Source organism: Treponema sp. SP13, assembly GCF_050938355.1.
Classification (GTDB): Bacteria; Spirochaetota; Spirochaetia; order Treponematales; family Treponemataceae; genus Treponema_D; species Treponema_D socranskii.
In genome coordinates, this window is sequence record NZ_JADOVM010000002.1 from 1 (window position 1) to 115343 (window position 115343).

A 115343-nucleotide genomic window follows, 5' to 3' on the forward strand; every position below is an offset into this window, starting at 1 on the left:
CGACACAATCGAAGCTGCCTTTGAACGGCATTATGTTCGGCGCTCTTATGAATCCTCAGGCATTGTTACCGCTTTTAGGCAAAAATTGATTTCCGTGAATCTTTTCAGGGAATTTGTTCTCTTTTACGAGATTCTTTGAAAAACTTGCTAATAAAATTTGACTAAAAAAAATCTACTGGATTTATGCCTGTATATTCAATCATTTTTTTTATATTGATGTCATTTACATTTTCAGAAGCTGCATTGCTGTGGAATAGACCCATTTTTTGGCTTTTCCTTACAGTAAGAGGATGAATGATTTTAGAATTTGTCCAAACAACCTTTACTTGATTTTTTAGTTCCATAAACTTAAGCCATATGTCGTCCGTATTTAAGCAATACTTTTTTATTTCATTAATATTAAAAGTTTCTTCTGGCAATATATGAGGAGGATATAGAATTCCTCCACAACCAGTTGCAAGAAGTTCAAAAGAAGGCTCAACAATTTCTTTGCATTCCCATTGCCAGTTAGAATATTTATTGAGTTTTCCTAGATTATCTTTTGTAATTCTATTTACTCTTCGTGCACATACACAGGTTGGATTGTTTTTATGACATTCAAGCAGATCTCTTACAAGGTTTTTATCGTAAATCAAGTCGTCATCGACTGTAATTATGATATCTTCTGGGAATTCCTGCATAGCAAAAAAATATTTTTTATGAGGTTTTATATCTTCATATCCTGTTCGTATTTCAAAATTGTATTTTGTTAGTAGTTTTAATTTTTTTTGAATATCTGAATCTTTTGTATCGTTCCCGAGATAGAGTACTATACATTTTGGTAAAATTGTTTGTTTTAATAGAGAACGTATCACGATATGAAGTTTTGGAAGGCGTACTGGAAACGATGTAAGAGAAATTATTAAATCTGACCTTATGTTTTTATTTTTTTTTATGGGGAACACGTTAAAAAGCTCTGTAGAAAGTCTTTTAGTAAATCTATTTAAATTCATTTTGTCCTTTTTAATTTTTTATGAAATCTACTTAAGGAATTGCTGATTAACCGCTCATTTTTTTGATAGTTTCCCTCGAAACTGTTTTTCGTTTTAAGTTCTGAGGGAACTATCGTTGATTCTTTCAAGGTATCCGCAAAATGCGTGCAGGTACCTTGTCATTCTACCTTAAGCACACTCCCACTCGTGCCATTTTCAGTACATTCACCTGTGAGAATATCATAAACAGTCGGTTGATGTTCTTTTCTATCCCTCGGTAGCAAACCTTGCGGAAGCCGAAAATACATTTCATGATATGAAAGGCATGCTCTACCTTACTCCTCACCTTTGCTTTCAGGTATTCCTCCCTCGCATCGCACCACCGGTGAATCACTTGCCTCATTTCCTTTAGCTTCCCCGGTCTTTCGGCGATTCTCCATTCCACCACTTTCAAATGCTCGTCTCGTTCGATTTCATCCCTCTTCTCAATCCCTCTATAGCCTGCATCCCCGTAAGCAACCTCGTCATCTTCCCGTATCAGATGGTGTGCCTCTGCTATGTCATGCACATTCGCACTTGTCGCTCTGACCGTATGCACCAGCCCTGTTCCCGCATCCACACCGATGTGCGCCTTCATCCCAAAATACCATTGATTGCCTTTCTTCGTTGAATGCATCGCTTCGTCCCTTCCTCCGCTTTCATTCTTTGTGGAACCGGGTGCATTGAGTATCGTTGCGTCAACGATTGTCCCGCCATGCATCATCTTCCCTTGCGCTTCTAAAATACCGTTTATTGTCTTGAATATCTTTTCTCCGAGCTTATTGTTCTCTATAATCCTTCGGAATTTCAGCAGCGTGGTTGCATCAGGTACTTCTGTATCAAGCTCGCTTATGCGCATAAATTTCTGCATTGACAGGCTGTCATATATCGCATCTTCCCCCCCTCATCAGACAGGCTGAACCATATCTGCAGCAGATACATGCGTAGCATCCGTTCCAAACCTTTTGCAGGTCTTCCCGTCTTGTTCTTGAAATAGTACGGCTCTATTACCGTGCATAGTGCTTCCCAGGGCATACTTTTATCCATCTCTTCAAGAAATGTATCCCGCCGCGTTTTGCGTTTTGCCCTCTCATGCTCCATTGCGCTAAATGTCAGCTGGCTTTCCATAACTGTAGTGTACCATATCTTTGCTAAATTCGCTACTTAATCAGCATTTCCCTAGCTTTATGATAATAATTGTTGGTAAAAATTTAAATAGTTGTCATTGATTTTCTTATTTTTTTCTATTATCATCAAACTTATGGAAAATGTTTTATTTTCAGTATTAATTGCCAATTACAATAATTCTGACTTTTTGACCGAATGTATACAAAGCGTTTACAAGCAAACTTATAAAAATTGGGAAATTATATTCGTTGATGACTTTTCAAAAGATAATTCATTGGAAATAATCGAAAAATTTGCCAAAGAAAATAATAGAATTCACATTTTTAAGAATTCTATAAATCAAGGCTGCGGATACACAAAAAAACGCTGTATCGATATGGCAAACGGTGAAATTTGCGGTTTTTTAGATTCTGATGATATTTTAGCAGAAGATGCGATTGAATTAATGGTTAAAGTTCATTTTGAGCAACCTGATGTGAGTGTGATTGGCTCGAGGAGAATTTTTTGTGATTCTAAAATGAAAATTTTAGATGTAGCACCTCCGCTAGTTGATAGAGTAAAAAATTTTAAAACTTTACTAGAGACACCTTTTTTAATAACTCATTTTGTATCTTTCAAAAAGTTAGCATATTTAAATACAAGGGGAATAGATCCTTCTTTATTAAGAGCCGTTGATCAAGACTTGTATTACAAATTGGAAGAAGCAGGAAAAGTTGCCTTTATTGACAAGCCTCTTTATTATTACCGAAATAACTCGAATTCAATATCTCTAAACGATAATAGATATAAAGCAGACGCTTGGCATTTGTGTATAATTAAAGATGTGTGTAATCGAAGGCAGCTTCCGTTTGATAATTACTGTTCTTTGATGAAAAAAACTAAAAGTCGAAAAGAAAAACTTGTAAATTTATTTTTTTTACCTTATACAAATATAAAAAAACTTCTTCTATGCAAAAAACACATAAAGAAATTTTATGAAACGCTTAAAACTTCCAAAAATCCTGTTATTATCATTCCCTAATGATAAAATAAGAATGTTTTTTGCAACAATCAGCGTTTTTATCAATAAATATATGGTTTGAGAATTTTGTAAAAGAAAGATTCTTCATTTGGATCGTCATAGGTTTTCTTCCAAGATAGTTTTACCAAAAATGTGTCTTGTGTTAGATTTCTAAAACAGTTTTCATCATATGATACAGAAAGCTTATCTTGAAAATCTGAAACATGTAAATTATTTATTGGTATACTATCCAAAAGATTTCTTATTTTTATATCCGTTTCATAAAGGTATGCGATTATGTGATCAATTAAAAAATAGTCAATTAAAGAATTATTTACTTTCCAATAGGCAATAAAAAAATCATAAACCCTATTTATAAAATAGTTTTCATTTTCTTTTACTATCCAAAGGTATGCAGTCCAACGCCTGCGTGAAATATTATACTTGTTTCCATTTTGATTTTTTATTGAATATATTTCATAATTAAAGATGTCTTCTTTTGGAGGATATAAGGCGAAGATTGTTGCGTCAAACCAAGCACCACCGTATTTTTTTAATAAGGCAAATCGCAAAATATCTGAAAAATTCTGTTTGGAAATTATGCCTGCTTTATACTTTTCCGTTATGTGGCTTGGTAAATTAATATAATTTGGAATATTTGAGTCATCTAAAATTATCACTTTTTTAGAATGAAAGGAAAATTTTACACTGTTTATACATGCTTTTACAATTTCTGGTGCTTGACTTATGCCTTGAAACCAACATATCCAAATGCAATTTTTTAACTCGTTTGAATTATAATTAAAACTCTCACAAGGTTGAATTTCATTCTCTCTATAAAATTTTTCTATATATTTTTGAATTCCGCTAAAATAGTATTTGTTTAAATTTATTGCAAAAAAGTCTGAAACTTTATTTTTTTGATTTTTTAATTTATCAGATATTTTATGAGCAAGTTTGTATTTTAATTGCAACATGATTAATTTTCCTTTTTGGTTATCTTCATTTTTGATTCAAAAATTTTTGCTAAACTATAAAGAATTTCATTTTTAGTTATGATACCCTCTATTACATATACCGCTATACCTATTATAAATCCCAAGCAGAGTTTTAAAATATAAGAATCAATAAATCTTGTAGAAATGAATATAATAAACATCATTATTGTGGTCTCGATCGTCGTGATGGAGATTTGCTTTATTTGTGTAAAAAAAGAAAAGTTTAGTTGTTTGTGAACCATAATTGCAATTGAAAAAAAAGAAATAAGGGAAGTAAAGGTATTGCAAATACACATCCATTTTAATCCAAAGTGTAGTGAAATAAGCAGTATAAGGACAGCGAGCGGTTTTTGGATTGTATTAAAGATTAAAATAGATTTTGCTTTTCCTTTTGCATATAAAGCATTTATATTTGTGTCAATTAATGGAATCCACAATGCCCCTGTGCAAAGTATTTGCATAATTGGAATACAATCTTCCCATTTTTTGCCTAACAAAAACATTATTATAGGGGTTGCCAAAATTATCATTCCAGCAAGTATTGGTGTTAGTATATATATTTCTGTGTATAAGATTTTAAAAAATGCTCTTTGAAATTTTTCATCATCATCTTGAAGTTCTGAAAAAATGGGATATGAAACTCTCATTAAAATTTGGGATGTGATCGTTGATGGAATTTCTGCAAAATTTTTTCCACGATTATATATGCCAACATTAAAGGTATTCATTTTTTTCCCTATAACTAAAGTATGTAGATTGTTATATAAGGTAGTTAAAATATTTGCACCAAGGATATTCATTCCAAAGGAGAACAAGTTTTTTAATGATTTTTTTGAAAAAGATAGTTTTATTTGCCATCTTGTAACGAAAGAGTAGAGTAAAAGACTTACAAGACTTTCTGCAATTGAATAAAATACAAGAGCCCACACACCATAATTTTTCTTTGCAAGAAAGATACCTAATAATCCTCCTGCGGTTAAGGCTATTATTGAAATAATTGCTTGTTCTTTAAAACTAAAAGAGATTGAAAGCCTTGCCTTTTGAATTATAAAAAAAGAATTTATAAGAAGGGTTATAGCATAGACTCTTATAATACTCTTTAAAATTGGTATTCTAAAAAAAACTGCTATAAATGGTGCACTAAAAAAAAGAATCAGATATAAAACTAACCCAGTAAAAATATTCAAAATAAATGCAGTGGAAAAATCTGTATCTGTTCTATCTTTTTTTTGTATGAGAGCGCTACCAATTCCGCTGTCAAGAATTAATCCAGAGATTGCCATGAAAATACCAATCAATCCCATTATTCCGTAATCCGCAGGTGTCAAAATCCTTGCTATCATGATTCCAAGAATAAATTGGATTACTTGTTTTCCAATTTTTTCAACTCCAGACCAGAAAAAACCTTTTACAGCTTTCTGTTTTAAATCTTTCATAGTTTATTGAAATATCTTAAGTCCTATCTAAAAAATCACATACATGCTTTATAACAATATTAACATCATTGTATGTTAAAGCCATATGTATTGGTAAAGATATTATATGATCACTTACATACTCTGCATAAGGACAAGTTCCCTTTGCGTATCTGTACATCGAATACTCCGTGTTAGTAATATAATGCACTCCTGGATAAATATCATTTTTATTCAAATAGGATAAAAGTTCATCACGTTTTTCAACAATTATCTGAAAAATATGTTGAGAGGTTTCGCAATTTGCAGGAACTGGAATAAATTTTACTTTACCTTTTGTTTCATGTTTTGCAAGTCCTTTTTTATACCAAAGTGCGATCTGCCGTCTGTATGCGTTCTCTTTGTCGAGATGTGGTAACTGGGCGATTGCAATCGCGGCCATAACGGAATTGCCATTGTACTTATTACCAACGTAATCTACATCGTATTTCCATTTATATGAGCCGTTTACACCTGTCCTCTCGTAAGTATCTTTGTTGATTCCTAACCATGCTCTTTGTCTTGCTAATTTATCGTAAGATGCGTTATTAAAACAAATCATTCCACTGTCACCAGTTGGTAAATTTTTCACCGCCTGAAAACTCCAGCAAACAACATCAGATTCTTGCCCAGGAATTTTTCCATTTACTCGAGTTCCTGCCATATGAGCAGCATCTAAAATAAGTGCTAGGTTATTTTCTTTACATATCTTTACGATTTCATAATAATTTCCTATATTGCCTCCGAAAGCAACAAAGCAAACTGCTCTTGTCTTATCTGTTATCTTCTTTTTTACATCTTCTGGATTTAGGCACAAAGTTTCATCAACATCTGCAAACACTGCACGCAGCCCAGATTTTACAATTGCATGATTTGTTGAAATAAAAGTTAAAGGAGTTGAAATCACTTCATCATTATCTTTCCATTTTTTTTCTGTTTTTAAAATATTGAAAGAGAGATTTAATGCAGCAGTTGCACTATTCAAAAAATATGCGTTTTCTAAACCTGTATATTCTTTCCATCTTTCTTCAAACTGTATGGTTTTAAATCCCATACCTGTCCAACCGTTTTCTAAGCATTCTCGAATCTCTTTTAAGCAAGCTTCTACATCAAAAGAAGGTCTAAAAACTTGAATCGCCATAATTAACTCCTACCTTTATTTTATGTTTTAGAAAATAATTTTTGCTATTTTAATTTTGACAATATCGAAAATATAAAACTTGAAATTATCAAATATATAAAATTCCAAGAAAAAATAAGTTTTAGCTCCGCTTTTTTATTACACAAAATTGGCGAATCATAACCGAAATCCTTGTAATTTTTTATAGAAAAGCATGGTTTACTTTTCCACGTTAACTTTAATCGGTTTACTACATTTGTATTATGTATATATTCAATCCACATTGGAAATGTTTTTATATTTATGACTTTTTTGTACAGAAAGATTCGCCCATGTTCCCAAGTATAAACAGTATCATTGTAATTTTTATTATATTTTGAAACATAAGTTGAAAAGTGATTATTCGGATAATAATATTTTTGCAGAAGTCCTTTATTTAAATCTTTTTGATAACCGTAAAGAAAGTTCATTATATAATCAGTGTCATTTATCTCTTGCAATTTTTCTTGTATTATCTTAACAAAGTTAATATTTACACTGTCATCATTATCGATTCGACTTGTAACTAATAATTTAGTTTCATCTGGAACGTATTTTGTAAAAAGATAATTTATGTATAAGGGTTGAATTATGCGTTCTACTTCTGAAAATTCATCTGGTATATAATCATGGAAGTGTTTTTGCATTGTGCTGTGGTATTTTTCCGCCTTTTCTAATATCCAAGCAGGATAAGGCTGTTTGCTGTCGTCAAAATTATGAAAATTAAAATAACAAGGAATGATTTGAGGACATCGTTTTATATATTCATTTATCTTAGTTTTCACATCATTTGGTGTATTTTCTGAAAACAATATAAACCAAATAAAATTTTTACAGGTTTGTTTTTCAACGGATGGCAGACAGTATTTTTCAAAAATTTCAAGCCTTTTATTAAGATAATCCTGTTGTATACCTTTTGCCTGTTTATTATCAGCATCACTTTTTTTTAGTGGAATATTAAATTGAGTAATAATTATATGTTTGAAATTCATCATTAAAAGAAAGCCCCAAAATAGGTTATTTTCATGAGAATATCACAATGTAAAATAAAGCACAATTATCTAAAACTTATAAGAAAATCCCATATATAGGGAAATGTTAAATTTTTTTTCGTTTGAGCCTGTTGGTGCTGCTTGAGTTTTTACTAGACGGCATATTCCTGTTGTTCCTCCTGTCAATGAAAAATTTTTGGTTATAAAAGTCATTCGCAATCCTATAGAAATATCGGCTATATTGGTATCTTTTACAAACCATGTATAATCTAAATCTATGCTTTTCCTTTGAATAAAGATTTCGTATCTGGATTTTTTATTATATAGGGAAAATTTTAGACATTGACTGTTTCCTCCAGTACCAATTCCAGCACCCAACCATTGCCCCTCATTCGTGTAACCTTGTAAGACTCTATGGTGTGAATAAAAGGTTGTCGACCACGGAATAGTTCTTCCATAATCATTTGAAGATTCTAAGTCGGATAATTCCAATAAAAGTTCTCCATTACAATTAGAATTAAAATAAAAATTTTTCCTGATTCCTGTAGTGTATGCTGCGGTATGAAATGGATCTCTTAAAAAAGAAATAAAGGATGCTGGATGGTCATTTATTGCCCACTCTAAATAGATTTCAAACCCTACTTTTTTTATTGCATAATCAAAAGTAATAGACAACCTCTGGTCGCTTTCATCATCACCTCCTGAAGTAAGATTTGATAAGCATGGCACAAAAATACCAAACACCGTATAGATATTTTTATCATTCCACTTGCTTAGCATTGTCCTGTTAACACCTACTGAAAGTCCTCTTAAAATCCCTGGAAAACTATAATTTACAGAAAGCCCTGAGATAAGGTTATTGTTATTGCTGTCATCGTTATCAAAATATTTACTTTCGCTTAGTTTTCCCCACCAAAGCCTTGTTTCTATATCGCCTAAGTAGTAATCGTAATAAGGTAAGTAGATTTTTGTTTTCCTTAAGCCTATATCGAATTTTGGATAGGTTGGTGCATTGTTAGAATGCATTATGGGATTTATCTGTGCGGGTCCGAGCCAAATTGCTTGTGTTCCGAATCCGATCGTCAAATTTTTCCATGTATAACGGATTTCCGTATCGCCCCAATCGAACGTAAAAAAAGGCTTGTTTCCGAATCGCTGCGGTGCATCGATAGATGGGACACCGTAATATCCGTACTTTTTTGCTTTTCCTGCAAAGTCTGAAGTTTTATAGGCTGTATGAGGCTCTATGATATCAAACGCCGCATTTTGCGAAAAAGAAAGCTGCGGCTTTAGCGTGAGTTCGACACCGTACGCTTGCAATCGCGCACCGCCGGTCAGTGACGTATTATAGCCGCGTCCTTGCCACAGAGCGCCGTCGTTTTGCCCGTAAGGAGCGGCCGTATTGAAACTCTGGTACCATTCGGGACCGTAGATTTTCCACGAAAGATTTTTATTCCCATTGATAAAACGAGTTGTTCCGAGATTTTTACCTTTCCATATATTGCGCGCATCGTTTTGGGCTTCTTCGGAAAGTTCCCATACCGAATCGCTTAAAGTCCTATAATTAAGAGTAGGGCGCTCGACGAGACCCTGCAACGAGAGAAAATCGTAATAGTCTTCTTCGATCGATTTTAACGCTTCTTGTGCGGATATGCTGCCGTATACAAGCGCAAAAATGAGCGGCAGCGCCGAAAGTTTTTTTGAGATATTCATTGCTACGATAATAATCGATTGCATGAGGATCGTCAACAATGCGCTTGACATAAAAGTACAAATCGGGTAGAGTAATTGATATGCCGCTATAGCTCAGTTGGTAGAGCAATGGACTGAAAATCCATGTGTCGTTGGTCCGATTCCAACTGGTGGCATACGAACGGCAGCACAGCTGCCGTTTTTTATTTTTAAACTATATGAAAAACGATACATCGATCACAGCGGTATTTACGGGCGGCGGCACAGGCGGACACATCTATCCGGGACTTGCAGTCGCAGACGAACTGCGCAAAAAGGCTACGGCGCGAGGAGCTGCCCTTACCATCTGCTGGATCGGATCTTCTTCCGGCATGGATAAAACTGTCGTCGAAAAAAACGTCGACGAAGCGGGGCGGAAAAGTGCGGACGCGTTTTACGGAATTCCTGCGGGAAAACTTCGCCGCTATTTTTCTCTGAAAACCGTTTCCGATATGTTTAAAATCGTCGGAGGATTTTTTGCATCTCTTGCGATTTTAATAAAATTAAAACCCGCCGTCCTCTTTTCCAAAGGCGGTTTTGTGAGCGTTCCGCCGTGCGCGGCTGCAAAGCTGCTCGGCATTCCCGTGTATACGCACGAATGCGATTTTACGCCGGGGCTTGCGACGAAAATCAACAGCATCGCGGCAAAGCGCATCCTCGTGTCGTATAAAGAAACCGAAAAATTTTTTAAGACGGCATACCGCAAAAAGATAATCGTAACGGGGAATCCCGTCCGGGAAGCTTTTTACCGCGCCTCTCCCGAACGCGGCCGCGCGTTTTTAAATAGTTCCGGCAATACAAAACCCGTTCTCCTCGTACTCGGCGGAAGTTCCGGAGCCGTACAGATAAACGAACTTGTCAGAAAAAATCTCGACCGCTTGTGCGCGTCATTTTTCGTCGTACATCAGACGGGAGTAAAAAACGCCGATACTGTCCGGCACGCGGACTACGCGCAGTATCCGTTTTTGTATTCCGAAATGAGCGACGTCATCGCTGCAAGCGATATCGTGCTTTCGCGCGCGGGAGCGAATTCGATTTGGGAATGCGCCGTTTTAAAAAAGCCGCTCGTGCTCATCCCGCTTACGGGCTCGGGTACGAGAGGCGATCAGGAAGACAACGCGCGCTATTTTGAGGAGAGGGGAGCGGCGGTCGTACTTTCTCGGGAAAAGGCGAATTCGGAAGAACTTTTGCGTGCGCTTGAAAAACTTTTGTCGAACGAAGAACGGCGTCTCATGAGCGAAAACTGCGCCGCTCTTGTCGGATGCGGAAAACCTAGTGAAAAGATTGCCGAAATCGTGTATACTGCGATATTCGGAGGATCATGAGCGATGCCGTATTCCTATGCGCCGGTCGATATCGTTTTTTTATTGATTTTGCTTTTTTTTGTCATAACGGCGGCTTCCCGCGGTTTGATAAAAGAATTTTTCGATAAAGCAGCCTTTGTCGCAGGCATCGTCGCTGCGGTTTTGTGTACGCCGCTTCTCGAACCCTTTGTCCGCGACGGCATCCCTAACGCGCTTTTGGCAAAAGTCGTTTCATTTTTATTGATTTTTATCATCGCATTCCTCGTCGTAAAGATCGTTCAGGAAATCGTCAGCCGTATCTTTTCGGGAGAGATTTTGCAGGGACTCGACCGTGCGCTCGGATTTGTGTTCGGCATCGTCGAAGGGCTCGCAGTCATCTCCCTCATCATCGTCGCACTCAAAGTGCAGCCGTGGTTCGACACCCGCCCGCTCTTCGATTCGAGTATTTTTTACCGTCTGCTCGACGGCGTTATCAGAGTTTCGGAAACGAAGCTTCAGGAGCTGCCTGCCTGATGTTTGAAAACATTATCCGACAGGAAGTATCTTCGCTTCTTGAAAACGACATACGTTCATCGTCCCTTCCGGGCGCCCTTCTTTTTTACGGCCCCGCCTCTTCGGGAAAACTTTCGTGCGCGCTTGAGTGTGCCCGCGTTCTTTCGTGCACGGGAGAAGAAAAAGGCGCGTGGCAATGTACTTGTCCTTCGTGTCTCCGTCATAAAGCCCTCGTCCATCAAAATACGATACTCGCAGGCCCGCGCGACTGCACGCTTGAAATCGCTTCGTGTCTTGCGGTTTTTCTTTCGGCGCACAAAAAGAGCGCGCCCTATGAACGAAGCGCCCGCTATCTTTTTTTGCGCAGTGTGAGAAAATTGATTATGCGATTTAATCCCGTCGTGCTGCAGGACGACGACAAGCTTTCGAAGATCGCGCCCCTCATCGCTTCCATAGACGAATACATGGAAACGATCGATTTTCCGCACGAATTGCCGGACGCCGAAACGCTTGAAAAGACGTGCGGAGAAATACAAAAACTGTGCCGAAAACTCGAATCCGATTTTTTGCCGGACGCGATTCCGATCAAACACATACGCGCCGTCTCCGCATGGGCGCATATAAAATCGTCCGCAGGAAAAAAAACGGTCGTTTTGGAAAATGCCGAGCGCATGAACGAAAGCGCGCGGAACGCGCTGTTGAAAATTCTCGAAGAGCCGCCGGAAGACGCGGTTTTTATTTTGACGACGGAAAAACGTTCGTCCGTCATGGCGACGATCCTTTCCCGTGTAAGACCGTATCGATTCCGCGAGCGGACGGAATCCGAACAGCTTGAAGTCGTGCGCCGTATTTTTCACGACGATGCGTGGAACGGAACTCTCGGCGAATATTTTGAAACTTTTCTTCCCGTCGCTCCTGAAAAAATCAGAGACTGCGCGGCGTCTTTTTTTAAGAGCGTTGCATCGAACGCGATTCCCGACTGCGCAAAGATATTAAAAGACTGCGCTTCATTCGAACCGCGCCTCATGTTCCGCATCTTCCTCGACGGCATCGCGCGTGCGCAGAGACCGCTTGCAAAAAGCGCTTCGGGCGCCGAAAGTTCTGCCGAATGTATGGCATCTCTCAGGGAGTGTTGGCTCTCCCTTTCCGTCTACAACGAGTCTCCACTTGCCGCATTGGAAAACCTCACTCGGACGTTTTTTAAAATCAATAAAACGCACGATTTCGTCTTTAAGGCCGCCTATGAGTGATTATTTCAGGCGCGTCAGCGAAAAAATCGCAAAGCTTCCTTCCGAGCAGGTAAAAGAATTCCTAAAAGACGTATGCAGCGAAAACGAAATTTTCGATTCGGTTTTGGAGTCTCTTTCGACGGGGCTCGTCATCGTCGATAAAGATTGGAAATTGATTTTGACGAATAAAGCGGCCGAACGCTATGTACCCTTTTCGATCCGCCCCGACGATCCGAAAGCGGAAAGCATTCCGCTCCCGCGCCTCGTCGACAACGCCGAAATCGCCGATTTTTTAAATGACTGCAGAGAACACAACCGATCGAACGTTTCCGACGAATTTACGACCGAGACGGCAGGCGGCAGCGTGCGCTTTATAACGCTTACGGTTTTGCCACTTGTTAAAAAGAGAGAAGTATCCGGCTCCATCGTTACCGTGCGCGATATCACCGAAAAACGCAATCGGGAAATACTGCTTCGCCGCATGGAAAATCTTGCGGGCTTGACGAACCTTGCGGCGGGCATGGCGCACGAAATCAAAAATCCGCTCGGCGCCATCGGCATTCACGTACAGCTCGTGCAAAAAGCGGTAAAAAAAGCGAGAGAGGGAAGCGGCATGCTGCCCGATAAAAAATTTCTCGAAGCGCATCTCGATACCGTAAACGAAGAAATCGACAACCTCAATAAAAAAGTGATGGACTTTCTCATGGCCGTCCGTCCAGTGAACGCAAAGCTCGAGCTCGTCGATATCGGAAAGCTTATTAAAGAGACGGCCGCTTTTATCGCGCCGGAATTTCACGACAGCTGCATTACGGTCAGTGTGCGCGTAAGCGAAAAAACGGTGCGCCTTCTTATCGACGAAAAACTTTTTAAAGACGTGTTTATCAATATGGCGCAAAACGCTCTTTCGGCGATACAGGAAAAATATTCCGACTGCACGGCGGCAAGATCGGATGCTCAATGTCCGGGACTCTTCGCCGTCGAAACCTTTGTAAAGGACGACGCTTACATCATAACGATTTCGGACAACGGAATCGGCATGAGCGAAGAAACCGCTTCTCATATCTTCGAACCCTATTTTACGACGAAAGCGAAGGGGACGGGGCTCGGCATGACGATTGCGTATAAAATTATTAAGGAATTTTCAGGCGATATTCAAGTTTCATCCGTCGCGGGCGAAGGTACCGTTTTTACGATAACGCTGCCCGTGCCGCAGACGGACAGAAAATTGCTCGGCGAACATAAAACGCAGCGGATCGAAGACGATTCGGCAAAGATTGCGGACAAGATGGCGAAAAAATGAAATTCACGATCCTTATCATCGACGATGAAAAGAATATCCGCGAAGGGCTCGGTGCCGCTTTCGAAATGGAAGGCTATGAAGTGCGACTAGCGGCAAACGGAAAAGAAGGGCTCGACTGTATCGCAAAGGGCGACATCGATTTGGTTATCACCGATCTCCGCATGGACGGTATTTCAGGCGAAGAAGTGCTCCGCCGCGTGACGACGGAAACGCCCGGCATACCGGTCATCGTGCTTACGGGACACGGAAGTATCGATGCGGCCGTCGATGCGATGAGAAACGGCGCTTACGATTTTTTAACAAAGCCGCTCAACCTCGACCGGCTTTCCATGCTTGTCAAGCGCGCTCTCGAACGGAGAGAGCTTTCGCTGCAGCACACGCAGCTGAAAGCCGAAGTTTCAAGCGCCCATACGCTCGACAATATGATCGGCAAAAGTGCTGAGATGCAAAAAGTATTTACGCTTATCAAAAAGGTCGCTCCGACGAAAGCGTCCGTTTTGATAACGGGAGAAAGCGGCGTGGGAAAAGAACTCGTCGCCGATGCGATCCACAATCTTTCTCCGAGAAGCGCTCACGAAATGATAAAAGTGCACTGCGCGGCTTTGAGCGAAACGCTGCTCGAAAGCGAACTGTTCGGTCACGAAAAAGGCGCGTACACCGGAGCCGAAAAAATGCAAAAGGGGCGTTTCGAACTCGCGCACGAAAGCACGATTTTTCTCGACGAAATCGGCGAAGTCAACGCGAGCGTGCAGGTAAAGCTTTTGCGCGTGCTACAGGATCATAAAATCATCCGTGTCGGCGGAGAAAAAACGATCGACATCGACGTGCGCGTCATCGCTGCGACGAACCGCGATATGGAAAAAGAAGTAAAAGAGGGAAGATTTCGTGAAGATTTGTATTACCGGCTCAACGTCGTACACATCGCCGTGCCTCCGCTTCGCGAACGACGTGACGATATTCCGCTTTTATTGAATGCGTTTTTAAAAGAATATGCAAAGGAAAACGGCAAAGACGTTACGGGCATCGATAACCGTGCGCGTGCCCTCCTGTACAAGTACGATTGGCCGGGCAATATCCGAGAGCTCCGCAACTGCATCGAAAGCGCTGTCGTTATGTGCGGCGGAAACGAAATCACTCCGGAAGATTTACCGCCGACGGTGAGCGCATCGAAAGACACGCCTTCGATTACGATACCGGTCGGTACGACGCTCGACGATGCCGAAAAAGCGATCATCTGCGAAAACCTCGCCGCGAACAAGGGAAACAAAAGCAAAACGGCCGACATTCTCGGCATAGGCCGGAAAACGCTGCATCGAAAACTGCAGGAATACGGCATAGGGGACGGCGAAGCGTCGACCTGAATCGAAAAGATAAAAACTTTTTTGTACGTATAAATATCATTTTATCACGGATCGCCGTTTCAATCAATAAAATATCCGTCATTTACAGAGAACGTTTTTTATGATACAGTACAGCCGTATTTATGAAATTCGTCTGCGTCTTTTTATTGCTTTTTTGCATACTTTCTGTACCGTGCCGCACGGAAGAGGGTAAAGCGGACATCGAAACCGAAAACAGTGTCGTCTTTGCAAAGCCCGGGCTGCGCGGCTTTTTTATCGCATCGACGGAAATACTCGGCGTAAACTTCGCCGTAAACGCATTCGACAGCATCGTACTCAATGCGGATTTTGCGAAGACGAATCCGTCGTTTATGTGGAAGCATCTTTCAAGCGGCGAGTGGGAGTTCGATCAAAGCTCTTTTGCCGTCAATCAATTTGCGCACCCCTATGCCGGCTCTCTCTACTTCAACGCGGGAAGAGCAAACGGTTTTAATTTTTATCAAAGTTTTTTGTTTTCGGCCGGCGGCTCTCTCTTTTGGGAACTGTTTATGGAAACGAGCCTGCCTTCGATCAACGATATGATCGTAACGCCCTTTGCGGGAGCGCTTTACGGAGAGATGCTGCATCGTCTGTTTTTGTCGACGAAGGGACGGCTCAAACCGCTTTCGTGGTTTATAAGCCCTCAGGATGCGTTCAACCGCTTTGTAACGGGAACGAAAGCTCCCGAAGTGTCCGGAGGAGTTGAATCGCTCGAACTCTTTTTCGGTGTCGATCTTTTTTCGAATTTTATTAAATTTTCCGATACCTACGATAATGCGGGCGGCATCGATGTCCCCGTTTTTGCAAGCGGCATAAAGGCCGTCTACGGCGATCCTTATGCTCACAAAACCGAAGCTCCCCTCGATCAGTTTACGCTCGATCTTTCGATTGCGGGATTTATCGACTCATACTGTTTGAGAGTTTTTGCGAACGGGCTTTTGTATTCGATTCCGATATTGGCCGAAGGACGCTCGAAGTCGACTTTCGGCGTCGAAGCGGTCTACAATGTCATTTTCGCATCCGATACACACTACGCGACGGCCGCAGGCGGCGCGGGAATCAAGCAGCTCATAGCGTCTGTCGATGAAAAGTGGAGTTTCAAGTGGGAAGCCTTTGCCGGATGGGATATCATCAATGCGACTGAAAATAATTATTATATGAAAAAACTGACAAATTATAAAAAAGATTCGAAGCGGACTTACGATTATTATACCGGCGCGTATGCCAGACTCGGAATAACGATCGAAAACAGGCGATTCGGTATATTCCAAGCATCGGTAAACGGTGATTTTTTATTTAAATTGCCGGACGGAAAAAGCGGATACGGAGGAGCGCTCTTTGTGCAGTATGCCGACATACGCTACGAACATGCGCTTTGGAAAAATTTTTCGATCGGAGGTGCGGATTTTATATATCACAAATGGAATCTCTACGGAGATGTTCCGCACGTCGAATTTATTTCAAACAACGTACGGCTGTACGGAAAGGCGGTTCTATGAAAAAAACGATACGGCTTGCGGCTTGTGTACTTTTATTGTGCGTTTGTGCGGCTCTTTACGCGCAAGAAAATGCAGGCGATGTCGTTGAAGCCCAAACGATCGATTTTACCGAAAAGGCTGAAAGCGATTTCGGAAAGGCGGAATTTACTGAAGCCGATTTTCGGCACGGCGCGATCGCCGCAGGCGAAGTCTTTTCATTCAATATCTTCGTGACGACATTTAATCGAATTGTCACGCGATCGGAATTCGCGGATATTTCTCTTGCTACGATGGGACACAATATCACGCATCCGTGGGTGTGGGATCAGGACGAATTCGAAATAAATCAAATCGGCCATCCGTATCAGGGATCGATTTATTTTGCGGCAGGCAGAGCGAACGGTTTTAATTTTTGGCAATCGTTTGCGTTTGCGGCCTTCGGCTCGCTCATGTGGGAATATACGATGGAAAACGAGCCGCCATCGTTCAACGACTTTATCCATACTCCGATCGGCGGAAGCTTTTTGGGCGAAATGTTCCATCGCATCTACCTTTCGCTCGACGATAAGTATCCCTATCTTTCATGGATCGCAAGCCCGCAAGCCGCTTTCAACCGGCTTCTCACCGGAGAAAAAGCGCCGAGAGAGGAAGGCGGGATCGAAGCGTTTTCACTGCGCCTTTCAATCGATCACATCGACAGCGCGTTCGGTTTTTCCGATAAAGCTTATAAAGACGACGGCTACCGCAATGCAGTCTCCGGCGGAATCGGTTTCGACATCTTATACGGAAACCCATACGTGCGCGACGTAAAAAAGCCGTTCGAACGGTTTACGCTTTCGACCGATGCGAGTTTTGACGGAAATTATTACGACATAAAAATATTTGCAGACGGCTTTTTGCGCTCGTGGGTTTTTGAAGCGAACGATGCCGTTGCGACGACGCTCGCCCTCGATCTTTCGTACGATTTTATCATGGCGACGGATTTGAATTATCAAAACAATTCGTTCGGTTTTTCGGTTCGTCAAAGACACGCTTTGCCGCACAAGTGGACGATCGAGTGGAAAAGCGGCATAGGCGCAACGTACTTGGGCGCGTCGGATTATTATTTTAATCTCAAAGCGAACAAGCGAAAATCGAAATACGACGGAAGCGAACAGCGCCTCTACGATTTGGGAATCGGCGGAAACGCAAAGGCGGGATTTAAAGCGGCGAACCCTTGGGCGGGAACTTTTTTTCTCGACGGAGCGTTCAGTGCGTTTTATACGATACCCGGTTCCGCTCCTCCCGAAGGTTCTTCGGGCTGCAATCTCATCTGGTACGGAAACGCAGCCTACGAACACTGCGTGTATAAAAATTATTATGCGGGACTGTCGTTTTTTTTGTATCAAAAATTCGGCTTTTATAACAAGGGGTCCGACGTCTTTCAAACGACAAGCGATTGGAAACTGTACGTAAAGCGTTATTTTTAAAATCGCTCGAATAAGTCGTGAGTCGAAAAACGGCCAAGCCGTTTTTCTTTTGTCAGAGACGCTCGCAAATCCTGCGCGGGGAACTTCGCGCTCTGCGCTCGTTGCAAGTTGCGCACTGCTCGGATTTGCTCGCTCTTGTCAATTTTTATTATATGCCCTATACTTAAGCTATGAGAGAGCGTATAATACAGCAGTCCTCCTAAGACCTCTCCCCACCTTTTCACGTCGCTTAGGGGCAACGCCTCTAAATAAAATTACAAGGGATTTATTCCCATAAAGGGGGTATGTATGACAAAGTTTACAAACAACAGAAAGGCACCCAGTACCTTCAAGAAGTTGGGAGTCGTGGCACTCTTCGCAGCCACAACGCTAACGCTTGCAATATTCTTCACTGCTTGCAACCAAACAAGCGGAGGAGAGGGCGGAAAGCCAACTATCGAAGGCGTTGCTGTACTCACACTTGACCCCAACCGACTCTACATCGATGTCACGGCAATAACTTCGGACGGTTCTGCCATTAAGGTGGAAGGCTGCAACGAGACAACGCTCAAAAGCGACACAGAAGCCAGACTAACCGCAACAGGCACAAAGGTTGTCCTTAAAGGCAAAATCACCGATCTGCTCTGTTGCAACAATAAGCTCACTGAGCTTAACGTGCAAGGTTTAACCTCTTTGCAAGGGCTTGACTGTGGGGGCAATCAGCTCACCAAGCTCGACGTACAAGGCTTAACTGCATTGCAAAGTCTTTTCTGCTACGACAATCAGCTCACCGAGCTTGGAATGCAAGGCTGTACTGCCTTGAAAAGGCTTGACTGTTATAGAAACAAGCTTAATGCCCAAGCGATGACAAAGATATTGAATGCATTGCCGGCTCGTAGTGCAGGCGATGATGGAGAGGCTATTCTTTACACTGAGTTTGCGGGCTTTAACGAAGGCAACTGCAAGGACTTAACCAATCCGCCCGAACTGAATGCAGCCTTTGAAGGTGCAAAGGGGAAGAACTGGATGGTACGAAAGCAAGATACAGGCGGAAGCTGGGTAGACATTTAAGGTAATTGATGATGGGTAATGGGTAATTGCACATTACCCATTACCCATTACCCATTGAAAAGACATCGGTCACTTTTAAAATCCTTTAACCTGTGGTATAATATACATAGAGGGTTAAAAAGTGCGTAAAAGTTTTGACGAACTGACGATTGCCGATGACTTTATGTTTTCTACATTATTTTCGTCTGTTTGTTTGACGCGATAGGAAAAGGCAAACCCCTTTACACGTTCGAAAACATTTGCCTTGAAGACAGGCAAACGCTCTTACAGGACGGGGCAAAGAAAGTTATAATCAATGCACAAGCGTTTAGACAAGCCGAAGACACGGAGCTAAAAGCTTTTTTGGAATACTTGAAAACAGGTAAAACAAACACGGAATACACAGGGAGGATAGAAACGATGATACAGGCAGTAAAACATAACGAACAGGCACGGCAGGAATACCGCATAATGTCGGCATTTGAAATGGACGCTCGGGAAGAGGGAATACAGCAAGGCATACAACAAGGTATCCGGCAAGGCTTTTCCGACGGCTCGTACCAAAAAGCTCTTGAAACAGCAAAGATACTAAAACAGCTCGGCGATTCCGTTCAAAAGATAATGCAGGCCACCGGCCTTACCAAAGAAGAAGTGGAAAGCATTTGAGAATGACACATTCTGAGTGTAGGGCGTAGTTATGGATACGGCAAACAGAAAATATAAAGACTCGGTGTTCGTCGACCTTTTTTCCGAAGACGAAAAGGCTAAGGAAAGAAATAATAACGATATGACAAGCGTAAAAAAAATCTGCACGCTGTGCGTTCTCTTATCGATTTCGCATTTTTGTTTTGCGCAAATCCACAGTTCTCAGCAGCTCATTCCGTCGGAGCACTGGATATACGACGCCCTGTATATGCTCAACTCGGAATCGGGAAGAACATCCCTTGCGGACAACGCGCCCCTTTCAGCTGCGGAAATCAAAATGTATATGGCCGATATCGATGAAGACGCTCTTTCGACATCGGGAAAAAAACTCTATGAAAAAGTGCAGCGTTTTTTGAAGCGCGATGCGTTTTCGCTGAAATACGGAGACGTTGCTTTCGGTTTCAATCTGATCGCAAAACCGTCTCTCATGTACAAAAGCTCGGGCGATATCGATTGGACGTTTGCGACCGATTATACCGGACACGCGGGACCGAAACCCTACGGTGCCGCATCGTCGTTTATCGGAAGCGATGCCGCAGACCCCTTTGTCACGGTTCCGCTTTATCTTACGTTCGCAGACGCCTTCGTCATTGAAACGGATCCGTGCTTTGCCAAGAGCTTTTGGGGAATGTCGAACGACGGAAACGTTACGAATCTGCCGTACGATTTTCACGACTTCGATTTTTTGTGGCCGCGCAACGCTTACGGAAGCGCGGGTGCGTATTTTAACAAATGGGGCGTCAATGTCAATATCGCTCATCAGGGGATGCGCATCGGAAAAACGCAGACCGGCAGCATCATCTATAATTCGACATTCGAGACTGATGCCTACGTACAGCTCAACCTCTATTCGCCGCACATCAGATACGGCATGAACGTCGTCGAAATCGCGCGGGATAAATTTTTATATACGCACAGGATCGAAGCTTCTCCGTTCAAATGGATACGCGCCGGTGTTATCGAAGGAACGCTCGTCGCCCGTCCCTTTGAGTTCCGTTTTTTAAATCCGCTTATGATCATGCATTCGTTCGGCGCGTGGACGGAATATATCGGCAAAGAAGAAGAGCCGTATTACGGTGAAGCGTACGTCTGCGCATATATGGGAATCGATTTCGATATCGTGCCGTGTAAAAACGTGCGTATATACGGATTGTATGCGCAAAACGAAATACAGTCGGCGATCGAATTGGAGTCCGAGACCGGAAAAACCCTTCCCGACAGTTTCGGCGTGCAGCTCGGCGTAGAGCTGACCTTTCCCGAAAGCAGGGGCGGCTATTGGATCGCGACGACGGAAGCCGTTTATACGACGCCGTTTTGCTACGTCAAGCAGGGCGCCGAATGGTCGCTGTACCGCGAGCGCTTTAATATGCAGAGCAAGGGCAATACGCCGATTTGTTCGTGGATCGGCACTCCGTTCGGCCCGGACTGTATCGGAGCGCAGGCGAGAGTCGGCTACGTGCAGCCGGGCAAATGGTCGGCGGATTTCGAATACCTCTTCGTCGCGCACGGTACGAACTCGTTCGGCCTCTTCGGCAACGAAATCGAGATAGACGGTAAAAAATATTACAGCTATTATCCGTCCGTGCTGTATAAGATATATAAAAAAACGGGCGGCACACAGGGGCTTTCCGCTTCCGATGCCGCTTCGCTCGCACGCACCCACCGCCTTACGGGGATCGTGCAATATACGAACTGCATTACCCTAAAAGGAAACTATATTTTAAATAATCATTTTCAATTCGGTGCGCAAACTTCGTATACCTTTGTTTTTAACAATAAAAACGTGAGCGGCTCCTTTGCACACGGCGTCGAGCTCTCTCTTTCGTGCACCTATACGATGTTGTAACTCGCGTACACAGCGACTTACAACTCGTCGAAATCCCGAAAAAATCGCTAAAGGTGATTTTTTCGATCAGTGAACGCCCTGCTCCCAGTTTGCAGCGTCGAACATATCCTTTGAAATCGTATACCAGTCCGCATCGGGTACGCGGAATTTATTGATCAAATTTGCGCCCGGCTGCCAGTTATGCGTCAGTACGACGCCGGACGCTTTTTTTTCGTTTTGCGAAATCGGGACGATCGGTTTTTTTGTAAAGGGATTGATCGGATCTTTTACGATATCTTTCAACGCGATCGACGGCACGTCGGCGTTCGTCATAAAATCATGATTGATCGTCAAAGTTCCCGAAGCGTTGAAATCCTTTACGAGCAAAAGCGGGTGGAGGTGGTCGGGGTTGTACGACATCGGCCAGTCTGAGGGAAAGTCGAGCTTCTTGCCGTCCGACGTTCCGATACCGTGATCGGCTACGAGGATGATGCGCGTATTGTCGTAGCAGCCGTTCGCTTTTAAATAGTCGAACCATTTTCCGAGCAATTTCAAAGCAGCGACATTTCCGCCGATGCCGCCGAAATCCGCGATGGCTTCGGGGCCTCTGTCGGTTACTTTTGCCGCAGGCGTAAAGTCCGGTGCCTGCAGCGTTTGATTGGAGTGCGTCGTTTCGTTTACGATCATGCAGTACATATTCGTATCGGCGGTAAAATCGGTGAGTTCGGGCAAAAAAGCGAGTCCCGAATAGTAATCGATGAATTCCGTATTATCGTTTGTCCGGCTGTCCGACGACCACCACGATCCGTCGTCGTACACGCTGTCTCTCATGACGACGGGAACCGTTTTAAACAAGCTGAACCACACGAGATTGCGTTTGAGAGCGGTGCTCGTGATATTCGGTTTTACTTTGTCGGAATTTTGTTTTATCCAAAGGCTTGTGTATTTTCGCTCGGTGTTGATGCCGGTGATTTTTTCGTACGGATCGCAGATGCTCATGTCGGGAATCCAGCTGTAATTCGCCCAGCTCAAATCGGAAACCGTTGCCGTAAAATCGGACTGTTCGGTGAGTATGCGCGGCACGGTGAGCAGCGCTTCGTTGTGCTTGTCGACGAGTTTTTGATCTGCACGCCTGTTCATTTCGTAAGGCGTGTATTCGTAACCGCCGTAAAGCGGGGGCGCCCCGAGCAGCGTTCCTTCGTTATACGACACCGTGTTTTTGTACAGCGTAAAGCCCTCGAACTGATCGTATAATTCTGGGTATGCATCGAATATCGGTTTGACGTAGGCGTTTTCCGCTCTGTCGAGCATAAACGTGACGATGTTTAATTTATCTTTCGACAGGTGAAATACCGGTGTAACCGAAGACGCTTCTTCAACCGAATGCGCGATATCTTTTTTATACGATCGGTATGCGCTCTGTATTGAAAAAGCGTGAAAGATCGTTACGGCGCATTCTGCGATGAGGACGATCGATACGATGCCTTGTAAAATTTTTTGCCGTCCGAGCGCAACGACGACGATCGGAAAAGCGATGACTGCAAGCATCGCAAGGATGTTAATAATAATCAACAATTTCGGCGGCTGTGAAAGCGATGTCGAAAAAGTGATGAGGCGCGACAAGGTTCCGTAATCGCCCGAAAAGCAAAAAGTGTTGACGATACCTGCGATGAGCGCCGTCGTCAAAAAAAGCGTGATGAGCGTTTGTATGCGGGCCCTGAATAAAAAATAGATGCAGACGGGCCAAAAAACGCAGAGACCGAGCATCTGCATCGTCGACTCGAGCAAAAAAGCGAGCGGACTTCCGTAACCGTCGATGTCGGCGAATTCCACGGCTGAGGAATTGATAACGTAGGAAGGGATCACAAAGCCTGCGAGCACGCACAGCGATACTGCCGAAGCGATAAAAAGCGTAAAGCGCAGTTTTTTATCTTCGACGAGCGGGGAAAGCGCGGTATCGAGCAGACGCTGCAAAAATTTTACGACAAGCGGCGCAAAAAGCAGCAGCGAAAGCACGCAGGTAAGCAAAATCCGTTTATGCAATAAACCGTTATGTTTAAATAGCAAAAAATAATCGGCTCCTAAAATACAGGCGCACAGTATGACATACAGGACAAGGAGCGGGCGTTTTATTTTGTAGAAGATGTTTTTTACGAGCGAAAAGACGTTGTTCATCGTCCAGTAGAGGACGAGACCCGCCGGCGATTTGTACAGGAGAACGAGAAACACGAGCGCCATGCCGTAAATCTGCAGTTTGTCTTTGAGCTTAAAGCCTTTCGTATAGACGGCTCCCGCGACGATATTGATGAGCGTCATCGCGATCGGAAGCACGTTTACGGGAAAGTTTCCGATGCGGAAGAGAGCGTCTTCGGCTCCCATGTCGCGGATAAACAAAAAGTGTTCGCCTCTCAGTGCGGACAGGTTTGAAAGAAAAACGTAGGCTGCGATAAAAAACGGAATTTGAATTAAAAGACCGAACGAAGAGCGGAGCGCCATGAGCGGATGATAGCGGTGCTGTCGGTAATACGTCGAAAGCATCATGTATTGTTCGTCACCCGAAAAAACCGATTTGATGCGCTTCACGCCGCCTTCGAGCGCTTTTTCCGTATCGCGTTCGATCTGCTGCCATCGTTCGGCGACGATGTACAGAGGCAGGCAGAGTATCGAAACGGCCATGCTGACGCCTATAACTGAAATACCGGTATTTTTGAAAACATCGCCGAAAAATTTAAATGCGAATTCTATGATTTGATAGAGCGGATAGATGATAATCGTATAGAGAAAATGAGCCATACCGGAAAGTATAGCGTAAGGGAAAATATTTTTCAATGAAAGCGAATTTCGTATTCGACTTTTATCGTCTTGCAGCACCCCTGTCGATAGGGCTACAGGCTGTTGAGCGCGGCGTATAATTTTTTCGCGGCGTTTTCATACGTGCAGGCAGCGAGGATTTCATCGGGCGCGGCAACAGGCTGTGCAAGCAGGGAGGGAAGGTCGACGGCAGCGTTTTCCGGATCGATATAGTGCACGCAGTTTCGATAGATTTCCGGCAGACTCGCCGAGTTTGCGCAGATGACACATGTACCGCACGAAAGCGCTTCGAGCGGCGGTATACCGAAACCTTCGTAATACGACGGAAAGATAAAAGCGGTGCACGCTTCCATGAGCGCTTTTACTTCTCCGTCCGATACATAGCCTAAAAGCACGACATTTGAAAGTTTTTTCAGCGATTCGAGTTCTTGCGGCACGAGACCGCTGATCGCTTTTCCGCTGACTGCGAAAAGTTCGTCCTTATACTGTGCCGCATGAGATGCTATCCATGCGAGGTTTTTTCGCTTGCTCAAACTGCCGAGCGTAAAATAATAATTGTTATTTTTTAATTTCGGAAAACGCGTAAAGATGCCCGTATCGGATTGCACTTCCTTAAAATGCTCCCAACCGTTTTCGATGACGGCGATGCGGTTTTCGGAAACGCCGTAGACTTTTGCAATTCTCTCTTTGCTGAAATGCGACACGGTACAGACGAGGCGCGCATTTTTGCAGATGTTCCGGTAATGGAAGCGGCAATAGGCGGCGACGAGCTTATCGCGAAACGATGTAAAATCGTTCGGAAAGTCTTTTGCATATATATCGTGGATAAACGCGACGCCGCAGGTTTTGCCGAACGGCGCCGTATTTGAAAAATCGAGCGCAGCTGCGCCGTGCGTTCGGCACGCTTTTGCGAACACAAGTAAATCCCAAAGCGGAAAACTTTTGAGCGCAGTATCGGATTTAATAATTTTGATATGCGCGTATTCGGGAATGCGCTTTGCATTTGCCGGAACGAAAATCGATACGTCGTCGAATGAAGTGAGAAGCGCGTCAAGCCGAGCGCAGATTTCCCATGCAAAGCGTTCGATGCCGGTGAGATTTCGGCACAAAAAATTTCCGTTGATAAGAAACTTCGTCATCAATCCCTCGAAAACAAATCGCACGTACGGTTTTTAGCGGAAAATCTCGCACGGCGAAAAGTACGCTTTTTTTATTCGGATCGAGGGTGTCGTCGTTTATTGACCGCCCTATTTATAAAATGAATCATCGAAAAGAAAAAAATCATAAATGCGTATGCGATGGAAAGCAAAACAGTGCTCTGTGTTTTGTTTAAGTATATCGTAAAGCAAACCGCACTGCACAATATCGCTTGAATGGAAACGAGCGTAATCATTGCTTGTTTTGCGGTAAAACCGATATTGAGCAATTTGTGGTGCAAGTGCGCGCGGTCGGGAGTCATGATGGGACGGTGATCGCGAACGCGCCGCCAAATAGCGGCAATCGTGTCCAACATCGGAATCGATATGAGGACAAACATTATCAGCAATTTATTGAATTCAAATGGTTCCGAAGCAAAGCACAGCGGAGCTGTCGCTACGATGAAGCCTAAAAATTGACTCCCTCCGTCGCCCATAAAGATTTTTGCAGGCGGTTCGTTAAATAACAGAAAACCGAGTACTGCCGCTGCGATAAGCAAAAATAGTCCGGCAATCGGATTTGCTATTTTATGGAAAAGAATAAAAAGCGTAAGCGTCGTAAGGACAACAAGCCCCCCGCACAAACCGTCGAGACCGTCGATGAGGTTATACGCATTGACTATACCGATAATCCAAAGGATCGTAAACGGTATGCTTATCCAGCGCGGCAAGATGATGCCGAATATTTGCCGGTATTCGAAGCCTCCGTATATGACGATGCATGCGGCGATAATCTGTGCGATGAGTTTATATACCGGCGGCATAGCGCGAAGATCGTCCAGTATGCCGAACGCAAAAATAATGATGCCGGAAATAAAAATCGGAAGAAGGATCAACAGAGAAAGCCTTTTTAAAATAAGCGAATAGACGCATAGACTGATGTAATATGCGCTTACGATACCGATGCCGCCTAATCGCGGGATATTGCCGGAGTGGATTTTCCGAGCGCTTATCGGATCGTAGAGCCGATAGCGTTTACATAGGGCTATGATAAACGGGAAAGAGCAAGCGCTTAATACAAATGAGAGAACAGTTGAAATCCACATACGGTATATGATATCGCATAGAAGCGCCTTTTGCAATCCTTGTGAAATGTATCGATTTGCGCCTTATTGTACAGATCGCCGTTTTTTGCTACAGTAGCACAACGGATTTGTGATTCATGCGTAGAATATCAATTAAATTAATTATCGCCCACGTTTTATGTATCCTTGCAGTTGCAACATTATTTGCGCTCCGCTGGTCTCGCGTACAGTACCCGATGGATAACGCCTATGCGGTGTTTTTTGTCGTCGGTGCAAATATGAAAGGACACGATTCGGGTACGTTTTTATCGTACTTTAAAAGCGTCATCGTACCGGCAGGAAGCATATACGTTTTCGTTTTGCTCTGTAACTTTGCCCTTGCAAAAGCGTATAAAAAAATCAAAGGACGGAAATTCCGTTCCGTTTTGGCGGATGCGGATAAGTGTTTTGTGTTTGGCATTTCGTATGTGATTTTGGCCGCCGCGATAACCGTCGTAACGCTCCGCGCGTGGAAGTACGCTGAGATTTTATACGAAGTACATAAAACTCCGGTGCATTCCGATTTTTACGATACGCACTATGTCGATCCCGCATCGGTACGCATCGAGTTTCCCGAAACCAAGCGCAATCTCGTCGTCATCTTTATGGAATCGGTCGAGTCGTCGTTTGCGTCGATCGAAGAGGGCGGACTCTTTCGCGAAAACCTCATCCCCGGCATCACTGCTCTTGCAAAGGCGAATGTCAATTTCAGCCAAAACGAAAAACTCGGCGGCGGGGAAAACCTTGCAGGCACGTCGTGGACAGCCGCCGGCATCATTTCGAAGTTCAGCGGGCTTCCGTATTTTGCGCCCTTTGCCAAAACCGAAGACGGAAAACTCAGCTGTCTTCAAAGCGCCGTCGCGCTCACGGATATTTTAAGCGAAAACGGCTACCGTTGCCGCTTTGCTTTCGGAAGCGACAAACAGTTTGAAAATCGCGATATTTTTCTCGAAAATCACGGCGTCGAAATTCACGATATCCATTGGTATAAAGCGCACGGATTGATTCCCATGCAGTATCAAGTGTTTTGGGGATTCGAGGATCAAAAATTGTATCCGCTCGCCCGTCGCGAACTTGAAGAATTGGGAAAGGGCGATGAACCGTTTTTTTTCGGTATGCTCACCGTCGACACGCATTTTCCCGACGGTTACAAATGCCCGCTGTGTCCCGATACGGATAAACGGCAGGTTATGAACGTTATCCGCTGCGCCGATAAGCAAGTGAGCGATCTTATCGGCTGGATGGCAGGCGAGCCGTGGTGGAACAATACGACCGTCGTCATCATGGGCGACCACAATTTTCTCGTCGCTCCGCACAATAATTTTATTGTCGACGAAAGTCCCGTTAGAGGCGCAAATGCCGAGCGGCGCTGGCTCGACCTTATCGTCAATTCGGTTTTGACGCCGCCGCAATCCGTACAAAAAAACCGGCGCTTTGCCCCCTACGATATGTTTCCGACCATGCTCGAAAGCATCGGCTGTACGATCGAAGGCCGCGCTCTCGGCTTCGGCCGCTCGCTTTATTCGGGTGAAAAAACGCTCGTCGAAACGTACGGTGCCGAAAAAGTGAACGCCGAACTCATGAAGCGAACGGAGCAATACGAAGCGCTGAAAGAAAGAGGCTGAGGGTTTCCGTTTTAATATATGTTTTATAAAATAGTTTCCGGTACGGTCACCTGCCGCGATACATCGAAACGATAATAGACAGTTTGCCCGTATTCTGATATAATAGGTAAAATGAGTACGGTTAGGCTTTCTCCGTCGCTGCTTTCCGCCGATTTTGCGCATTTGGAGGCGGCGCTTAAATTTATCGAACAGAACCACAGCGGTTCCGTGCACATCGACGTGATGGACGGAAGCTTCGTGCCGCAGATTTCGTACGGGCAGCCGGTTATTGCTTCTTTGAGAAAACATACGAAGTTGCCGTTCGACGTACACCTCATGGTCGAACATCCCGAGCTTCAAGTCGATTCTTTTGCCGATTGCGGCGCCGACTGGATCACCTTTCATATCGAAGGGACGGTACACGTTCATCGGCTCATCGAGCACATCAAATCGCTCGGTAAAAAAGCGGGCATCGCGTTCGTTCCGTCGACGCCCGTTTCCGTGCTTTCCGAAATATTGCCCCTCGTCGACCTCGTGCTCGTCATGACGGTAAATCCCGGCTTCGGCGGACAAGCGTTGATTTCGTCGTGTGTGGGCAAAATCGAAGAGCTTTCGGCAATTAAAAAAGCGAAAAATTTTTCATTTGATATTTCCGTCGACGGAGGCGTCAATAAAGCGACGGCGCCTCTCGTGATCGGCGCGGGTGCCGACATTCTCGTGTCGGGTTCCGCGTTTTTTAAAGGCGAATTCGATTTGGAGTCGATATGATCGTCAGCGTAAAACGTTTTGCGTTCGTCCTTGCCGCTCTCGTTTTTTGTGCGGCAGCCGTTTTCTCCGCATCCCGTGAAGGACAGGCGGCTCTTGCTCAGGGCTGTGACGCATTTAAATCGAACGATTGGCATTCGGCGATGATTTCCCTCCGCAAAGCGGCGACCTATCCCGAAAACGATACGGCTGATACGCGCTATATGCTCATTGCGGCGGAAATGTATGCCGGAGCATATACGGAAGCGCTCGCCGACTGTGATTATTATTTTCGACGCTTTCCGGATGGGAAATACGCGTCGTACGTGCAGTATCAAAAAGGGAGGGCGTTTTTTTATCTCGGAGAATACGAAAAAGCGGTTTTGCTTTTGAGCGATTTTTGTCATCAGCATGCCGATCACGAAATGTACGCGTCGTCTCTGTTTTGGATCGCCGAATCCTTTTATGCTGGCTACAATTACGATGAAGCGCTTCCGCTGTACGAGCGCATCGTACGCGAATTTTCCTCCGACGCAAAAGCTCAAGCGGCAGAGCATCGCATCGAAGCGATCGCGCAGCGTACGCGCGAAGAAAAATTATTGTATCTCCTGAAAAAAACGGGCGAAGCGTATTTGGCGGCAAAAGAAGATTATGAAAAGCAGCTGCACATGTACGATGCGGTGAGCATCACTTCTTCGGGAAGCGAAAAAAAAGCGGCCGATCTGCAGAAGAAAAACGAAGCGCTTGCAGCGGAAAACGAACGCCTGCAGGCGGAGCTTGCCGATCTGCAAAACAGACTTGCCGCTCAAAAAGCCGAAGCGAACCAGCGCGTGCTTCGCCTCAAAGCGAAAGCGCGCGAAGTGGAAGCGCTGATGGGGGAGGGCGCACAGTGAACGGACGATTTTTTTTGAGAGGCGCCGTCTTTGCCGTTTGCTTCGTTTTATCGATGTCCGGAAATCTCTTTGCAAAAGAGGGGCCGCAGGCGAAGACCGTCACCGTATCTTCGGGAAGCGTAAAACTCGTACTTCGGGGCGAGAGAGGGACATTTCAGATATACGCGCTCGGAGAAGACGGAAGCGAAACGGCGGTTTTTTCCGGAGCGGACGCGTTTACATCGACGTATTTTTCGTTTCTTGCCGGAAAAAAAGAATACCTTTTAAGTTCGTCCGGCGGAGCCGCAACGGGGGCGAAAGCGAATCCCGACGGCGGGACGCTCGTCTATAAGCTGTACAAAATTGCGGACGTAACGGTCGATTTTTCGTTTGCAAGGTCTCCCGAAAGCCCTTTCGACGATATCGTAAAAGTGCGCGTTTCCGTCATCAATAAGGGGAAAAAGCGGAATACCTTTGCGCTCAAGGGCGTATTCGATACGGTGCTCGGAGAAAAAACGCAAAGGCATTTTTCGACGGCTGATATAAAATCGATCAATGCGGAAACGCAGTTTCACGATATGAGCGTATCCCGCTGGATTTTGTCGCAGGGGCAGGAAGCGGCCGTGCAGTTTTTATTGTACGGAGCGGATACGACAAAGATCGAAGAGGCGACGCTCGGCAATAAAGACGTGCTTTCCCTTCCGATGTGGTGTCCGGTTTTTGTTCCCGCCCGTTCTTTCGACAGCGTGACGTCGTATAACAATTCCGCGCTCGCCGTAAATTGGCCGAAAGCGGTGCTTGAAAGCGGGGCGGAAGCGAATATCGTTTTTTACATCGCGCTTTCCGCAGACGGGAATCCGCCCAAAGGAGAGGCGTATATCGCTTCTTTTGATAAAACACTTCCGGATGAAGCGGAAACGAAAATCGCGTCCGAGAGAGCCGTTCCCGAATGGAAACTCAACAAAGCATACGTCGACTCTCTTTTGCAAAGGATCCGGGCATTGAGCGATTACGATGATAATACGGACGAACTCGACGCGCTCAATGCGGAACTCGACGCGATCCTCGAGCAGCTGAGGCGGCAGTAAGCTATGCCGCGCGATGTTCTCGATGTCGCTTCAAAAATGCTCTCTCGCAGGGATTTTCCGTCTGCGATAAAGCTCCTCGAAGGGCGAAGCGAAATTTACGAAGGCAATTTCGATTACTATATTTTGCTCGCAAACGCGTGCCTCTATGCGGGGGATGCGGGAACGGCGTCGATGTATTATCAAAAGGCGCGCGAGATAAAACTCACCGACACCGGCTTGCTTTTGGGACAAGCCGCTCTTTTTTTGCGCAGGGGCAATACCGACCGCGCGGTGCAGTATTATCTGGAAGTGCTCGACGGCGATCCCGAAAATAAAACCGCAAAGCGAGCGCTTGAATTTATCCGAACGCAGGGCGATTACGATACGATTTGCCGGTGGATCGACAACGGAAAGATCGAACGGTTTTATCCGCCGCTCGGCGCGAATATCGGAAAAATTTTAGGAATCGCCGTTCCTGCGGCGGCCTGCGTGCTCGGCGCGCTGTTTGTGCTGCTCATTATCCGATTTCCGCGAAACGCTCCCGAGGGGGAGCGGGCGGACTTATCGGCACTCGCGCTTTCTTCCGACGAAACGAAATACGCTCAGGAAAAGGATATGGCGTCTTCGGCCTATGCGTTTATCCTGTCGAACAAAGAGATAACCGAAAGCTATGCGCGTTCTCAGCGGTATTTTCAAGCCTATCGCGACAATGCGGCACAGATCGAAATCAACCGGATTTTACATTCGAACGCATCGCTTTCAATCAAACAAAAAGCGCGCGTTTTGATGAGCTATCTTTCACCTCCGACTTTCGACACGATAGCCGACAATCCCTCGTATGAAGATGCGGTGAAAAATCCCGTGCTCTACGAAGACTGCTATGCCTCATGGTCGGGGCGCGTTTCAAATGTCGTAACACAGGGTACTTCATACCGTTTCGATTTGCTTGTCGGCTACGAAACGATGGAAAAAGTCGTCGGCATCGTGCCGGTACAATTCCAATCCGATCCGGGAATTGCGAGCGCACTTCCGGTCAAAGTGCTCGGAAAGATCGTATTCGATAACGGAAAGCTGAGCCTTGAAGGGAGATCGGTGTATCAAAACGTAAAGGATTTTCTCGAAACGCCGTAGACTGTAGTTTTTTATGTGATTTCCGCGTAAAATGGCAAAGTTTCGGCGATATTATAGAGGGCAGCTCTAAAAAATCGATTCGGTTTTTGGAGCCTGTCCGAGTTTTGCGGTGCCCCGTTTTGTGCGAAAGCGGTGCGGAAAAAAATTGATAAAGGAAGGTGTGTAATGGCAACGGCAGCTGTAAACCAGCCGGCGGATAAGTCGGAAAAATTAAAGGCTTTGGAAGCCGCTCGGCTCCAGATCGAAAAGCAATACGGCGCGGGTTCTCTGATGAAGCTCGGCACGAAAGCGGACACTGCGGGTTTCGATGTGGTTCCGTCCGGTTCGATTTTGCTCGACGAAGCGCTCGGCATCGGAGGCTATCCGCGCGGGCGCATCATCGAAATGTACGGGCCGGAGTCTTCGGGAAAGACGACGCTTGCCCTCCATGCGATCGCCGAAGCGCAAAAGCTCGGAGGCATCGCCGCTTTTATCGACGCGGAGCACGCCCTCGATCCGCAGTATGCGAAAAGCCTCGGCGTCAATATCGACGACCTCTGGGTGTCGCAGCCGGATACGGGAGAACAGGCGCTTGAGATCGCCGAAGATTTGATACGCTCCGGTGCGGTCGATATCATCGTTATCGATTCGGTCGCGGCCTTAACTCCGCAGGCGGAAATCGAAGGAGAGATGGGCGACAGCCACATGGGTTTGCAGGCGCGCCTTATGAGCCAAGCGCTCAGAAAGCTCACGGCGATCATCGGCAAGTCGAATGCGATTCTCGTGTTTATAAACCAAATCCGCATGAAGATCGGCATCATGTTCGGAAATCCCGAAACGACGACGGGCGGCAATGCGCTTAAATTTTATTCGTCGGTGCGTCTCGAAATCCGCCGCATAGAATCGATCGAAGGGAAGGGCGACGAAGAGGCGATGGGAAACCGCGTACGCGTAAAAGTCGTCAAAAACAAAGTCGCGCCTCCGTTCCGCAAAGTCGAACTCGACATCTATTTCGGAAAAGGCGTATCCGCTTCGGCGAGCCTCCTCGATTCCGCGGTAAAGCACGGCCTCATCGAAAAGAGAGGCGCGTGGTATTCGGCGGGAGAAGATAAAATCGGACAGGGTAAAGAAAACGCAGTGCAGTTCCTCGAAACGAATAAAGATTTTGCCGCAAATATTGAAAAAAAATTACGTACCGAACTCTTTCCGGGGCAAGCGCTCAAGATGAAAGACGGCGCGGCAAAGGGCGATGTGGGAAAAGCCGACGTAAAATCCGATGCGGCAAAACCTGCCGCACAAAAAGCGGATGCTCGCCCTGCCGCCGATGTGAAAAAAAGCGACGGGGTAAAGGCGGGAACAAAGTCTTCGGCGAACGAAGAGGAGCTTTTTTGATTGCATGAAGTGACGCTCGGTATCGGCTCGAATATGCCGTACCGCTCCATGCCGCCGATCGAAATCGTAAAGGCGGCTTGTGCGGAACTGCGCCCGCTTTTCGTTACGTTTGCCGCTTCTTCGCTGTACCGCACACAGGCGCTCTACATCGCCGATCAAAGCGATTTTTACAATATGGTCGTCTGCGGCGCCGTCCGCGAAGGGCTTATGCCGCACGATCTTCTTTGTGAAATTCACAAGATTGAAGCGAAGTACGGACGCAACCGTAAAAAAGAAGTGCGCTTTGGACCTCGTTCCCTCGACATCGATATCGAACTTTTCGGCGATATGGAAATCGACGATGAAGCGCTTACGATCCCGCACCCGAGAATGCGCGAGAGAGCCTTTGTGCTTGTCCCGTTCCTCGAAATATTAAAACGCCGTGTCCGCGGAGATGATGATAGGGGAGAGGTTTCTCTTTTGATAAAAAAATACGGTGCGGATTTGGAAAAGCTCTCCGATCAGCGCATAGAGCGCTGCAGCGATTGATAAAACTGAGGCGCGTAAACGCAATGCGAAGCTTGCGGAAGACGTGATCGATTTGTTTCGGAAATGCGACGCACGGAAATGCAATGAGGTGCGAAGCTTGCGGAAACGGTGCGACGGATTTTTAGAACCGATTTTGCTTTTTTAAGTCGAGAGTCGAAAAACGCTCATCGCGTTTTTCTTTTATGGGAGACGCGCGGAAATTTCTGCGCGGGGAACTTCGCGCTCCGCGCTCGTTGCAAGTTCCGCACTGCTCGAAATCTTCGCGCTCCGTCTTGCCACTGCCTTTCCGTGCAAGTATAATGAAAAACGCGAAAATAATTTGCAGTGCGCACAAAACGATTGGAGTACCTATGTCGAAATATCCTTTTGAATCGATCGAACCTAAGTGGCAAAAATATTGGGAAAAAAATAAAACCTTCAAAACGACGGAAGACGAATCGGTGCCGAAAGAAAAGCGGCGCTACGTTCTCGATATGTTTCCGTATCCGAGCGGCGCTGGCTTGCACGTCGGACACCCGGAAGGCTATACGGCGACCGATATCTACTGCCGCTATCTCCGCATGAATGGATACAACGTTTTGCATCCGATGGGCTACGACGCATTCGGTTTACCCGCCGAAAACTATGCGATTAAAACGGGCACTCATCCGGCGGCTTCAACGATGGCGAACATCGAGCACTTTACACAGCAGATCAAAGCGCTCGGGTTTTCCTACGATTGGGACAGGTGCGTCATCACGTGCAAAGAAACTTATTATAAATGGACGCAGTGGATTTTTTTACAGCTGTACAAGCGCGGTCTCGCTTATGAAACGGATTCTCCGATAAACTGGTGTCCGAGCTGCAAGACGGGGCTCGCAAACGAAGAAGTCAAAGAAGGAAAATGCGAACGCTGCGGTTCTCCCGTTACGCGCAAAACGATCCGCCAGTGGGTTTTAAAGATCACCGCGTATGCCGACAGACTGCTTGAAGATTTGGACGAACTCGATTGGCCTGAAAGCGTCAAGCTCATGCAGGAAAACTGGATCGGACGATCGACGGGAGGAGAAGTCGATTTCGCCGTCAGAGGCAAAGACGGCAAAGCGAGCGGAGATAAGCTTAAGGTTTACACGACGCGGGCGGACACGCTTTTCGGAGCGACGTACATGGTTATCGCGCCCGAACACCCGCTCGTTTCAAAGCTTACGACCGACGAGCAAAAAGAAGCCGTCGCCGCATACGTCGAAAGCGCTGCAAAAAAATCAGACCTTGAACGCACCGATTTGGCAAAAGATAAAACGGGTGTGTTTACCGGAAGCTATGCGATCGACCCGGTAAACGGACGCGAGATTCCGATTTGGATTTCGGACTACGTACTTATTTCGTACGGCACCGGTGCGATTATGGCCGTTCCCGCGCACGACGAGCGCGACTGGGACTTTGCGAAAAAATTCGATTTGCCGATCGTAAAAGTCGTCGCGTCGAAAGAAGAAGTCGCTTCCCTCGGCGGCGGAGACGAAAAAGCGGGACAGGCGATTTTATTGAACGCCGCAAAAGACGAGGCGGCATATCGAAAACTTGTCGAGGCGCATCCCGAAATCTTCAACGTCGCCGATGCGTGCACGAGTGCGGACGGGTATTCGATCAACAGCGGTGCCTTTACGGGAACGGCTACGAAACAGACGATCAAAGACATGATAGCATGGCTTTCCGAAAAGGGCATCGGCAAAGAAGCGGTAAATTACAAACTGCGCGATTGGATTTTCAGCCGTCAGCGCTATTGGGGCGAGCCGATCCCGCTCGTGCATTGCCCGGCCTGCGGCGTCGTTCCCGTCGACGAAAAGGATTTGCCCCTCGTGCTGCCCGATGTAAAAACCTACCAGCCGACGGGTACGGGGGAAAGTCCGCTTGCGGGGATCGACGAGTGGGTGAACTGCACTTGTCCCAAGTGCGGCGGAAAAGCGAAACGCGAAACGAACACGATGCCGCAGTGGGCGGGAAGCTGCTGGTATTATCTGCGCTATCTCGACCCGCACAACGACGAACGTTTTTGCGCTCCCGAAAAAGAAAAATACTGGATGCCGGTCGATCTCTATGTCGGAGGCGCTGAGCACGCGGTGCTTCACCTTTTGTACGCGCGCTTTTGGCACAAAGTCCTCTACGATATCGGAGCCGTGTCTACGAAAGAACCTTTCCGCCGCCTGGTCAATCAGGGGATGATCACGTCGTTCGCATACGAGCGCAAAAATAAAACCCTCGTGCCGACCGACATGGTCGAAGAAAAAGACGGCGTCTATATCGAAAAAGCGACGGGTGAAAAACTCGAACGCGTCGTCGCAAAGATGAGCAAGTCGCTGAAAAACGTCGTAAATCCCGACGAGGAGATAAAGCTCTACGGTGCGGACAGCGTGCGCATGTACGAAATGTTTATGGGGCCGCTGACGATGTCGAAGCCGTGGAATACGCAGGGCATCGTCGGCATAAATCGCTTTCTCGAAAAAGTGTGGAACGTGAGCGAAAAGGAAATCGGCGATATCGATATCTTCGGCACACTCGACGACGCTTCTCTTGTATCTGCGCGGAAAACCTATGCGCAAACGGTAAAAAAAGTGAGCGACGATACGGCAAACCTTTCGTTTAATACGGCGATCAGTCAGATGATGATTTTTATCAACGAAGTGTCGAAGCTTTCCGTCGTGCCGAAACTCATGTGGGAAGGCTTTGTCAAAATGCTTTCGTGCTATGCGCCGCATTTGGGCGAAGAGCTGTGGCAAAAACTCGGTCACGACGGGACGGTCGCATACGAATCGTGGCCCGCAATCGACGAAAAATATTCTGCCGACGATACGAAAACGATAGCCGTTATGGTAAACGGAAAACTCCGCGCAACCTTTCAAGCGGCAAGCGGTACGCCGAAAGACGAACTTGAAAAAAAAGCGCTTGCAGAGGAAAGCGCTGTAAAGCACATCGAAGGCAAAAAAATTATTAAAATGATTGTCGTTCCGGATAAACTCGTCAATATCGTCGTACAGTGATTCGGCGGCAGGATGCGGCGGGTATATTTCGGAACACGGCGATAAGGGGCGTAAAGCGATGAGCGGATTGCATTATAAAGCGGTTATCTTCGATATGGACGGTACGATCCTCGACACGCTCGACGATTTGGCATCAAGCGTAAACTACGCCCTCGAAGCGAACGGTTTTCCGAAGCGGACGCGCGAAGAAGTGCGGCGCTTTGTCGGAAACGGTGCGGTAAAATTGATTCGGCGCGCAGTGCCCGAAGGTACGGCGGATGCCCTTTTCGATAAAGTATTCGCCGATTATACCGCCCGTTATAAAGCTCACTGCGCCGATGCGACAAAACCCTATGACGGCATTCCCGAACTGCTCGCGTCTCTGCGTGCGTCCGGCATAAAAACCGCCGTCGTTTCGAATAAGCCGGATGAAGCCGTGCGGATTCTCGCCGAAACGTATTTTCCGCACCTCTTCGATGCCGCCGTCGGAACGAGAGACGGTATCAAAACGAAGCCCGCGCCGGATTCGGTGTTTGAAATTATTAAAAAAATCGGAGCGGAAAAAAAAGACTGCGTGTATGTCGGCGATTCCGAAGTCGATATAGAAACTGCAAAAAACGCGGGCATCCCGTGCATCAGCGTTTCATGGGGTTTTAAGGAAAGCGAATTCCTTGCCGAACACGGAGCGCAAAAAATCGTCAATAACGCAAAAGAGCTTTCGGCTGCCGTCGGTGCATGACGGTGCGTTTAATCCGGTGCCTTGCCGATAAGCCATTTCCCTCTGCCGTAGTAGATAAAAAAAGCGATCGCGGTCGCAGTCCACGTGATCGGATAACAGGCGACGACGGTTAAAAGCGTGTTATGCAGCGGAACGGCTGTGAAAATCCACGCGACGCGCAGCACGCATACGCCGAGCATTGTTATGATCATAGGCTTGAACGTTTCGCCCGTACTGCGGATCGTGCCGGAAAGTATTTCGATCGGAACGTAGGCGATAAAAAAGAGCGGCAAAAAATGCAACAGCGATTTTCCCTGTTCGATTACCGCTTCGTCGTGCGTAAAGAGCAAAAAGAAATATTGTCCGAAAAGATAAAAGATCAGCGTATAAAAGAGGGCGGCTCCTCCCGCCATACCGAGCCCCTGTATCGTCGCCTTTTTCATACGATCGATTTTGCGCGCGCCGTAGTTTTGACCGGCAAAAGTTGTGATTGCAATGCCGAACGAGCTTACGGTCATCCAAAAGACGGAATCGAGCCTGCCGTATGCCGCCCATGCCGCTGCTGCGTCCGTTCCGAATGAATTGATATTCGATTGAATTATTAAATTTGAAACGGTATAGAGCGAAGCTTGCATGCCGGCCGGAAGTCCGATCGAGGTCATGCGTGAAAGGAGGTGCGGCGTAAAGCGGATTTTTCCGATGACGAGGCGGGCGTAGCGGTTCGGTTCCCGCATGAGTTTTACGAGCGTCAAAACCGTACAGAGGACTTCCGAAATAACGGTCGCCCATGCCGCCCCCGCGACGCCAAAGCGGAAAACCGCGACGAAAAGCAAATCGAGAAAGATGTTTGCGATACAGCCTGCGACGAGAATGATAAAGGGGCTTTTGCTGTCGCCGAGCGCGCGCAAAATACCCGATCCGACGTTATAGACAAACATCGGAAGGGCTCCGATAAAATAGATTCGGAGGTAGGTTACCGAAAGCGGAAAGATATCGTTCGGCGTCGATATCGCTTTCATCGCGGGAGCGGAAGCGAAAACGCCGGCGACGGACATAAAGATGCCCGCCCATATCGACATCGCCATAGCGGTGTGTACGGCTCGGCTCAGCTCGTGCTTGCGTTTGGCGCCGTAAAATTGAGAGATTATGATCGTTGCGCCGCTCGATACTCCGAGAAAAAATCCTACGAGGAGATTGACGTAGACGCCGCTCCCGCCGCTTACGGCGGCAAGGGCTGCTTTGCCGAGAAATTGCCCGACGATAACGGCATCGACCGTATTGTATAGCTGCTGAAAAAAAGTGCCGAGCAGAATCGGGAAAAAAAACGAAAGGAGCGAGCGCCATACCGGTCCTGTGAGGATGAAAGCGGATGTGCCGTTGTTGCCGTCACGCGTCATGCGTTTTACTGTACCGCGCTTTTACGCCTTTGTCCAGTTTGTACGAAAGCGAGTGTAGAAAGCGAGCACGCGGGGCATTCGCTGTAATAGCGTTCTCGACAAATAGGAGCGATTAAAGAAATATTAGTAAGTAAATATAAATTGAAAATAGGAATTGCGACTTCGTAAAGTGAAGATAAAACCATGAATAAAACTTCACGACTGCCGTACATCATCGGTTCTTTTTTGCTTATTGTCGTTTGGTTTGTGTGATATGCTTGCTCCTTGCTCCGTGCGAAAAATTGCTATATACTGATTATATGGGTGGTATTCAAAAAAAAGGCGGACTGCTTGCGGCGGCCGCAAAAAAAACCGCTGCGAAAAGCGGAGCGAAAGCTGCTCCGGCAAAAAAAACTCAAGCGAAAGAAAAGCGCGCCGAATCTGTAAAATCGAAGAGCGCAAAGCCGAAAACGGCAGCGAAAAAAACGGCTTCCGCCGCCGGTAAAAAAAGCGCGGTAAAAGAAGCGAATAAATCGTCTGCAAGCGCTGCGAAAAAAAACGCGGCGAGAACAACAACCGGAGCTTCGCGGGAAGCAGCGAAAACCGCTTCCGGCGGAGCGCATTCGGCGGCTGCAAAAAAACTTTCCGACATCGCCAAGCGGCCGACTCCGAAAAACGGCATATATGACGAAGACAGCATTTTGCACCTCGAAGGGCTCGAACACATACGGCTCCGGCCCGGCATGTATATCGGCAGTCTCGGCGACGGATCGAACGAAAACGACGGCATCTATATTTTATTAAAAGAAGGCATCGACAATGCGGTCGACGAATTTTCTCAAGGCTTCGGAAAGCGAATCGATATCGATATCCGCGACGGGCGCGTAAAAATCCGCGATTACGGGCGAGGCATTCCGCTCGGCAAACTCGACGACTGCGTGTCGAACGTAAACACCGGCGCAAAGTACAACAATACGGTGTTCAAGCAGGCAATCGGCATGAACGGCGTCGGCATCAAAGCGACGAATGCGCTCTCTTCGTATTTCCGTGCAGCGTCGGTGCGCGACGGAAAAATGGCCGTCGTCGAATACGCGCACGGCGAAAAGACGGGCGAAAAACTCGGCAAAGCGAAAGACGGCGTCAAAAACGGCACCTATCTCGAATTCGTTCCCGACGAAGATATTTTCGGCTCATACACGTTCAATATGGACATGGTCGAAAAGCGTTTGTGGAATTACGCTTACCTCAATCCGGGGCTCCTCATCAGCTGCAACGGCAAAGAATATAAAAGCGAAAAAGGATTGGAAGATCTGCTCTTAAACGAAATGGGAAAGAGCAAGCCGCTCTATCCGATGTTTTCGTATAACGGCAAAGCGATTCAATTCGTCCTCACGCATACGAACAGCCTCGACAAATTCGTTTATTCGTTCGTAAACGGACAGAGCACCGAAGACGGCGGCACGCACGTAACGTCCTTTCTCGACGGCTTTACGAAGGGTATCAGCGCCTTTTATAAAAAAGAATACGACGTACGCGATGCGGCGGGGGGACTTTTCGTCGCGCTCAAGATCGGCATCGACAATCCCATGTTTACGAGCCAGACAAAAAACAAGCTCGGCAACGTCGAAGTGCGCTCGCCGATCATGAAAGAAACGCAGTTCGCGATCGACGATTGGCTGCGTCACAATCCCGACGTCGCAGGCGCGATCGAAGAAAAAATTATTAAAAATCAAAAAGCGCACGCCGAAATCAACAACGTTACCGACAAGCAGATCCGCGAAGCGGCAAAGAGCGTTACGCTCAAAATTCCCAAACTCAAAGACTGCCGTTATCACGTGCAGGACGGAGAAGAAGGCGCGGAGTCGATGATCTTTATAACGGAAGGCGATTCGGCAACCGGCTCTATGGTCGGCTGCCGCGACGTTGCAACGCAGGCGATTTTTTCACTCCGCGGAAAGCCCGAAAATATGTACGGCAGGCGGAAGTCGGCGCTCTATGAAAACGAAGAACTGAAAAATCTGACTTTTTCGCTCGGCATTCAAAAAGATATCGAAGACCTTCGTTACGATAAGATCGTCATTGCAACCGATGCCGATAACGACGGTTTCCATATTCGAAACCTCGTGCTCACGTATTTTTTGCTGTATTTTGAAGAGATCGTTTTACGGGGGCACGTGTACATCCTTGAAACGCCGCTGTTTCGCGTGCGCAATAAAACGACGACGCGCTACTGCTACAGCGAAGCGTCCCGCGACAAAGAATTGAAAGCGCTCGGAGCCGGCGCGGAAGTGACGCGATTTAAAGGCTTGGGCGAAATCAGTCCGAACGAATTCGGCCAGTTTATCCGTCCGCGAAAAGAAGGCGACGGTGAAGACCGCGGTATGCATTTGACTCCGGTGTCGATCGAATCGCTGAAAAACGTGCCGAAAGTGCTGCAGTTTTATATGGGAAAAAATACGCCCGAACGCAGAAACTTTATCGTACATCACCTCGCTTCCGAAATCGACGCGTAAGCGTATCGGCCAACGCCTTTGACTCGGCGTGTGTGCGTCGTTATATGTTTTTATGCGGAGGATTTTATGGATAAGGCGGAACGGATCAGAAACGAAAAACTCGGGGCAGGTCTCATAAAAGCGCTCGCTCTTCGGCACTTCGACGCTTATTATTGTGCGTCATGCGCGGAAGCGGCTGAAAAAATCATCTCGCTCATACCGAAGACGGACGTCGTGTCCTGGGGCGGCTCCGTGACGATGGAAGCGCTCGGCGTCATAGATCGCGTAAAAAAAGGCGGATGGCGCGTCATCGACCGCAGTACGGCACAGTCGCAGGAAGAAAAAATCGAAATCATGAGGCGCGCTCTTTTATGCGATACGTATTTGACGGGCGCGAACGCGATTTCTGAAGACGGCGAAATCGTCAACGTCGACGGAAACGGTAACCGCGTCGCCGCGATGACTTTCGGCCCGAAAAGCGTCATCGTTGCATGCGGCATGAACAAAGTCGTAAAGACCGCCGAAGACGCGACTTCCCGCGCGCGCAATACGGCGGCTCCCGTCAACGCGCAGCGCTTCGACATACGCACGCCCTGCAAAACGACGGGAAGCTGCGCCGACTGCAAAAGCACCGACAGCATCTGCTCGTACATCGTGCGCACGCGCTTGTGCAAACCCGCGGGAAGGATCAAAGTCGTCCTTGTCGGAGAAGCGCTCGGGTTTTAATCGGCGCTCCCTTGCAGCTTTTCCGCGAGAAGGCAGGCGCCTTCGACTATCGCGTCGTGTTCGACCGGCGCTATCCGCGCGTACAATGTGTCCGCCGTATCGCCGGGCATGACGTTCACTTTTTTTTGCACGAGGATCGCTCCCGTGTCGCAGCCCGAATCCACAAAATGCACGGTGCAGCCGCTTTCCGTTTCACCTTCGGCGATGACCGCTTCGTGTACGCGCCGTCCCCACATACCCACCCCTCCGAATTTCGGAAGCAGGGCGGGATGCAGATTGATGATCTTTCCGCCGTACTCGCCGATTATGGGGCCGCATAAAACCGTAAGCCAGCCGGCAAGCACGATCGCGTCCGCTTTGTGCTTTTTGCATGCGGCGAGAGCCGCGTTCGAAACGGCGATGCGCTTTTCATCGCGCGATGCGGCTTCCGCTTTTTCTTTTCCGAGTACCGCGTATGCGCTTACGAGCTCCGTCGCGATTCCGGCTTTTTTTGCGCGTTCGAGCGCATAGGCGTCTTTTCTGTCGCTTACGACAAGACGGATGCGGTACGGACACAAAGCGTGGGATTTTTCATAATCGATGAGCGCCTGCAAATTCGTGCCGCTTCCCGAAACGAAAACTGCGATCGAAAGCATTTCATTCCTCAAAGAGCGTCATCGCTTTATTGCCTTTGACGTTTCCGCGGATTTCTTTTTCGGATGCGGCGACGCGCCCTATCGTATACGCTTTCATATCGGGGATGCCTTTGACCGAAAAGCGCTTTGCGTGTTTGTTGAACCGATCGACGATCGCGCAGGCGTCGCTTTTTTTTACCGCGAGCACAAAGCCGATTCCCATATTGAACGTTTCGAACATGCGCTTTTCGTCGGCTCCCCGCCTTACGAGCTCTTCAAAAACAGGAGGGATGTCCCAGCTTCCGTTTTTAATAATCGATATGAGCTGTTTTTGATTTTCCTTTGCACGGGGATACATGCGCGGAAGATTTTCATAAAAGCCGCCGCCCGTGATGTGTACCATGCCGTGTACCGAGCTCCGGTACGTTTTGAGTACGTCCATAACCGGTCGCACGTAGATGCGCGTCGGCGTCAAAAGTACATCACCGATCGTTTTTCGATCATGCTTTCCGTCCGAACAAAAAGGTTCGCTGAAATCGGTAACGAGTTTTCGTACGAGCGAATAACCGTTCGAATGAACGCCTGTCGACGAAAGACCGATGAGTACGTCTCCCGCTCGTATCTTACTGCCGCTTATAAGCTCTTTTTTTTTCACCGATGCCGACGCCGAAACCCGCGACGTCGTATTTGCCCTTGTCGTAAAAGCCCGGCATTTCGGCGGTTTCGCCTCCGAGCAGCGCGCAGCCCGCATCTTTACAGCCTGCGGCGATTCCTTCTACGATTTTGCCCGCGATCTTCGCATCGAGCGAACCGCAGGCGATGTAGTCGAGAAAAAAAAGCGTCGGCACACCCGAGCAGAGGATATCGTTGACGCTCATCGCAACGCAGTCGATGCCGACGGTATCGTATTTTTTCATCTTAAAGGCGATGTCGAGTTTTGTGCCGACGCCGTCCGTACCGCTTACCATAACGGGTTCTTTGATATGTTTCGGCACGGCGAACATGCCGTTGAAGCTTCCGATGCCCGTCAAAAGTCCCGGGATCGCGGTTTTCGCCGCCGATTTTTTGTATTCGTCGACCGCTTTATATCCTTCGCCGACGTCGACGCCGCTTTTTTTGTAATCGATGGTTTTCGCCATATCGCCCCGCCTTTATCGAAATAATTACAAACCGTCTTCCGGAAAACAGTGCTGTCTCAAGAGTCGGTTACTTTTGGACAGCTCCACATTTAGTCCGATATTATTGATTAATAATTTTAACTAGCACCGCAGCTGTGCGCTTCGGATCTCTCCGGGCACCGCTACGGGATATTCGCCGGTAAAGCAGCCTTTGCAGTAACCGTATTGTTCGGGATTGCACGAACGAAGCGCTTCGAGCATGCCGTCCATACTCAAAAACGCGAGCGAATCGGCGCCGATCTCTTTGCGTATCGTTTCGACATCGTGAGCCGATGAGATGAGTTCCGCTCTGCGCGGCGTATCGATGCCGAAATAACACGGAAATTTTACCGGCGGACTTGAAACGCGAAAGTGCACTTCTTTTGCGCCCGCTTTGCGCAGTATTTGAATGAGACGCCTGCTCGTCGTACCGCGCACGATCGAATCGTCTATGACGATGACGCGCTTTCCGTTTATTTCGTTTTTGATCGTATTGAGTTTGACGAATACGGTATTTTCCCGCTCTTTTTGCGTCGGCGCGATAAACGATCTGCCGATGTATTTATTTTTGACGATACCCGTCGCATAGGGGATGCCCGCCGCCCGCGAATAGCCGAGTGCGGCTCCGAGTCCGCTGTCGGGCACACCGATGACGACGTCCGCCGATACGGGATTTTCTTTTGCAAGCATCGCTCCCATGCGAAGCCTCGCTTCCTGCACGGGGATTTCGTCGAGTACCGAATCGGGACGCGCGAAGTACACGTATTCGAAGATGCACGAACGCTTCGACGTCTTTTCGCCGAACTCGAACGAGAGTACACCGTCGCCGTTGATGATGACGATTTCGCCGGGACGGATATCGCGCACGAAGTCGGCTCCCATCGCGTCGATCGCGCAGCTTTCGCTTGCGAGTACCCAGCCGCCTGCGAGCTTTCCGAGACAGAGCGGGCGGATACCGTTCGGATCGCGCGCACCGATGAGGCAGTCCTGCGTCATAACGCAGAGCGCGAACGAACCTTTGATAAGCTGAATCGTATCGGTGAGTGCGCGTTCGAGTCCTTTTTTATAGCTTTTCGCGATGAATTTGACGATAACTTCCGTATCGCTCGTCGAATTGAACGACGAACCGCTTTCTTCGAGCATTTCGCGAAGCTGTTCGTAATTGACAAGCTGACCGTTGTGCGCAACGGCGACGGTACCGAGCTTAAAACGGTAGACCATGGGCTGTGCGTTTTCGATCGTACAGCCGCCGGCGGTCGCATAGCGGACGTGGGCGACGGCGATCCGTCCCGAAAGTGAATCGAGGTTTTCGCGTTTAAAGACATCGGCGACGAGACCCATAAGCTTATGCACTTTGACGTCGCTTCCGTCCGACACGGCAATTCCCGCGCTTTCCTGTCCGCGGTGCTGCAACGAATACATGCCGTAGTAGGCGAGGGAAGAAGCGCTCATTGCCGACGTATCGATTGGGTCGGCGTTCAAATACACGCCGACGACGCCGCATTCGTCGTGGAGAACGTCTTCTTCATCGGTTAAATCATTCATACCGGCGCCGTCCGTAAAATTATTAATTAACAATCAGAGCTCTTTTTCGATGCGATCGAGCATTTCGACATAGGCTTCTTTGACATTGCCGAGATCGCGGCGAAAGCGGTCTTTGTCGAGCTTTTCGTTCGTCTTTGCGTCCCAAAAACGGCACGTATCCGGCGAAATCTCATCGGCGAGAAATATGGCGCCGTCTTTGTCCTTGCCGAATTCGAGTTTAAAGTCGATAAGGCGCACTCCGCAGCGCAAAAAGAAATGCGTGAGGATCGTGTTGACTTGAGCCGTGATTTCGTAGACGCGGTGGAGTTCGTCCCATGTTGCAGCTCCGATAGCGACTGCGTGGTAGTCGTTGATGAGCGGATCGTCGAGTTCGTCGCACTTGTACGATATTTCAAAAACCGTTGTTTTAAGCGCTGTGCCTTCGCTTACGCCGAGCCGTTTGCTGAACGAGCCTGCGGCGACGTTTCGCACGATCACTTCGAGCGGAATGATTTTCACTTTTTTGCAAAGCACTTCGCGTTCGGAAAGTTTTTTAATAAAATGCGTCGGCACGTCCCACGAATTGAGCAGCTCGTAGAGCTTTGCCGAGATTTCGTTGTTCATGATGCCCTTGTCTTCGATCGTGCCTTTTTTTGCGCCGTTGAACGCCGTCGCGGAATCTTTGTATTCCATGATGACGAGGTCGGGGTCTGAAGTTGCAAAAATTTTTTTCGCTTTGCCTTCGTAAAGCTGCTCTTTTTTAACGACGTTTTCGTTCATAGCGATACTCCATTGCCGCCTTGTAAAGCGGCTTCTTCCGCAAGTTTTTTGCGAAATTCGATAAGCTTTGTTTTTATTTCGGGATATTTCAATGCAAGGATTTCAAGGGCGAGGTAGGCGGCGTTTTTCGCGTTTCCGATACCGACGGTCGCGACCGGAATTTGCGGCGGCATCTGCACGATGGAAAGGAGCGCGTCGAAACCTGCAAGACCGTTCGAACCTTCCGATACGCTTTCAAGAGGCACACCGATAACCGGCAGCACCGTCATACCCGCGATCACGCCGGGTAGGGCGGCTGCAAGGCCTGCGCCCGCAATGATCACGTCGACACCTTCCCGTTCGACTTTTTCGACCGTAGAGCGGAGCAGGTTTCCCGCACGGTGTGCGGAGATGATAAACGCTTCGTATTCGACGTCGAAGTTTTTTAACACGTCGGCAGCCTTTGCCATTTTTGCCGTATCGGATTTCGAGCCGAAAAAGATTGCGACTTTCATATACGAACTATATCACAAGAGGCGCGCACAATCAAGGTTATGTGAAACGAAATATCCGATAGAAAGCGCCTGCACTTGCTCGGCGCTCGCTTCACCCTTCAAGTCCCGAATATTTTTTGATTGCGATTAATGTGTCAAGAAATTATTTTTTCTGAAAAATCCGAATATGCCCGGAGGGGGACTTGAACCCCCATGAGCGTAGGCTCACTAGCACCTGAAGCTAGCGTGTCTGCCAATTCCACCATCCGGGCGAGGTTCTGCTATAATAACAAAATATCGGCACCGCGTCAATTCATTTGCTTTTTTCCGCTTGATCTTTTCCGAGCGCGGCGATCTTTTGCAGCGTCTGCCCCGCGTATGCTCTCACTTTCGGGTCGTACTGCGGGTACAGGAGACGGGCGAGTATGTCTTTGCCGTGCCGGTAAAAAGCGGGCCGTCCCATAAAGCGGCATATCGAAAAGACGGTATCGCACAGGGTTTGCAAAAGCCGCGTATTTTGAGAAGGAATCGAGCGGAACGCTTTGTCGAGCGAATCGAGCATGCTGCCCGCGGGATCGTACGCGCATTCTCCGGCCTGTGCGATGAGCGTGGGCAAATGTACGCCGACCCCTTCGGCTTCGATGAGGCGCGCGATGATTTCGCTTTCGGTGCTTGTTCCGTAGCGGGAAAGCTGTTTAAACATTGCATCGGTACCGGCGACGTCTTCGATAAAAACCGAACGCTTTGTGCGGGTAGTCGTCTGCACGCTTGTACGTGCCGAACGGTAAGCTTCGCATGCGCTTTTCAATTCCGACGCCCACGCTTTTTCGAGCGGACCGTACATACCGCTATCGAGCGCCGAGCGGCGTTCGGTTCCGGTCAATCCCGTATCGAGCTTTCCTTCGATTTCATACATATCGTAGAGCGGAGTTTCCGTTGTAAAAAAAGCATTGTAATTTCCGCGTTCCTGTCTTTGCAGCTGTCCTCCTCCGACGTTCTGTACGACGCGGAAACCCGCGATCGTCCACGATTTTTTGCACATGATGAGGTAGCCGCTTTCGGTATATAAAAGATAATTCCACGGATCGGACGAGCCGTTCATGTCGGGGAGATGCACGTTCCACACGGCGCTTTCGCGTTCGGTGCAAAAGACCGCGCTGTTTGCGTCCGCGAAGGCCATGCCGCGCAAAAAAGGCTTGATGTACGAAATGCGCGAAACGTCGATGCCCGAAACGCGGTAATGCGTTGACGCTTCTCCGTCGGACAGTGTATAAAACGTAACGGCGGCGTCCCCTCCCGCAGGCTGCACGAGCGCGGCCCGCGTCGACGAATAAGGGATAAAAAAACTGCCGTCGTTTGCGGGAAGCGGAAGGGAGCCTTTCGTTCGGGAAAGCGCCCACTTTGTCGAGGTTTTGTTTTTACCGTCGATCGCACACAAACCCGCTCCCCCCGATTTCAGCGTAACGAGGATACCGCCTTGAGAGGATGAAACGCAGGATGCGACGATACCGGTAAAGGCGAATTTTTCGATGATTTCCCCGAACGGCGATATGCGCAGCGCCGTCGTTTTTCCGTTGTCGGGTTTTGCGAGCAGGACGACGACGCTTCCGTCGGGGAGTTCCTGTATCGCCTGCGTATCCTGCTCCTCGGTTCGGATGTGCCATTTACATACGCCCTTGATTCCGTAGCACGCGATATCGGTTTTTCCGCGTACGAAAATGCGCGCATCCCGTCCGATAAACGGAGAAGCTGCAAGCGTAAAGGGTACGCGAACCGACCACAGCGGAAGTCCTTCGGGATTTAAAAGCGTGAGTGTATTGCCGCGGAAAACGGTTAAAAGAAAATCGCCGTCGAGCACGGTGAGGTAGGGGCTGATTCTGCCTCCGAGTTGGCGTTGCCATAAAACGGTACCGTCGTCAGAAGCAGCGTACACCGTGCGTCCGTCGGTGAGGACTGCAAAACCGTAGGACGTCGCCTGCGGAGGGGCGATGATTTTGCCGTTGAGCGTAAGCGACCAGTTCGGCTCTTCTGTGGCAAAATTGCGTTCGACCGCTCGGCTTTGCGAAAAAATCGCATTTCCGGCTGAAAACATTAAAAAGATTGTTAAGTTGTATAAAAATTTAGACGTTTTTTGCATTCTGTCTACCTTGTTTGGTTCGTTTTTCAAAGATTGCCAAGCTTTCGATATGGCACGTATTCGGATAAAAATCGAGCAGCGTAAGCGATACAAGGCTGTAGCCCGAGCAGATAAGTTTTGCCGCATCCCGTGCGTGCGTTGCGGGATCGCACGAAAGAGAGCGTATATGCGGAATATCGCTTTTGCAAAGCCACTCGCACACTTCTTTTTCCATTCCGCTCCTCGGCGGATCCGCGACGGCGGCGTCGAAGATTGGAGCCGTTTTGGAAAAATCATGCACCCATGTCGCGCCGCTTACTCCGTAACTCGCGTGATTTTTTCCCGCCGTATTCTGTTCGGCAAAGACGAGAGCGTCTCGGTTGTGTTCGACGAGCGTTACGTGTTCGAAAGTATCCGCAAGAAAAACGGAAAACGTACCGCAGCCGGCGTACAAATCGAGCGCGTTTTTGCCCGAAAGAGAGGTGCATACCTTTCCGATTGCGCGCTCAAGCACGTCCGTATTCGATTGAAAAAAGCCCCTCACATCAAAGCCGATTTCTTTTCCGCCGATCGCGATTTTTACCGCCGTATCGGGAGACGAGAGCGTTCCCGAAAAGCGCTTCGGTGGTGTTTTTATTTTTTTCCCGTGCGTGCTTTGCGCGGACTTTACCGCCTCATCGGTTTCCGTATGACTGGGGCATTCCGCCGAAACGATTTTTTTGCCGTTAGAAACCGTGCTTACGACGTTCGCATCTCCGAATATGCGGATGATGCCGCTCGGTCGATTTTCAAAAGGCGTTTTCGAGAACCACTCGTTCACTTCATCTGTCGCGACGGCGCATCGCGCTACCGGTACGATCGATTTTCCGTCGCGTGCGACGAGCCCGCCGTTGTGCAGCGAAAAACGAGCGCGGTAACCTTCGCTTTTTCCCGCAATCACATCGATTTCCGGCACATCGATTCCCGCACGTGAAAAGCAGTCGGCGAGCACCGATTTTCGCATTTCCCGTTGATAGGCGTCGTCTATGTGCATCATATTGCAGCCGCCGCATAATCCGTAATATGCACATGCGGGTGGCCTCCTGTGCGGAGACGGTGCACGGACGCTTACGATCTTCGCTTTATCGTAATCGCGCTTTGAAGAGATGATTTCAATATCGAGCGTTTCGCCCGGGACGGCATAGGGAATAAAAACCGCTTTTCCGTTTACGTGCGCTATGCAGTCACCGCCGAATACAAGCTTTTCCGCCTTAACGGTTACAGGCATGGAATCCATGATAGCGTGAAACGAAGCTCTTTTCAACGACGGGATGCCGTGTATATGCCGTGAAAAAGCAAGCGATGTTTGAGAGGAAACGCACCGTGCATACGCACCCCTTTTTCAACGCATCGCCGGTCGATTCTTTTTACCGGTTCGACTATAATAAAGCCATGCAGCGAGAACAATTTTTTCAAACGATGAGCGACGGTGAAGAAGTCTTTGTTACGCGCTGGGTTCCCGACGGTAAAGTAACAGGAATCGTGCAGCTTTCTCACGGCATGGTCGAACACGCTCAGCGATACGAGCGGTTCGGCACCGTGCTTGCGGAAAACGGTTTTGTGTTGAACGCTCACGATGTGCGCGGACACGGCAAAACCGCCGAGCGCGCCGCGGAAAAGCACGGCGGCATGTTCGGACTGCTCGCGGACAAAAACGGATTCGAGCGTGCTGTCGAAGACGTACGGGAAGTGCTCGAAAAAGCGAAAGCCGACTTTCCGGGCAAAAAAGCGGTGCTGCTCGGACACTCGTTCGGCTCTTTTGTCGCGCAGTCTTTTATCGAAACCTATGCCCGCCTCATCGACGGCTGTATTTTGTGCGGTACGGCCGGCCCCGCCTTCGTTCTCACCGCGTTCGGCAATATCGTTGCACGCGTGATCGCGTTTTTCAAAGGGAAAAAACGCGCGTCTCCGTTTTTAAAACAGATGGCTTTCGGCGCGTACACGAAGAAAATCCCCGATTCGGTAAACGGGCAGGAGTGGCTTTCGCGCGATAAAGACGCCGTCGCGCGTTACATCGCCGATCCGTACTGCGGTTTTAATCCGACGGCGAGCTTTTACTGCGATTTGACGCACGGCCTTATAAAAATCCACAAAAGGGCGAATATACGAAAAATTCCGTCCGATTTACCGATTTTAATAATCTACGGTAGTGCCGATCCCGTCGGCGGCTACGGCAAAACGGTAGAAAAACTCTGTGCGATCTACCGGAAAAACGGCGCAAAAAACCTCACCGTCAAAAAATACGATGACGCGAGGCATGAGCTTTTCAACGAAATCAATAAAGCCGAAGTCGAAAGCGACGTGCTTTTGTGGCTCGCCTCTCTCTAGCGGTGCAAGTCGCGCGGGGGTATATCTTGTCCTTTCGGATGTAATAAAAGGTATGAAAGCCGACTGCAATTCCTTATAAGGACACATAGTACGACGTTTACGACGCACTATGTGATAGGAGATGCTCGCAAATCCTGCGCGGGGAACTTCGCACTTCGTGCTCGTTGCAAGTCGCGCGGGGAACTTCGCGCTCCGTGCTCGTTGCAAGTCGCGCACTGCTCGGATTTGCTCTTTTAAGTCGAGAGGCGAAAAACGCCTACAGCGTTTTTCTCTCATAGGAGACGCACGTGATTGCTGTGCACTGCTCGCAATCGCTTTATGAAGTCGTGAGGAGAAAAACGGCCAAGCCGTTTTTCTTTTATAGGAGACGCTCATAAATCCTGCGCATTGCTCGGATTTATGAGCTCTTACAGTTTTTTGATTTCCGATTCCGAGAGGCCGGTCGCTTTTGCTATCGCTTCAAGACTCATCTGCATACCCGATAAAATTTTCGCCGTCTCTCGTGCTTTTTGATGAGCTCCCGCGGCGATGCCGTCGCGTCGACCTCTGCGTATTCCCGCAGCAACGCCCCGCTCAAAGCCGATCTTTTCACCTGCCATGCGTAAGTCATCTTCTCTGATATTCAACGACATATACCGGCTCCTGAACTTTTCGTTCCGTTTCGCTTTTTCGACAAGCGCATCAATCCGCTGTGTAAAACCGCTCGTCGCCCGCCTCTCGCAAAGATACTGCAATAAGGCGCTCAATTCAGGCTCATCTTCTTTACCGTAGGCACCTACATTATAAAACACCTTAACGCTTTTGTCATCAAGAATAATACTGCCATTCTCACTGCATACGTTGCGAAACGTATACACGGGTAAGCCCTCTCCGAAGGGATCCTGCGTACAGATAAAGATGACGTAGCTCTCTTTTAATTCCGCATAATTCTGGCCCCGCAAGAGGTTATCGACATCCATAAGGCTTTGGTAATAACGCGTGCGCTTGGGAAGAGAAGGCGGAAGTGACGTTTGTATTTCGATATCGAAGACACGCTCCGAGTCGGAAACATAAACGTCGAGGCGTATACCTTTGCTTTCGTAAAACGGTGCTATCGTTTTTTGCAGGGAGGGATATTCTATTTTGCCGACTTTGATGTGCAAAAGGCGCTCCAGTACACCTTTGCATATAACTTTATTTTTCATGACCGTGCCGAACATAAAGTCGTCGGTAAAGGTGAGTTCTTCGACGGGTTTATGGGTATATTCCATGGGGATATCCTTGATTGTTGAGATAGTGCGGACAAAAAATCGCTTCACCTATATATCGCCCGTAAATTAACAAATTACGCGGTTTTTATGAAAATAAACGTAACTGCCCCGAACGGCGGTTCCGTAGCTTTCTTTTCCAAAATTGCTTCAAAAAACTCCGAAATCGTAACATTTCCGCGATATATATTTACTGAAGTATTATCAGGATAACCGCACCGGAAATTGTATTCCTAAAAAATAGTGTATAACGTAAAAAATCGGCTGCACTCCCGGCAGCAGCCCTGCCGTTCGCCGCGGCAGACCGTAATCGGAATCGGACTGCGCAATCTCTTTTTACAAAGAGATTGCTTGCCATCGGTCTGAGCGGCTCGGCGGCAGTTCCGCTGCCTCGCGTTCCGCCTTTTTTATGTAAGTATGCGCTTCTTTTCTAAGTACCCATTTCCGGTGCGGTTATCCCGGAGGTTTTATGGTAAAGTATAATCGACGATACAAGGATTCGGTCTTTGTCGATTTCTTCGGCGAAGATAAAAATGCAAAGGCGAACTTTCTCGCCCTCTACAACGCGCTCCACGGCACTCACCTCGACGCATCTGTCGAGCTCAAGCAGCTCCGTCTCGAACAGGTGATGTATATGGCTTTCCGCAATGACGTCGCCTGTCTCGTCGACGGAAAGATCATCGTATTGGTAGAACACCAATCTACGATAAACGCCAATATGCCGCTGCGCTTTTTGCAGTACGCAGCCCGTCTCTACGAACTCATTCAAAATCCCCGTGACCGTTATCTCCGCAGGTTGAAAAAGATTCCTACGCCGGAGTTCTACGTGTTCTACAACGGCGAAGAAGATTATACTGAAAATACGACACTCCGACTTTCCGATGCCTTTATGACGATACCCGAAAAACCTGCTCTCGAAGTCGTTGTCAGCGTGACGAATATCAATTATAATAAGGGAAGTGAAATCTTACATACGTGTAAACCGCTGAAAGAGTACACGCTGTTCGTAGATGCCGTACGGAAACACACGAAACTCGACAGTGAAAACGGCTTTCAGAACGCGATCAAAGAGTGCATACAAAACGACATCTTACGGGAATACTTACAGCGAAAAAGCCGGGAGGTGATGAACATGTTAATTGCCGAATATGATTACGATGTCGACATAGCCGTGCAGCGGGAAGAAGAAAGAGAAATTGCCTTGAAAGAAGGCGAAGCGAAAGGCCTTTCCGAAGGCTCGTATCTAGCGAAGCTTGAAACGGCAAAGCTGATGAAGCAGGCACATTGCAAACTTGATTTTATTATGCAGATTACCGGTCTCACCGAAGCGGAAATCGAACAGTTGTAAACAGAGCTGTCTCGCACGGTAACAATTCGTCATATCTCGATTCGGCGCACCTGCCCTGAAAACAATAATTAATAAAACGAAAATATCACGTGTTCTTGATAAATAATTAATAAAAGTTGTGAAAATCAGCGGAATATGTTATAATAATCATAAGATAACGGAAGTGTTCGACATCGGAAGACGTGCATCCTGCAAAAGTTTTCAGAGGAGGTACGATACAAAGCGCGGCTAAAATAGCGCCGCTGCTTTGTATCTCGAGTTTGCGTTGCAAACTCGACTATTTTACGTGTGCGCTCTCGCGCACGGCTAAAAACTTTTTCGGAAATTGATATTTCCTGCAAAAGTTTTCAGAGGAGGTTTATGATGACTGTAAACAAGATGAACCCTGTACGTTTGTATAGGGGGGGGGGAGCTCGGTAAAACCCTTTTAAAAAAAGTACCGATTGCAGCGGCCGGCGTTTTGCTTTTTGCCGCAGCACTCGTTTTTACAGGCTGCTCCAACGGCAGCGATTCGGGCGGCGGCACTCCGCCCACGCCCAAGTACGCCGTAACATTCAGCGTAGAAGGTACACCGGCGAACGGTACGATCAAAGCGACGGTCGGCGGCAGCGAAATTCATTCGGGCGATACGGTCGAACAGGGCAAAACGGTTGTCTTTACGGCAACGGCATCTTCGGGGTACCGGGTAAAGGGCTGGACGCTTGACGGCAACGCTGTAAACGGCACAAACAGTTCCTATTCATTTCCTGTTACCAAGGCGGCCGAGGTTAAGGTGAGCTTTGAAAGCAACAGCACGCCGCTTCCGCAGTACGCCGTGAATTTCAGTGTGGAAGGCGGAAACGGTACGCTTAAAGCAAAGGCTGACGGAGTTGCGGAAACGGAGGCGAGCCCCATAAATGTCGAAAAAGGCAAAACCGTAACCTTTACGGCCTTCCCGGCTGCGGGCTACGAGGTAAAAGAGTGGCAGATATTCGGCGCGGGAATGGTGTTTGAAGCCGGTACGGGAACTGCGGGAAACAACACGGCGAAGGTAAATCTTAAAGACAATCTTACCGTAAAGGTGAGCTTTAAAGTGCAAACGCTTACTCCGAAGCACTTGGTAACGATGAGTGCCGGTGCAAACGGAAGCATAAGTGCCGAACCTGCCCTTCCTGCAGACGGGATGGTAAATGAGGACACGACTATCGTCTTTACCGCCTCTCCTGATTCAGCAAGCTACACGGTGGACGCGTGGACGATTACGGGCGGACAAGTCCTTTCAGGCGGAAGTCCTGGAAGCAGCACGGCTATGGTAAAAATAACCGAGCCGGTAACGGTTGCAGTGAGCTTTAAGTTAAAGCCTCCTACCACATATACCGTCAGCTTCGGCGTTGCAGGCACTAACGGAAGCATAAGCGCAACATACAAGGCGGACGGGGCAGCCTTTACTTCCGGCACTGCGGTTCTCGAAAACACCGTACTCGTCTTTACGGCGTCTCCTGATACGGGCTACAAGGTGGAAAAATGGACGGAAAACGGCGCGGCCGTACCGGGCAATACCTCAAACACCTACGAGCACACCGTAACACAGGCGGCGGATATACGGGTATCCTTTGTGTCTTCCGTAACTATTCCCGATAATTTTACGCTTTTAAACGGTGCAGAGTACAAGGTAGTCGACAAGGCGCAAAGGCATGTAATAATGACAAAGCCGGAAAACGGTTCTGTCAGCGGCGTTTATACCGTTGCCGTAACGGTCGAATATTCGGGCATTACATACACCCTCACCGGTTTCAGCGGAAGATGTATAAGCGACTTCGGTTATTTAACCTCGTTGACGGATTTTGCATTAAGCGGCGAAAGCGCCTTTTTAAGCGTAGACGGCGGCGTTTTATTTAATAACGATAAAACAAAACTGATCCGCTATCCGAGGGGTAAAGCCGGTACGTCTTATACGGTGCCTGCTTCCGTTACGGTACTGGGAGAAAGCTCTTTTTACTACAGTGAAAAGCTTACTTCCATTGTTTTGCAAACAGGTCTTACAACGGTGGAAGATTTTGGTTTGCATTGTTGCCCGAATTTACAAACGGTCAGCATTCCTTCATCGCTCACTTCCATAGGGAGAAACTTCCTCTGCATCAGCAAGGTGGAACATGTCAAGATTCCCGAAGGCGTTACCGAATTGAAATCCCAGTTTCTTGATGAATGTTCAGAACTTAAGACGGTTGAACTGCCTGCAAGCCTTACTACGACGAACGGTTATTTCTGCGGGAGCTGTACGAAATTACAAACCGTTACCTGTAAGGCGGCAACACCTCCCGTACTGACAAGCAGTGATTTTAAGAATGTGGTCTTAGCCGGCGTAACATTAAAAGTGCCCTCCGCCTCGGTCAGCGCATACCAAAATGCCCCGATATGGAAGGACTTTAAAAAGCCGTTTGTTCCACTGCCGTAATTTCAATGGGTAATGTGTAATTGGTAATTCGGTTTATCCCCGGCTTCCGTGTCGGGGATAAACCTCGAGTTTTTGCAAATCCTCACGGCTTTGCAAAAACATCGCAAAACTCGTCTTGAGCGATTTTTTCAAAATTTCCGTATCAAAGCGGATACGATGTATTGACGCGGACTGACGCATTCCTTATTATTAATTTATTGTGCTTATTCGCTATGGAACGGACGAACGGGGCAAACCCGTCAAAAAGGCTCTCATCTACACAAAACTTGAACACGGTATTTCAAAAGATAAAATCGACGTCGACGCGCTCAAGATAATCGAGCGGCTGCGCGGCGCGGGTTTCAGCGCGTACATCGTCGGAGGGGCGGTGCGCGATCTGATCGTCGGAAACGTTCCGAAAGATTTCGACATCGTCACCGATGCGACGCCGAATCGCATCAAAAGAATTTTCAGAAATGCGCGCATTATCGGGCGCCGTTTTCGGCTCGTACACGTCGTATTCGGATCGAAGATTTTTGAAGTGAGCACTTTTCGTTCGACTGTCGACGGTTCCGTCGGAAACGAATTCGGTTCTATGGACGAAGACGTAAAGCGGCGCGATTTTACGCTCAACGCGCTGTACTACGATCCCGTAAAAGAACAGGTTGTCGATTACGTCGGCGGCATGCGCGACATCAAAAAGCACGTCCTTCGCCCGGTCATCGCGCTTGACCGCATCTTCGTCGAAGATCCGGTGCGTATGCTGCGCGCGGTAAAGTATTCGGCCATGACGGGAGCACGCATGCCTTTTTCGCTGCGATACAAAATCCGAAAGAGCGCAAACCTTCTCGAAACGGTGTCGGCGTCCCGCCTGACCGAAGAACTGCTGAAAATCATCAACAGCGGCCGCGCTTACGATATCGTGCGTGAAGCGCTCGAAACCGACTTGTATATGTACTTGCAGCCCGCGGCGACTTCTCTCATGTACGAATGCAAAGATTTTGAAAGCTCGTATATGAAACATTTGCAAGCGCTCGACGAATTGAGCGCATCGGACGGCGATGTGCGGCTCGGAAGGAAGCTCGTTTTTATCGTGCAGGATTTTATCGAAACGCTTACCGATTGGAAAAAAGAAGTCGCCCTTCGCACGCCTTCCGGAGAGCTTTACATACGGACGTGGAGCGAATGCAGAAAGTACGTGCTTCCGATGAATCCTCAGCGAACGGAGCTCGAATTCGCCGTACGCTCGGTACTGCAGACGCTCGGCGTTGCAGTCCGCTCTTCAAAAAAGCGGCGAAAACCGATCGAATACACAGACGATCAATAAGATTCCGTTTTTTGATTAATTAATAAAACTGAAAATGAAAATACCGCTTACGCCCGCGTGGAGCGGCGCCGATTTTTGCTTCTGTTAATTTTTTTATAAAACAAATTTCCGACAGCCTTACCCGGGGGCGCGTTCGGTTACTTTGTCGATGATGATATTCGCTTCTTCGATAAAAGTGCCGGTCGTGCTTTCGACGGCGTCGATGATGGATTTTTGCAGTCCGTCGACGCGCTTTGTAAGCGGAGTACCCGATGCGGACTGCGCGTCCGAAGGGATGTCGATCGTAATCGTGAGCTTATAGCCGCGGCTGTCGGCCGCAATCGAAATCTTTTTGACGACAATCGCGCCGTCGCAGCCTGAGATACACGAAACGGCCAGCTTTGCGATCGCGGCTTCGGAAACGTGCAGGCGGTTTTGTTTTGAAAATTCCGGCTGTACGATCGATTTTTCGACGACTTTATTATCCTTGCGAAGGAGCGAGAGGGGATTGAGGCGGTGAAAGCGGAAACGGATGCCGCCTGAAAATATTTTCGGGTCGAGTTTCCGCACTTCCGCCGCTGCCACGGGGATAACGTGTTTGCCTTCGATTTGGCGCGACTTTACGGCGAGCGCGATTTCGTCTTCGGTCGAAATGTCTTCGATGCGGATTATCTTCGACGGCGGGGGCAGTTGCAATCGGGATGCGATGCGCATGACCATTTTTTCGGACGTGCCGAGTATGAGGATGCGCCTGATGTGATAGCGTTTGATTTTTCGCGCGATTTCGTCGCGGTGTTCTTTGTCGTCGAAAAGCGCAACGCGGACGGCGCCCAAAAACGACTGTTCGCTTTTTGCCGAATGCCCCGCAAGAATTTTATCGGCTTGAATGAGCAGTCCGTCGTCGATGATGGCACGAAGCCCGAAACGCGCGGCGATGAGCTTTGCCTTATAGCTTTTGCCGGTGCCGCTTCCGCCGACGAGCGCGTATACGGTATCCGGTTTAAACGGCTGAATCAATTCGCTTACGACATTACGAAATATCCGCACTGCTTTGTCTTACATCCTTATCTACAGTATAAATGACTTCCGCCAATTCGGCAATATTTTATCGTTGAGGGATTCGAAAGCGACAGGCAGCGTTGATGTGATGACGGGCGGAAGACCGACGGAATTTTCGCCGATGCGCACTTCGTACGCGTGAAGAAAAAAAGCTTGGGCTTCGTCGATGCGGCTTCCTCCGTACGCCGTATCGCCCAAAAGCGGAAAACCGTGAAACGCGGACTGGGCGCGGATTTGATGCATACGCCCCGTTTCGATTTCGTATTCGGCGAGCGTTACGCTTCGTCCCTTGTACGATGCGCGGCAAAGGGGCTTCGCTTTTGTGATCGCGCGTTTTGCGCCGTGCATTGCGGCGAGCGAGTCCGATGCCGCTCCTCTTGCACGATTTTGCACGTCGCCCGTGCCGCTTGTGAGGTTTTGTACGTCGCCCGCACCGGCCGTACTGCCGGACACGACGCGCACGGTATAAAAACCCGTTTTCGGCTCATCGTTTTTTTTAATAAAATCTTCCCACACGCATTCGCTTTCCATGTCGCCTTCGACGAGCGCGATGTATTTTTTTCGTATGCGATGCGCTTTCAGCTCTCTCGAAAACCACGCAGCTCCTTCAAGGCTCCACGAAAAAAAGAGGATGCCCGTCGTATTTTTATCGAGGCGGTGGAGGGGGCCTGCGACAAAAGAGAGCGAGCGTTTTTCTTTCGGCACGGATGCATCGTAATAGACGGCGATTTTTTCGGCAATCGAATTTTTTCCTTGAACCGCTACACCGTATGGTTTGTCGATGACGAGAAAATGTTCGTTTGCAAAAACGATGGTGTAGGGCAGGGAGGCTGCTTTGTACACCCGCCGATTTTCGTTCGGGTTAGTTTCGCTGCCGGAGGATTTTTCGTTTTGCAGCAAAAACGATGCGATCGATACGACGTCTCCGCTTTCGATGCGCGCATCGGGTTTTACGCGTTGAGCGTTGACGAGGATGAGCCCTTTGCGGAGAGCGCCATATACGGAAGAAAGATTCGCATCGTACAAAAAGCGGCGGAGCACTCTGTCGACCCGTCTTCCGCCGTCGTCGCTTCCCGCAGCAAAATCCGTAAAATCCATAACCGACGACAGTATAGCTTACATCCGTGCGATGTGCTATATTCGAGTAATGAACGAACGCGATGAAATACAGTATGCCGACGAGAGCGGCACCTACGAAGCTTCTCTCGCCAAAAGCCGGGAACTCGAAAAAGATATTCAACTCAATCCGAAAAAATACCGCGTACTCACGGGCGACCGTCCGACGGGAAGGCTGCACATCGGGCACTATTTCGGCTCGCTTCAAAACCGCGTGCGGCTGCAAAATCTCGGCGTTCCGACTATGGTGCTGATCGCCGATTACCAAGTGCTCACCGATCACGACGCTTTCCGTGAAATCAGCCAAAATACGAAACAGCTCGTTATCGATTATCTTGCGGCGGGGATCAAACCGGGAAAAGACGTCGTCATCTATCCGCACAGCTGCGTACCCGAATGCAATCAGCTCATGCTGCCTTTTTTAACGCTCGTGTCGAACGCGGAGCTTATGCGGAATCCGACCGTCAAAGAGGAAATACAGTCCGCCGGTATAAAAAACGTAAACGCCGGTATGTACACGTATCCCGTCCATCAGGCATGCGATATTCTCTTTTGTAAAGCGAACGTCGTTCCCGTCGGAAAGGATCAGCTTCCGCACCTCGAAATGACGCGCACGATCGCACGGCGCTTTAACGACCGCTTTGCAAAAGACGCTCCCGTGTTTCCCGAACCCTATGCGCTCCTTTCGAAAACGCCGAATATCAAAGGGCTTGACGGCAGCCAAAAGATGAGCAAAAGCCGGGGCAATGCGATCATGCTGTGCGCGAGCGAAGACGAAACGGCGGCTTTGATACAAAAAGCGAAAACCGACGGCGAGCGGCGGATCACCTACGATCCGGTAAATCGTCCCGAAGTGGCGAACCTTTTGCAGCTCATTTCGCTGTGCACGGACGAAGCTCCCGAATCGATTGCCGAACGCATCGGAGACGGCGGCGGAAAAATGCTTAAAAGCCTGCTCGCCGAAAGCCTCAACGAAAAACTCCGCCCGCTCCGCACCGAGCGGAAAAAACTCGAAAAGGACGAAGCGTATATCAAAAGCGTCCTCACCGACGGCATACGAGCCGCTCGCGCCGTCGCGGAAAAAACGCTCGACGAAGTGCGGACGGTCATGAACATGGCGATATAGGGAAAGTATGAACATCATTTCGTGGAACGTAAACGGTATCCGCGCCGTTGAAAAAAAAGGATTTGTCGACTGGCTCGCCTCCTGCAAAGCCGATATCGTGTGCATTCAGGAAACGAAAGCAAAACCCGAACAGCTTTCGTCCGCTCTTTTGCAGCCCGACACTTATACGTCCTTTTTTGCATCGGCACAAAGGGCGGGCTACAGCGGCACGGCGCTTTATACGAAAAAAGCGCCCGACAAAGTCGAATACCTCGGAGATGCCGCCTACGACGCGGAAGGAAGGGTCGTGAGCGCATATTTCGGAAAACTCGTCGTCATAAGCGCGTATTTTCCGAACAGTCAAGACGGCGGCAAACGGCTCGAATACAAGCTCGGCTTTTGCGTTTCGATTTTAAACTATCTCGATACGCTCGTCAAAAAAGGTTTCGACGTCGTGCTGTGCGGCGACTACAATATCGCGCATAAACCGATCGATTTGGCAAACCCTAAAGCGAACGAAGGCAATGCGGGCTATCTTCCCGAAGAGCGGGCGTGGATGGACGAATTTACATCGCGCGGCTATACGGATACTTTCCGAATGTTTTGCACGGAACCCAAACGGTATACGTGGTGGAGTTACCGCTTTCACGCGAGGGAAAAAAATATCGGATGGAGAATCGATTATCAGTGCGTAAACGAAAGCTTTGCACCGCACGTAATATCGAGTGAAATTTTGAGCGACGTCGCCGGCTCCGATCACTGCCCGATACGGCTTATAGCGGATGCGTAACGACGTAGCCGCACATTCAAAGCATCGAATATGCGGCCACGTTTTTTCGGAAACCGTTTTATTTTTTCAAAGCAGCAGCATCGCCGCCTGCAGCTTTGACCGCTTTTTCGACGGCTTCAAGGATCGCACGGGACGTATTCGTCGCTCCCGAAACGGCGTCGACTGCGAGCGTTTGTTTTTTTACGATCGCATCGGGAATCTTTGCGAACGCGGGATCGGAAAGACCCGGCGTTTCTTTGTGCGAAACGACTTTAATGCTTTTGATCGCATTCTTTGAAAAGGTTACGTCGAGCGTTACATCTCCGTTATTGCCCTTCGCCGACTCTCTGTAGGTTCCCGCTTTGTACGAGACGTCTTTACCGCTTGCATACAGCGAAAACATTCCGATTACGGCAGCCGCCGCAATCACACACAGCTTTTTCATAAAATTATGCCTCCTGTTCTCTTATACAGTCTTTTCGAATATAAACGATATTTGAAAAAATCTCCAGACACCCATTGCCTCACATATCCCTGTTTTCATTCGGGCTTTCGCGCTTCGAGATTTTATCCGTACGGGCGATAAGCTTTTTTGCCGCAGCGATTTCATTTTACATCCTTTCCGTCTTTTCGGTATATATTCCGTGCGATCGCCAAAAGCTTTTCTTTTGTATTTTCTTTCGGATCGTCGAGTACGGTGTCAAAGAGTTCTTTGAGCACGCGCCCCATCTCTTTTCCCCGAGGTATTCCGGCTTCTGCAAGATCGTTTCCGCTTACCGCCAAATCCTTGAAAGAAAGAGCGGAGTTTTCTTTTTGTACGGCTTCGATCCGCTTTTTCAGTTCGACGAGATTTTTTCCGACAGCGCTGTCGTGCATTCGCACGGGTTCCCGCTTCATGCCGTAAATATCGGCACGGCGCAAATCGAAGAGGTCGTCGATAGACTCCGTTCCTGTGCGCACGATAAAGCGGCGGACGGCGGCATCGCTCCATGCGCTTTCGTAGTGGAACATGTGTTCGGCTACGAGATGCGAAACCGAAGCGACGGTTTTTGCCGGAAAGCGAAGGCGCGTGAGGATTTTTTTCGTCATGTCGGCGCCTGTCCGCTCGTGATTGTAAAACGTTATCGTTTCGATGCCGTTTTCAGTGAGTACGCGCTTTGTTTTCGGCTTTCCGATATCGTGAAAGAGGGCTGCAAGGCGGACGGTAAGATTGTCTTTCGGTGCGCCGTCGCAGGCGTAAAAGAGGTGATCGAGCACGTCGAAGTCGTGAAAGCCCCGTACATCGGATTGGAGACAGCCGCGCCCTTCGAGGAGTTCGGGGATAAAGAGGGCGAGTATACCCGTTTTTTCGAGCATTTTCAGCGCAACCGAGGGTTCGTCGGAAGCCAGCATTTTAATGAATTCGTCGCGAAAGCGTTCGATCGAAATTTTTTGAACGACGGCGAGCGTTTTGTCCTCGAAAATGTCTGAATATGTATACTTTTCTATACGAAATTTTAATTGCGCGGCGAATCTGATCGCTCGAACGGGGCGGAGTCCGTCTTCACTGAAGCGCTCGTGGGGATTTCCGACCGCACGGATGAGTTTTTCTTTGATGTCGCCTCTGCCCGAAAACGGATCGACGAGTTTTCCGTCGGCGAGGTCGACGGCGACCGCGTTCATCGTAAAGTCCCGCCGCGAAAGGTCGTCTTCGATCGACGCCGCATAGGCAACGCTGTCGGGATGCCGTCCGTCCGAATAGCCCGATTCGGTACGGAATGTCGTCGTTTCGATATGGCATCCCATGAGATGCACGGTTACCGTTCCGTGCGCGATCCCCGTCGGAATGACGCGGTGAAAGAGACGCATGACGTCTTCTGGCTTTGCGTCGGTTGCGACATCGTAATCGTGCGGGGGAATGCCCATGAGCATATCGCGTACGGCTCCTCCGACGAGGTAGGAGCGGAAACCGCCGCGGGAAAAAATCTCGTGCATTTTTTTGAGAACAGGGGGAATTTTTATATTTTTTGCGCTACTATACATGTATGAGCGATTATAAGTTTTCCGAGCGGAAAAAGTCTATACGCTGCACGATCTTTACCGGAGGCGATGCCCCGGAGCCCGAAGCGGTCGAATCGCATTTCGTCTCCCATGTGCCCGACATCGTCATCGCTGCGGATTCGGGACTTGATACGCTCAAGTGCTATGCGGACGCGTTCAAAAGCGGCGAAACGGCACACATCGATTTGACGCCCGATTTTATCGTCGGGGACTTCGACAGCATTTCCGATGTAAAGCTCATCGATCTGTACGACCGGAGCGATGATGAAAGTCAGCAGCTCGGAGAAAAACGGGAAGTGGTGCGCATTGAACGTTTTTCTTGCGACAAAGATTTTACCGACACGGAGCTCGCTTTGGATGCGGCGTTCCGTGAAGCTTCTTTACAAAATGCAATTCCGTTTATCACGCTCATCGGCGGCGGGGGCGGCAGGCTCGACCACCTTTTGGCGATATGCGATTCGTTTTGTTCTCCGCAGCATGCCGACCTATGGCTCCTTCCGAACGAAGCCGTCAGGCTGCTTAAAAGCGGAACTGCTTGCGACATCTCCGATTTAAAACGGAATGACATCGTTTCCGTCGCCCGCACGGCTTCTTCCCGTACCGAAGGAAAGCTCGTATCGCACGGTCTTTTTTGGGAAAACTTTCGAAGAGAGGGTATGCCGAGCATCAGTAACCGTATTTCGGAAAATTATTTTACGGATCGAAAGCCCGTGACGCTCAGCGCATGCGAAGCGGATTTTTTGCTCATCCTGCCCTTGTCCGCATCGGTTACATTCCGTCCGCAAGAAAATCGATGAGACGGGATGCGAACATGCACACAAAACCGAAAGCCGCCGTAAAAAGCATAAGTGCCGCGGATACGATGTAGAGCGCGCGGCGAGCGATATCTTTTTTGAGCGCATATACGAGCGAAACCGCAAAGCCCCAAACGGAAAAAACGAAGAGCATGATAGCCGCGAGAGAAGCCGCGGTTAAAATAAGATATTGATTTTCGTCGAGAAAATTTTGGTAATTTCCGATCGCGTAAAAGACGAGGAGCGAAGATAAAAAGAGGGCGAAAAATAAAACCGTACGCATGACGAGCCGATATAAAACGGGTTTCGAATCGTCCTTTTCAATTTCTTTGCCGCTCATCGCCCACCTTGCAGTTATCGTAAAAAAGATTATAATTTTGAGTATACAGTAAAAACATACATAGAGGAAGTATGAAAAAGGTTATCGCAATATTTTTTATTTTACTTGTTTCAGCGGGCGTCGTGTTTTATTTCGGATGGACGCAATTCAAAGTCGGAGCGGGCGAATGCGGCGTGCTCATATCGAAAACGAGCGGCGTCAACCGCGAACCTATTTTGCCGGGTAAATTTTCATGGCATTGGGAAAGCCTGCTTCCGACGAACGCGGTACTCCGCGTATTCAGCTTAAAGCCGCACACGGTAACGAAAACCGTATCGGGTTCTCTCCCGTCGGCTGATGTGTACAGCACCGCTTTTCAATCGGCTCCCGATTTTTCATATCGATTCGATTTTATCTGTACGGCGCGCGTTACGCCTGAAAACATCATCGCTCTCGTAAGCGGCGGCATCGTCACCGACGCCGAAAGCCTCGACGCATATCTCGACGCTTCGTGCACCGCCCTTGCGGGAAAAGCCGCGTCGTATATTTTAATGAAATCGTCCGACAGCACCGACTTTCAGCCGGAAACCGTTACATCGGAAGAGCTCCTCGAAGGCCTTCGCGCATCGATCGATTATCCGAACATCGTCTTCGACAACTTTGCCGTTCTTTCGTCGAAGCTGCCCGACCGCACATTGTACAACAGCGCGCGCGATGCGTATATCGAAGCGCAGCACATACGGCAAGTACGTACGGAAGCGCGGAATAGGGACGTATCCGAACTTCTAAAAACCTATCCTGAATTGCAGGGAAGTTTTTCGGGAAGCGCAGCGAGCGGCCGATGACGAAACGTCTCTACGGTTTACGCGGAGCGACGGGCGCGGAAAATACGGCCGAATCGATTACGAAAGGGGTGTGCGATATGTGCACATCGCTTTTTAAACTTAACAATATCGATCCGGAAGACGTCGTATCGATACAGTTTACGATGACCGAAGATCTGGATGCAAAAAATCCCGCTTCCGCGCTCAGATGCGGACAAAACGAAATCGACGTTTCCGCCTGCGCGCTTTTTTGCAGCCAAGAAGCTTCTGTCCGCGGCATGGCGAAAGGTATGATCCGCGTGCTCGTCACCGCATACATGGACGAGGGCGCCTCCGTGCGCCACGTATACATAAACGGAGCGGAAACGCTGCGCCCCGATTTTGCAGGTGAATAAACGCATCGCGCAAATCTCCGCGGTAAAATGCCATATCAAAGTATGATGCAAAATTCCCGAAGATGTGATAAAGTAACCATAATAAAATGGGGGTAAAAATGTCGTACGAAACGGTTATCGATCAGGTAAAAAAACTGCCTGAAGAGTTTCTGATATCGGTTTCGGCTTTTATAAAGCTGCTCGAAACGGAGCAAGGCGAAGTTTTTATAGAGCATACGAAATCGAAAAATAAACAGGCATTTTTCTCGTTAGCAGGGAAAATACATCTTGACCGCAATTCCGTTATAAAATTTCGAGAAGCGAGTATTTTATGATTTTGGTCGATACGAATATTATCATCGATTTTTGGGACAAGCCGACGATCGAAGTTGAAAAGATTTTTGCCGAAAATCCTGTAGCTGTTTGCGGCATCATAAAGACGGAACTTTTGCGCGGCAGTAACTCGGATTATGAATTTTTGCAAATGGAAAAAGCTCTGGATGATTTTGTCTATCTTAATTTTGCTGAAAATGATTGGCTCAATCTTGCAAAACAGTTTATCGCATTGAAAAAGAAAGGTCTTGTTGTTCCGTTTCAAGACGGTGTTATTGCATATCTTGCTATAAAAAACAACTGTGAAGTGTGGACTGACGATAAACATTTTAAACTCATGCAGTCTGCGCTTCCCGATTTGAAATTGTATACGGCAACCGTATGATTTTTTAAAAACTACTTGACGAGATTTATATTATTATATAGTATGTGCCGACCTGCAGCGCCGATTTAGCTCAGCTGGTAGCAGCGCGTGATTTGTAATCTCGAGGTCCAGGGTTCGAATCCCTGAGTCGGCTTTTTGGGGAGTTTCCAGAGTGGTCAAATGGGACAGACTGTAAATCTGCTGGCTATGCCTTCGTAGGTTCGAATCCTTCACTCCCCATTGCGAAAAGCCCGTTGCCTGTAACGGGCTTTTTCTTTATACTGATACTATGCCGGCTTTTTTTGACGACGGTCTTTATTTTGAGTGCAACCGATGTTCCCGCTGTTGCAGAATCGAACCGGGATTTGTCTTTTTGTCGCAAAGCGATTTGACGGATCTGTGCCGATGGTTTAATTTGAGCGAAGATCAGTTTATTAAAACCTATTGCCGCTTTGTTCCCCGGTATGACGACGAATACCTTTTGTGCTTAAAAGACACGGAAGATTACGACTGTATTTTGTGGAAAGACGGCTGCACCGCTTACGGTTCTCGTCCCGTGCAGTGCAGGACATATCCGTTTTGGACGGGATTTTTGACGGACAAAGAATCGTGGCAAAAAGAAGGAGACGCCTGTCCCGGCATAAACCGCGGAAAGCTTTGGACAAAGGATGAAATAAATGCAGCGCGTACGGCGTATGAAAACAACGAGCCGCTGCGTTTTAAGCGCGGAGGGGAGTGCAGATGAAAGTATATTTCTGGGGAGTGCGGGGTTCCATTCCGACTCCGCTTACGCCTCAGCAGATTCAAACGAAAATCACCGCAGTCGTCCAGCGTATTACGCAAAAAGACATCGCGTCGGAAGATGCGCGCGAACGTTTTATCGCATCTCTGCCCGAGTGGCTGTACGGCACAACCGGCGGCAATACGCCCTGCGTCGAAGTAAAAACTGCAAACGGAACGGAGATCGTGCTCGACGCGGGTTCGGGCATACGCGTGCTCGGAAAAACCGGCGTAAAGCCCGCCGACAATCACTACAATCTGCTTTTATCGCATTTTCATTGGGATCACTTGCAGGGCTTTCCGTTTTTCGACGCGATCTACGACACTTCGGTCAAAATCGATATCTATTCGGCTTTCCCCGCAGCCGATCGTATTCTCGCTTTTCAGATGTCGCGGCCGTATTTTCCGGCGCCCTTTGACGTGTGTGCAAAGCGGATCACCTTTCACACGGTCAAATCGGGCGAACCGTTCAGCGTCGGAGGAGTTCCCGTATGTTGCTGCAAAATGTCACATCCGGGAAATTCGTATTCCTATGCCATAAGCGAAAACGGAAAGAAATTCGTGTACGCGACGGACGTCGAGCTTTCGCAAAAGGATTTCGAAAAAACGAGTGCACGCATAAAAGTGTTTCAGGACGCCGATGTCATTGTGCTCGATTCGCAGTACACCGTCGCCGAAGCCTATCAAAAAGAAAACTGGGGTCACTCGGCGTTTTGCTATGCGATCGATTTTGCGGTTCACTGGAATATCAAATCGGTGTACCTCTTTCATCACGAACCGACGTACGACGATAAAAAGCTTCATTCGATTTTGCACGCGGCGCGGTGGTACGCACAATACATCGAACACGCGAATATGCAAGTTTACCTCGCGACGGAGGGCGCGGAGATAAGTCTATGACGGACGATGTAACAAAGCTCACTTCTCTTTCGTTTTCATACGATTTTTCACCGAACGAAACGGCGCTCATCGCGCATTTTTTCCGCGACCACGAAGAAAGCATTCCTTCAGGTCTTGAAAGATTCGTACACGCCGTCGAAAAAGCGGTGTATAATTCCATTTCGATCGGAGATGCGGAGCGATTTTATTCATGAGACCAAAAAAATCGGGCGGAGTGCGCGATAAGCGCGGCATAAGGTTATTCGACACAAAAGGCAGACGCAGTTTTTTTGCCGCGCTTTGTGCATTCGTATTCGTTTTTTTTGCCGCGTCTCTTTTTTTTATATACGAAACGCGGCCGGCATCGAGCGCGGAGAGGGCGATAACCGAACGCGTCGAAGTTCCGGAAGGAATGACCGTAAAAAAATTCGCCCGCACGCTCAAAGAAAAAAAACTCATCAAAAACAAAAATGCGTTTTACCTTGCCGCACGCTATTCCTTTTTTCGTTTTCTTGCCGGCGGCGCAAAGCTCAAGCTCGAAAGCGGCGTATACCGTATTTCAAGCGGTATGAGCGTCGCCGACATATTCGCTCTCGCATCGTCGGGAAAAAAAGAATACGTGCACATAGCTTTTCCCGAAGGATTGACGATTTCGAAAATCGCCGAACGCCTCGAAAAAGCGGGCATCTGTTCGGCATCGGATTTTAAAGCTTCGGCGAAAGACGGTGAACTTATTAAAAAATACGATATCCGCTCTTCGACGCTTGAAGGCTATCTTTTTCCCGATACCTATTTTTTTACACCCGGCATGGCATCTTCGTCGGTCATCGATATGATGGTAAAAAATTTTTTCGAACATATACGCGCAAATCCTACTCTCGCATCCCTTCCTCCGGACGAACTCCAGACAACGCTCGTCCTCGCGTCCATCGTCGAGAGGGAATACCGCGTTGCGGATGAAGCGCCGCTTATCGCGAGCGTGTTTAAAAACCGCATCGCAAAAAATATCGGCTTGTATTCGTGCGCGACGATCGAATACATCATCACCGAAATACAGAACAAAGCGCACCCCGACGTCATCACCTACGACGATTTGAAAATCGACAGTCCCTACAACACGTATAAGTGGGCGGCGCTTCCGCCGACTCCGATTTCGAATCCCGGCATGATCGCGCTCGAAGCGGCAGCCGACGCTCCGAAAACGAATTATTATTATTTTCGCCTCATAGACGAAAAAACGGGGCGCCACGCATTTTCGGACTCATTCGGCGAACACATCAAAGAAGGCGTTCGCTATACGACAAAAAAGGCGGCGGAAAACTGATGGCATCTTTCATATCTCAGGATACGATCGAAGCTGTCCACAATATGTCCGATATCGTTTCGATTGTCGGCGAATACACGAAATTGACGAAGCGGGGAGGGAACGACTGGTGGGGCTGCTGTCCGTTTCACAACGAAAAAACCGCCTCATTCCACGTCGACGGCGATAAAAAATTTTACTATTGCTTCGGCTGCCATGCAAGCGGAGATGTTATCAAATTCGTTACGGAGACGGAAAAGATTTCCTACGCCGACGCCGTGCGTTCACTTGCAAAGCGGGCGGGAATCGAAGTGACGTATTCGGGGGGCGATATCCCCGAACGGCCGAAAGACGACGGATTAAAGGATCTCTATATCGACCTCTACGAGCGCACGGCTTCTCTCTTTCACTACCTGCTCACTGAAACGCCCGGTGGAAAAGATGCGCTTTCGTATATCACCGGCCGCGGTATCACGGCCGAAACGATAGCGGCGTTCAAGCTCGGCTATGCGCCGGCCGACAGAAGCTGGCTTAAAAAATTTTTGCGCGGAAAAAATTTCAGCGACGAATTTCTTTCCCGCTCGGGACTTTTCAGCAAAAATTATCCCGACTCGGCTTTTTTTTCCGATCGTCTCATGTTTCCGATCTTTAATCGGAGGGGGCAGTGCTGCGCGTTCGGCGGGCGCCTGTTGCACGGAGACGGGCCGAAGTATTTGAATTCGGGAGATTTGATCCAGTACAAAAAAGGCGAAACGCTCTACGCGTTTAACTTTGCCAAAAATAAAATCCGCGAAGAAAAAAAAGTGATCTTTTGCGAAGGCTATATGGACTGCATCGCTTATCACCAGTGCGGCATTTCATACGCGGTAGCGCCTCTGGGAACGGCGCTCACCGAAGAGCAGCTGCACATCGTCAGAGGGTTTGCGGATACGATACTGCTTTCCTTCGATTCGGACAAAGCGGGCGAGGCGGCGACAATGCGGGCGATCATCATGTGCCGCTCGTTTGACTTTACGGTAAAGATCATTAAACTGTCGGAAGGAAAAGATCCTGCCGAAATTATGACAAGCTACGGGGCCGATGCCTTGACAAATGACGTAAATAATGCTATATTGGATAGTGACTTTCTTTTATCCAAATTGGGCAGCGATTTTGCTGTCGATACCCCCGAAGGCAAAACAAAAGCATCGCTCGAGTTTTTTCGGTACGTCGACGCGCTCCGCTCCGATATCCAAAGGGAGTCGTGCCTTGAGCAGCTGTGCCAGGCATTTAATCTAAAGCCGGAGGCCGTTAAGAGAGATTTTGAAAATCGTGAACAGGCCCGCGACCGCTTAAAAACCCGGCAGCAATCACCGACAGGCAGACAGAATTCGGATATCTCCCTCAACGCCGAATTGCGAACCGTTCTCGCCGTCATTGCCGAACTCGACCTGTATACGGTCATGCGCGCGGAAATCGCCGTCGACGATTTTGAAGACCCTCTCGCAAAAAAATTATTTATTATCTTGGAAGATTGTTTCAGAGAAAATACCGTATCGATAAGCGGCATACTGAACCGATGCGACGATGAAGAGCTCGGACGGATGATCACACGTGTCATATCGTCGGGTGAGTTTTCACAAAACGGAAAGCGCATTGTGAACGACGGTATCAAGCTTATCAAACGGAACGCGCTCGAACGCAAACGGAGCGCGCTCATGAGCAGAATCCGATTATTCAATCCCGCAACGGAAAGCGACCGTACACAGTTCGAATCGCTTCTTGCGGAAAAAATGAAACTCGACAGCGAATTAAAACAGTAGCAAAACAGGTACCGAAAAAAATATGGATCAACAAAAAGATCAAAACAACCGAGAGTTGGATTCCAACGTACAAAAACTTTTCGAATACGCAAAAGAAAAGTCCGTCGTCACGTGGGACGAAGTGACCGATATGCTGGGGCAGGATTTCGTCAATTCTCCGAAAATGGAAAACGTGCTTCAGCTTTTTTCAAGCGAAAATCTGCAGATCGTCGAAAGCGACGATTTGCTCGTCGAAGATGAAGAACCTGAAGAAACGGGCGAAGACGACGATGCGGACGAGAGCAACGACGATGATATCGCCGACGATGTTTCGAGCGAAGCGGCCGACGTCGCAAAAGCCGTCGACATTGTCAAAAGCAGACTCGTCAACAGCGACAAAGAGACGAGCATCGACGATCCGATCCGGCTTTACCTGCGTGAAATCGGCAAAGAAAATTTGCTCACCGCCGAACAGGAAGTCATCCTGTCGAAAAAGATGGAAAACGGCAAAAACATCATCAAAGACGTCATCAAAAATTCCGGCATCATGATTCCCGAATTTTTCGCCGTCGCGCAAAAAGCTTTTACGCGGATCGATATCCACGAACCCGGCCGCCCGCGAAAAGAGATAAACGAAGAGATGGCGGAAAAGCGGCGGCTCAAAAGCTGCTACAGTGAATACATCAAACCGGTGCTGCCTGAAATCAAGCAGTACATGACGATAAAAAAACAGCTTTTCGAAACCGATCAAACCGTCCGCATATTCGATACGTCGCAGCTTATATCGCTTCGTAAAAAAATCCAGCCGCAGCTGCAGCGAATCGACATACAGTCGGAAGAGCTCGATAAATTTACGATGAAGTTTCGCGACGCGATGCAAAAGATCGCAGATTATCATCAAAAGCAGGAAAAAAAGATGAAAGAGCTGCGCGTCGTCAACATAGCCGACCTCCGCAGTCTCGGCCGCCGCATCGCCATCCGTTCGGAATCGCAAAAGCTCGAAAAAGAACTCAACATGACGACCGACGATATCCGCGATATCTACACGCAGATCCAAAAAATCGACAGAAAGCTCTACCGCCTCGAATACGAATTCGAAAACAGCGTCGACGAAATTTTGAGCATGGGCAAAGAGATCGAAAGAGGATCGGCGATGATGGAGCAGGCGAAAAACAAGCTTATCAATGCGAACCTGCGCCTCGTCGTTTCGATCGCAAAAAAATACACGAACCGCGGTTTGCAGTTTTTCGATTTGGTGCAGGAAGGAAATATCGGTCTCATCAAAGCCGTCGAAAAATTCGAATACCGCAAAGGCTTTAAATTTTCGACGTACGCGACGTGGTGGATCCGGCAGGCGATCACGAGATCCATTTCCGACCAAGCGCGCACGATCCGCGTTCCGGTGCACATGATCGAGCAGATCAATAAAGTCGTGCGCGAGTCGCGGCAGCTCATGCAAAAGCTCGGACGCGAGCCGAGCGACGATGAAATCGCACAGCAGCTCGGCTGGCCGGTCACCCGTGTCAAGCAGGTAAAAAACGTCGCGCGCGAACCGATTTCGCTCGAAACGCCGATCGGAGAAGAAGAAGATTCGCTGCTTGGGGATTTCATCGAAGACAAAGAAGTCGAAAATCCCGCGTCTCAGACGGCGGACACGCTGCTGCGCGAGCAGATCCGCTCGGTGCTCGACACGCTGCCGCCGCGGGAACAGGAAGTGCTCAAAATGCGATTCGGATTGGACGACGGCTATTCGCTCACGCTCGAAGAAGTCGGTTTGTACTTCAACGTCACGCGAGAGCGTATCCGGCAAATCGAAGCGAAAGCGCTCCGACGCCTCCGCCATCCGCGACGCGCGAACGGTCTTCGCGACTACATCGATCCCGCGCAGCAATAGCATAGACACAACGTTTTTTTTATTATACAATAGGATATTACAGACTTCAAAAATTGTAATTTTTAGAGGTCTTCCTTAGATGCGGTAATCTGGAAGGGTATAATCGACATGGTGATGACAAAGGTTTTCGACAAATTAAAAGATCTACAGGAAATACTCGTACACAAATACGACCTTGAAAGAAAAGTACGCGAAGCGCCGAAACAGCTCACGTCGCAGGAAGAACTGCTCGATCGCATGAAAAAAGAATTTATCGGAAAAAACACCGACTACGAAGAAGCGAAAGCGAAAGTCACTCGGTTGCAGAGCGAGCTCGACGAAGCGGTCAAATCGCGCGAATCGGGCGAAAAAGGCATGGACAACATCACGACGCACCGTGAATATGAAGCGCTCGACCGGCAGATTTCGGAAGCGTCGCTCAAAGAACAGGACATCCGTAAAGATCTGCAAAAAGAGGAAAAAACGCTTGCCGATTTGAACGATAATTTAAAGCAAGTCGAAGCGATGATCAAATCGCAGGAAGCCGACCTCAACGCCGGGCGCGCTTCCCTCGACAAAGAGCTCAATTCATACAAAAGCGAACTCGCAGCCCTGCAGAAAAAAGAAAATAAAATCACGCCCGATCTCGATCAGGAAATATTGTTTAAATTCGAGCGTATCATCCAGCGCAACACGCAGGGCATCGTCGCCGTCAAAAACGGCGTGTGCCAAGGCTGTTGTATGTTCCTTCCGGCGCAATTTGCAAACGAAGTGCGCAAAAACGAAGATATTTTATTCTGTCCGTACTGCAGCCGCATTCTTTACTACGAAGAGGCGTCCGAGGATCAAAAACAGAGCTTTACGGGCAGCCTTGCAAACCTCGATGACGACGATGACTTTGAAGACGATTTCGAAGACGAAGACGAGGAAAACGAAGAAAAAGAAGCGGCCGGCGATGACGACGAAATCTTCGATGAAGAAGACGATATCGATGATGATGAAAACGAAGAAGACGATATCGATGATGAAGACGATGATCAGTCGTAAGCGATTCGGTTTCGGCACGGATGCGAAGCGCCGAGCATAAAAATTGTCGATTACGGATGGGATATAACCGCGCGGGTATTCTCTGATGAAAGAGCATATCCGTGAGGCAAAGTCCGGGCTCCGCCGGAAAAAATGCCGGGTAATCACCGGGCGGATGCGGGAACTGCAGAAGTGCAAAGCCCGCCTCCGACAGACAGTGCAGCAGAAAATATACCGCCCGTTGTAAAACGGGTAAGGGTGAAAAGGCGGTGTAAGAGACCGCCGCGCATCCGGCAACGGGTGCGGCAGTGCAAACCTCATTTGGAGCAAAACCAAGCGGCAGCGGGTTTCCGGACCGTAACTGCAGGTAGGTTGCTTGAAGCGCAGGGTAATCTGCGTTCGAGACAGATGGTTATGTCGGCGTATCGTCGATACCAGAACCCGGCTTACCGTCCCATCCGTTTTTTTATTAGGTCGAATGTCGAGTTTCGGCGGTTTCCGAACGTGATTTTGTTAAACAGTATGAACGGCAGCAGTAAAGAAGCGCACATATTCAAACGCAAAAGCAATCTCCTGCGCAATGCACTCATCGCGTTTTCCGCGTGTGCCGCGGCAGCCGCACTCGTGTTTTCATTTTCCCGCTTTGTCTTTCCGCGACTGCGCTCGGGATCCGTGTACGCGCTTTCCAAAAGCTGGAAATCCTACGACTATGAAAGCGTATATGAAATCAGCAAGGGCATTTTAAGCAGAACCCCGTTCAACAACGCCGCTCTCACGTATCACGGGTATGCGGCTTTTTACCTCGGCGTATCGTCTCTCGATAAGATGAACGAGCAGAATTACCTCGACGAAGCGATCAACAGTTTGCGTCTCGCGCTGCTCGACGCGCAAAGTTCGCTTACATCCCAGCTTTTCTACATGCTCGGCAAAGCGTATTTTTATAAAAATACCGTTTCGTCGTATTATTATGCCGACCTCGCGGTAAAATATCTCGAACTTGCAAAAGCGCGCGGCTACAAAGCCGACGACATAGCCGAATATTTGGGACTGAGCTACGCCGCGCTCGGCATGACGATGGAGAGCATCTCTTCGTTTACGGAAGCGCTCCTTGTACGGGAATCCGATATGCTGCTCTTTTCCATCGCGGAGCAGTATTACAAAGCGGGGCAAAATGCGGCGGCGGAGCAGTACCTCTTCCGTGTCATAAAAGAATGCGACGACGAAAATTTGATCTTGCAAAGCCGTATGCTCCTCGGTAGTATTTACATTGCGGAAAACAAATACGAAGCGGCGACGGAAGAATTTTTGAGCGTTTTGGAAAAAAATGAAAATTCCGCCGATGCGCATTACCAGCTCGGCATACTATATGAAAAACAGGGCGATATGGTGAAAGCCAGAGCGGAGTGGCGAAACGCGCTTCGCATACAGGTAAATCACCGCGGCGCTTTGGAAAAAATGGCGGACTAAATCGTTTCGGGAGGCATAACAAAATGGGTCTGTTTGATAATTTTTCGATCGACATCGGCATCGATCTCGGTACCTGCAATACGCTGATCTACGTGCGCGGCAAGGGCATCGTCATAGACGAACCGTCCGTCGTCGCCGTCGAAAAAGGGACAAAGCGCGTCAGAGCCGTGGGTGCCGAAGCGAAAAGCATGCTCGACAAAACGCCGAGCAGCATCATCGCAATCCGTCCGCTTGCAGACGGCGTCATCGCCGATATCGATAGCACCGAAAAAATGATAAAATATTTTATCTCGAAGATCACCCCCCGTCATCAGTTTTTCCGCCCCATGCGCATGAGAATCGGCATACCCTCGTGTATCACCGATGTCGAACGAAGAGCAGTTATCGAAGCCGCTCTCCGTTCCGGCGCAAAACAAGTCGAAACGATTGCGGAGTCGAGAGCCGCTGCGATCGGTGCCAAAATTCCGATCTTCGAGCCGGCCGGTCACATGGTATGCGACATCGGCGGCGGCACGACCGAAGTCAGCGTCATCTCCCTCGGCGATATGGTCATCACGAATGCGATCCGCGTCGGCGGCGACAAATTCGACGAAGCCATTGTCAAGCACGTCAAAAGCGTTCACAATTTGATCATCGGCCGCCAGATGGCCGAACGCCTGAAAATTCAAATCGGAAATGCAACGCCCGATAAGACGATCGAAAAGATGGAACTGCGCGGGACGGACGCGATCACCGGTCTTCCGCGCCGCCTCGAAATCGACAGTGTCGAAGTCAGAGAAGCGCTGAAAGATCCCGTCACAAGAATCGTCGAAGAGATCAAGAGCACACTCGGACACACGCCGCCCGAACTCGCCGCCGACATCGTAGACCGCGGTATCGTCATGACCGGCGGCGGCTCCATGCTCAAAGGGCTTCCGAAGCTCATCTCAAAGGAGACGGGAGTTCCCGTCATCCTCGTCGAGCACCCGCTCGAATGCGTTGCGATCGGAGCGGGGGAGGCCTTCGAACTGTTTAAAGACAGATCGCTCGACCGCGCGATTTACGCAAACCTCAACGACTAGCGGCGCCTCATGCACATTCGCGTAAAATCATCCTTCAGATTCAGATTTCCCGAATTCGTGCTCGCTTTGCTCGTCGTCGTTTCGGGCGTTTTTCTCGCGTTTACGACCGGCAGCTTTGTCGTCAATTTCGGACGCATCGGCTTTTCGATCTTTTCGACTGCGGAAAAAGGCGTTTTTTTCGTAACGGATTCGGCAAAACGGAGTATCACAGCCGTACGGGAACTGTCCGAGCTGAAACAAAATTACGACGAACTCGTCCTCAAACTGCAAAATTACGAACAGATGCAGCGGACAAATGCCGAAATACGCAAAGAAAACGAACAACTTAAAGAGCAGCTCGATTTCGCCAAATCGATCGAACAAAAAAATTACCCTGCGCAGATCATATCGCGCGATGTCGATAAGCTCTATGCATCCCTCACGATAGATAAGGGAAGCGTCAGCGGCATCGGCAAAAACATGCCGGTTATCGCATACCAGAACGGAAACATCGCCCTCGTCGGAAAAGTCGTCGAAGTCGGCCGATTTACGAGTACGATCATGCCGGTGTACAGCATCGACTGTACGGTGTCGGCACGCATTCAAAATACGCGCGATTTGGGACTCGTGTCGGGCTTCGGAGACGATACGAAGCTTTCGCTCAAATACATCAAAAAACGCGTCATGGATACGCTCAATTACGGAGACGTCATCGTGACGTCGGGCGAAAACGGAAACTATATGCGCAATATGCCGATCGGCTCCATCTCCGAAATCCGTGTCGTCGAATACGATTCGTCGCTCGAAATCGACGTTGCTCCTCTCATCGATTTTCCGCGCCTCGAAACGGTTATCGTCGTTGACGTTAAAAGCGAAACGGAGGAAACGCGATGAAGTCATACATCGTATCGGCGATCCTTCTCTTTTGCGCCGTCCTCATCGAAACCGCGGTTCTCTCGAATATCGCTTTGCTTCCTGCCGTTCCCGATCTTTTGCTTTTGTGTTCGCTTTACCTATCGTTTTTAAACGGCAAAACGTCGGGCGAAATAAACGGTTTCGTTTCGGGCGCGTTTTTGGATTTCCTTTCGGCATCTCCGTTCGGCTTCCACTGCCTGTATCGGACGCTCATCGGATACGTTTTCGGCGCGCTCGGCAGCGTTTTCAATTCCGACGGAATCGTCATGCCTTCTCTGTGCGCATTCGGGGCGACTTTATTAAAAGCTTTTTTCGTGTGGCTCATATCGTTGCTTTTTCCGAACGTAAACGCCGTGTACCGCGTGTTATCCCTTCCGTTCCTTTTCGAACTCGCATGTAATACGATCCTTGCGCCCCTCGTCTTTAAATTTCTGTCGCTGTTCCGTTCGGTGCTTTCAACAGAGCGAAGGAGCGCGCTGTGACGGACGATATGCCGCAGGACCGCCGTGCACCCGTTTTGCCGAAATCCCTCCGCATCGTTTTGCTCGAAGCGGCGATCGTGCTTTGCTTTGCAGTTTACGTCTATCGGCTCTTTTCGATGCAAGTGCTGCTTTCAGATACATATCGCACGCAGTCTCGCACGGTTTCGAGTCAAGTTTCCCGCATTCCTGCACAGCGGGGCGAAATATTCGACAGAAATGCAACCGTACCGATGGTCATCAATACCGATTCCTTTGCCGTCGAAATAACTCCTGCGGAAATTCCGGCGGGATACTACGATACGGTCGCTTCGCGCCTTGCGCAATACCTCGGCGTTTCGAAATTCGATATCGATAAACGCATTCCGGAAAAACTTCGAAAATCTTATACGGCGATCACCGTGCGCTCGAACGTTTCGTTTGAAACGATTTCGAACATCGCCGAAAATAAAATCGATTTACCCGGAGTTTCGTGGGTATCGCGCCCGATTCGAAATTACGTGGAAACGGGTTCTCTTTCGCACATCATCGGCTACGTCGGAGACATCACACAGGAAGAGATCAACGTGTTATACAATCAAGGCTATACGAGAAACAGCGTCGTCGGAAAAACGGGAATCGAACGGCAGTACGATCAGCTTTTGCAGGGAACGAGCGGCATCGAAAGCCGCACGGTCGACGTTCGCGGGCGTATCCTTTCGGACAAGCCCGACATCCGTCCGCCCCAGCCGGGAAAAAATCTCGTTTTGACGATCGACTCGCGCATTCAAACGCTTGCCGAAAAAACGCTCGGAAATAGGGTAGGGGCGGTCGTCGTTTTAAAGCCTGCGATGGGTGAAATACTTGCGCTCGTATCCTATCCGTATTTCGATCCGAACATATTCAATTCCGACGACTATGCGCAGGAATTCGTAAAGCTCCGCGACAGTCCGGAAAAGCCGCTTTTAAATAGGGCCGTCGCAGCGCAATATCCGCCGGGTTCGACGTTTAAAATCATCATGGTATCCGCTCTTTTGCAGGAAAAAAGTTTTTCTCCGTTTGAAAAAATCGAATGCAAAGGAAAACTCGTCTACGGTAACCGCACGTTCCATTGCCACGTCCACGAACCCGGACACGGCTGGCTCGATTTGAAAAACGCGCTCGCGCAGTCCTGTGACGTTTACTTTTGGACGATCGGACGCGATTATCTCGGCATCGACAAAATCGCACAGTATTCGACGATATTCGGACTCGGAAAAAGCGCCGAAATCGATTTACCGAATCAAGTGTCCGGTTTTATTCCGACGGCGCAGTGGAAAGAGCGAAAGTACCACGAACGGTGGCTCGGAGGCGATACGATGTCCGCTTCCATCGGACAGGGCTATATCCTCGCCACACCTCTCCAAGTTGCCGATATGATGGCGATGGTGTGCAACGAAGGCGTCATCTATAAACCGCATCTGCTCAAAGAAGTGCGGAACCCTGTGACAAATGAAGTTATCACTGAAGTAAAGCCGGAAGTGTTATTTAAATCCGACATACCGAGCGACGTGTGGAAGACCGTGCAGGAAGACTGCCGTTATACGATCACCGATGGAACGCCGCAGTACCCGATGCGCAATCGATTCGTGCAGAGCGCGGGAAAGACGGGAACGTCCGAAGTCGCGCAGTATAAAAACAGCTGGCACTCGTGGATGGTCGCCTATGCGCCCTACGATGCGCCGGTCGAAGATCAAGTCGTCGTTTCGACGCTCGTCGAAGCGGTAAACCCGTGGGAATGGTGGTCACCCTATGCGACGAATATCATCATACAGGGCATCTTCGCAAATCAAACCTATGAAGAAGCCGTAAACGCGCTCGGCTTTCATTACCTCCTTGCAAACGGAAACCGACAGGAGTAGGGAAGTGAAACTGAAAATTACCGATGCCTTCGATTACGTTCTCCTCTTTTGTGTCCTTGCGCTCACTGCAGCCGGCATCGCATTTATCTATTCGTCGGGAATCAATTCGGACGGCATTCTTGTCACAAAAGAATACGTCAAACAGATTGTGTGGGCGTCGTTCGGTCTTGCACTCATCGTCGTCTGTGCGCTCTACGATTACCGTAAAACCGCCCGCTACGCGTACATCGTATACGCAGCCCTCGGCGCAGTGCTTTTATATACCGTCGTGTTCGGCCGCTACGTCAACGGAGCACGCAGCTGGATCGGTATCGGCGACTTCGGCGTACAGCCGTCCGAATTCGGTAAAATCGTATTTATCGTTTTTCTCGCAAAATACCTTTCCGAAAGCCGTACCGAAGTTCCGCTAAAGCGCTTTGTAATTGCCGTTTTGATTTTCGGCTTTCCCGCATTGCTGATCCTCGCGCAACCGGATTTGGGAACCGCAAGCGTCTATATTCCGATCTTCCTCGTCATGTGCTTTATGGCGGACATCCCGCTGCGCTACATATTGTTCGTATTCGGTACCGGCATGGCGACGATTTTTTTTACCGTGCTTCCCGTGTGGAACGACGTCATCGCGCATCGGAAGATTCCCGCGATCGGAGCGCTCACCGACATACGCTTGCGCCTTTTGCTCATCGCCGCATCTCTTTCGATTACGCTTATCGGAATCGTCGTGCGGCGCTATTTGCGCGGTCAGCGGTATTTTTATTGGATTTCATACGTATCGCTCATCGTTGCGCTTTCGCTTTTCGGTTCATACGGAGCCGGACGCGTACTCAAAGAATATCAAATCAGCCGCCTCATCGTATTTATGGATCCGTCCGTAGACCCGCGCGGAAGCGGTTGGAATATCATCCAGTCAAAAATCGCGATCGGAGCGGGCGGCATATTCGGCAGGTCGTTTTTACACGGAACGCAGAGCCACTATCGATTTTTGCCGCAGCAGAGTACCGACTTTATATTCAGTATTTTGTCGGAAGAACTCGGCTTTATAGGCGGACTTGTCGTCTTTGTGCTGTACGGCCTTATCTTTTTCCGGACGTTGAAAATCATGCGGAATGCGACGGGCTACGGTTTGTATATTGCAGCGGGTATACTCGGCATGTTCTTTTTTCACTTTTTCGTCAACATCGGTATGGTTATGGGCATCATGCCGATTACGGGAATACCGCTTTTGTTTTTGTCCTACGGAGGTTCTTCGCTGTGGACTGCGATGATCGCCGTAGGGCTCCTCATGAGTATCAATTACCACAAATACGGATTCGACGCGTAAAGTCGGCCGGTAAATGTGATTGGAGAAAAGTTTAAAATCAAAGACATACATTTACAAAGCTTGATGTCAAATGAATACAATCGAACTAAAGCCTGTAGAAAGTTTGCTTGAAAGGAACTTTTTCATTCCAAGCTATCAGCGTGGTTATAAATGGACAGGACAACAAGTAAAAGATTTATTAAATGATATTTATGAATTTGCTAGTATTCCAAATAAAACAGCAGAAGAGTTTTATTGTCTCCAGCCTTTAGTCGTAAAAAAGTGTGATGTTAATACCATCGCAGTAAATGAATTGAATAGTAAATTCGATAATAATATCTGGTATGAAGTAATTGACGGTCAGCAACGTCTTACAACTATCAGAATATTATTAAACTATTTAAGAAGAGTTCATTTAAAAGATGATGAATTAAGCTACGAAGATGGTAAAAATGAATTAAAAAATGAATACGGTAAAGCAGAATATATAATTCAATATGAAACTCGTTCAGGAACAAAAGATTTTCTTGGTAGTAAAATGGATGGTAAATTAGATTATATTGATTACCATTACATAAAAGAAGCTTATTTTACAATGGAAAAATGGTTTTGCGATACTGTACATAATAAAGGGGTTCCTGCAAAACGATTACGCGAATTAATAATTAATACTTTAGTTTTAAGTAAACAAAATCAATCTGCAGAGTCTCGTACTGTTCAGTTTATTTGGTACGAAATCGATGATACAGAAATAAATCCGATAGATATTTTTACAAGAATTAACATGGGGAAAATCCCGTTAAATAATTCAGAGCTTATAAAAGCGTTATTTTTACAAGAAAAGAATTTTAAGAATGATGATGAGAAATTAAGACAAGCAGATATTGCACTTGAATGGGATAATATGGAATATTCCCTGCAAGATGATAAATTTTGGTACTTTCTAAATAATAAAAAAACAGCAGAATTGCCAACAAGAATTGAGTTTATTTTCAATATTATTTATCAGCTTGAAAAAGAGAAAAATCCCGAACAATTTGAAGCATATGGAAATGATGAATATGTCACATTCCGTTACTTCTATGAATCATTTATAAACAATAATTCAAATGCTAAAGAAGAGTGGCGGAAAGTAAAAGAATATTATCTTGCATTCAAGGAATGGTATGAAAATTCAACTTGGTATCACTATGTAGGTTTCCTAATCTATTGTGAAATTCCTATTGTTGAAATATTTAAACTTTACAATAAGGCACCAAAGTCGGAATTCTTAAATAATATTAAAAATAAAATTATAAAAATTCTTTCAACAGTTAAATGCTGTATAAAAGATAATAAACCGGTTATTGATCTTCCTTATAAAACAAGTAACGAACTAAACATTCGCCGTGTATTTCTTCTGTATAACGTTGTATATATAATTAATCACTTTTCAGAAGAATCATTTTCCGAAGATGTTCCTTATAGATTTCCTTTTGCTGTTTTCAAAAAGATGAATTGGAATATCGAACATATTGATTCTTTTACTGAAAATGAAATTTCAGATCCGGAAACCCAAAAAGAATGGATTAATAATGCTTTGGAAGATCTTGATTTACTTGGGAAAGAACTTACCGCAGAAGAAAATGATAAAGTTAATAATTTCTTAATCGGGAAGAAAGATTTCGATTTTTCGACTATAAAACATCTGATTCAAGAAAAAGCCGAAGAATTTGATACAAGCAATTCAGCCGAAAATAAATCTACAATCGGTAATCTAACATTATTGGATGAATCCTCAAATAAAAGTTATGGAAACTCTTTATTTACCAGAAAGAGAAGAGAAATTATCAAGTGGGATTCCGAAGGTAGGTTTATACCTATCTGCACTAAAAATGTTTTTCTTAAATATTTTGATAAGAAAGGAACATCTCGTGCAAAATGGACTAACGAAGACATTATACATTATCACGATAATCTTTATGAAACAATTAAAGATTTTCTTACTTTGAACGCCGGAGATAATTAATATGAATGAAAAATATAGCTTCAAAGAACTTTGTACTAAACAAGTTGTAGTTGATATGGAAAAAAAGCTTAAAGTTGAATTTGATTTTATTAAGATTCCTAAAATACAAAGGGATTATGCACAGGGTCGAACAAAAGGAAAAGAACTAAATGTTATTGGAAAGAAATTCTTGGATAATATTTTTGATCATTTAAAAAAGAATATTCCTATGGAATTGGACTTTATATATGGAACCGTAGCTGAATATGGAAATAATGGCGACATTAACTACAACTTATTGCCATTGGACGGTCAGCAAAGAATAACTACATTATTTCTTCTGTACTGGTTTATTGGATTAAAAGAGAAAGGAAATGCACCGGATTTTTTAAAAAAATTTACTTATGAAACTAGAACTTCATCCAGTGATTTTTGTGAATATATTTGTGATAATTCAAAAACATCGATTAATATATCTAACTTGCCTTCTAAAGAATTAGAAAATTGTTGGTGGTTTGTAAATGCATCTAAACTTGATCCCACAATCAAAGCAATGATCAATATGATGGATTATATTTTTGTAAAATATAACGAGGAAAGAAATGTAAAACTCTTTGAAAGATTAGAGAACCTGAAGTTTTATGTATTACCTCTTAATGGTTATAAACTCACAGAAGATTTGTATATCAAGATGAATGCTCGCGGTAAGCAATTAACTAACTTTGAAAATTTCAAAGCTGATTTAGTAAAATGGATGCGAGACGGAAATAATATTGATGCTAAGCGCTTCGAGACTGAGATAAAGGTAAAAGAAGAAAACAGAAAGATTCCTTACTATCTTTTATTATCATCTAAAATTGATAATGATTGGATAAATTATTTCTGGACAATATGTAAAGCAGATGACGTTAATAAAGCAGATACAGCTTTCTTAAAATTTATAAAAAGATATTTTAAATGTGTTTATTGTTTAAACTATGCAAAAGAAGCTCGTGGAATTATTAAAGAGCCAACATTTATATCTTTTGAAAATGAAAACGATTATATCGATTTCATTTCTTTTCGGGATGTATTAAATTATGCAGAGCTTGAACATTTTGCATTAATAATGGACGGTATCGCTAAAAATGATATTTCTAAACTGTTGTCTTCTTGTTGGGGTGATTCTATTCCTCTTACAAGCAGTGGGTTTCTAAGCGACATGACCCAATCCAAAACATTAATTTTTTGGGGTATCTGTTTATATTTTAGAGTAGGGGATGAATTTCAGCCTTTGAGTTTTGCCCGCTGGATGCGTATAGTTTGGAATATTGTTGAAAATACTAATATCGATGGGTGGGGACCTGCTGTCGGTGCAATCAAACTTTTAAACGAATTAAGTCCTTATTCCCATGACATTTATAACTATTTAGGTTCGATTGATTATGAACAGATACAATCTCGTTCTTCTGAACAAGCAGTAAAAGAAGAAATATTAAAATGTAGACTCATGGTTTCAGATAGTTCTTGGGAAGACTTGTTTATAAAAGGGGAAAAGCACTTATTTTTTAAAGGTGCTATTGGTTTTTTACTTGAGCCTGCTATTACCAAAGATGTATTTAAACATCGACTTGAGATGGCAAATATATTCTTTGATGATAAAGGTATTACAAAGAAATATCAAGAAAATGGCCATATTTTCCTTAGAGCTCTCATAAGTGAATATCAAAAATCTACTGAAATATTGGATAAGCGATTTATAGATATTGATGATTCTAAACAGCATATTCTTAAACTTAAAATGGCGGGATATGATGATAAAGTTGTCGCTCCTACATTAAAAAAATGGTTTGACCTGCCTGATGAAAATAGCATAGCTAAATGTTTATTTGATTCAGTAGAAAAAGACTCATCTTTAATTGGAGGTTATATTAGTAATACTCCAGAGGAGAACGCTATCATGAAAGTAATTCATGAAAAACTCTATAAAGATGAAGATTTACAAAACTGGATGCAAGAGCACAAAGCGTATCAAGTTGCAGCAAAAAATGGAAATCATATTTATGTATGGAAACCAAGAGCTTGGTATGAATGGATTCAATTAGATGGATACAAGAATGAAATAGCTGCTAAAATTATGGAAAATCCCGCTTGTTCTACAGATAACAGATGGTCTATTGGCGTCAAACCTATAAATTATTTTTTTGGGAACGGAGCTGTTGAGATCAAACGAATCTTTTATGTGAATGATATTGCAATTCCATTTATTTATAAGATTGATGAAGAAAAATTAATTGTGGGTTTTAAGAAAACAGATTTCCTTGAAGAAAAACTTACAGGTTATACATCTCCAGAAAATATAAAGGACTGGTTATTTGCAAAAACTTATGAATATCAAAATATCGTAAAGTCAGAATCGGAAATTACGAGTTTCATTGAAAAAATAGAAAGAGAAGTATTTTCCTCCCTAAAAACAACTCTAAAGATACAGGATATAAATTAAAACGAGCATAAAAAAAGAAATAATTGAAGCAATATAAATTTGGTTAATAATTGTTTGGTAGACAGAATATACATTATCGGATGTAAAATTAAGGCGGAAAAAAGTTGTTTAACACTCGCGTAAATTGTAATCCTTTTAATCTTTCCCCAGCTGCGCTGCGATTCGTCTCGCTTTTTCTTCGTTTTCCGGCCTCACGTACACGGACCACAGGTACGGGCTGTAATTTGGGTTGATGACTTGACGCATATTGATCTTTGCGCCGCAGCCGCACGCGACTTCCGTCTGTACCCAGCCGGTACCGTAGGCAATGCCGTTTTTTTTGAGCAGTTTTTTGAGCGCTTTGAATTCGCCGTAATTCCGACTTTCGTAAATTTCAACTTTTTTTCCGAATAAAAGCATGTCTACCTCGCTTCCTCATTATATCATGTTCCGAGCCGATACGGCAAACGTTATGCAAGTTTTTCGAGGCGCTCTCTGATAAATTCGCTTTTTTCTTTGAGACCGATTTTTCCGAGTTTTAAAAACAGCATATTCGGTTTTGCGGCGTCAAGCCATACGCTGCCCGAACTTTCTTTTATCAGCTGCAATACGCGATCGACCGAAATGTCGGATACTTTTGCAAATTCGATTTCGACGACGCCCTTCGATTCTTTGAGTGCGCTCACCGAAAGCTTTTTGCACAGAATGCGTATTTCGGCGAGCGACAGGAGGCTTGCAACTTCGTCGGGCACGGGGCCGAATCGGTCTTCGATTTCGTTCATCACCGCGATCAATTCGTCGTCCGTCTGCACCGATGCGATCTTTTTGTAGATTTCCATCTTCGTCTCCGCCGAGCGCACATAGGCGTCGGGGATAAAGCCCGTGTATTCGAGTTCCATGAGCACTTCGCTCTGCGCTTTGTAATTTTCAGAGGCGGTAAGACGTTCGACCGCTTCATTCAACAATTTCAAATACAGTTCGAATCCGACGGCATACACGTCTCCCGACTGGTCGCGGCCGAGCAGGTTTCCCGCTCCGCGGATTTCCATATCTTTCATTGCGATTTTAAAACCGCTTCCGAGTTCGGTAAAATCGCTGATGACTTGCAGGCGCTTCATCGCAACTTCGGAAAGAGACGTATTTTCGGGATATAAAAGATAGGCGTACGCTTTCCGGTCGCTCCGCCCGACACGCCCGCGAAGCTGGTAGAGCTGCGATACGCCGTACATATCCGCCCGGTCGATGATGATCGTATTGACGTTCGGTATATCGATGCCGTTTTCGATGATCGTCGTCGAAACGAGCACGTGAAATCCGCCGAGTTTAAAACGGCGGAAGATGTCTTCAAGTTCGGCGCTCATCATTTGTCCGTGCGCGACGTCGACGAGCATTTCGGGGACGAGATGCTCGATTTTGCGCCGCACTTCAAAAAGGGAGTCGACTCGGTTATGCAAAAAAAACACTTGCCCTCCCCGCTCCGCTTCCCGCCTGATCGCAGTCGCTACGCGTTCGTCGCTGTACGGCTCGATCGCCGTTTCGATCGCCTGCCGGTTTTGCGGAGGCGTCGCGAGCAAGCTCATGTCGCGGATTTTCAGCAAACTCATGTGGAGCGTGCGCGGGATGGGCGTTGCCGAAAGCGCAAGGCAGTCGATATTCGCTTTCATCTCTTTGAGTTTTTCTTTATCCTTTACGCCGAAACGCTGCTCTTCGTCGATTATCATAAGGCCGAGATTTTTAAAGACGACATCCTTTTGAATGACACGGTGCGTACCGATAACGATATCGATATCGCCCGATGCGAGGAGAGTTAAAGTCTTTTTTTGTTCCGCGTACGGTACAAAGCGCGAGAGGACTGCGATTTTGACGGGGAAATTCGCAAAGCGTTCGACGCAGGTTTCGTAATGCTGTTCGGCGAGGATCGTCGTCGGCGCCAAAAAAACGACTTGCTTTCCGCCCATTACCGCTTTGAACGCGGCGCGCATCGCGATTTCGGTTTTACCGTAGCCGACGTCTCCGCAGATGAGGCGGTCCATCGGAACGGGTTTTTCCATATCGTGCTTGACTTCTTCAGTGACGATCGCCTGATCTTTCGTATCTTCATAGGGAAAGGCCGCTTCGAACGAAGTCTGCCATTCGGTATCTTTCGGAAACGGAAATCCCCTCGACGCTTTTCTTCTCGAATAGAGGTCGATGAGCTTTTTTGCCAAATCTTCGACGGCTTCCTGTACTTTGCGCTTTCGGTTTTCCCAGCTTTTGCTGCCGATTTTATCGAGCTTCGGAGCATCTCCTTCGCTTCCGATATAGCGCTGTACCATGTTCACTTGTTCGATCGGAACGAAGGCGACCTCTTTGTCCGCATACTCGAGCTTTATATAGTCCCGCTCGTTGCCGCCGGCTTTTACGCGCTCGATGCCGCAAAAGATGCCGATGCCGTACTGTACGTGCACGACATAGTCGCCGGGGGTGAGTTCGACAAAAGTGTCGATTGCGGCGCTTTTCGCTTTTTTCAGCGATTTCGGCACCGCCCGCCTTCTGCCGAATATTTCGTTTTCCTGTATGACGATGAGCTTTAAGTCGGGGATCGAAAAACCTTCGGATATCGCTTCGGGAAAAACCGCGAGTGCACAGCGTTTTTCGATCGGAACGGAAGAGCGCTCGAGCGTGCGGTGTTCATGCGTACGCTCTTCGTGCGGTTTTGCATCGCGTTCATGTATTTTCGCATCGCGTCCGTTTAAAGCGATTTCGTTTCCGCGCTCTTCGGTAAAATCCGAAAGCAATTGGGCTATGCGCCGCTCTTGATTTTCGCCGTCCGCAAAGACTGCGATTTTCCAGCCGGCATCCTGCAGTTTTCCGATTTCCTCTTTTAAAAACGGAATATTGCCGAAAAAACTCCGCGATACTTCGCACGGAAAGGCGATATCGGAAGGAGATTCGTCAGTTGAAGGTGTATCCGCACGGGAAACTGTATGAAAAAGTATACTTCTTGAGACGATTTTTAGGTTTTTTTGAAAATCGGAGAGCATTTGCTCGGGCGGAAAGGCAGGAAACGAAAGACGCGCTTTCCGGTACATGCCGCCGTATTCCCGAACGATCGTTTCTTCGGCGTTTACGAGACGGTCGTAATCGAAGAAAAAAACGGTCGTCCGCTCGCCTATATAGTCCGAAATCGTACAGCGTTTTTTCCACAGCACGGGATATAAAAGCTCTTCCCCTTCGCACGATTTTGCCGTTTCAAGCTCGGAAAGCATATTCGAAAGGACGGCTTTCGCTTCTTTCGTAAACGGAAGGTGTGCGCGACAACTTTTTCGCAAAGGCGGCTTTTCGTCTCCCGATACGCCTGCATCCGACAGCCTCATTTCGTCTTCGGCGCTCACGGCCGTCGATTCGTAGGCTTCGATCGCATTTTTCAAATCGGTCAAAAGCGCATCGTCCCAAATCACTTCGCGCATCGGGGAAATAAAAACGCTTTCGAGGGAGCCGGTCGTCGTTTGCGTATCCGTGTCGAAAGTTTTAATCTGTGCGACGGTATCGAAGTCGAAAATGATGCGGCACGGAGCGGTGCTTTGCGGAACGAATACGTCGAGCACTTCGCCTCTCAAACTGAACTCTCCCTGCACGTAGACGCGCGGCGCCCTCGTATAGCCGAGAGATGAAAGCCTTTCCGCCGTTTTTATCGTATCGGTACGCAAGCCGCGAAAAAGAGAAAATACGCGGCGCTTTACCGATTCGGGAGGCGGAAGCGGCGAAAGAAAAACGCGCTCGCTTACGATAAAGATTCTCGGCTTTTGAGAAAAACCTTCCCTTCCCGCTCCCGAAAGTTTTGCGAGAGCCGCCGCGCGCTCTCCGAATACGGCCGCTCCCCGCGATACCGGACGATAGGGTATCATACCCCACCATGGTATATCGATTATCTCCGCTTCGGGAAAAATCGAAGTCAAATCGGTACGGATATCGATCGCTTCGTTTTCTCCGGGCGTGACGATGACGATGTCGGATGAACGCGAATCGAAGGATACCGCTCCCGATACGCTTTCTTTAAACGCTAAAGATTGTATGCGTTCACAGTATTCGGCTGTAAAATAAGCTGAAAGAGAGCCGTGAAGTCCTCTGACCGAAAAAGGAAAGCGGCACGAAGCATCCGTCAAACGGAAAACGGCATCGCGCATGGGAGGCCATGAGTGTATTGCTTCTTTGATAGAATTTGTCGATAATGTATACATACGGTTTGTCCGATATTATAAGAAAGGTCTATTACCCTTATACCTTTTGGGAGACGTAATTGAAACGTACTGTTTTTTTGATTATATCGTGTTTAGCCTTCTTTGGACAGTCGGCATCCGCGCAAAGCCGCGTACAAAACGCAGCGGTTTCTATAAAGTTTTATGATAAAACTATGTATTATCCCGATGCTGCGGATTCGAATCCCGTGTTCATTCACATAACGGTGCGCAACACGGGGACGGATACGCTTCGTTTTAAGCTCGCCGACGACAGAATGTTTTCGATCGATTTCAACGCGTACACGATCAAAAACGAACGCCTTTCGCAAACCGAAACGCTTATTCGAAAACGCACGACAAATCAAACGGTGTATTTCCGGGAAATCGCGCTCGAAGCGGGCGAAGAATATTCGTTCGTCGAAAACTTAAAAGAATATCTTACCGTTGCAAATCCGTCGGTCTACTATGTCGATCTCGCGTTTTACCCCGAGCTTTACCGTTTTCGAGACGAGCGCATTTCGTCGAACAGGCTCACGCTCGAAGTGCGCCCTTCTCCGTCGGCCGCTTCGTCTTCATCGATTCCCGTCGAAGCGGGAACCGTGCGTATCCTGCAGCCGGAAGCGATTCCGCCGGATCAAGTCGTAGAGCGGACTATCGTCGCGCGGCAAAAATCGCTGTGGGATCAGTATTTTTTGTATATGGACGTCGAAGCGATGCTCGAACGTACACCTGTGCAAAAGCGGCGCTACCGAGCGGCTTCGGCCGACGAGCGCGAGCGGATGATCGACGCGTATAAATCGGATTTGATGCAGTCGCGGATCGACGGCGATATCGTTGCCGTACCCGAGCGCTTTCAAATCGAAAAGACGGTGTATTCGCAGACGGAAGGAAGCGTGCTCGTCATCGAATGGTTTAACAACCGCACGTATTACGAAAAGAAAAGCTATACGTACCGTCTCCGCCGGAGGGAAGGCGTTTGGCAAATCTACGATTACACGGTCGTAAATCTGGGGACGGAATGAAAGCGATCATCATCTGCGACGACGAAGACGTTATCGCGAAAGTCGATGCTGTTCTCGCATCCTTGTCATACGATACGATCATCTACCGCTGGCTTTTAAAAGCGCTCGACAATATCGAAGAGATTCGGCCGGATATCGTCGTCGTGAGCGCTTCCGATTATCCCCGCCATTGGAAAACATTGACGCAGTTTATTAAAAGCGGCATCGGAGGAAAAATCCCCGACGTCATCCTCTATGTACCCGAATCGTTTTCGGATGCGGAAAAGAAAAAAGCTCGACAGCTCGGCATCAAAGGCATATTTTCATCGTCGGATAAAAGCGGCATCTCGCTCTTTCGCTCGATCGTCACTTCTCCGACAGGAGAACCCGCTCCTTCCCTTGAAGAAGCCGAAACGGATGTGCCGGACGCGGAAGCGGCTTCGATATCGGAAACGGAAACTGTATCGCCGGAAGGACTTTCGGACGACAAAATCGGAACGGCTGTTTTTACGCACCCGAAGACGGGAGCTTTCGTTACCGGAAGTATACGACGCCTCTCGGACGGAAATGCGGAGTTTACAGCCGACATCCCTTCTCTAACCCAAGGAATTTCTCCCGGAGACAGGATCGAAGAGCTTTCACTTCGGACGGGCGGTGTGCCGACGTATTGTACGGCTTCCGTCGTGAACGTCGGAAACGAAATTATTATACGACCGGACAGAGCATGACAGCAAAACGGAAAGCAAAATTTTTTTGCGAAAACTGCGGCGCCGAAGTTCCTGCAGACGCGCGCGTGTGCAAAAACTGCGGCCGCTTTTTTTCTTCCGTACGCTGCCCTTCCTGCGGTGCTACCGGAAGCGCTTCGAGATTTGCAAAAGGCTGCCCTGTCTGCGGCTACGCGATGGATTCGGGTACGTTCAATATAGAGGCGTATTCGGAAGAAGAAAAAGAAGAAGTCCACCGTCGTCTTTCCGACGCCGAACAAAACAAGATAAAAGGAGCCTTTGCCGCATACGAAAGAAAACGTGCAAGAGGAGCAGGCAGCGCGCTTCCGCTTTGGGTTTACGCCGTAACGCTTGCCGTCCTTTTGGGAGTCATCGCGGCCGTCGTAAAGCTCGTGCGGTGAGAGATGATACCGCATTTCGGCATCCGAAGCCGCTCGGCGGTTTTCTCTCAATAAGTAAACGTGCTGTAAATCGCTTTAAACGTATCCGCATAACGGTCGAAATCTTCGGGAGTCGCAGAAAAAGTCAATACGTACGCTGTTGTTATTTTTCAAAAATTTACGCTCATCATCTTACTCTTCGCGTGCCGGTTATGTCAATCGATATGAAATTGATTCTGCGAATGCGCACTTTTCCGATAGCAAAAACAGTTGCCGTATGCTATAATTACGCCGATATGATATATAACTCGGAGGCTTAAAAAAATTGAAACAAATTTTTAAAAGCATCCGACCGCATCATTTTCGGAGGAATACCGATGGATAATCGCTTTGTTTTTAAAATCGCTCTGGCTTTTGCATGTACCGCGTTTTTCGTATCGGCGCTTGCGGCGCAGGTAAACGAACCCGAACTGAAGAGCGTTTCCGGTACTATCGAATTTATCAACTACGTCGGGCCGCACGCGCGGATCGATTCGCTTTCGGCGATCAAAGCGATCGGCTCTTCGTCCGGCCGCGTCATCGCCCGTTCGCGCGATGCGTATATGACGACGGGTGACAGCGGAAAATACTATGTTATCCACGCCGTCGACCCGAAGGAAAAAGGCAAGCTCGATGCCGATATCTTTTTTATCGGGAAAAACGCGACGGTCGATCACATCGTCAATCTTCGCCGCATCATTTCGGCATATCTTTCGGCGGCATACAATTATTCCGAACGGGACGCCGATACGCTTGCGGTTTTTATAACGGTGTACAACGCGGTCTACCGTTCGAATATCGATTATTTCAAATCGCGCTATAAAAATATCGTCACGAAAAATCTTACCGAAAAGATTTGCGGCCTTTCGGTTCGATACGACGAATGGCCCGGCCGCAGTCAAATCGTCATTCCGCTGTATGACGTAAACGGCGGCTTGAGCACGGTCGACACGTCGGCGATCAGCGACAAAAAAGTCGTCGAATCGATGCAAGAGGATGACGACAGAAATATCGAAAGCCGCAAGCAGATGGTCGACATCAAAGAACGCGAAGCCGACAAAGCGACCGAGCAGGCGCAGAGTGCGCAAAAACGCGCGACCGAGGAGCAAAAAAAGCTCGACGAAGAAAAAAAGAAAAACGAAGCGGCACAGCGAGAAGCGGAAAAAGCGCGGGAAAAAGCGGAGCAAAATCCGAACGACAAAAAAGCGCAGGCCGACGCCGACAAAAAAGAGCAGGCGGCGGACGAACAGCAAAAGAAAACCGACGAACAGGCTGAGCGTACAAAGCAGGCAAAAGACGAAGCTTCCGAAGCACAGGCTCGAGCCGATAAAAAAGAAACCGAAGCGCAGCAGGAGCGCAAGGAAATCGCAAAGGATCAGCAGGAAGTTATCGAGCGCGATGCTGCAAACGCGAGGGCGGGTGCCGTCTACGGTATGCAGCTGACCGACGAACGCGAACTTCTTTCGGGTTTGGTTAAAGTCAATTCGCAGACGGGCGAAGTCATTCATGCTTCCCCCGTCACGTTTATCCGCGACAGAACCTATTATCCGGCAAGCGGCGGCTTTATCGCGATCGCCGGCAAAAATGCCGGAAACGGTACGGTAAAGCTCGTTATCCTCGATTCGGTCAATATGGAAATTACAAAGGAAAGCGATGAAACCGTTTCCGAAAATTCCGTACTTGCCCGGGACGGAAAGGATTACTACTGTATTATCCGCGACGGAAACGATTGGGTGCTCGCAAAGTACGACGAAACGCTGAAATTGCTTTTGAAATCGAAGGTGCCGCTCATGGAGAGTTCGCCCGTTTCCGTTTCCGACAGTGCGATCGTCGTGACGGGAACGAATGGCAGAATCAAACTGCTTGCAAAAAGCGATTTGACGGAAATACCGAATCCCGTAAAAAAATAACGCCGGATCGTGACGAGTCGATTTCGAGTTTTGCAAAGAAATTCGGAATCGGCTTAAAATACTTCGGTTTTCGTTCAATGATCGGCTTTGTTTTCGAATTTAGCACACGGCGGGATAAACATCATTTCGACGGTGCCCGTCGCGCCGTTGCGCTGTTTTGCGACGATGAGCTTCGCTTCCTGCACTTCATAAGGATCGTCGCGCTTTCTGTCGCGGTGAATGAATATGACGACGTCGGCGTCCTGTTCAACCGCGCCCGAACCGCGAATCTGCGCGAGCGTAGGCTCGTTGCCTTCGGCATCGCGGGAAACCTGCGAAAGCGCGACGATCGGAATCGTAAGTTCGCGCGCCAGCGCTTTCAGCGATTTTGAAATTTCCGCTACCTGTTCGAATACGGGCGCGCTCCTGTCTTCCGTAACGATGAGTCCGATATAATCGATAAAGATGATTTTGACGCCCTGATTGGCGACGAGGCGGCGCGCCATCGCGCGGATATCGAGGAGTTTCATATTCGGCGTGTCGATGATAAAAAGCGGCGCATTATAGCAACGGCCGGCTGCGTCTTGGAGGCGCTGAAAATCCTGCATCTGCAAAAAGCCCGACCGCAGTTTATTGCCCGGGATGCGCGACACTTGCGACAGCAAGCGCTGGCCGATGAGTTCATACGACATTTCGAGTGAAAAAAATCCGCACGGAATCTGCTGGTCGACGGCGATGTACTCCATCATCGACAGCGCAAGTGCGGTTTTTCCGATGGAAGGACGCGCGCCTATGACGATGAATTCGGAATTTTGAAAACCGCTTGTCATCGTGTCAAGCTTCGAAAATCCCGACGGTACGCCGGTAAACTGATTGCGGCTTTTGTATCGCTTGTCGATAAGCTCGATCGTTTCGGCGAGCACGTCGTTTATGCTGCGGATCTTTGTCGTTTCGTTACGCTGCGAAAGTGCGAATATTTTCTGTTCGGCTTCTTCGATGAGCTCAATGCTTTCGTGCGTTTCATCGAACGAAGAAGCATGCATTTCCGATGCGATTTTGATGAGATCCCTGCGATAGGCGCAGTCGAGGACGATATCGGCGTAGTATTCGATGTTTGCGCTCGTCGGCACTTTGCCCGTTAAATCGGCGATATAGGCCGCCCCGCCCGCTTTTTCGAGACTGCCGTCTTTCGTCAGCTGATTGATAACGGTGAGCGTATCGCCTTTGATATTTTGCTGCAAAAGCGATACCATTGCCTGATAGATGATTTGATTTTGGAGCGAATAAAAGCGGTCTGTGCGGAGAATCGTGACGATATCCGTCGCCGCGTTCCAATCGAGGAGCAGCGCGCCGAGAACCGCCTGTTCGGCTTCCGCATTGTGCGGCGGAACCTTATCTTTTAACATCGCAGCTGCCATAGTTTTCTCCACACGCTTTCAACAGATTATCCCCAAGATATCCACAGCTTTGCATTTTTAGACGACAAAAGCCGGCCGCTCTTTTCGGAACGCACCGGCTTTCGCCGCAATCCATTCGATATTCACGCGCTGCAAACGGAAAATCGACCGCGACAGCGTTTTATCAGGACAAAGAAATTACGCTTCGGCACCGTCCGACTGCGCGCTTTCCTGCGAAACGCTTTCGGAAGTTTCCGCTGCGACTGTTTCCGCGCTTTCGCCTGCGGAATTTTCATCGGCATTTTCGGAAATTTCCTGTACGGGCGCTTGTGCGCTTTCGACTTCCGCTTTTTTCGCTTTGTCGTCGTCTGCAGCTTTCCCTTCGGCGCTCTTATCTTCTTCGCCCTTTACCGATACGAGCATCTGAGCGGTCTGCGATTCGTAAAGTTTTACGTTGAAGTGATAATTTCCGACCGATTTGATCGACACGCCCGGGATTTCGATGCGTTTGCGCTCGATTTCGAATCCGTGCTTTGCAAGCAGTTCGGAAACGACTTGAGCGGAAACCGCGCCGAAAAGTTTGCCGTTTTTGCCTGCCGGCATCGTAATCTCCAAGTGCAGCGCTTCGAGCTTTTCTTTGAGGCTCGCCGAATCTTTTCGCTTTTGCTCTTTGCGCGCTTCTATTTCGGCTTTACGGCTTTCAAAGAATGCGACGGTCGCCGCATTGTACGGTACGGCAAGTCTTCTCGGCCGTAAAAAGTTACGGAAATATCCGTCGGCGACGTTTTTGACGTCTCCTTCTTCTCCGAGTGTTTTAATGTCCGTGTTTAAAATGACTTTCATGTTCAAGCTCCTCTTAAAAATGGTATTGCGCCGCTTAAATCATCGTTCGGTTTCGTCGGCGCTTCGTATCGTTCGGGCGCGTCACCAGGAGTCGGATCGCATACCCGATCAATCGATTATCGGTTTCAGTCGGCTACGTAGGGCAAAAGGCAGATATTGCGCGCGCGTTTGATAGCCGCTGCAAGTTCTCTCTGGTGTTTTGCGCAGGTGCCCGTGATGCGCCGCGGAAGAATTTTGCCGCGTTCGGTCATATAACGGCGCAGGCTGTCCGCGTTTTTGTAGTCGATCTTCGTTTTGTTTGCACAAAAGCGGCACACTTTTTTGCGGAAATAGGTTTTGCCGCCCTTTCTTCCCGCTCCCTTTTCTTCCGCTTCGTCGTCGCTCATGGTGGCCGTATCGAGAGCGGCTGCGTTCATCTTTTCTTCAGCCGAAACAGCGGCTGCGCTTTCGTTATTCAATTCGTCTGCCATTATAATCTCCAATTATATTAAAAAGGAATATCTTCGGGGAACCCGTCATCTGCCGGCGATGATGAAGCGCCGTATTGTCCCTGCGTTTCGGCTGCCGCTTTCGGCTGAAATCTCGGAGCACCCCCGGACGCTTGTCCGCCCTCCGACTTTCCGCCGAGCAGTTGTACCGAATTCGCGACGACGACGACTTTGCTGAAGTTTTGTCCGTCCTTTTGCCAGCGATCCTGCCGCAGATAGCCGTCGACGGCGATCTGTTTTCCTTTGAGCAGATACTGTTTCAGGTTTTCGGCTGTTCGTCCCCAAATCGTTATATCAAAATAATTAACTTCGTCGACCCACTGTTCGCCTTCTTTTTTGCTTCTGTTGACGGCAATGCTGATATTTGCCCGCGCCATCTGTCCGTTGCCGACATACGCAAAAGAGCGTTCGTCCGCGCCGAGGTCTCTCGTCAAGCGCCCGATCAAAAATACGTGATTCATATCCGTCATACTGCAGCCTCCGAAAGCGGGATTGCGATCTCAGTTCGCTTCTTTATCGTCGAGTTTTACAAACAGGTATTTGAGCATGTTCGCGTTGAGTTTAAACTGTTTGTTGATTTCGACGATCTTTGCGGGATTGAGCTTCATCGTAAACAGGATAAAGCGTCCTCGTTTTTGTTTTTTGATTTCGTAAGTTAAATCGCGGTCGCCGAAGGGTTCTTCTTTTTCGATTTCGGCTCCGAATTCGCTTAAAACGCTGCGGACATCGTCAGCGCCTTTTTTTGACTTTTCCTCGTCGAGCGGGAAAACGGTCATCAGTTCGTATTTTCGCATGGTATCTCCTTGTGGACATTTGGGAACTTCATACGAAGCTCCAAGGGGTGTTTTATTATAGTATCAGATTGATGAAAAATGGTCAATCGTGTATACTATCGGTATGAAATTATTTTTCCGAATTTTTTTCATCATGGCGTTTTTTCCGCTTGCCGCATCCGCAGCCGATAAATATCTCTCGCTCATGCAAACCGGCACGGCGAAGCAAATCAAACGCGCATTTTTATTCGACGGAGACGCCCCGTCCCACACGATCGGAAAGGAACGAAACAACCTTCTCATCACGGCGATTATACACGATCGGGGCGAAGATGTCATCCGCGTGCTGCTGAAAGCGGGTATCGGTGCCGATCAAAAAAATCGGGAAAAGCGGACGGCCGTTTCATACGCGTGCGAATACTGCACCGACCGGAATGCATTCCGCCGCATTCTCGGTTCCGGCGGCGCGTCGAAAAAGAAAATACACAAGCGCCTTATGACGCTCGATAAAAAAGGCAGATACGCCGCCTCATACGCGGAAACGAATTCCGAAATACGTGAGCTTGTTGCATCGTATTTAACCGCAAACGATATCGCGCTCCTTGAGCAAACGACCGAAGGAGGCGTGCCGCTCCTTTCCGCAGCGGCAAATTTCGATCGACCGGCCGGAAAAACGGAATCTGCAAAAACCGTAAAACAAAAAAAGAAAAAAACTGCGGAAGCCGAACCGCAAAACGCGGACGACACCGTTCCTCTAGAAACGGATGATACGGCGGATAAAACCGGCGAAACCTCTCTTTCCGAAACGGATGCGGTCGAAACCGAGCCCGCTGCAAAAAGCAATACATCTTCGGAAAACACGGAAACGGGCGCATCCGCACGTGAAGAAATCGCCGTGCCTGAAAAACAGGATGACGCTGCACGCGAAAAGTCTGCAGCGGATATCGTACCGCAAGCGCCCGAAGCGGACACCGCCGTACCCCTTCCGCCACCTTCCCTTCCCCCTCCCGCTGTACGTCCGTCTTCGTCTTACGGCAAAACCTTTTTATACGATTATGCCGATGCGCCGTCCGATGCCGAAAATGCGGCGATAGAAGCGGTACAGAGCGGGCCGATTATTAAAAATGTCAATATGCAGGATGAAAAAGGCGTTACGCCGCTCATGTTTTCGATAAAGTGTGCGAGCGCCGATCTTACCCGTACGCTGCTTAACAGCGGCGCCGATGTAAACGCGCGCGACAAAGAAGGCTGGACGCCGCTCATGTACGCGGTGAGAGTGCAGAACGATTCGGCGCTCGTCGGTATGCTCATCGACGCGGGAGCTTCCGTCCGCACAAAGAATTCGTACGGCGTATCGCCGCTCGTCATTGCAGCCGAATATTCGGAAAATCCCGACATTGTTTCGCTTCTCCTCGATTCGTATGCCGCAACCGAAAACGAAACCGTAAAAGCCTTTGTTCATACGATCACATCTTCAAACGTGCCGCTTTCCGTCCAGTGCGAAAAAGTCCGCCGCTTTATCGATAAGGGTGTACCGCTCAACGCTTTTTGGGAAGGCAAAACGCCGCTCATGTACGCGGCAGCCGCGGGGAGTTCTACCGCCGTCATCGAAGTATTGCTCGAAGCGGGCGCGATGCCGTCGGCGCGCACGGCTTCCGGCCTTCGCGCCTTCGACTTTGCGCAAAAAAATCAAGCGTTGGAACGCGATGACATTTATTGGTCGCTCAACGCGGATAACTGAGCATGCGCATAACGGGCGGCGTTTTAAAAGGCCGGCAGATCAAATGCCCGAAAGGTGTCATCCGTCCCGCAATGGACAGAATGCGCGAATCGGTGTTCGCAATCCTCGGCGATCTTTCGGGAAAATCCTTTCTCGATCTGTTTTCCGGTTCGGGCACATTGGCGATCGAAGCGGCATCCCGCGGAGCGGAATATGTCGAATTGTGCGAAAAGGATAAAATTAAAATTCCCGTCATACTCGAAAACGTCGCCGTCGTCGAACGCGAGCTCGGCATCGTCGTCAAATGCCATTTTATGCCCGTCGAATATTTTATTAAACGATGTAAGACGAGTTTCGACTATATTTTTTTCGATCCGCCTTTTCCGTATAAGTTTCACGCGGAATTGATAAAAAATGCCGCGGAAAACGATATGTGCAAAAACGGCGGTACGATCATCGTGCACCGTCCCGAAGAACACGCGATGCCCGACGAAATCGGAAAGCTTTCACGCACGGATATGCGCAGCTACGGCCGCTCAATCGTCGATTTTTACTCAATAAATAAGTAAAAAAATAAAAAAAAATCCTTGACTTTTCGTAAAAATGTGGTAGCATAGTATACTAGGGGTAATAATTAATTATTATTAAATTTTGCGCATATGATAAGGGATGAATTACAAAAACAGATAGCGGAAAAACAGGGAAACGCAGGATTTATTAAAACCGTCGATACTCCCCTTGCCGCTCTGTCTGCCGGACAAAAAGCAGGCTTGAACCGTACCGGCAATACCCTTTTCAATGAAGGCAATATCGAACAGGCGCGCAGGATATTTACGGCGACGGGGTATTCCGACGGATTGACACGCGTCGGAGATGCGTACGCGAAAAAAAACGAAACGATTAAAGCGCTCAAGCAGTATGTGCTTGCACATAATGCAAAGAAGTCGGAACCGATTTATGAAACGATTTTAAAAAATCGAAAGAATTGTACCTCAAAGTTCTCGACATGGAACAGGACAACGCGTACGCGCTCATCGGCCTCGGACACTTGCACTACGACTTTAAAGAATACAAAGACGCGCTCTACTATTGGGCGAAGATGCTCGAACTCAACGAAAACGCCGTCGATATCCGTGTGCTTACGTCGATCGGAAACTGTCACAGAAAACTTAAAACCTTTGAAAGCGGCGTCGTCTATTTCGAACGCGCGCTCGCACTCGATCCGAACAATTTTTACGCGCTGTTCGGGCTCGCCGACTGTTACCGCGGTATGAACCAGCAGTACCGCTCCATCGAATACTGGAACAGAATTCTGGCACTCGATCCCGACAACAAAGTGATTCTAACTCGTTCGGGCGACGCGTACCGCAATACGGGTGACTACAAAACCGCCGTCGAATACTACAACAAAGCGCTCGACATTGCGTTCGACGTATACGCGGCTCTCGGGCTTGCGCTCATCTGTAAAGGCGAAGGCAAATACGAAGAAGCGGCCGAACGCCTTTCGAACCTCATCCGAAACGATGCAAAAAATTTCCGTCTGTACATAGACCTTGCCGACTGCTATGTAAAGCTCAACAGAAAACAGGATGCCGTCTCCGCCCTCGAAAGTTTTCAAAAGCAAAGTATACGCTGTCCGCCTATAAGCGATATGCTCGACAAGCTGAAAAACAATAAGCCGATCTATTGATGTGCACGCTATATTTCAGTAATTTTTCTTGTCGGATACTATCCTAGTTATGGATAAAGTCGCAGTCGCAGGTTTCTTGCCCGAAGAGCTGTGCGTTTCTCTTTCCCTCTCCCCCTCGTTTCGCGGAAATCAAATATTTCAGTGGATCGGAAAGGGAGTCGATTCTTTCGATGCCATGACGAATCTGAGCGCGGAGCTGCGGGCGTCACTTGCCGAAAAAGCGATTCTCCGGTCGACTCGGGTGTCGGATGTGCTGAAAGCGGACGACGGCACGGTAAAGCTGCAGATACAAACGGAAGACGACCTTGCAGTCGAAACGGTACTCCTCACCGATAAAGCAGCACGGAAGACGGCTTGCGTTTCGTGCCAAGCCGGTTGCGCGATGGGCTGCGCCTTTTGCAAAACGGGAACGCTCGGACTTGCCAGAAATTTGAGCGCTGCAGAAATCGTCGAACAGTTTTTATATCTTGAAAAGCATGCGGGTGCTCTCGACAATATCGTCTTTATGGGCATGGGAGAACCGCTTTTAAATCTCGATGCCCTTCGAAAAGCGATCGCCGTACTCACCGATAAGCGCGGCAGAAATCTTTCGAGCCGCCGTATCACGGTATCCACGGTCGGCATCGTGAGCGGCATATACGATTTAGCGAACAATGGCCCCGATGTGCGCCTTGCCGTCTCACTTACGACGGCGGACGAAACGCTGCGGAGGGAACTCATGCCGGCGTCTTTGACAAATCCCTTGAGCGATTTACGGCAGGCGATTTCGTACTACATCGAAAAAACGGGAAAAAGAGTTACGCTCGAAGCCGTGCTGCTTTCGGGCAAAAACACGAGTGAAAAAAATACGGATTCTCTCATTGCCTTTGCAAAAGGTTTGGATGTGCACGTAAATCTCATCCCGTGGAATCCCGTGGAAGGGCTTTCCTTTGTGACGCCCGATCCGGAGGAAACGGCACAATTCGTTTCGCGTCTTGAAAAAGGCGGACTCAACGTAACGCTCCGCATGCATCGCGGAAAAAGCATTTCCGGCGCCTGCGGGCAGCTGGGCAAAACGAATCCGTACGCTTGAAATGCCGCCTATTTTAATTTATAATCGTTTTTAAGACGATAAGTAAAATGTGGAGTACAAAATGCAAAAAAAGATTTACGTCGCCGGTATGTTCGACGGCGATACGGCAAAAAAAGTTGAAGATGCCGTCCGTGCGGTAAGCGGTGTTACAAGCGTTACCGCATCTCCCGACAAAGCGCAAGTGCTCGTCGATTACGCCGATGATGGCGTATTGACTGCGATCAACGCTGCCATTTCGGCGCTCGGCGTCGATGTTCTCGACTAGCGTTTTTACGGTGTTCTTGACCTTCATATCGGTTTTAGCTATGCTGTAATTATTTAGTAATACTAAAAATATTTTAGGAGCACAGCAGCATGGGTAAAACAATAGCACAAAAAATATTCGATGCGCACAGGCTCGACACGCCCTTCCCCGGCACATCGGTACTGAAACTCGACCGCGTATTTTGTCACGAAATCACGACTCCCATCGCGATCACCGATCTGATCGAACGCGGAAAAGACAGCGTATTCGACAGCGATAAAATCAAAGCGGTTATCGATCACGTCACTCCTGCAAAAGACAGCAAAACGGCGGCGCAGGGAAAAATCCTGCGCGATTGGGCGCACCGGCAGCATATTAAAGACTTTTTCGACATCGGTCGAAACGGCGTGTGTCATGCGATCTTTCCGGAAAGCGGCTTTGTGCGCCCGGGCTTTACCGTCATCATGGGCGATTCGCATACGTGTACGCACGGCGCGTTCGGCGCGTTCGCCGCAGGAGTCGGCACGACCGACATCGAAGTCGGTATATTAAAAGGCGTGTGTGCGTTCCGCGAACCGAAATCGATTAAATTTATTTTAAACGGAAAACTCCGTCCGGGCGTTTTCTCCAAAGACGTCATCCTTTCGATCATCGCAAAAATCGGCGTAAACGGCGCGACCGACCGCGTTATGGAATTCACCGGTCCCGTCATTGAAAGTTTCGGCATGGAAGAGCGCATGACGCTGTGCAATATGGCGGTCGAAGCGGGCGGCACATCGGGCATCTGCGCTCCGGATATGCACACGGTCGACTACCTTTGGGAATTTATTAAAGACGATTATCCGTCGAAAGAAGCTGCCCTCGCCGACTACTCCAAGTGGACAAGCGATGCGGACGCCGAATACGAAAAAACGATATCGATCGACTGCGGTGAAATCGAGCCTGTATGTACCGTCGGCTACAAACCCGACGAGGTCAAAAACGTGCGCGATATGAAAGGCACGAAAGTCGACCAAGTCTATATCGGCAGCTGCACGAACGGGCGTATATCGGATCTCCGCATTGCGGCGGAAGTGCTGAAAGGAAAACGCATAGCCGAAGGCGTGCGCGCCATCGTAAGCCCTGCAACTCCGAAAGTGTACAAAACGGCGCTCAAAGAAGGTATCATCGACATCTTTATGGACTCAGGATTTTGCGTTACGAACCCGACCTGCGGGGCGTGCCTCGGCATGTCGAACGGAGTGCTTGCAGAAGGAGAAGTGTGTGCGTCCACGACGAACCGCAATTTCAACGGCAGAATGGGAAAAGGCAGCATGGTTCACTTGATGAGTCCCGCGACGGCGAGCGCAACGGCAATCGCCGGCACGATATGCAATTCATCGCTTTATCAGGAGACCTAAAAGGAGGTATGAGGTGAAACAATTCGGCGGGAGCGTGCTCTTTCTCGACCGCTCCGACATCAACACCGACGAAATCATTCCGGCGAAGTATCTTACCGAAATTTCAAAGCAGGCGCTCAAGCCCTATCTGCTCGAAGATTTAAAGCTCGACGGCTTTAATCCGAAAACCGATATCGCAGGAAAGCGCGTCATCATCACGCGGGAAAACTTCGGCTGCGGCTCTTCGCGCGAACATGCTCCGTGGGCGCTCGAAGTGAACGGCATTTCCGTCGTCATCGCGGTAAACTTTGCGCGCATATTCCGGCAAAACATGTTCAACTGCGGCATGATGGCGATCGAACTCGATAAAAAATCGATAGACGATATATTCCGCACGTTTTCGGATAAAGAGGCCGAATGCAAAATCGTGCAAAACGACGACGGCAGCGCAAAGGTAAAGCTGATCGCGGGAAGCCTTTCGAAAAGCTATCCGTTTACGCTCGACAGTTTTGCAAAGACGCTCGTCGAAAACGACGGGTGGATCGGCTACGCGGACAAAAAATATTGATAGGTCGAAAATCGAGTTTGGAAAGTATCAGCTAATAGCGCCATGTTTACGGCGAGGATGACCAACGTACAATCTTTGTAGACATATGCGAACGCGGCTCTCACAGCGGGTGCCCCGCTTACGCTCCGGTTGTGCTTCTAAACGTCGCTTCCGTAAGCTGAACGCACAAAGTCGCACGCGTGTCTCCCGCTGCTACGCCGCATCGCGCACACGGCAAGATGTTTCGGCATACGGTCGGAACCTCGCCGTATGCATAATTGTATTTACTTTCCAAACTCGTCCTTCAATTGGTGAACGAAACGGATGGAAAAGGGACTGTCTCAAAAGTCGGTTATCTTTTCGACAACCCTGCGAGTTTTAGAAAACTCGAAATTGACTTTGAGCGTTTCAAAATCCGCAAGAGTAAGAACTTCCGTTAAAACCGAATAGTTTTCTTTTCGGTTAAGATTAAAATACTCTTTTTCAAAAATGACGGTTTTGAAAACGATGTTAGGAGATATTATTTATAAGCATCTTTTCGTGCTTCAATATCCACTATGAATACGATAACCGTATCTTCTGATATTTTATAGAACAGACGATAATCCCCTATTCTAAAACGATATAGGTCTTTGTAATTACCTTTGAGCTTTTTAATATTTGAGCCAAAATAGGGATTTTCACGTAATATCGGATATACATATTCCGTAATCTTTTTGTATAAAGATTTATATTTTGCAGATTTTATCTTTTTCTCAAACGTTTCGGTTTCCGCTATTCGATACTTAGCCAATTATTCGATACCTTCCGGCTGAAATATCGGATAAACCTTTTTTAATATCTTTCTCATATTTGAGTATTTCAGTCATTTCCATATCATCGACAAATGTCTCATTCATAGTGTAATTGAGCGTTGCATATTCCAGATAATTTGAGATTGTTCTTTTCTGCCCGGCAGCAGCCAGTTTGAAAATATCATATGTACTGTCATCTATACGAACGGTAATTGTCTTTGCCATTTTACCTTCTACTTCAAATATATTCATTTATATTCAAAATGTCAATTGGTTATTACGGTCGTTACCATTTTTATTGACCGGTATCTAAAACCTCAGGATACTGCTTCGGAAATGGGATCTTCACATATAATCATCGGGATATTATTTTCAGCAAAATACTCGCGGTATTCATTTGGAATGCCGCTGTCCGTAATTATCATATCGAACTCCGAAATTTTTGCAAAATATACCGAACGCACTAAACCGAATTTAAAACTGTCTGCAACGAGAATTTTTTGTTGTGCCGAATTTATCACGGCTCGTTTTGTCGAAAATTCATAATTATTTTCACACGTAATCCCAAGGTCTAAACTGACTCCGCTTGCTGCAATAAAAGCTTTTGTTGCACGGCTTCGATTAATCAGAGAGATGGCCTCCGAACTCTCAAACATCTTTGAATTTTTATGAAAGTAACCTCCGGCAAAAACGATAGTACTGTTCGCCCTATTCCATACATGCATAAGCGTGTTTAACGTATAACATAAAATCGTTAACTTTATGTTATTAGGCAGATTTTGCGCAATAAAACTGCACGTCGAACCCGTATCGAGTATGATGCTGTCATTATCGGAAATCAAACCGGCCGCTCTTTTTCCTATACTTTCTTTTTCCGCGCGATGTATCTTTTCCGCCGATATTACGGAATAGTTATATGCGGCATTTTGAATAGTTCCGGCATTGTATACGATAACGCCGTTGACAAGCGATACGAGTTTTTCATCTTCAAGAAAAGAAACGTATTTCTTTGCCGTCATATAGGAGACATCAAGAATACTTGCCACTTTATTTAATAAAATAACCTTTTCTTGCTTTATCAGTTCCAATAATTTATCTTTTTTATTATCAAATTTACTCAAAAAAGCTTTCCTCGATATCGTATCATAATCGTATTAAAAAATAATTTCAAGAATCTTTACAAAAATATCCGGATGATTTCAGTATGCGCGGTAAAAGCGGCATATTTCAACGGATCGTCAAAATATACCGCTTTAAAAGTTATTTCATTACTGCAAAAGAATTTTTTTCATTATAAAATGTTTTTGCGTTGGATTTATCGATAAGGTTTGTTCCTCCGTCGATATATTCGGGTACTTTTTCCTTGTTTTTAAGCTTGATGGCCGTTTCAACTGCTTTTCGCCCCAAGACGGCGGGATCGTTCATAGCCGTACCGTTATAACGCCCGTCGATGATAGCCTTGACGGCTTCCATTAAACCGTCTACGCCTACAACGTATACTTTTTTCTTTGCCTGTTCAAATACTTGTAAGCCGCCGAGCGCCATATCGTCATTATGCGCATAGATGAGGTCGATGTCGGGATGAGCTTGTATGATATCTTGAGCGGCTTTGACTGCATTTGCACGGATATAATTGCAATACGGCGATTGTATAACGGTTATATTCTCTTTATCGACGGCGGTATGAAATCCGTCACGACGCGCCATCATTACCGAACCTCCGGCATCTCCTTGCAGCTCCAAAATCTTGCCTTTTGCTTTGCCTTTTCCGCCTAATAAATTTACCGCCAACTCGCCGGCCAGTTTACCCATCGTTCGATTATCTCTTCCGATAAAACAATCGACTTTATCATTTACGGGACGATCGACAGTGATAACGGGGATACCCGCTCTTCTGGCTCTTTCCAAAGCCGGTTTTACGCCGTCCGGATCGACAGGATTAATGATCAATGCGCTGACGCCGCGGTTTATCAAATCGAGAATATCGTTATTCTGCTTTTGAATATTATTTTGGGCATCCAGATAGATAAAGTCGATATTGTGCGATACCGCGGCCTCTTTAGCCGCATCCATCAACGCTACATAAAAAGGAGAATCCAAAATGCATTGTGAAAAACCGATCGATTCTTTTCTTTTTGCACTAAATGCAGACATCGTAAGTGTTGCTGCAAATAGTAAAACCATACACATTTTCTTCATACCATCCTCCGCAGATGTTTGGCTGTCATTGTTCCTTATAAAATCATACGATTTTATAGTTCAGTTTTTTTCCTCCTTGTTTACCGTTTTTTGAATTTCCGTATCGCTGCCATACGGAACCAAGACGACTTGCGACGCAAAGCGTCTTGGAAGTACTCCCCTTACAGCGCGGTTTTATGTTTTTTTCCTTGTTATAAAATTATTTCCGATCAGTGCGGTAAGTATAATTGCGCCTTTTACGATTTGCTGAAAATACGAAGGAACTCCTACAAGATTTAATATATTTGTAATAATGCTTAAAAGGAAAACGCCTCCGAATGTTCCCCACACTCCTCCTATACCTCCGGCAAGACTTGCACCTCCGATAACGGTAGATGCTATCGCATCCGTTTCTATACCGCTGCCGGCATTCGGCTGCCCGGTCGATAACCATGACGCCAACATTACACCGGCAAAAGCGGCGAGTAAACCTGAAAGTATATATGCAACGGTTTTATTTCGTTTTATTAAAATACCGGATAACCATGCCGCAGTATTATTTCCGCCGATCGCATAAAAACTTCTTCCCAGCGGCGTATACTTTAAGAAAAAAGCCGCGGTACAAGTTATGATAATCCAAATTATACCGCTGATGGGAATCATATCGAATAAAAAACCGCTGCCTAAAAACCTGAAAGAATCGCTCAATCCGAAAACCGGTTTTCCGTTCGTCAATAACAGTGCGACTCCCCTAAGGCTGATCATCATCGCCATAGAAGCGATATAATCGGGCAAATTGAAACGCGTAATAATGGAACCTGTTATAAAGCCGGTGAACGCGCCGAGCGCAATAGCTGCAAACATCGATACAAAGGTGGAACAGCCCAGATCTTTTGCTAAAATTGACGAAATCATTCCGGCAAGCGCGACATTTGAACCGACGGAAAGATCGATACCTCCCGTTATGATTACAAAGGTCATACCGACGGCGACGATCCCCCCGACTGCCGATTGCTGTAACAAGTTAAAGAAATTTTGCCATGTTAAAAATCTGGGACTCAAGATAACGGCGATAAGGACAAAAAATAAAAGCAGCATAAACAAATTGTATTTTTTAATAAAATCAACCAAACTGATTTTTTTTAGCGTATTCATTTTATATCCTCCCGGTGATAGCGCATTCCTGTATTTTTGTCGCATCCAGTTCATGTGCCGAAAAAGTTTTTATCAGCTTGCCTTCATACATGACACTTATGGCGGAGGCGACCGACAATAATTCATTCAATTCCGAAGAAACGATAATTATCGTTTTTCCTTTATCCGATAAATCTTCCAATATTTCGTATAATTCCGCTTTTGCGCCGATATCGATGCCTTGCGTCGGTTCGTCGACCAGCAAAAGATCGCATTGTTTTATAAGCCATTTTGAAAGGACAACTTTTTGCTGGTTGCCGCCGGATAGAGTGATAACTTCATTGGCGATGCCGGGCGTCTTAATTGAAAGCTTTTTTACGTATTGTTCTGTTTCTGCATAAATCCGTTTATATTGAATAAAACCGAAACGTAGAAATTTTTTTATGCCCGCCAACGATGCGTTTTCCCATACCGGCAATCCTAAAACAAGGCCTTGTTTTTTCCTGTTTTCGGGAACCAAACCGATTCCTTTTTTGATCGCACTATAAGGATTTTTATTATGCATTTTTTTATTTTTATATATAATTTCTCCGGATAGGATCGGATCTATACCGAAAATCGAATGCAATACTTCCGTTCTTCCCGACCCGACGAGTCCGTAAATACCGTGTATTTCCGATTTGTTAATTTTCAGATTGACCTGTGAAATCGCTTTTGTCGTTACATTGTGCAATTCCAATGCCGTCTCTTTACTCTGTGTTTTTTCTTTGCGGAAAAACGTCTTAATCTCGTGACCGATCATCAACCTGACGATTTCTTCTTGCGTTATATCCTGCATCGATACCGTAGCTATATGTGTGCCGTCTAAAAGTATCGTGACGGAATCGCCGACATCGAATAGTTCTTCAAGCCGATGAGAAATATAAATGATGGTTATCTTTTTTTGTTTTAATGCAGCGATAATCCGCAGCAGCGATTTATATTCGTCTTTTGAAAGCGTAGCGGACGGTTCATCCATGACGATTATCTTCGCATCGCGGGCGACGGCTTTCAGTATTTCGATAAGCTGTCTGTGCCCGATCGTCAAGTCGCCTGCCAAAGTTGCTGGTGAAACGGAGATGTTGAATTCCTGCAATAACGCTATCGCTTTTTTATTCATCGCATTCCAATTGAGCAGCATTCCGTTTTTTACATTTTTATAATTGTTAAGAAAGATATTTTCCGCTACCGTCAGAGAATCTATGAGAGACAGCTCTTGGTATATTACGGCGACCCCCGCTTGTATTGCGTTTTGCGTATTGAGTACGTGCATTTCTTTGCCGTTAATAAAAATTTTTCCGCTGTCTCGCTGACATGCGCCGGATAGAATTTTCATTAAGGTCGACTTTCCCGCGCCGTTCGCACCGATCAAACACCGTACTTCTCCCCGATCGACGGAAAAGTCGACATCCGACAACGCTTTTACGCCCGGAAACGATTTAGAAATGCCTTCCATTCGAAGAATTTTATTTTCCATAAGAATCCTTTTGTTCATTTTTTTCTTCTATCTCTTCCATGCAATACGAAATATAGCGTGCAAATATTTTTTCATATTCGGATCCGGATGCGGCATCGGGCCGTACGCAAGAGGTTTCGTGTATCATGGTTTTTGCGGCGGCGGTATGGTTTTCGTATACTCTTTCCGATACTGCCGATACAAGCGCACAGCCCATGATTCCCGCATACGAACTCGTATTGACCAGTGAAATCGGTCTTTGACAGATATCGGCGAGTATGGAAAGCCAAAGGGGGTCTTTCGTTACGCCTCCGCACGCCACAATCTTTTGTATGTTTACGCCGCCCTTTTCCATCGTGTCTATGATATTTTTCGTACCGTAGCCGACCGATTCCATCAACGCTCTGTATATGTCGCCTCTCGTATGAGCCAAGCGCAACCCGCGGATTTGCCCCGAAAGGTAAGGGTTTTTATACGGCGTTCGATTCCCTTGAAAAAAGTCGAGAGCGACAAGCCCTTTTGCACCGATACCGGAAAGAGCTGCTTCATTTGCTAAGGTTTCCATCGTCAATTCCGAGTCATTGGCCGTTAAATTTCTGAACCACTTTATGACGGAACCTGCCGATATTTGTCCGCCTTCTATTACATAGAAATCTTTAATGAGCGCATTACAATACGGTCCCCAGATTCCCGGCATGTGTATTTCTTTTTTTGAAAAACAAAGATGCACAAAACTTGTTCCGAGTATAGCCGCTAAAGAATTTTCATTTACGACACCTAAGCCCAACATTCCCAAATAAGCGTCTATACCGCCTTCATAAACAGGAATTCCTTCCGGTATACCCGTCTCTTTTGAAGCTTTTTTTGAAATATAGCCGACGACGGATCCGACGGGATAGATTTCCGTTATTATTTTTTCAGTATAGTCAGCAAAGCCTATCGAATCAAAAAAATCGTTTTTCCATCCGCCGAACTTTGAAACATAGTGACCTTTGCATACGGCATTGCATTCCGAAGCTGCAAGTTTATCCGTTAAAAGATAATTTATCCAATCGAGCTGCTCCACAAATTTCCATGTTTGTTTATAAAGCTCAGGCTTGTTTTCTTTTATCCAAAGAACTTTCGCTATCAACCATTCTGCAGAGCTTTCGCCTCCGCAAAATTTTAAAACTTCGTCTTTCGTCGCATTGATCCTATCCGCCTGTTTCGAAGCCCTGCAGTCCATCCACATTACGGCATTCGCCAAAGGCTTACCTTGTTTGTCGATAGGGATAACGGTACTCGATGTGGCACAAATACAAACGGATGCAACGGCTTTCTTTTGGTTTTCGCTCAGCTGCCGAGCGGCCTTTTTTTGCGCACGGACAAAAGCAGTAAACCAATCTTCAGTGTTTTGTTCTACGCAACCGACACAGGGATATAACAAAGGATAAGCTTCTTCGGCAACGGAAATAAGCATGCCCTTTTCATCGATAAAGCCGACTCGTACACCTTGCGTTCCGAAATCTGCGCATAGAAAAATCTTCGAATTATTCATTTTCAGCTTCCTTGTTACAGATTTTCAGATTGTCGATAAAACAAGAACGCTCTTGTTTTAATCCATATAGTATCCGCCGTTGATATTGACGGTTTCTCCGGTTATAAAACCCGAATCGTCCGAAGCCAAAAAACACATTAAAGCGGCCATGTCGCTTTCGGTTCCGAGTCTTCGTATCGGTATTTTAGCCGCCATTGCAGCTTTTTTTTCTTCCGTCCAATAGCTCATCATTTCAGTCATAACGGCATGAGGGGCTATGCCGTTACATGTTATTCCGTAAGGACCCAATTGACGCGCGACGGAACGGGTTATTGTCAAAACCGCACCCTTTGATGCACCGTAAACGAAGGTTGTCGAATTATCGCCGTTTTTACCGGTTATAGACGAAACATTGACGATCCGTCCGTAATTTTGCTTTTTCATGATAGGCGTTACCGCGCGTATTGCGTATAAAACACCTTTTACGTTTATGTCCAGTGTTTTTTCTATGATCTCATCCGTTGTCTCTTCAATAGGTGCAGTCAATAACAATCCCGCATTATTGATAAGGATATCTATTTTCCCGAATGCTTTTACCGCTTCATTTATGAGATTGTCTACTTGACTACGCTTTGATATATCACAAAGCACGGAAATAAAATCATATCCGGCCGTTTTGAATTCTTCAGCCGTTTTTTCTATTGCAAGTTTATCTATATCGGTCAGTACGATAGAGGCACCTTCCATAGCCATCCGTTTGGCGGTTTCTTTTCCCATCCCTCGTGCCGATCCGGTAATGACGGCAACTTTACCTTCAAATCTGTTTTTCACTTTTGACTCCTTATTTGGCGTGATCACGTATCATGCTTCCGTTACGATTTTGATTCCGGCACTTGTGCCCAAACGATTTGCCCCTGCTTGTACCATCTTTTCGGCATCGGTTTTTGAGCGAATACCTCCGGAAGCTTTTACACCGAGTTTCGTACCGACCATAGCGCGCATCAATTTTACGTCTTCAACGGTAGCTCCGCCTGAACTGAATCCCGTCGACGTTTTTACAAAATCGGCACCTTCATCGATACACATTTGAATGGCAAGCTTTTTTTCTTTTTCCGTCAATAAACACATTTCCAAAATAACTTTCGTAAGAATGTTACCGTTGCAAATTTTGACGATGGTCCGAATATCATTTGCAGCTTTTTCATACAATTCCGATTTGAGCGCACCTATATTGAGCACCATGTCGACTTCTTGTACTCCGTCATCGATTGCCTGCTTTGTTTCATTTTCTTTTCCGAATGTCGACATCGCCCCCAGCGGAAAGCCTATAACGGTACATACTTTTACAGCGGAATCCCGGAGTTCCTTCGCACATAATTTGACCCACGTAGAATTTACGCACACGGAATGAAACGCATATTCCCTTGCTTCCGAACACAACTTAACGATAGCGTCTTCCGTTGCATCGGGTTTTAGTAACGTGTGGTCTATTATGGAGTTAAGTGCCGGATTACTCATACAAGCCTCCTTGTAAAATAATAAACAAATGATAAATTTCCACAATTCATTTAGTTTATATTTATATTTAAGCACGGTTTTTTTAATATGTCAAATAAAATTTAAATATTTTATAAAAATATAAAATAAAAACGATTTTCCTGCCGCACATTTCAATAGCTTGTTTTCAAAAATCATGCTATCATGGTTTCGTGAGCACAAATAAAATATCGATTCGCTTTTTCAATGATCAGGAAGTGCGTGCCGTCTGGGATGAGGAAAATTCCAAATGGTGGTTCAGCGTACTTGATATTGTCGGAGTTTTGAACGAACAGAGCGAATATGAAAAGAACCGTAACTACTGGAAATACCTCAAAGCAAAGCTGAAAAAAGAAAACCCTGAGTTGGTTAGTGCTGCTACCCAACTGAAATTGACCGCTGCCGATGGGAAAAAATATAAATCGGATGTTATGGACTATAATCAAGTAATAGAGCTTGCACAAAGTTTTCCCAATAACAAATCCGCCCCCTTCATTCAGTGGTTTACCTACAGCGATGAAACGATCGACGGCAAAAGCAAAACGAAAGCCTATGCCCTTTTTGAAAGCTCGCTTTTCGACAGTATAGAAATCGGAACGGTAAACGGACTCAAGCAAATTCACGCATACCTATTCGGTGGTCTTTACGAATTTGCAGGAAAAATACGGACAGTGAATATTTCAAAAGGCGGATTTAAATTTGCCGCTGCGGAATTTCTCCCGCAAACTTTGCACGGTATAGAAAAAATGAGCGATTCAACATTCGAACAGATTAGCGATAAATATATCGAAATGAATATCGCGCATCCGTTTCGAGAGGGCAACGGAAGAACAACGAGGATATGGCTCGACTTGATGTTAAAACGCGCCCTAAAAAGATGTGTTGACTGGAGTAAAATCAACAAAAAAGACTATCTGGAAGCTATGGCTGAAAGTATAACCGATTCAAGCAAAATAAAGTCTTTATTGCAAAACGCTCTGACCGACAAAATCGCTGACAGGGAAATATTTATGAAAGGCATCGACTATTCATATTACTATGAAGAGGCGGAATAAACGCCGATATCGCTTTTTCGGAGAATCAACAACCCCGACGCAAGGTCGGGTACAGTGCTCAACGTTTCGCACTGTATGTTCTCATAAGGTGGTTGCAGTCGGCTTTAATACCCTTTGTTACGACGCGGCATGTGAGATAACCCTCCGCACGAATAAAAGTTTCAATCTCGACATTCGACCTAAAAAAAATCGGTACCTACCCTCATCCGCTCTCCCGTCACGGGATTTGTAAAGTCAAGGGCGACGCATTCGAATTCGAGCGCTTCGCCTCCGAAGCCTGCGTTATACAGTTCGTCTCCGACGACGGGAAGTCCGTTCCACGCAAGATGGCAGCGCACTTGATGGCGGAAACCCTTTGCGATCGAACACTGCGCAATGATGCCCTCCGCCGTCCGCTCGGCGATTTTTATATGCGTCGTATAGAGCGCGCTTCCTTTTTTTTTCAACGCCGCTTCGTTCGAATCTTCGGTAACGGGTCTTACGCTTTTTCTTCCCCTTCCGTATGCTCGAAAATAAGACGATGCGGAAAACTCATCCCCCGCTTTCAACGGACGCACCGAAACGGGTTTCGGAAATCCGCCGAGCTTTACCGCATTCCCCTCGTCGTCGCTGCAAAGCGCGCGGTATATCTTTATAAAATCGCCTTTTTTTTGCGCTTCGAAAAAAAACGCATACGCTTCATCCGTCGCCGCGATGAGTAAAAGTCCCGATGCCTGCGTGTCGAGCCGGTGAATCAAACCGTATTCGCACGGTTTTTTGCCTTTGACGTTTTGCAGTTCGGGAAAGAGGAATACCGCAAGCGTTAGGGCGCAGTTTTTTTCTCCTTCGAAAAGCGGAGCGGATGCCGTGCCGCGCGGTTTTTTGATTATTAAAAAAGGCGAATCCTTCGACGGTTCGCGGATCACTTCGATCCGTGCAATCGGCATGTCATCTCTTTTTCTTTGCATGATTTTTTCCCCACACCGGCACTTCTTTCGGATAGTTTTTTTTGAGAAAAAAAAGCGTCGTTCGAAAGCGATCGGGAACGGCCGAGCGGAACGTCGAAAACTTTTTTTTACCCGGCAAGCGTATCGTCAATTTTTTCGCGTGAAGCATGAGGCGAGCTTCGGGAAAAACATCGTCTTTTTTTCCGTAAACCGTATCTCCCAAAATCGGACAGCCGATGTATTTCATGTGTACCCGTATTTGATGCGTGCGCCCCGTTTTGAGACGCAGGCGCATAAGCGAATAGTTTCCGTAAGAG

100 protein-coding genes, 4 tRNA genes, 1 other RNA gene and 3 pseudogenes (1 of these 108 running past the window's edge) are annotated in these 115343 nt (G+C 47.4%); 64 read left to right on the forward strand and 44 right to left on the reverse strand.

What is annotated here, in order from left to right:
• Nucleotides 1–161: 161 nt before the first annotated feature.
• Together IZU26_RS04105 and IZU26_RS04110 are read right to left on the reverse strand one after the other, a co-directional pair.
• Nucleotides 162–992 (reverse strand): glycosyltransferase family A protein, encoded by an 831-nt coding sequence (locus IZU26_RS04105; RefSeq protein WP_433277011.1) that lies wholly within the window; start codon nucleotides 990–992, stop codon nucleotides 162–164.
• 163 nt (nucleotides 993–1155) lie between these two features.
• Nucleotides 1156–2138, reverse strand: a protein-coding gene (locus tag IZU26_RS04110; RefSeq protein ID WP_433277013.1) for an IS5 family transposase whose coding sequence is annotated in 2 segments (ribosomal slippage) — nucleotides 1156–1910 and nucleotides 1910–2138 — 984 coding nt in all. Because the reading frame shifts where the segments join, the coding sequence is not laid out codon by codon here.
• Nucleotides 2139–2271: 133 nt separating this feature from the next.
• Here IZU26_RS04110 and IZU26_RS04115 point away from each other — a divergent pair.
• Nucleotides 2272–3159 (forward strand): glycosyltransferase family 2 protein, encoded by an 888-nt coding sequence (locus IZU26_RS04115; protein ID WP_433277015.1) that lies wholly within the window; start codon nucleotides 2272–2274, stop codon nucleotides 3157–3159.
• Nucleotides 3160–3200: 41 nt separating this feature from the next.
• Here the strand turns inward: IZU26_RS04115 and IZU26_RS04120 are convergent, their stop codons facing one another.
• From IZU26_RS04120 to IZU26_RS04140, 5 genes are all read right to left on the reverse strand, one after another.
• Nucleotides 3201–4115: a capsular polysaccharide synthesis protein gene (locus IZU26_RS04120; protein ID WP_433277017.1), complete on the reverse strand. Its 915-nt coding sequence runs from the start codon at nucleotides 4113–4115 to the stop codon at nucleotides 3201–3203.
• 2 nt (nucleotides 4116–4117) lie between these two features.
• Nucleotides 4118–5572, reverse strand: coding sequence for a lipopolysaccharide biosynthesis protein (locus IZU26_RS04125; RefSeq protein ID WP_433277019.1), 1455 nt, complete (start codon nucleotides 5570–5572; stop codon nucleotides 4118–4120).
• A gap of 16 nt (nucleotides 5573–5588) precedes the next feature.
• A complete protein-coding gene (locus tag IZU26_RS04130) occupies nucleotides 5589–6731 on the reverse strand; it encodes a DegT/DnrJ/EryC1/StrS family aminotransferase (RefSeq protein ID WP_433277021.1) in 1143 nt (380 codons plus the stop codon).
• A 44-nt stretch (nucleotides 6732–6775) separates the two neighbouring features.
• On the reverse strand, nucleotides 6776–7741 hold the full coding sequence (locus IZU26_RS04135; RefSeq protein WP_433277023.1) for a glycosyltransferase: 966 nt from the start codon (nucleotides 7739–7741) through the stop codon (nucleotides 6776–6778).
• Nucleotides 7742–7810: 69 nt separating this feature from the next.
• Nucleotides 7811–9454: a capsule assembly Wzi family protein gene (locus tag IZU26_RS04140; RefSeq protein WP_433277025.1), complete on the reverse strand. Its 1644-nt coding sequence runs from the start codon at nucleotides 9452–9454 to the stop codon at nucleotides 7811–7813.
• An 82-nt stretch (nucleotides 9455–9536) separates the two neighbouring features.
• Here IZU26_RS04140 and IZU26_RS04145 point away from each other — a divergent pair.
• The 11 genes and pseudogenes from IZU26_RS04145 to IZU26_RS04195 all read left to right on the forward strand — a co-directional run bounded on the left by IZU26_RS04145 (nucleotide 9537) and on the right by IZU26_RS04195 (nucleotide 21703).
• Nucleotides 9537–9609, forward strand: a tRNA-Phe gene (locus IZU26_RS04145).
• 42 nt (nucleotides 9610–9651) lie between these two features.
• The gene (gene murG / locus IZU26_RS04150; protein WP_433277027.1) at nucleotides 9652–10797 is read left to right on the forward strand and encodes an undecaprenyldiphospho-muramoylpentapeptide beta-N-acetylglucosaminyltransferase; all 1146 of its coding nucleotides are present in this window, start codon (nucleotides 9652–9654) and stop codon (nucleotides 10795–10797) included.
• A 3-nt stretch (nucleotides 10798–10800) separates the two neighbouring features.
• Nucleotides 10801–11289 carry a CvpA family protein gene (locus IZU26_RS04155; RefSeq protein WP_433277029.1) on the forward strand — a complete coding sequence of 163 codons (489 nt, stop codon included), beginning with the start codon at nucleotides 10801–10803 and terminating at the stop codon, nucleotides 11287–11289.
• Nucleotides 11289–12518, forward strand: a complete 1230-nt coding sequence (locus IZU26_RS04160; protein ID WP_433277030.1) for a DNA polymerase III — start codon at nucleotides 11289–11291, stop codon at nucleotides 12516–12518. The genes IZU26_RS04155 and IZU26_RS04160 overlap by 1 nt, the downstream gene beginning before the upstream one ends.
• The gene (locus IZU26_RS04165) at nucleotides 12511–13797 is read left to right on the forward strand and encodes a two-component system sensor histidine kinase NtrB (protein ID WP_310823293.1); all 1287 of its coding nucleotides are present in this window, start codon (nucleotides 12511–12513) and stop codon (nucleotides 13795–13797) included. Before IZU26_RS04160 ends, IZU26_RS04165 begins: the two co-directional genes overlap by 8 nt.
• Nucleotides 13794–15158, forward strand: coding sequence for a sigma-54-dependent transcriptional regulator (locus IZU26_RS04170; RefSeq protein WP_433277032.1), 1365 nt, complete (start codon nucleotides 13794–13796; stop codon nucleotides 15156–15158). Before IZU26_RS04165 ends, IZU26_RS04170 begins: the two co-directional genes overlap by 4 nt.
• A 122-nt stretch (nucleotides 15159–15280) precedes the next feature.
• Complete coding sequence (locus tag IZU26_RS04175; protein ID WP_433277034.1) at nucleotides 15281–16675, forward strand: DUF3943 domain-containing protein; 1395 nt, start codon at nucleotides 15281–15283, stop codon at nucleotides 16673–16675.
• Nucleotides 16672–18123, forward strand: a complete 1452-nt coding sequence (locus IZU26_RS04180; protein ID WP_433277036.1) for a DUF3943 domain-containing protein — start codon at nucleotides 16672–16674, stop codon at nucleotides 18121–18123. The genes IZU26_RS04175 and IZU26_RS04180 overlap by 4 nt, the downstream gene beginning before the upstream one ends.
• A gap of 288 nt (nucleotides 18124–18411) precedes the next feature.
• Nucleotides 18412–19173: a leucine-rich repeat domain-containing protein gene (locus tag IZU26_RS04185; protein ID WP_433277038.1), complete on the forward strand. Its 762-nt coding sequence runs from the start codon at nucleotides 18412–18414 to the stop codon at nucleotides 19171–19173.
• A gap of 171 nt (nucleotides 19174–19344) precedes the next feature.
• A pseudogene (locus IZU26_RS04190) lies at nucleotides 19345–19818 on the forward strand (Rpn family recombination-promoting nuclease/putative transposase); the annotation flags it as partial.
• 31 nt (nucleotides 19819–19849) lie between these two features.
• Nucleotides 19850–21703, forward strand: a complete 1854-nt coding sequence (locus IZU26_RS04195) for a hypothetical protein (protein ID WP_433277040.1) — start codon at nucleotides 19850–19852, stop codon at nucleotides 21701–21703.
• Nucleotides 21704–21769: 66 nt separating this feature from the next.
• Here IZU26_RS04195 and IZU26_RS04200 read toward each other — a convergent pair whose 3' ends face one another.
• From IZU26_RS04200 to IZU26_RS04210, 3 genes are all read right to left on the reverse strand, one after another.
• Complete coding sequence (locus IZU26_RS04200; RefSeq protein ID WP_433277042.1) at nucleotides 21770–24475, reverse strand: YidC/Oxa1 family membrane protein insertase; 2706 nt, start codon at nucleotides 24473–24475, stop codon at nucleotides 21770–21772.
• Nucleotides 24476–24567: 92 nt separating this feature from the next.
• Nucleotides 24568–25632 (reverse strand): glycosyltransferase family 4 protein, encoded by a 1065-nt coding sequence (locus tag IZU26_RS04205; RefSeq protein WP_433277044.1) that lies wholly within the window; start codon nucleotides 25630–25632, stop codon nucleotides 24568–24570.
• A gap of 71 nt (nucleotides 25633–25703) precedes the next feature.
• Nucleotides 25704–26735, reverse strand: a complete 1032-nt coding sequence (locus IZU26_RS04210; protein ID WP_433277046.1) for an MraY family glycosyltransferase — start codon at nucleotides 26733–26735, stop codon at nucleotides 25704–25706.
• Nucleotides 26736–26950: 215 nt separating this feature from the next.
• Between IZU26_RS04210 and IZU26_RS04215 the strand changes: the two genes are divergently transcribed.
• The 9 genes from IZU26_RS04215 (at nucleotide 26951) to IZU26_RS04255 (ending at nucleotide 37802) form a co-directional block, all read left to right on the forward strand.
• Nucleotides 26951–28378, forward strand: a complete 1428-nt coding sequence (locus IZU26_RS04215; RefSeq protein WP_021330876.1) for an LTA synthase family protein — start codon at nucleotides 26951–26953, stop codon at nucleotides 28376–28378.
• A gap of 111 nt (nucleotides 28379–28489) precedes the next feature.
• Nucleotides 28490–29125 (forward strand): ribulose-phosphate 3-epimerase, encoded by a 636-nt coding sequence (rpe, locus tag IZU26_RS04220; RefSeq protein WP_433277048.1) that lies wholly within the window; start codon nucleotides 28490–28492, stop codon nucleotides 29123–29125.
• On the forward strand, nucleotides 29122–29994 hold the full coding sequence (locus IZU26_RS04225) for a tetratricopeptide repeat protein (protein ID WP_021330870.1): 873 nt from the start codon (nucleotides 29122–29124) through the stop codon (nucleotides 29992–29994). Before rpe ends, IZU26_RS04225 begins: the two co-directional genes overlap by 4 nt.
• Nucleotides 29991–31061: a hypothetical protein gene (locus IZU26_RS04230; protein WP_433277051.1), complete on the forward strand. Its 1071-nt coding sequence runs from the start codon at nucleotides 29991–29993 to the stop codon at nucleotides 31059–31061. The genes IZU26_RS04225 and IZU26_RS04230 overlap by 4 nt, the downstream gene beginning before the upstream one ends.
• 3 nt (nucleotides 31062–31064) lie before the next feature.
• Nucleotides 31065–32171: a tetratricopeptide repeat protein gene (locus tag IZU26_RS04235; RefSeq protein WP_433277053.1), complete on the forward strand. Its 1107-nt coding sequence runs from the start codon at nucleotides 31065–31067 to the stop codon at nucleotides 32169–32171.
• Nucleotides 32172–32336: 165 nt separating this feature from the next.
• The gene (gene recA, locus IZU26_RS04240; protein ID WP_433277055.1) at nucleotides 32337–33542 is read left to right on the forward strand and encodes a recombinase RecA; all 1206 of its coding nucleotides are present in this window, start codon (nucleotides 32337–32339) and stop codon (nucleotides 33540–33542) included.
• Nucleotides 33543–33551: 9 nt separating this feature from the next.
• On the forward strand, nucleotides 33552–34070 hold the full coding sequence (gene folK / locus IZU26_RS04245) for a 2-amino-4-hydroxy-6-hydroxymethyldihydropteridine diphosphokinase (protein WP_433277576.1): 519 nt from the start codon (nucleotides 33552–33554) through the stop codon (nucleotides 34068–34070).
• Nucleotides 34071–34420: 350 nt separating this feature from the next.
• Nucleotides 34421–37084: a leucine--tRNA ligase gene (gene leuS, locus IZU26_RS04250; RefSeq protein ID WP_433277057.1), complete on the forward strand. Its 2664-nt coding sequence runs from the start codon at nucleotides 34421–34423 to the stop codon at nucleotides 37082–37084.
• Between the two features lie 58 nt (nucleotides 37085–37142).
• Entirely contained in the window at nucleotides 37143–37802 is a 660-nt protein-coding gene (locus IZU26_RS04255) for an HAD family hydrolase (RefSeq protein ID WP_433277059.1), read from the forward strand.
• Nucleotides 37803–37810: 8 nt separating this feature from the next.
• On the opposite strand, the gene IZU26_RS04260 is transcribed toward IZU26_RS04255, so the two are convergent.
• Nucleotides 37811–39178 (reverse strand): MATE family efflux transporter, encoded by a 1368-nt coding sequence (locus IZU26_RS04260; protein WP_433277061.1) that lies wholly within the window; start codon nucleotides 39176–39178, stop codon nucleotides 37811–37813.
• 299 nt (nucleotides 39179–39477) lie between these two features.
• Here IZU26_RS04260 and IZU26_RS04265 point away from each other — a divergent pair, with 299 nt between their 5' ends.
• Nucleotides 39478–41670, forward strand: a complete 2193-nt coding sequence (locus IZU26_RS04265) for a toprim domain-containing protein (protein WP_433277062.1) — start codon at nucleotides 39478–39480, stop codon at nucleotides 41668–41670.
• Nucleotides 41671–41736: 66 nt separating this feature from the next.
• Entirely contained in the window at nucleotides 41737–42375 is a 639-nt protein-coding gene (locus IZU26_RS04270) for a lactate utilization protein (RefSeq protein ID WP_433277064.1), read from the forward strand.
• On the opposite strand, the gene purN is transcribed toward IZU26_RS04270, so the two are convergent.
• The 9 genes from purN to IZU26_RS04315 all read right to left on the reverse strand — a co-directional run bounded on the left by purN (nucleotide 42372) and on the right by IZU26_RS04315 (nucleotide 50306).
• Complete coding sequence (gene purN, locus IZU26_RS04275) at nucleotides 42372–43010, reverse strand: phosphoribosylglycinamide formyltransferase (RefSeq protein WP_432998645.1); 639 nt, start codon at nucleotides 43008–43010, stop codon at nucleotides 42372–42374. The genes IZU26_RS04270 and purN overlap by 4 nt on opposite strands.
• 1 nt (nucleotide 43011) lies before the next feature.
• Nucleotides 43012–43644: an AIR synthase-related protein gene (locus tag IZU26_RS04280; RefSeq protein WP_433277067.1), complete on the reverse strand. Its 633-nt coding sequence runs from the start codon at nucleotides 43642–43644 to the stop codon at nucleotides 43012–43014.
• Nucleotides 43613–44128, reverse strand: a complete 516-nt coding sequence (locus tag IZU26_RS04285) for a phosphoribosylformylglycinamidine cyclo-ligase (RefSeq protein WP_433277069.1) — start codon at nucleotides 44126–44128, stop codon at nucleotides 43613–43615. Before IZU26_RS04285 ends, IZU26_RS04280 begins: the two co-directional genes overlap by 32 nt.
• 120 nt (nucleotides 44129–44248) lie before the next feature.
• Nucleotides 44249–45691: an amidophosphoribosyltransferase gene (purF, locus tag IZU26_RS04290; RefSeq protein WP_433277071.1), complete on the reverse strand. Its 1443-nt coding sequence runs from the start codon at nucleotides 45689–45691 to the stop codon at nucleotides 44249–44251.
• Nucleotides 45692–45724: 33 nt separating this feature from the next.
• Entirely contained in the window at nucleotides 45725–46450 is a 726-nt protein-coding gene (gene purC, locus IZU26_RS04295; protein ID WP_310823273.1) for a phosphoribosylaminoimidazolesuccinocarboxamide synthase, read from the reverse strand.
• The gene (gene purE, locus IZU26_RS04300) at nucleotides 46447–46944 is read right to left on the reverse strand and encodes a 5-(carboxyamino)imidazole ribonucleotide mutase (protein ID WP_433277073.1); all 498 of its coding nucleotides are present in this window, start codon (nucleotides 46942–46944) and stop codon (nucleotides 46447–46449) included. The genes purC and purE overlap by 4 nt, the downstream gene beginning before the upstream one ends.
• 167 nt (nucleotides 46945–47111) lie before the next feature.
• Nucleotides 47112–47195: transfer RNA gene (locus IZU26_RS04305), tRNA-Leu, on the reverse strand.
• Between the two features lie 41 nt (nucleotides 47196–47236).
• Entirely contained in the window at nucleotides 47237–49015 is a 1779-nt protein-coding gene (locus IZU26_RS04310) for a PQQ-binding-like beta-propeller repeat protein (protein WP_433277075.1), read from the reverse strand.
• A 28-nt stretch (nucleotides 49016–49043) separates the two neighbouring features.
• Complete coding sequence (locus IZU26_RS04315) at nucleotides 49044–50306, reverse strand: class I SAM-dependent RNA methyltransferase (RefSeq protein WP_433277077.1); 1263 nt, start codon at nucleotides 50304–50306, stop codon at nucleotides 49044–49046.
• A 164-nt stretch (nucleotides 50307–50470) separates the two neighbouring features.
• On the opposite strand from IZU26_RS04315, the gene IZU26_RS04320 reads away from it, so the two are divergent.
• The gene (locus tag IZU26_RS04320) at nucleotides 50471–51406 is read left to right on the forward strand and encodes an alpha/beta hydrolase (protein WP_310823269.1); all 936 of its coding nucleotides are present in this window, start codon (nucleotides 50471–50473) and stop codon (nucleotides 51404–51406) included.
• Nucleotides 51407–51813: 407 nt separating this feature from the next.
• Here IZU26_RS04320 and IZU26_RS04325 read toward each other — a convergent pair whose 3' ends face one another.
• The gene (locus tag IZU26_RS04325) at nucleotides 51814–52656 is read right to left on the reverse strand and encodes an Rpn family recombination-promoting nuclease/putative transposase (RefSeq protein ID WP_433277079.1); all 843 of its coding nucleotides are present in this window, start codon (nucleotides 52654–52656) and stop codon (nucleotides 51814–51816) included.
• Nucleotides 52657–53122: 466 nt separating this feature from the next.
• Between IZU26_RS04325 and IZU26_RS04330 the strand changes: the two genes are divergently transcribed.
• The 3 genes from IZU26_RS04330 to pcnB all read left to right on the forward strand — a co-directional run bounded on the left by IZU26_RS04330 (nucleotide 53123) and on the right by pcnB (nucleotide 57741).
• Nucleotides 53123–54001 (forward strand): Rpn family recombination-promoting nuclease/putative transposase, encoded by an 879-nt coding sequence (locus IZU26_RS04330; RefSeq protein WP_433277081.1) that lies wholly within the window; start codon nucleotides 53123–53125, stop codon nucleotides 53999–54001.
• 460 nt (nucleotides 54002–54461) lie between these two features.
• A complete protein-coding gene (locus IZU26_RS04335) occupies nucleotides 54462–56435 on the forward strand; it encodes an InlB B-repeat-containing protein (protein WP_433277083.1) in 1974 nt (657 codons plus the stop codon).
• Between the two features lie 199 nt (nucleotides 56436–56634).
• Nucleotides 56635–57741, forward strand: a complete 1107-nt coding sequence (gene pcnB, locus IZU26_RS04340; RefSeq protein ID WP_433277085.1) for a polynucleotide adenylyltransferase PcnB — start codon at nucleotides 56635–56637, stop codon at nucleotides 57739–57741.
• Nucleotides 57742–57858: 117 nt separating this feature from the next.
• Here the strand turns inward: pcnB and IZU26_RS04345 are convergent, their stop codons facing one another.
• Nucleotides 57859–58767, reverse strand: coding sequence for a hypothetical protein (locus tag IZU26_RS04345; protein WP_433277087.1), 909 nt, complete (start codon nucleotides 58765–58767; stop codon nucleotides 57859–57861).
• Between the two features lie 21 nt (nucleotides 58768–58788).
• A complete protein-coding gene (locus tag IZU26_RS04350; protein ID WP_433277089.1) occupies nucleotides 58789–59877 on the reverse strand; it encodes an RluA family pseudouridine synthase in 1089 nt (362 codons plus the stop codon).
• Between the two features lie 49 nt (nucleotides 59878–59926).
• On the opposite strand from IZU26_RS04350, the gene trpS reads away from it, so the two are divergent.
• Together trpS and IZU26_RS04360 are read left to right on the forward strand one after the other, a co-directional pair.
• Nucleotides 59927–61021, forward strand: coding sequence for a tryptophan--tRNA ligase (gene trpS / locus IZU26_RS04355; protein ID WP_433277091.1), 1095 nt, complete (start codon nucleotides 59927–59929; stop codon nucleotides 61019–61021).
• Between the two features lie 7 nt (nucleotides 61022–61028).
• Nucleotides 61029–61790: an exodeoxyribonuclease III gene (locus tag IZU26_RS04360; RefSeq protein WP_433277093.1), complete on the forward strand. Its 762-nt coding sequence runs from the start codon at nucleotides 61029–61031 to the stop codon at nucleotides 61788–61790.
• Between the two features lie 58 nt (nucleotides 61791–61848).
• Here the strand turns inward: IZU26_RS04360 and IZU26_RS04365 are convergent, their stop codons facing one another.
• Together IZU26_RS04365 and IZU26_RS04370 are read right to left on the reverse strand one after the other, a co-directional pair.
• Complete coding sequence (locus tag IZU26_RS04365; protein ID WP_021330214.1) at nucleotides 61849–62214, reverse strand: FMN-binding protein; 366 nt, start codon at nucleotides 62212–62214, stop codon at nucleotides 61849–61851.
• Between the two features lie 161 nt (nucleotides 62215–62375).
• Nucleotides 62376–63791 (reverse strand): CCA tRNA nucleotidyltransferase, encoded by a 1416-nt coding sequence (locus IZU26_RS04370; protein WP_433277096.1) that lies wholly within the window; start codon nucleotides 63789–63791, stop codon nucleotides 62376–62378.
• 2 nt (nucleotides 63792–63793) lie between these two features.
• Here IZU26_RS04370 and IZU26_RS04375 point away from each other — a divergent pair, with 2 nt between their 5' ends.
• Nucleotides 63794–64606 carry a hypothetical protein gene (locus IZU26_RS04375; RefSeq protein WP_433277098.1) on the forward strand — a complete coding sequence of 271 codons (813 nt, stop codon included), beginning with the start codon at nucleotides 63794–63796 and terminating at the stop codon, nucleotides 64604–64606.
• Here the strand turns inward: IZU26_RS04375 and IZU26_RS04380 are convergent.
• Nucleotides 64578–64943 carry a hypothetical protein gene (locus IZU26_RS04380; RefSeq protein WP_433277100.1) on the reverse strand — a complete coding sequence of 122 codons (366 nt, stop codon included), beginning with the start codon at nucleotides 64941–64943 and terminating at the stop codon, nucleotides 64578–64580. The two genes, IZU26_RS04375 and IZU26_RS04380, sit on opposite strands and share 29 nt — an antisense overlap.
• A 71-nt stretch (nucleotides 64944–65014) precedes the next feature.
• Here IZU26_RS04380 and IZU26_RS04385 point away from each other — a divergent pair, with 71 nt between their 5' ends.
• From IZU26_RS04385 to IZU26_RS04485, 21 genes are all read left to right on the forward strand, one after another.
• Nucleotides 65015–65767: a hypothetical protein gene (locus IZU26_RS04385; protein ID WP_433277102.1), complete on the forward strand. Its 753-nt coding sequence runs from the start codon at nucleotides 65015–65017 to the stop codon at nucleotides 65765–65767.
• Entirely contained in the window at nucleotides 65764–66141 is a 378-nt protein-coding gene (locus tag IZU26_RS04390) for a chorismate mutase (RefSeq protein ID WP_433277104.1), read from the forward strand. The genes IZU26_RS04385 and IZU26_RS04390 overlap by 4 nt, the downstream gene beginning before the upstream one ends.
• Nucleotides 66142–66451: 310 nt before the next feature.
• Nucleotides 66452–66838, forward strand: a complete 387-nt coding sequence (locus tag IZU26_RS04395) for a PIN domain-containing protein (RefSeq protein ID WP_433277106.1) — start codon at nucleotides 66452–66454, stop codon at nucleotides 66836–66838.
• A gap of 59 nt (nucleotides 66839–66897) precedes the next feature.
• Nucleotides 66898–66971, forward strand: a tRNA-Thr gene (locus IZU26_RS04400).
• Nucleotides 66972–66975: 4 nt separating this feature from the next.
• A tRNA-Tyr gene (locus IZU26_RS04405) sits at nucleotides 66976–67057 on the forward strand.
• Between the two features lie 49 nt (nucleotides 67058–67106).
• The gene (locus IZU26_RS04410; protein ID WP_310823807.1) at nucleotides 67107–67562 is read left to right on the forward strand and encodes a YkgJ family cysteine cluster protein; all 456 of its coding nucleotides are present in this window, start codon (nucleotides 67107–67109) and stop codon (nucleotides 67560–67562) included.
• Nucleotides 67559–68497, forward strand: coding sequence for an MBL fold metallo-hydrolase (locus tag IZU26_RS04415; RefSeq protein WP_021330204.1), 939 nt, complete (start codon nucleotides 67559–67561; stop codon nucleotides 68495–68497). Before IZU26_RS04410 ends, IZU26_RS04415 begins: the two co-directional genes overlap by 4 nt.
• On the forward strand, nucleotides 68494–68691 hold the full coding sequence (locus IZU26_RS04420) for a hypothetical protein (protein WP_021330216.1): 198 nt from the start codon (nucleotides 68494–68496) through the stop codon (nucleotides 68689–68691). The genes IZU26_RS04415 and IZU26_RS04420 overlap by 4 nt, the downstream gene beginning before the upstream one ends.
• Nucleotides 68688–69800, forward strand: coding sequence for an endolytic transglycosylase MltG (mltG, locus tag IZU26_RS04425; protein ID WP_433277108.1), 1113 nt, complete (start codon nucleotides 68688–68690; stop codon nucleotides 69798–69800). Before IZU26_RS04420 ends, mltG begins: the two co-directional genes overlap by 4 nt.
• Complete coding sequence (dnaG, locus tag IZU26_RS04430) at nucleotides 69800–71581, forward strand: DNA primase (protein ID WP_021330213.1); 1782 nt, start codon at nucleotides 69800–69802, stop codon at nucleotides 71579–71581. Before mltG ends, dnaG begins: the two co-directional genes overlap by 1 nt.
• A gap of 22 nt (nucleotides 71582–71603) precedes the next feature.
• Nucleotides 71604–73454, forward strand: a complete 1851-nt coding sequence (gene rpoD, locus IZU26_RS04435; RefSeq protein WP_021330219.1) for an RNA polymerase sigma factor RpoD — start codon at nucleotides 71604–71606, stop codon at nucleotides 73452–73454.
• A gap of 114 nt (nucleotides 73455–73568) precedes the next feature.
• Nucleotides 73569–74480 (forward strand): zinc ribbon domain-containing protein, encoded by a 912-nt coding sequence (locus tag IZU26_RS04440; protein WP_433277110.1) that lies wholly within the window; start codon nucleotides 73569–73571, stop codon nucleotides 74478–74480.
• Nucleotides 74481–74533: 53 nt separating this feature from the next.
• Nucleotides 74534–74924: RNase P RNA component class A (gene rnpB, locus IZU26_RS04445), an RNA gene on the forward strand.
• Nucleotides 74925–74981: 57 nt separating this feature from the next.
• Nucleotides 74982–75926, forward strand: a complete 945-nt coding sequence (locus tag IZU26_RS04450; protein WP_433277112.1) for a tetratricopeptide repeat protein — start codon at nucleotides 74982–74984, stop codon at nucleotides 75924–75926.
• A 23-nt stretch (nucleotides 75927–75949) separates the two neighbouring features.
• Nucleotides 75950–76987 carry a rod shape-determining protein gene (locus IZU26_RS04455; protein ID WP_021330221.1) on the forward strand — a complete coding sequence of 346 codons (1038 nt, stop codon included), beginning with the start codon at nucleotides 75950–75952 and terminating at the stop codon, nucleotides 76985–76987.
• Between the two features lie 9 nt (nucleotides 76988–76996).
• Complete coding sequence (gene mreC, locus IZU26_RS04460; RefSeq protein WP_021330197.1) at nucleotides 76997–77860, forward strand: rod shape-determining protein MreC; 864 nt, start codon at nucleotides 76997–76999, stop codon at nucleotides 77858–77860.
• On the forward strand, nucleotides 77857–78363 hold the full coding sequence (gene mreD / locus IZU26_RS04465) for a rod shape-determining protein MreD (protein WP_433277115.1): 507 nt from the start codon (nucleotides 77857–77859) through the stop codon (nucleotides 78361–78363). Before mreC ends, mreD begins: the two co-directional genes overlap by 4 nt.
• 8 nt (nucleotides 78364–78371) lie before the next feature.
• Nucleotides 78372–80240: a penicillin-binding protein 2 gene (gene mrdA / locus IZU26_RS04470; RefSeq protein ID WP_433277578.1), complete on the forward strand. Its 1869-nt coding sequence runs from the start codon at nucleotides 78372–78374 to the stop codon at nucleotides 80238–80240.
• Between the two features lie 4 nt (nucleotides 80241–80244).
• Nucleotides 80245–81558 (forward strand): rod shape-determining protein RodA, encoded by a 1314-nt coding sequence (gene rodA, locus IZU26_RS04475; RefSeq protein ID WP_021330217.1) that lies wholly within the window; start codon nucleotides 80245–80247, stop codon nucleotides 81556–81558.
• Nucleotides 81559–81628: 70 nt separating this feature from the next.
• Nucleotides 81629–83545, forward strand: a complete 1917-nt coding sequence (locus tag IZU26_RS04480; RefSeq protein WP_433277117.1) for a DUF262 domain-containing protein — start codon at nucleotides 81629–81631, stop codon at nucleotides 83543–83545.
• A 1-nt stretch (nucleotide 83546) separates the two neighbouring features.
• A complete protein-coding gene (locus tag IZU26_RS04485; RefSeq protein WP_433277119.1) occupies nucleotides 83547–86006 on the forward strand; it encodes a GmrSD restriction endonuclease domain-containing protein in 2460 nt (819 codons plus the stop codon).
• Nucleotides 86007–86141: 135 nt separating this feature from the next.
• Here IZU26_RS04485 and IZU26_RS04490 read toward each other — a convergent pair whose 3' ends face one another.
• Nucleotides 86142–86405 (reverse strand): hypothetical protein, encoded by a 264-nt coding sequence (locus IZU26_RS04490; protein WP_433277121.1) that lies wholly within the window; start codon nucleotides 86403–86405, stop codon nucleotides 86142–86144.
• Between the two features lie 50 nt (nucleotides 86406–86455).
• On the reverse strand, nucleotides 86456–90151 hold the full coding sequence (mfd, locus tag IZU26_RS04495; RefSeq protein ID WP_433277123.1) for a transcription-repair coupling factor: 3696 nt from the start codon (nucleotides 90149–90151) through the stop codon (nucleotides 86456–86458).
• Between the two features lie 227 nt (nucleotides 90152–90378).
• Between mfd and IZU26_RS04500 the strand changes: the two genes are divergently transcribed.
• The 4 genes from IZU26_RS04500 to IZU26_RS04515 all read left to right on the forward strand — a co-directional run bounded on the left by IZU26_RS04500 (nucleotide 90379) and on the right by IZU26_RS04515 (nucleotide 94260).
• A complete protein-coding gene (locus tag IZU26_RS04500) occupies nucleotides 90379–91227 on the forward strand; it encodes a hypothetical protein (protein ID WP_433277125.1) in 849 nt (282 codons plus the stop codon).
• Nucleotides 91224–91934 carry a hypothetical protein gene (locus tag IZU26_RS04505; RefSeq protein ID WP_021329354.1) on the forward strand — a complete coding sequence of 237 codons (711 nt, stop codon included), beginning with the start codon at nucleotides 91224–91226 and terminating at the stop codon, nucleotides 91932–91934. Before IZU26_RS04500 ends, IZU26_RS04505 begins: the two co-directional genes overlap by 4 nt.
• Entirely contained in the window at nucleotides 91931–92332 is a 402-nt protein-coding gene (locus IZU26_RS04510) for a zinc ribbon domain-containing protein (protein ID WP_310823835.1), read from the forward strand. Before IZU26_RS04505 ends, IZU26_RS04510 begins: the two co-directional genes overlap by 4 nt.
• Before the next feature lie 356 nt (nucleotides 92333–92688).
• Nucleotides 92689–94260 (forward strand): P83/100 family protein, encoded by a 1572-nt coding sequence (locus IZU26_RS04515; protein WP_433277127.1) that lies wholly within the window; start codon nucleotides 92689–92691, stop codon nucleotides 94258–94260.
• 74 nt (nucleotides 94261–94334) lie between these two features.
• On the opposite strand, the gene dnaB is transcribed toward IZU26_RS04515, so the two are convergent.
• From dnaB to rpsF, 5 genes are all read right to left on the reverse strand, one after another.
• Entirely contained in the window at nucleotides 94335–95657 is a 1323-nt protein-coding gene (dnaB, locus tag IZU26_RS04520) for a replicative DNA helicase (protein WP_021329366.1), read from the reverse strand.
• Between the two features lie 177 nt (nucleotides 95658–95834).
• Nucleotides 95835–96479 carry a 50S ribosomal protein L9 gene (gene rplI, locus IZU26_RS04525; protein WP_433277128.1) on the reverse strand — a complete coding sequence of 215 codons (645 nt, stop codon included), beginning with the start codon at nucleotides 96477–96479 and terminating at the stop codon, nucleotides 95835–95837.
• 125 nt (nucleotides 96480–96604) lie between these two features.
• Nucleotides 96605–96865 carry a 30S ribosomal protein S18 gene (rpsR, locus tag IZU26_RS04530; protein WP_231364258.1) on the reverse strand — a complete coding sequence of 87 codons (261 nt, stop codon included), beginning with the start codon at nucleotides 96863–96865 and terminating at the stop codon, nucleotides 96605–96607.
• 101 nt (nucleotides 96866–96966) lie between these two features.
• Entirely contained in the window at nucleotides 96967–97437 is a 471-nt protein-coding gene (locus IZU26_RS04535; RefSeq protein WP_021329356.1) for a single-stranded DNA-binding protein, read from the reverse strand.
• A 30-nt stretch (nucleotides 97438–97467) separates the two neighbouring features.
• A complete protein-coding gene (gene rpsF / locus IZU26_RS04540) occupies nucleotides 97468–97761 on the reverse strand; it encodes a 30S ribosomal protein S6 (protein WP_021329362.1) in 294 nt (97 codons plus the stop codon).
• A gap of 103 nt (nucleotides 97762–97864) precedes the next feature.
• On the opposite strand from rpsF, the gene IZU26_RS04545 reads away from it, so the two are divergent.
• The 8 genes and pseudogenes from IZU26_RS04545 to IZU26_RS04580 all read left to right on the forward strand — a co-directional run bounded on the left by IZU26_RS04545 (nucleotide 97865) and on the right by IZU26_RS04580 (nucleotide 104413).
• Complete coding sequence (locus IZU26_RS04545; RefSeq protein ID WP_433277131.1) at nucleotides 97865–99481, forward strand: ankyrin repeat domain-containing protein; 1617 nt, start codon at nucleotides 97865–97867, stop codon at nucleotides 99479–99481.
• A gap of 2 nt (nucleotides 99482–99483) precedes the next feature.
• A complete protein-coding gene (gene rsmD / locus IZU26_RS04550) occupies nucleotides 99484–100029 on the forward strand; it encodes a 16S rRNA (guanine(966)-N(2))-methyltransferase RsmD (RefSeq protein WP_433277133.1) in 546 nt (181 codons plus the stop codon).
• A gap of 90 nt (nucleotides 100030–100119) precedes the next feature.
• A pseudogene (locus IZU26_RS04555) lies at nucleotides 100120–100434 on the forward strand (hypothetical protein); the annotation flags it as partial.
• Nucleotides 100425–101150, forward strand: a pseudogene (locus IZU26_RS04560) (tetratricopeptide repeat protein); the annotation flags it as partial. The pseudogenes IZU26_RS04555 and IZU26_RS04560, both read left to right, overlap by 10 nt.
• 49 nt (nucleotides 101151–101199) lie before the next feature.
• Nucleotides 101200–102222, forward strand: a complete 1023-nt coding sequence (rlmN, locus tag IZU26_RS04565; protein ID WP_433277135.1) for a 23S rRNA (adenine(2503)-C(2))-methyltransferase RlmN — start codon at nucleotides 101200–101202, stop codon at nucleotides 102220–102222.
• A 61-nt stretch (nucleotides 102223–102283) separates the two neighbouring features.
• Entirely contained in the window at nucleotides 102284–102487 is a 204-nt protein-coding gene (locus tag IZU26_RS04570) for a heavy-metal-associated domain-containing protein (RefSeq protein ID WP_021329373.1), read from the forward strand.
• A gap of 89 nt (nucleotides 102488–102576) precedes the next feature.
• A complete protein-coding gene (locus tag IZU26_RS04575) occupies nucleotides 102577–103866 on the forward strand; it encodes a 3-isopropylmalate dehydratase large subunit (protein ID WP_433277137.1) in 1290 nt (429 codons plus the stop codon).
• 13 nt (nucleotides 103867–103879) lie between these two features.
• On the forward strand, nucleotides 103880–104413 hold the full coding sequence (locus tag IZU26_RS04580; protein ID WP_016520022.1) for a 3-isopropylmalate dehydratase small subunit: 534 nt from the start codon (nucleotides 103880–103882) through the stop codon (nucleotides 104411–104413).
• A gap of 499 nt (nucleotides 104414–104912) precedes the next feature.
• Here the strand turns inward: IZU26_RS04580 and IZU26_RS04585 are convergent, their stop codons facing one another.
• The 9 genes from IZU26_RS04585 to deoC all read right to left on the reverse strand — a co-directional run bounded on the left by IZU26_RS04585 (nucleotide 104913) and on the right by deoC (nucleotide 113027).
• Complete coding sequence (locus tag IZU26_RS04585; RefSeq protein WP_433277139.1) at nucleotides 104913–105185, reverse strand: type II toxin-antitoxin system RelE family toxin; 273 nt, start codon at nucleotides 105183–105185, stop codon at nucleotides 104913–104915.
• Nucleotides 105178–105411, reverse strand: a complete 234-nt coding sequence (locus IZU26_RS04590; protein ID WP_433277141.1) for a CopG family transcriptional regulator — start codon at nucleotides 105409–105411, stop codon at nucleotides 105178–105180. The genes IZU26_RS04585 and IZU26_RS04590 overlap by 8 nt, the downstream gene beginning before the upstream one ends.
• Nucleotides 105412–105503: 92 nt before the next feature.
• Complete coding sequence (locus IZU26_RS04595; protein ID WP_433277143.1) at nucleotides 105504–106307, reverse strand: DeoR/GlpR family DNA-binding transcription regulator; 804 nt, start codon at nucleotides 106305–106307, stop codon at nucleotides 105504–105506.
• A 139-nt stretch (nucleotides 106308–106446) separates the two neighbouring features.
• Nucleotides 106447–107385: a substrate-binding domain-containing protein gene (locus IZU26_RS04600; RefSeq protein ID WP_222864626.1), complete on the reverse strand. Its 939-nt coding sequence runs from the start codon at nucleotides 107383–107385 to the stop codon at nucleotides 106447–106449.
• A gap of 174 nt (nucleotides 107386–107559) precedes the next feature.
• A complete protein-coding gene (locus tag IZU26_RS04605) occupies nucleotides 107560–108519 on the reverse strand; it encodes an ABC transporter permease (protein WP_433277145.1) in 960 nt (319 codons plus the stop codon).
• 1 nt (nucleotide 108520) lies between these two features.
• Nucleotides 108521–110032, reverse strand: coding sequence for a sugar ABC transporter ATP-binding protein (locus IZU26_RS04610; RefSeq protein ID WP_315600893.1), 1512 nt, complete (start codon nucleotides 110030–110032; stop codon nucleotides 108521–108523).
• A complete protein-coding gene (locus tag IZU26_RS04615) occupies nucleotides 110004–111530 on the reverse strand; it encodes an FGGY-family carbohydrate kinase (protein WP_433277148.1) in 1527 nt (508 codons plus the stop codon). Before IZU26_RS04615 ends, IZU26_RS04610 begins: the two co-directional genes overlap by 29 nt.
• A 57-nt stretch (nucleotides 111531–111587) precedes the next feature.
• Nucleotides 111588–112340: an SDR family NAD(P)-dependent oxidoreductase gene (locus IZU26_RS04620; protein WP_315600891.1), complete on the reverse strand. Its 753-nt coding sequence runs from the start codon at nucleotides 112338–112340 to the stop codon at nucleotides 111588–111590.
• A gap of 30 nt (nucleotides 112341–112370) precedes the next feature.
• The gene (gene deoC / locus IZU26_RS04625; protein ID WP_433277150.1) at nucleotides 112371–113027 is read right to left on the reverse strand and encodes a deoxyribose-phosphate aldolase; all 657 of its coding nucleotides are present in this window, start codon (nucleotides 113025–113027) and stop codon (nucleotides 112371–112373) included.
• A 191-nt stretch (nucleotides 113028–113218) separates the two neighbouring features.
• On the opposite strand from deoC, the gene fic reads away from it, so the two are divergent.
• Nucleotides 113219–114100 (forward strand): protein adenylyltransferase Fic, encoded by an 882-nt coding sequence (fic, locus tag IZU26_RS04630; RefSeq protein WP_433277152.1) that lies wholly within the window; start codon nucleotides 113219–113221, stop codon nucleotides 114098–114100.
• A 179-nt stretch (nucleotides 114101–114279) separates the two neighbouring features.
• Here fic and IZU26_RS04635 read toward each other — a convergent pair whose 3' ends face one another.
• Together IZU26_RS04635 and IZU26_RS04640 are read right to left on the reverse strand one after the other, a co-directional pair.
• Nucleotides 114280–115047, reverse strand: a complete 768-nt coding sequence (locus tag IZU26_RS04635; protein WP_433277154.1) for a pseudouridine synthase family protein — start codon at nucleotides 115045–115047, stop codon at nucleotides 114280–114282.
• Nucleotides 115028–115343, reverse strand: the 3' portion of a protein-coding gene (locus tag IZU26_RS04640) for an RluA family pseudouridine synthase (protein ID WP_433277155.1). The gene runs 683 nt beyond the window's last position; the window shows 316 of its 999 coding nt (coding positions 684–999); its start codon lies beyond the right edge, outside the window; the stop codon is at nucleotides 115028–115030. Before IZU26_RS04640 ends, IZU26_RS04635 begins: the two co-directional genes overlap by 20 nt.

Bases quoted from the DNA above. Each gene is read 5' to 3' on its own strand.
- IZU26_RS04105 (WP_433277011.1), bottom strand. From the start codon at position 992: ATGAATTTAAATAGATTTACTAAAAGACTTTCTACAGAGCTTTTTAAC.
- IZU26_RS04115 (WP_433277015.1), top strand. From the start codon at position 2,272: ATGGAAAATGTTTTATTTTCAGTATTAATTGCCAATTACAATAATTCT.
- IZU26_RS04120 (WP_433277017.1), bottom strand. From the start codon at position 4,115: ATGTTGCAATTAAAATACAAACTTGCTCATAAAATATCTGATAAATTA.
- IZU26_RS04125 (WP_433277019.1), bottom strand. From the start codon at position 5,572: ATGAAAGATTTAAAACAGAAAGCTGTAAAAGGTTTTTTCTGGTCTGGA.
- IZU26_RS04130 (WP_433277021.1), bottom strand. From the start codon at position 6,731: ATGGCGATTCAAGTTTTTAGACCTTCTTTTGATGTAGAAGCTTGCTTA.
- IZU26_RS04135 (WP_433277023.1), bottom strand. From the start codon at position 7,741: ATGAATTTCAAACATATAATTATTACTCAATTTAATATTCCACTAAAA.
- IZU26_RS04140 (WP_433277025.1), bottom strand. From the start codon at position 9,454: ATGAATATCTCAAAAAAACTTTCGGCGCTGCCGCTCATTTTTGCGCTT.
- murG (WP_433277027.1), top strand. From the start codon at position 9,652: ATGAAAAACGATACATCGATCACAGCGGTATTTACGGGCGGCGGCACA.
- IZU26_RS04155 (WP_433277029.1), top strand. From the start codon at position 10,801: ATGCCGTATTCCTATGCGCCGGTCGATATCGTTTTTTTATTGATTTTG.
- IZU26_RS04160 (WP_433277030.1), top strand. From the start codon at position 11,289: ATGTTTGAAAACATTATCCGACAGGAAGTATCTTCGCTTCTTGAAAAC.
- IZU26_RS04165 (WP_310823293.1), top strand. From the start codon at position 12,511: ATGAGTGATTATTTCAGGCGCGTCAGCGAAAAAATCGCAAAGCTTCCT.
- IZU26_RS04170 (WP_433277032.1), top strand. From the start codon at position 13,794: ATGAAATTCACGATCCTTATCATCGACGATGAAAAGAATATCCGCGAA.
- IZU26_RS04175 (WP_433277034.1), top strand. From the start codon at position 15,281: ATGAAATTCGTCTGCGTCTTTTTATTGCTTTTTTGCATACTTTCTGTA.
- IZU26_RS04180 (WP_433277036.1), top strand. From the start codon at position 16,672: ATGAAAAAAACGATACGGCTTGCGGCTTGTGTACTTTTATTGTGCGTT.
- IZU26_RS04185 (WP_433277038.1), top strand. From the start codon at position 18,412: ATGACAAAGTTTACAAACAACAGAAAGGCACCCAGTACCTTCAAGAAG.
- IZU26_RS04195 (WP_433277040.1), top strand. From the start codon at position 19,850: ATGGATACGGCAAACAGAAAATATAAAGACTCGGTGTTCGTCGACCTT.
- IZU26_RS04200 (WP_433277042.1), bottom strand. From the start codon at position 24,475: ATGGCTCATTTTCTCTATACGATTATCATCTATCCGCTCTATCAAATC.
- IZU26_RS04205 (WP_433277044.1), bottom strand. From the start codon at position 25,632: ATGACGAAGTTTCTTATCAACGGAAATTTTTTGTGCCGAAATCTCACC.
- IZU26_RS04210 (WP_433277046.1), bottom strand. From the start codon at position 26,735: ATGTGGATTTCAACTGTTCTCTCATTTGTATTAAGCGCTTGCTCTTTC.
- IZU26_RS04215 (WP_021330876.1), top strand. From the start codon at position 26,951: ATGGATAACGCCTATGCGGTGTTTTTTGTCGTCGGTGCAAATATGAAA.
- rpe (WP_433277048.1), top strand. From the start codon at position 28,490: ATGAGTACGGTTAGGCTTTCTCCGTCGCTGCTTTCCGCCGATTTTGCG.
- IZU26_RS04225 (WP_021330870.1), top strand. From the start codon at position 29,122: ATGATCGTCAGCGTAAAACGTTTTGCGTTCGTCCTTGCCGCTCTCGTT.
- IZU26_RS04235 (WP_433277053.1), top strand. From the start codon at position 31,065: ATGCCGCGCGATGTTCTCGATGTCGCTTCAAAAATGCTCTCTCGCAGG.
- recA (WP_433277055.1), top strand. From the start codon at position 32,337: ATGGCAACGGCAGCTGTAAACCAGCCGGCGGATAAGTCGGAAAAATTA.
- leuS (WP_433277057.1), top strand. From the start codon at position 34,421: ATGTCGAAATATCCTTTTGAATCGATCGAACCTAAGTGGCAAAAATAT.
- IZU26_RS04255 (WP_433277059.1), top strand. From the start codon at position 37,143: ATGAGCGGATTGCATTATAAAGCGGTTATCTTCGATATGGACGGTACG.
- IZU26_RS04260 (WP_433277061.1), bottom strand. From the start codon at position 39,178: ATGACGCGTGACGGCAACAACGGCACATCCGCTTTCATCCTCACAGGA.
- IZU26_RS04265 (WP_433277062.1), top strand. From the start codon at position 39,478: ATGGGTGGTATTCAAAAAAAAGGCGGACTGCTTGCGGCGGCCGCAAAA.
- IZU26_RS04270 (WP_433277064.1), top strand. From the start codon at position 41,737: ATGGATAAGGCGGAACGGATCAGAAACGAAAAACTCGGGGCAGGTCTC.
- purN (WP_432998645.1), bottom strand. From the start codon at position 43,010: ATGCTTTCGATCGCAGTTTTCGTTTCGGGAAGCGGCACGAATTTGCAG.
- IZU26_RS04285 (WP_433277069.1), bottom strand. From the start codon at position 44,128: ATGGCGAAAACCATCGATTACAAAAAAAGCGGCGTCGACGTCGGCGAA.
- purF (WP_433277071.1), bottom strand. From the start codon at position 45,691: ATGAATGATTTAACCGATGAAGAAGACGTTCTCCACGACGAATGCGGC.
- purC (WP_310823273.1), bottom strand. From the start codon at position 46,450: ATGAACGAAAACGTCGTTAAAAAAGAGCAGCTTTACGAAGGCAAAGCG.
- purE (WP_433277073.1), bottom strand. From the start codon at position 46,944: ATGAAAGTCGCAATCTTTTTCGGCTCGAAATCCGATACGGCAAAAATG.
- IZU26_RS04310 (WP_433277075.1), bottom strand. From the start codon at position 49,015: ATGTTTTCAGCCGGAAATGCGATTTTTTCGCAAAGCCGAGCGGTCGAA.
- IZU26_RS04315 (WP_433277077.1), bottom strand. From the start codon at position 50,306: ATGCCTGTAACCGTTAAGGCGGAAAAGCTTGTATTCGGCGGTGACTGC.
- IZU26_RS04320 (WP_310823269.1), top strand. From the start codon at position 50,471: ATGCAGCGAGAACAATTTTTTCAAACGATGAGCGACGGTGAAGAAGTC.
- IZU26_RS04325 (WP_433277079.1), bottom strand. From the start codon at position 52,656: ATGGAATATACCCATAAACCCGTCGAAGAACTCACCTTTACCGACGAC.
- IZU26_RS04330 (WP_433277081.1), top strand. From the start codon at position 53,123: ATGGTAAAGTATAATCGACGATACAAGGATTCGGTCTTTGTCGATTTC.
- IZU26_RS04350 (WP_433277089.1), bottom strand. From the start codon at position 59,877: ATGGATTTTACGGATTTTGCTGCGGGAAGCGACGACGGCGGAAGACGG.
- trpS (WP_433277091.1), top strand. From the start codon at position 59,927: ATGAACGAACGCGATGAAATACAGTATGCCGACGAGAGCGGCACCTAC.
- IZU26_RS04360 (WP_433277093.1), top strand. From the start codon at position 61,029: ATGAACATCATTTCGTGGAACGTAAACGGTATCCGCGCCGTTGAAAAA.
- IZU26_RS04365 (WP_021330214.1), bottom strand. From the start codon at position 62,214: ATGAAAAAGCTGTGTGTGATTGCGGCGGCTGCCGTAATCGGAATGTTT.
- IZU26_RS04370 (WP_433277096.1), bottom strand. From the start codon at position 63,791: ATGTATAGTAGCGCAAAAAATATAAAAATTCCCCCTGTTCTCAAAAAA.
- IZU26_RS04375 (WP_433277098.1), top strand. From the start codon at position 63,794: ATGAGCGATTATAAGTTTTCCGAGCGGAAAAAGTCTATACGCTGCACG.
- IZU26_RS04380 (WP_433277100.1), bottom strand. From the start codon at position 64,943: ATGAGCGGCAAAGAAATTGAAAAGGACGATTCGAAACCCGTTTTATAT.
- IZU26_RS04385 (WP_433277102.1), top strand. From the start codon at position 65,015: ATGAAAAAGGTTATCGCAATATTTTTTATTTTACTTGTTTCAGCGGGC.
- IZU26_RS04390 (WP_433277104.1), top strand. From the start codon at position 65,764: ATGACGAAACGTCTCTACGGTTTACGCGGAGCGACGGGCGCGGAAAAT.
- IZU26_RS04395 (WP_433277106.1), top strand. From the start codon at position 66,452: ATGATTTTGGTCGATACGAATATTATCATCGATTTTTGGGACAAGCCG.
- IZU26_RS04410 (WP_310823807.1), top strand. From the start codon at position 67,107: ATGCCGGCTTTTTTTGACGACGGTCTTTATTTTGAGTGCAACCGATGT.
- IZU26_RS04415 (WP_021330204.1), top strand. From the start codon at position 67,559: ATGAAAGTATATTTCTGGGGAGTGCGGGGTTCCATTCCGACTCCGCTT.
- IZU26_RS04420 (WP_021330216.1), top strand. From the start codon at position 68,494: ATGACGGACGATGTAACAAAGCTCACTTCTCTTTCGTTTTCATACGAT.
- mltG (WP_433277108.1), top strand. From the start codon at position 68,688: ATGAGACCAAAAAAATCGGGCGGAGTGCGCGATAAGCGCGGCATAAGG.
- dnaG (WP_021330213.1), top strand. From the start codon at position 69,800: ATGGCATCTTTCATATCTCAGGATACGATCGAAGCTGTCCACAATATG.
- rpoD (WP_021330219.1), top strand. From the start codon at position 71,604: ATGGATCAACAAAAAGATCAAAACAACCGAGAGTTGGATTCCAACGTA.
- IZU26_RS04440 (WP_433277110.1), top strand. From the start codon at position 73,569: ATGACAAAGGTTTTCGACAAATTAAAAGATCTACAGGAAATACTCGTA.
- IZU26_RS04450 (WP_433277112.1), top strand. From the start codon at position 74,982: ATGAACGGCAGCAGTAAAGAAGCGCACATATTCAAACGCAAAAGCAAT.
- IZU26_RS04455 (WP_021330221.1), top strand. From the start codon at position 75,950: ATGGGTCTGTTTGATAATTTTTCGATCGACATCGGCATCGATCTCGGT.
- mreC (WP_021330197.1), top strand. From the start codon at position 76,997: ATGCACATTCGCGTAAAATCATCCTTCAGATTCAGATTTCCCGAATTC.
- mreD (WP_433277115.1), top strand. From the start codon at position 77,857: ATGAAGTCATACATCGTATCGGCGATCCTTCTCTTTTGCGCCGTCCTC.
- mrdA (WP_433277578.1), top strand. From the start codon at position 78,372: ATGCCGCAGGACCGCCGTGCACCCGTTTTGCCGAAATCCCTCCGCATC.
- IZU26_RS04480 (WP_433277117.1), top strand. From the start codon at position 81,629: ATGAATACAATCGAACTAAAGCCTGTAGAAAGTTTGCTTGAAAGGAAC.
- IZU26_RS04485 (WP_433277119.1), top strand. From the start codon at position 83,547: ATGAATGAAAAATATAGCTTCAAAGAACTTTGTACTAAACAAGTTGTA.
- IZU26_RS04490 (WP_433277121.1), bottom strand. From the start codon at position 86,405: ATGCTTTTATTCGGAAAAAAAGTTGAAATTTACGAAAGTCGGAATTAC.
- mfd (WP_433277123.1), bottom strand. From the start codon at position 90,151: ATGCGCGATGCCGTTTTCCGTTTGACGGATGCTTCGTGCCGCTTTCCT.
- IZU26_RS04500 (WP_433277125.1), top strand. From the start codon at position 90,379: ATGTATTATCCCGATGCTGCGGATTCGAATCCCGTGTTCATTCACATA.
- IZU26_RS04505 (WP_021329354.1), top strand. From the start codon at position 91,224: ATGAAAGCGATCATCATCTGCGACGACGAAGACGTTATCGCGAAAGTC.
- IZU26_RS04510 (WP_310823835.1), top strand. From the start codon at position 91,931: ATGACAGCAAAACGGAAAGCAAAATTTTTTTGCGAAAACTGCGGCGCC.
- IZU26_RS04515 (WP_433277127.1), top strand. From the start codon at position 92,689: ATGGATAATCGCTTTGTTTTTAAAATCGCTCTGGCTTTTGCATGTACC.
- dnaB (WP_021329366.1), bottom strand. From the start codon at position 95,657: ATGGCAGCTGCGATGTTAAAAGATAAGGTTCCGCCGCACAATGCGGAA.
- rplI (WP_433277128.1), bottom strand. From the start codon at position 96,479: ATGAAAGTCATTTTAAACACGGACATTAAAACACTCGGAGAAGAAGGA.
- rpsR (WP_231364258.1), bottom strand. From the start codon at position 96,865: ATGAGCGACGACGAAGCGGAAGAAAAGGGAGCGGGAAGAAAGGGCGGC.
- IZU26_RS04535 (WP_021329356.1), bottom strand. From the start codon at position 97,437: ATGACGGATATGAATCACGTATTTTTGATCGGGCGCTTGACGAGAGAC.
- rpsF (WP_021329362.1), bottom strand. From the start codon at position 97,761: ATGCGAAAATACGAACTGATGACCGTTTTCCCGCTCGACGAGGAAAAG.
- IZU26_RS04545 (WP_433277131.1), top strand. From the start codon at position 97,865: ATGAAATTATTTTTCCGAATTTTTTTCATCATGGCGTTTTTTCCGCTT.
- rsmD (WP_433277133.1), top strand. From the start codon at position 99,484: ATGCGCATAACGGGCGGCGTTTTAAAAGGCCGGCAGATCAAATGCCCG.
- rlmN (WP_433277135.1), top strand. From the start codon at position 101,200: ATGGATAAAGTCGCAGTCGCAGGTTTCTTGCCCGAAGAGCTGTGCGTT.
- IZU26_RS04570 (WP_021329373.1), top strand. From the start codon at position 102,284: ATGCAAAAAAAGATTTACGTCGCCGGTATGTTCGACGGCGATACGGCA.
- IZU26_RS04575 (WP_433277137.1), top strand. From the start codon at position 102,577: ATGGGTAAAACAATAGCACAAAAAATATTCGATGCGCACAGGCTCGAC.
- IZU26_RS04590 (WP_433277141.1), bottom strand. From the start codon at position 105,411: ATGGCAAAGACAATTACCGTTCGTATAGATGACAGTACATATGATATT.
- IZU26_RS04600 (WP_222864626.1), bottom strand. From the start codon at position 107,385: ATGAAGAAAATGTGTATGGTTTTACTATTTGCAGCAACACTTACGATG.
- IZU26_RS04605 (WP_433277145.1), bottom strand. From the start codon at position 108,519: ATGAATACGCTAAAAAAAATCAGTTTGGTTGATTTTATTAAAAAATAC.
- IZU26_RS04610 (WP_315600893.1), bottom strand. From the start codon at position 110,032: ATGAACAAAAGGATTCTTATGGAAAATAAAATTCTTCGAATGGAAGGC.
- IZU26_RS04615 (WP_433277148.1), bottom strand. From the start codon at position 111,530: ATGAATAATTCGAAGATTTTTCTATGCGCAGATTTCGGAACGCAAGGT.
- deoC (WP_433277150.1), bottom strand. From the start codon at position 113,027: ATGAGTAATCCGGCACTTAACTCCATAATAGACCACACGTTACTAAAA.
- IZU26_RS04635 (WP_433277154.1), bottom strand. From the start codon at position 115,047: ATGCAAAGAAAAAGAGATGACATGCCGATTGCACGGATCGAAGTGATC.